At 31.5% G+C, this 93,783-nt stretch carries 95 protein-coding genes and 2 tRNA genes (1 of these 97 cut by a window edge); 52 read left to right on the top strand and 45 right to left on the bottom strand.

Annotated features, from left to right (window positions below; all coding sequences use genetic code 11):
• The 3 genes from LCI24_RS14190 to LCI24_RS14180 all read left to right on the top strand — a co-directional run.
• Positions 1 to 1,676 (top strand): Ig-like domain-containing protein (locus LCI24_RS14190; RefSeq protein ID WP_274640963.1); only part of this gene is annotated, 1,676 nt, incomplete at its 5' end.
• A gap of 10 nt (positions 1,677 to 1,686) precedes the next feature.
• Positions 1,687 to 2,607, top strand: coding sequence for a PorP/SprF family type IX secretion system membrane protein (locus tag LCI24_RS14185; RefSeq protein WP_121148674.1), 921 nt, complete (start codon positions 1,687 to 1,689; stop codon positions 2,605 to 2,607).
• 13 nt (positions 2,608 to 2,620) lie between these two features.
• A complete protein-coding gene (locus LCI24_RS14180) occupies positions 2,621 to 4,534 on the top strand; it encodes an OmpA family protein (RefSeq protein ID WP_121148672.1) in 1,914 nt (637 codons plus the stop codon).
• A 70-nt stretch (positions 4,535 to 4,604) separates the two neighbouring features.
• Here LCI24_RS14180 and LCI24_RS14175 read toward each other — a convergent pair whose 3' ends face one another.
• The 3 genes from LCI24_RS14175 to LCI24_RS14165 form a co-directional block, all read right to left on the bottom strand.
• Positions 4,605 to 5,381, bottom strand: coding sequence for a hypothetical protein (locus LCI24_RS14175; protein WP_274640962.1), 777 nt, complete (start codon positions 5,379 to 5,381; stop codon positions 4,605 to 4,607).
• Positions 5,382 to 5,747: 366 nt separating this feature from the next.
• The gene (locus tag LCI24_RS14170; protein WP_274640961.1) at positions 5,748 to 6,428 is read right to left on the bottom strand and encodes a hypothetical protein; all 681 of its coding nucleotides are present in this window, start codon (positions 6,426 to 6,428) and stop codon (positions 5,748 to 5,750) included.
• 492 nt (positions 6,429 to 6,920) lie between these two features.
• A complete protein-coding gene (locus LCI24_RS14165) occupies positions 6,921 to 7,148 on the bottom strand; it encodes a helix-turn-helix domain-containing protein (protein WP_147431754.1) in 228 nt (75 codons plus the stop codon).
• 160 nt (positions 7,149 to 7,308) lie between these two features.
• On the opposite strand from LCI24_RS14165, the gene LCI24_RS14160 reads away from it, so the two are divergent.
• A complete protein-coding gene (locus tag LCI24_RS14160) occupies positions 7,309 to 8,022 on the top strand; it encodes a hypothetical protein (protein WP_121148664.1) in 714 nt (237 codons plus the stop codon).
• Here the strand turns inward: LCI24_RS14160 and LCI24_RS14155 are convergent.
• Positions 8,019 to 9,305, bottom strand: coding sequence for a tyrosine-type recombinase/integrase (locus tag LCI24_RS14155; RefSeq protein ID WP_147431753.1), 1,287 nt, complete (start codon positions 9,303 to 9,305; stop codon positions 8,019 to 8,021). The genes LCI24_RS14160 and LCI24_RS14155 overlap by 4 nt on opposite strands.
• Before the next feature lie 540 nt (positions 9,306 to 9,845).
• On the opposite strand from LCI24_RS14155, the gene LCI24_RS14150 reads away from it, so the two are divergent.
• Together LCI24_RS14150 and LCI24_RS14145 are read left to right on the top strand one after the other, a co-directional pair.
• The gene (locus tag LCI24_RS14150; RefSeq protein ID WP_274640960.1) at positions 9,846 to 10,433 is read left to right on the top strand and encodes a Pycsar system effector family protein; all 588 of its coding nucleotides are present in this window, start codon (positions 9,846 to 9,848) and stop codon (positions 10,431 to 10,433) included.
• Positions 10,434 to 10,579: 146 nt separating this feature from the next.
• Complete coding sequence (locus tag LCI24_RS14145) at positions 10,580 to 11,584, top strand: 2-hydroxyacid dehydrogenase (RefSeq protein ID WP_274640959.1); 1,005 nt, start codon at positions 10,580 to 10,582, stop codon at positions 11,582 to 11,584.
• 5 nt (positions 11,585 to 11,589) lie between these two features.
• On the opposite strand, the gene LCI24_RS14140 is transcribed toward LCI24_RS14145, so the two are convergent.
• Together LCI24_RS14140 and LCI24_RS14135 are read right to left on the bottom strand one after the other, a co-directional pair.
• A complete protein-coding gene (locus tag LCI24_RS14140) occupies positions 11,590 to 12,513 on the bottom strand; it encodes a L,D-transpeptidase (RefSeq protein ID WP_274640958.1) in 924 nt (307 codons plus the stop codon).
• Positions 12,514 to 12,592: 79 nt separating this feature from the next.
• Positions 12,593 to 13,384: a patatin-like phospholipase family protein gene (locus LCI24_RS14135; protein ID WP_274640957.1), complete on the bottom strand. Its 792-nt coding sequence runs from the start codon at positions 13,382 to 13,384 to the stop codon at positions 12,593 to 12,595.
• Positions 13,385 to 13,528: 144 nt separating this feature from the next.
• On the opposite strand from LCI24_RS14135, the gene LCI24_RS14130 reads away from it, so the two are divergent.
• The 3 genes from LCI24_RS14130 to LCI24_RS14120 are packed head-to-tail and all read left to right on the top strand — an operon-like array spanning position 13,529 to position 16,049.
• Entirely contained in the window at positions 13,529 to 14,311 is a 783-nt protein-coding gene (locus LCI24_RS14130) for an MlaE family ABC transporter permease (protein WP_274640956.1), read from the top strand.
• On the top strand, positions 14,308 to 15,057 hold the full coding sequence (locus LCI24_RS14125; protein ID WP_274640955.1) for an ABC transporter ATP-binding protein: 750 nt from the start codon (positions 14,308 to 14,310) through the stop codon (positions 15,055 to 15,057). Before LCI24_RS14130 ends, LCI24_RS14125 begins: the two co-directional genes overlap by 4 nt.
• Before the next feature lie 5 nt (positions 15,058 to 15,062).
• Positions 15,063 to 16,049: an MlaD family protein gene (locus tag LCI24_RS14120; RefSeq protein WP_274640954.1), complete on the top strand. Its 987-nt coding sequence runs from the start codon at positions 15,063 to 15,065 to the stop codon at positions 16,047 to 16,049.
• A 25-nt stretch (positions 16,050 to 16,074) separates the two neighbouring features.
• On the opposite strand, the gene LCI24_RS14115 is transcribed toward LCI24_RS14120, so the two are convergent.
• A complete protein-coding gene (locus LCI24_RS14115) occupies positions 16,075 to 17,499 on the bottom strand; it encodes a PAS domain-containing protein (protein WP_274640953.1) in 1,425 nt (474 codons plus the stop codon).
• 230 nt (positions 17,500 to 17,729) lie between these two features.
• On the opposite strand from LCI24_RS14115, the gene LCI24_RS14110 reads away from it, so the two are divergent.
• The 11 genes from LCI24_RS14110 (at position 17,730) to LCI24_RS14060 (ending at position 29,925) form a co-directional block, all read left to right on the top strand.
• A complete protein-coding gene (locus tag LCI24_RS14110) occupies positions 17,730 to 18,110 on the top strand; it encodes a hypothetical protein (RefSeq protein ID WP_274640952.1) in 381 nt (126 codons plus the stop codon).
• A gap of 265 nt (positions 18,111 to 18,375) precedes the next feature.
• The gene (locus tag LCI24_RS14105; RefSeq protein WP_274640951.1) at positions 18,376 to 19,140 is read left to right on the top strand and encodes a sigma-70 family RNA polymerase sigma factor; all 765 of its coding nucleotides are present in this window, start codon (positions 18,376 to 18,378) and stop codon (positions 19,138 to 19,140) included.
• A 225-nt stretch (positions 19,141 to 19,365) separates the two neighbouring features.
• Positions 19,366 to 20,589: a PAS domain-containing sensor histidine kinase gene (locus LCI24_RS14100; RefSeq protein ID WP_274640950.1), complete on the top strand. Its 1,224-nt coding sequence runs from the start codon at positions 19,366 to 19,368 to the stop codon at positions 20,587 to 20,589.
• A complete protein-coding gene (locus LCI24_RS14095; protein WP_274640949.1) occupies positions 20,586 to 21,647 on the top strand; it encodes a response regulator in 1,062 nt (353 codons plus the stop codon). The genes LCI24_RS14100 and LCI24_RS14095 overlap by 4 nt, the downstream gene beginning before the upstream one ends.
• Before the next feature lie 79 nt (positions 21,648 to 21,726).
• Positions 21,727 to 22,575, top strand: coding sequence for a universal stress protein (locus LCI24_RS14090; protein WP_274640948.1), 849 nt, complete (start codon positions 21,727 to 21,729; stop codon positions 22,573 to 22,575).
• 119 nt (positions 22,576 to 22,694) lie between these two features.
• Entirely contained in the window at positions 22,695 to 24,407 is a 1,713-nt protein-coding gene (locus LCI24_RS14085) for an adenosylcobalamin-dependent ribonucleoside-diphosphate reductase (protein WP_274640947.1), read from the top strand.
• A 78-nt stretch (positions 24,408 to 24,485) separates the two neighbouring features.
• Positions 24,486 to 25,322, top strand: a complete 837-nt coding sequence (locus LCI24_RS14080; protein WP_274640946.1) for a universal stress protein — start codon at positions 24,486 to 24,488, stop codon at positions 25,320 to 25,322.
• 126 nt (positions 25,323 to 25,448) lie between these two features.
• On the top strand, positions 25,449 to 25,901 hold the full coding sequence (locus LCI24_RS14075) for an Hsp20/alpha crystallin family protein (protein WP_274640945.1): 453 nt from the start codon (positions 25,449 to 25,451) through the stop codon (positions 25,899 to 25,901).
• Between the two features lie 363 nt (positions 25,902 to 26,264).
• Positions 26,265 to 27,422: a hypothetical protein gene (locus tag LCI24_RS14070; RefSeq protein WP_274640944.1), complete on the top strand. Its 1,158-nt coding sequence runs from the start codon at positions 26,265 to 26,267 to the stop codon at positions 27,420 to 27,422.
• Between the two features lie 19 nt (positions 27,423 to 27,441).
• On the top strand, positions 27,442 to 29,058 hold the full coding sequence (locus LCI24_RS14065) for a BCCT family transporter (RefSeq protein ID WP_274640943.1): 1,617 nt from the start codon (positions 27,442 to 27,444) through the stop codon (positions 29,056 to 29,058).
• Between the two features lie 3 nt (positions 29,059 to 29,061).
• Positions 29,062 to 29,925: a universal stress protein gene (locus LCI24_RS14060; protein ID WP_274640942.1), complete on the top strand. Its 864-nt coding sequence runs from the start codon at positions 29,062 to 29,064 to the stop codon at positions 29,923 to 29,925.
• 47 nt (positions 29,926 to 29,972) lie between these two features.
• Here the strand turns inward: LCI24_RS14060 and LCI24_RS14055 are convergent, their stop codons facing one another.
• The 6 genes from LCI24_RS14055 to LCI24_RS14030 are packed head-to-tail and all read right to left on the bottom strand — an operon-like array spanning position 29,973 to position 34,344.
• Entirely contained in the window at positions 29,973 to 30,413 is a 441-nt protein-coding gene (locus LCI24_RS14055) for a hypothetical protein (RefSeq protein WP_274640941.1), read from the bottom strand.
• Between the two features lie 24 nt (positions 30,414 to 30,437).
• Positions 30,438 to 31,811, bottom strand: coding sequence for an MBL fold metallo-hydrolase RNA specificity domain-containing protein (locus tag LCI24_RS14050; RefSeq protein WP_274640940.1), 1,374 nt, complete (start codon positions 31,809 to 31,811; stop codon positions 30,438 to 30,440).
• A 12-nt stretch (positions 31,812 to 31,823) separates the two neighbouring features.
• A complete protein-coding gene (locus tag LCI24_RS14045) occupies positions 31,824 to 32,672 on the bottom strand; it encodes a restriction endonuclease (protein WP_274640939.1) in 849 nt (282 codons plus the stop codon).
• Positions 32,662 to 33,072 (bottom strand): hypothetical protein, encoded by a 411-nt coding sequence (locus LCI24_RS14040; protein WP_274640938.1) that lies wholly within the window; start codon positions 33,070 to 33,072, stop codon positions 32,662 to 32,664. The genes LCI24_RS14045 and LCI24_RS14040 overlap by 11 nt, the downstream gene beginning before the upstream one ends.
• An 11-nt stretch (positions 33,073 to 33,083) precedes the next feature.
• Entirely contained in the window at positions 33,084 to 33,941 is an 858-nt protein-coding gene (locus LCI24_RS14035; RefSeq protein ID WP_274640937.1) for a universal stress protein, read from the bottom strand.
• A gap of 16 nt (positions 33,942 to 33,957) precedes the next feature.
• Positions 33,958 to 34,344 (bottom strand): hypothetical protein, encoded by a 387-nt coding sequence (locus tag LCI24_RS14030; RefSeq protein WP_274640936.1) that lies wholly within the window; start codon positions 34,342 to 34,344, stop codon positions 33,958 to 33,960.
• Between the two features lie 182 nt (positions 34,345 to 34,526).
• Between LCI24_RS14030 and LCI24_RS14025 the strand changes: the two genes are divergently transcribed.
• Together LCI24_RS14025 and LCI24_RS14020 are read left to right on the top strand one after the other, a co-directional pair.
• The gene (locus LCI24_RS14025; RefSeq protein WP_274640935.1) at positions 34,527 to 34,988 is read left to right on the top strand and encodes a hypothetical protein; all 462 of its coding nucleotides are present in this window, start codon (positions 34,527 to 34,529) and stop codon (positions 34,986 to 34,988) included.
• Between the two features lie 6 nt (positions 34,989 to 34,994).
• The gene (locus tag LCI24_RS14020; protein ID WP_274640934.1) at positions 34,995 to 35,318 is read left to right on the top strand and encodes a hypothetical protein; all 324 of its coding nucleotides are present in this window, start codon (positions 34,995 to 34,997) and stop codon (positions 35,316 to 35,318) included.
• A gap of 21 nt (positions 35,319 to 35,339) precedes the next feature.
• Here LCI24_RS14020 and LCI24_RS14015 read toward each other — a convergent pair whose 3' ends face one another.
• Both LCI24_RS14015 and LCI24_RS14010 read right to left on the bottom strand, forming a co-directional pair.
• On the bottom strand, positions 35,340 to 36,884 hold the full coding sequence (locus tag LCI24_RS14015; RefSeq protein ID WP_274640933.1) for a patatin-like phospholipase family protein: 1,545 nt from the start codon (positions 36,882 to 36,884) through the stop codon (positions 35,340 to 35,342).
• 37 nt (positions 36,885 to 36,921) lie between these two features.
• A complete protein-coding gene (locus LCI24_RS14010; RefSeq protein ID WP_274640932.1) occupies positions 36,922 to 37,512 on the bottom strand; it encodes a riboflavin synthase in 591 nt (196 codons plus the stop codon).
• A 63-nt stretch (positions 37,513 to 37,575) separates the two neighbouring features.
• On the opposite strand from LCI24_RS14010, the gene pdxA reads away from it, so the two are divergent.
• The 9 genes from pdxA to LCI24_RS13965 all read left to right on the top strand — a co-directional run bounded on the left by pdxA (position 37,576) and on the right by LCI24_RS13965 (position 44,791).
• Positions 37,576 to 38,610 carry a 4-hydroxythreonine-4-phosphate dehydrogenase PdxA gene (gene pdxA / locus LCI24_RS14005; RefSeq protein ID WP_274640931.1) on the top strand — a complete coding sequence of 345 codons (1,035 nt, stop codon included), beginning with the start codon at positions 37,576 to 37,578 and terminating at the stop codon, positions 38,608 to 38,610.
• Positions 38,611 to 38,684: 74 nt separating this feature from the next.
• Complete coding sequence (locus tag LCI24_RS14000; protein WP_274640930.1) at positions 38,685 to 39,221, top strand: YceD family protein; 537 nt, start codon at positions 38,685 to 38,687, stop codon at positions 39,219 to 39,221.
• Between the two features lie 8 nt (positions 39,222 to 39,229).
• Positions 39,230 to 39,424 (top strand): 50S ribosomal protein L32, encoded by a 195-nt coding sequence (rpmF, locus tag LCI24_RS13995; protein ID WP_047789948.1) that lies wholly within the window; start codon positions 39,230 to 39,232, stop codon positions 39,422 to 39,424.
• Positions 39,425 to 39,574: 150 nt separating this feature from the next.
• Positions 39,575 to 40,570 carry a beta-ketoacyl-ACP synthase III gene (locus LCI24_RS13990; RefSeq protein WP_099214636.1) on the top strand — a complete coding sequence of 332 codons (996 nt, stop codon included), beginning with the start codon at positions 39,575 to 39,577 and terminating at the stop codon, positions 40,568 to 40,570.
• Between the two features lie 23 nt (positions 40,571 to 40,593).
• Positions 40,594 to 41,076: an acetyl-CoA carboxylase biotin carboxyl carrier protein gene (accB, locus tag LCI24_RS13985; RefSeq protein ID WP_274640929.1), complete on the top strand. Its 483-nt coding sequence runs from the start codon at positions 40,594 to 40,596 to the stop codon at positions 41,074 to 41,076.
• 89 nt (positions 41,077 to 41,165) lie between these two features.
• Positions 41,166 to 42,506 (top strand): acetyl-CoA carboxylase biotin carboxylase subunit, encoded by a 1,341-nt coding sequence (gene accC, locus LCI24_RS13980; RefSeq protein ID WP_274640928.1) that lies wholly within the window; start codon positions 41,166 to 41,168, stop codon positions 42,504 to 42,506.
• A gap of 71 nt (positions 42,507 to 42,577) precedes the next feature.
• Positions 42,578 to 43,816 carry a 3-deoxy-D-manno-octulosonic acid transferase gene (locus LCI24_RS13975; RefSeq protein ID WP_274640927.1) on the top strand — a complete coding sequence of 413 codons (1,239 nt, stop codon included), beginning with the start codon at positions 42,578 to 42,580 and terminating at the stop codon, positions 43,814 to 43,816.
• A complete protein-coding gene (locus tag LCI24_RS13970) occupies positions 43,816 to 44,376 on the top strand; it encodes a YeeE/YedE family protein (protein WP_274640926.1) in 561 nt (186 codons plus the stop codon). Before LCI24_RS13975 ends, LCI24_RS13970 begins: the two co-directional genes overlap by 1 nt.
• Position 44,377: 1 nt before the next feature.
• Positions 44,378 to 44,791, top strand: coding sequence for a DUF6691 family protein (locus LCI24_RS13965; RefSeq protein ID WP_274640925.1), 414 nt, complete (start codon positions 44,378 to 44,380; stop codon positions 44,789 to 44,791).
• A 3-nt stretch (positions 44,792 to 44,794) separates the two neighbouring features.
• Here the strand turns inward: LCI24_RS13965 and LCI24_RS13960 are convergent, their stop codons facing one another.
• From LCI24_RS13960 to LCI24_RS13930, 7 genes are all read right to left on the bottom strand, one after another.
• Positions 44,795 to 45,397, bottom strand: coding sequence for a DUF4230 domain-containing protein (locus LCI24_RS13960; protein WP_274640924.1), 603 nt, complete (start codon positions 45,395 to 45,397; stop codon positions 44,795 to 44,797).
• Positions 45,398 to 45,441: 44 nt separating this feature from the next.
• Positions 45,442 to 46,035, bottom strand: a complete 594-nt coding sequence (locus LCI24_RS13955; RefSeq protein ID WP_274640923.1) for a lipoprotein signal peptidase — start codon at positions 46,033 to 46,035, stop codon at positions 45,442 to 45,444.
• Positions 46,036 to 46,161: 126 nt separating this feature from the next.
• Positions 46,162 to 48,054 carry a M61 family metallopeptidase gene (locus LCI24_RS13950; RefSeq protein WP_274640922.1) on the bottom strand — a complete coding sequence of 631 codons (1,893 nt, stop codon included), beginning with the start codon at positions 48,052 to 48,054 and terminating at the stop codon, positions 46,162 to 46,164.
• A 75-nt stretch (positions 48,055 to 48,129) separates the two neighbouring features.
• Complete coding sequence (locus LCI24_RS13945; protein WP_274640921.1) at positions 48,130 to 48,696, bottom strand: DUF4097 family beta strand repeat-containing protein; 567 nt, start codon at positions 48,694 to 48,696, stop codon at positions 48,130 to 48,132.
• Positions 48,697 to 48,824: 128 nt separating this feature from the next.
• A complete protein-coding gene (locus LCI24_RS13940; RefSeq protein WP_115900129.1) occupies positions 48,825 to 49,202 on the bottom strand; it encodes a TraR/DksA family transcriptional regulator in 378 nt (125 codons plus the stop codon).
• A gap of 4 nt (positions 49,203 to 49,206) precedes the next feature.
• A complete protein-coding gene (ileS, locus tag LCI24_RS13935) occupies positions 49,207 to 52,614 on the bottom strand; it encodes an isoleucine--tRNA ligase (protein ID WP_274640920.1) in 3,408 nt (1,135 codons plus the stop codon).
• Between the two features lie 125 nt (positions 52,615 to 52,739).
• On the bottom strand, positions 52,740 to 53,501 hold the full coding sequence (locus LCI24_RS13930; RefSeq protein WP_274640919.1) for a TerB family tellurite resistance protein: 762 nt from the start codon (positions 53,499 to 53,501) through the stop codon (positions 52,740 to 52,742).
• Positions 53,502 to 53,617: 116 nt separating this feature from the next.
• On the opposite strand from LCI24_RS13930, the gene LCI24_RS13925 reads away from it, so the two are divergent.
• The gene (locus LCI24_RS13925) at positions 53,618 to 54,028 is read left to right on the top strand and encodes a BrxA/BrxB family bacilliredoxin (RefSeq protein WP_099214649.1); all 411 of its coding nucleotides are present in this window, start codon (positions 53,618 to 53,620) and stop codon (positions 54,026 to 54,028) included.
• A 163-nt stretch (positions 54,029 to 54,191) separates the two neighbouring features.
• Here LCI24_RS13925 and LCI24_RS13920 read toward each other — a convergent pair whose 3' ends face one another.
• The 4 genes from LCI24_RS13920 to LCI24_RS13905 are packed head-to-tail and all read right to left on the bottom strand — an operon-like array spanning position 54,192 to position 56,731.
• Positions 54,192 to 54,650, bottom strand: coding sequence for a LexA family protein (locus LCI24_RS13920; RefSeq protein ID WP_099214650.1), 459 nt, complete (start codon positions 54,648 to 54,650; stop codon positions 54,192 to 54,194).
• A 25-nt stretch (positions 54,651 to 54,675) separates the two neighbouring features.
• Entirely contained in the window at positions 54,676 to 55,932 is a 1,257-nt protein-coding gene (locus LCI24_RS13915; protein ID WP_274640918.1) for a Y-family DNA polymerase, read from the bottom strand.
• A 28-nt stretch (positions 55,933 to 55,960) separates the two neighbouring features.
• Positions 55,961 to 56,167 (bottom strand): helix-turn-helix domain-containing protein, encoded by a 207-nt coding sequence (locus LCI24_RS13910; RefSeq protein ID WP_047789930.1) that lies wholly within the window; start codon positions 56,165 to 56,167, stop codon positions 55,961 to 55,963.
• Positions 56,168 to 56,170: 3 nt separating this feature from the next.
• Positions 56,171 to 56,731 (bottom strand): DUF2975 domain-containing protein, encoded by a 561-nt coding sequence (locus LCI24_RS13905; protein WP_274640917.1) that lies wholly within the window; start codon positions 56,729 to 56,731, stop codon positions 56,171 to 56,173.
• Positions 56,732 to 56,836: 105 nt separating this feature from the next.
• On the opposite strand from LCI24_RS13905, the gene LCI24_RS13900 reads away from it, so the two are divergent.
• The 6 genes from LCI24_RS13900 (at position 56,837) to LCI24_RS13875 (ending at position 61,568) form a co-directional block, all read left to right on the top strand.
• Positions 56,837 to 57,298: an Lrp/AsnC ligand binding domain-containing protein gene (locus tag LCI24_RS13900; RefSeq protein ID WP_047789927.1), complete on the top strand. Its 462-nt coding sequence runs from the start codon at positions 56,837 to 56,839 to the stop codon at positions 57,296 to 57,298.
• A gap of 9 nt (positions 57,299 to 57,307) precedes the next feature.
• Positions 57,308 to 57,889, top strand: coding sequence for a HupE/UreJ family protein (locus LCI24_RS13895; protein ID WP_099214652.1), 582 nt, complete (start codon positions 57,308 to 57,310; stop codon positions 57,887 to 57,889).
• A 65-nt stretch (positions 57,890 to 57,954) separates the two neighbouring features.
• Positions 57,955 to 58,386, top strand: a complete 432-nt coding sequence (locus tag LCI24_RS13890; RefSeq protein ID WP_047789925.1) for a deoxycytidylate deaminase — start codon at positions 57,955 to 57,957, stop codon at positions 58,384 to 58,386.
• Complete coding sequence (locus tag LCI24_RS13885) at positions 58,373 to 59,944, top strand: S41 family peptidase (RefSeq protein ID WP_121148607.1); 1,572 nt, start codon at positions 58,373 to 58,375, stop codon at positions 59,942 to 59,944. Before LCI24_RS13890 ends, LCI24_RS13885 begins: the two co-directional genes overlap by 14 nt.
• Positions 59,945 to 60,151: 207 nt before the next feature.
• Positions 60,152 to 60,742, top strand: a complete 591-nt coding sequence (locus LCI24_RS13880) for a TetR/AcrR family transcriptional regulator (RefSeq protein ID WP_274640916.1) — start codon at positions 60,152 to 60,154, stop codon at positions 60,740 to 60,742.
• A 70-nt stretch (positions 60,743 to 60,812) separates the two neighbouring features.
• Positions 60,813 to 61,568: an HD domain-containing protein gene (locus LCI24_RS13875; protein WP_274640915.1), complete on the top strand. Its 756-nt coding sequence runs from the start codon at positions 60,813 to 60,815 to the stop codon at positions 61,566 to 61,568.
• Here LCI24_RS13875 and LCI24_RS13870 read toward each other — a convergent pair.
• From LCI24_RS13870 to thiL, 9 genes are all read right to left on the bottom strand, one after another.
• Entirely contained in the window at positions 61,558 to 62,124 is a 567-nt protein-coding gene (locus tag LCI24_RS13870) for an MOSC domain-containing protein (protein WP_274640914.1), read from the bottom strand. The genes LCI24_RS13875 and LCI24_RS13870 overlap by 11 nt on opposite strands.
• Before the next feature lie 10 nt (positions 62,125 to 62,134).
• Positions 62,135 to 63,631 (bottom strand): GH3 auxin-responsive promoter family protein, encoded by a 1,497-nt coding sequence (locus LCI24_RS13865; RefSeq protein ID WP_274640913.1) that lies wholly within the window; start codon positions 63,629 to 63,631, stop codon positions 62,135 to 62,137.
• A gap of 15 nt (positions 63,632 to 63,646) precedes the next feature.
• Positions 63,647 to 64,510, bottom strand: a complete 864-nt coding sequence (locus LCI24_RS13860) for a M23 family metallopeptidase (protein WP_274640912.1) — start codon at positions 64,508 to 64,510, stop codon at positions 63,647 to 63,649.
• A 48-nt stretch (positions 64,511 to 64,558) separates the two neighbouring features.
• Entirely contained in the window at positions 64,559 to 65,143 is a 585-nt protein-coding gene (nadD, locus tag LCI24_RS13855) for a nicotinate (nicotinamide) nucleotide adenylyltransferase (protein WP_274640911.1), read from the bottom strand.
• 24 nt (positions 65,144 to 65,167) lie between these two features.
• A complete protein-coding gene (gmk, locus tag LCI24_RS13850; protein WP_274640910.1) occupies positions 65,168 to 65,770 on the bottom strand; it encodes a guanylate kinase in 603 nt (200 codons plus the stop codon).
• A 2-nt stretch (positions 65,771 to 65,772) separates the two neighbouring features.
• Positions 65,773 to 66,639 (bottom strand): YicC/YloC family endoribonuclease, encoded by an 867-nt coding sequence (locus LCI24_RS13845; protein ID WP_274640909.1) that lies wholly within the window; start codon positions 66,637 to 66,639, stop codon positions 65,773 to 65,775.
• Positions 66,640 to 66,670: 31 nt separating this feature from the next.
• Entirely contained in the window at positions 66,671 to 67,570 is a 900-nt protein-coding gene (locus tag LCI24_RS13840; protein WP_274640908.1) for a DMT family transporter, read from the bottom strand.
• A gap of 154 nt (positions 67,571 to 67,724) precedes the next feature.
• On the bottom strand, positions 67,725 to 68,195 hold the full coding sequence (lysM, locus tag LCI24_RS13835) for a peptidoglycan-binding protein LysM (RefSeq protein WP_125066022.1): 471 nt from the start codon (positions 68,193 to 68,195) through the stop codon (positions 67,725 to 67,727).
• A 158-nt stretch (positions 68,196 to 68,353) separates the two neighbouring features.
• The gene (gene thiL / locus LCI24_RS13830) at positions 68,354 to 69,403 is read right to left on the bottom strand and encodes a thiamine-phosphate kinase (protein WP_274640907.1); all 1,050 of its coding nucleotides are present in this window, start codon (positions 69,401 to 69,403) and stop codon (positions 68,354 to 68,356) included.
• Positions 69,404 to 69,542: 139 nt separating this feature from the next.
• Here thiL and LCI24_RS13825 point away from each other — a divergent pair, with 139 nt between their 5' ends.
• The 10 genes from LCI24_RS13825 to LCI24_RS13780 all read left to right on the top strand — a co-directional run bounded on the left by LCI24_RS13825 (position 69,543) and on the right by LCI24_RS13780 (position 79,865).
• Entirely contained in the window at positions 69,543 to 70,760 is a 1,218-nt protein-coding gene (locus tag LCI24_RS13825; protein ID WP_274640906.1) for a choice-of-anchor B family protein, read from the top strand.
• Positions 70,761 to 72,089 (top strand): hypothetical protein, encoded by a 1,329-nt coding sequence (locus LCI24_RS13820; RefSeq protein ID WP_274640905.1) that lies wholly within the window; start codon positions 70,761 to 70,763, stop codon positions 72,087 to 72,089.
• Positions 72,090 to 72,848 (top strand): MbnP family protein, encoded by a 759-nt coding sequence (locus tag LCI24_RS13815; RefSeq protein WP_274640904.1) that lies wholly within the window; start codon positions 72,090 to 72,092, stop codon positions 72,846 to 72,848.
• 8 nt (positions 72,849 to 72,856) lie between these two features.
• A complete protein-coding gene (locus LCI24_RS13810; RefSeq protein WP_274640903.1) occupies positions 72,857 to 73,924 on the top strand; it encodes a cytochrome-c peroxidase in 1,068 nt (355 codons plus the stop codon).
• Between the two features lie 135 nt (positions 73,925 to 74,059).
• Positions 74,060 to 74,389, top strand: coding sequence for a HesB/IscA family protein (locus LCI24_RS13805; RefSeq protein WP_099214669.1), 330 nt, complete (start codon positions 74,060 to 74,062; stop codon positions 74,387 to 74,389).
• A 33-nt stretch (positions 74,390 to 74,422) separates the two neighbouring features.
• Positions 74,423 to 75,871, top strand: coding sequence for a Fe-S cluster assembly protein SufB (gene sufB, locus LCI24_RS13800; RefSeq protein WP_274640902.1), 1,449 nt, complete (start codon positions 74,423 to 74,425; stop codon positions 75,869 to 75,871).
• Between the two features lie 16 nt (positions 75,872 to 75,887).
• Positions 75,888 to 76,748 carry an N-acyl homoserine lactonase family protein gene (locus LCI24_RS13795; protein WP_274640901.1) on the top strand — a complete coding sequence of 287 codons (861 nt, stop codon included), beginning with the start codon at positions 75,888 to 75,890 and terminating at the stop codon, positions 76,746 to 76,748.
• Positions 76,749 to 76,758: 10 nt separating this feature from the next.
• Positions 76,759 to 77,511, top strand: a complete 753-nt coding sequence (gene sufC, locus LCI24_RS13790; RefSeq protein ID WP_274640900.1) for a Fe-S cluster assembly ATPase SufC — start codon at positions 76,759 to 76,761, stop codon at positions 77,509 to 77,511.
• 97 nt (positions 77,512 to 77,608) lie between these two features.
• Positions 77,609 to 78,922: a Fe-S cluster assembly protein SufD gene (sufD, locus tag LCI24_RS13785; protein WP_274640899.1), complete on the top strand. Its 1,314-nt coding sequence runs from the start codon at positions 77,609 to 77,611 to the stop codon at positions 78,920 to 78,922.
• Positions 78,923 to 78,974: 52 nt separating this feature from the next.
• Positions 78,975 to 79,865, top strand: a complete 891-nt coding sequence (locus tag LCI24_RS13780) for a LytTR family DNA-binding domain-containing protein (RefSeq protein ID WP_274640898.1) — start codon at positions 78,975 to 78,977, stop codon at positions 79,863 to 79,865.
• 8 nt (positions 79,866 to 79,873) lie between these two features.
• On the opposite strand, the gene LCI24_RS13775 is transcribed toward LCI24_RS13780, so the two are convergent.
• Entirely contained in the window at positions 79,874 to 80,476 is a 603-nt protein-coding gene (locus LCI24_RS13775; RefSeq protein ID WP_274640897.1) for a hypothetical protein, read from the bottom strand.
• A gap of 4 nt (positions 80,477 to 80,480) precedes the next feature.
• Positions 80,481 to 81,290: an alpha/beta hydrolase gene (locus LCI24_RS13770; RefSeq protein WP_274640896.1), complete on the bottom strand. Its 810-nt coding sequence runs from the start codon at positions 81,288 to 81,290 to the stop codon at positions 80,481 to 80,483.
• 195 nt (positions 81,291 to 81,485) lie between these two features.
• Here LCI24_RS13770 and LCI24_RS13765 point away from each other — a divergent pair, with 195 nt between their 5' ends.
• Complete coding sequence (locus LCI24_RS13765) at positions 81,486 to 81,689, top strand: hypothetical protein (protein WP_274640895.1); 204 nt, start codon at positions 81,486 to 81,488, stop codon at positions 81,687 to 81,689.
• A gap of 132 nt (positions 81,690 to 81,821) precedes the next feature.
• On the top strand, positions 81,822 to 82,544 hold the full coding sequence (locus LCI24_RS13760) for a DUF547 domain-containing protein (RefSeq protein ID WP_274640894.1): 723 nt from the start codon (positions 81,822 to 81,824) through the stop codon (positions 82,542 to 82,544).
• A 57-nt stretch (positions 82,545 to 82,601) separates the two neighbouring features.
• Here the strand turns inward: LCI24_RS13760 and LCI24_RS13755 are convergent, their stop codons facing one another.
• The 4 genes from LCI24_RS13755 to LCI24_RS13740 all read right to left on the bottom strand — a co-directional run bounded on the left by LCI24_RS13755 (position 82,602) and on the right by LCI24_RS13740 (position 87,586).
• Entirely contained in the window at positions 82,602 to 82,973 is a 372-nt protein-coding gene (locus LCI24_RS13755) for a VOC family protein (protein WP_274640893.1), read from the bottom strand.
• A gap of 12 nt (positions 82,974 to 82,985) precedes the next feature.
• Entirely contained in the window at positions 82,986 to 83,432 is a 447-nt protein-coding gene (locus LCI24_RS13750; RefSeq protein ID WP_274640892.1) for an SRPBCC family protein, read from the bottom strand.
• Between the two features lie 100 nt (positions 83,433 to 83,532).
• Positions 83,533 to 84,741, bottom strand: coding sequence for a 2-oxoglutarate dehydrogenase complex dihydrolipoyllysine-residue succinyltransferase (gene odhB, locus LCI24_RS13745; protein ID WP_274640891.1), 1,209 nt, complete (start codon positions 84,739 to 84,741; stop codon positions 83,533 to 83,535).
• Positions 84,742 to 84,859: 118 nt separating this feature from the next.
• Entirely contained in the window at positions 84,860 to 87,586 is a 2,727-nt protein-coding gene (locus tag LCI24_RS13740; protein ID WP_274640890.1) for a 2-oxoglutarate dehydrogenase E1 component, read from the bottom strand.
• A 270-nt stretch (positions 87,587 to 87,856) separates the two neighbouring features.
• Here LCI24_RS13740 and LCI24_RS13735 point away from each other — a divergent pair.
• A tRNA-Asn gene (locus LCI24_RS13735) sits at positions 87,857 to 87,930 on the top strand.
• Between the two features lie 60 nt (positions 87,931 to 87,990).
• A tRNA-Asn gene (locus LCI24_RS13730) sits at positions 87,991 to 88,064 on the top strand.
• Between the two features lie 149 nt (positions 88,065 to 88,213).
• Here LCI24_RS13730 and LCI24_RS13725 read toward each other — a convergent pair.
• The 4 genes from LCI24_RS13725 to LCI24_RS13710 all read right to left on the bottom strand — a co-directional run.
• Entirely contained in the window at positions 88,214 to 88,984 is a 771-nt protein-coding gene (locus tag LCI24_RS13725; protein WP_274640889.1) for a 3-hydroxybutyrate dehydrogenase, read from the bottom strand.
• A complete protein-coding gene (locus tag LCI24_RS13720) occupies positions 88,977 to 89,759 on the bottom strand; it encodes an alpha/beta fold hydrolase (protein ID WP_274640888.1) in 783 nt (260 codons plus the stop codon). The genes LCI24_RS13725 and LCI24_RS13720 overlap by 8 nt, the downstream gene beginning before the upstream one ends.
• 25 nt (positions 89,760 to 89,784) lie before the next feature.
• The gene (locus LCI24_RS13715; RefSeq protein WP_274640887.1) at positions 89,785 to 92,253 is read right to left on the bottom strand and encodes a TonB-dependent receptor; all 2,469 of its coding nucleotides are present in this window, start codon (positions 92,251 to 92,253) and stop codon (positions 89,785 to 89,787) included.
• Between the two features lie 153 nt (positions 92,254 to 92,406).
• On the bottom strand, positions 92,407 to 93,783 hold the 3' portion of the coding sequence (locus LCI24_RS13710) for a hypothetical protein (RefSeq protein WP_274640886.1). 42 nt of this gene lie beyond the right edge of the window; 1,377 of the gene's 1,419 nt are visible here — the last part of the coding sequence; the start codon falls outside the window, past its right edge; its stop codon occupies positions 92,407 to 92,409.

Raw genomic sequence — 93,783 nt, 5'->3', positions numbered from 1 at the left:
GAGGAGTAGTTAACTTAACTATAGATAATATTACAGTAGACAACATTGTCAATGCAACAGAAGCAGGAACAACCATTGCAGTAACCGGAACGGTAGGCGGAGATTTCAATACCGGCGACACTGTAACATTAGTGATCAACAGAAACAGCTATACCGGAACAGTAGATGCCAGTGGAAACTACAGCATAAATATTCCGGGCTCAGACTTAGCAGCTGACACAGACACAACTGTAAATGGAAGCTTCCTATCGACTAAATCTTGCTTTGCGAACACTAATCATGTTTATAATGTAGACACGACGGATCCAGTTCCTACCATTAGTGTAGACAACATCACGGCAGATAACATTGTCAATGCAACAGAAGCAGGAAACACTATTGCAGTAACCGGAACGGTCGGTGGTGACTTCAATACAGGCGACACGGTAACCTTAATAATCAACGGAAACAGCTATACCGGAACAGTAGATGCCAGCGGAAACTACAGTATAGATGTCTCAGGCTCAGACTTAGCAGCTGACTCAGACACGACTGTAGAGGCAAGTGTTACTACTACTGATACTGCTGGAAATACTGCTTCTGCTACTGATACTCATCTGTACAATGTAGATACCACACCTCCTACCCTTTCTATTATCATTAATAATATCACTTCAGACAATACCATTGACGCAGTAGAAGCAGGAACTAACATCCCTGTGACTGGAACTGTGACTGGTGACTTTAACACAGGTGATACTGTAACCTTAATAATCAACGGAAATACCTATACAGGAACGGTAGATTCCAGTGGAAACTACAGCATTGATGTAACAGGTTCTGACTTAGCAGCTGACTCAGACACGACTGTAGAAGCAAGTGTTACTACTACTGATACTGCTGGAAATACTGCTTCTGCTACTGATACTCATTCATACAGTTTACTAGACTCTGATAATGATGGAATTCCTGATATTACCGACATTGATGATGATAATGATGGAATTTTAGATACCGATGAAGGAGATGGCAACATAGATACTGATGAAGACGATATACCTGACAGTCTTGATACTGATAGTGATAATGATGGGGTTCCAGATGTTATTGAAGGAAATGATGATAATAGTGATGGGATACCTGATAGCCTTCCTTCTGGAAATGACTCAGATGGAGATGGTTTGGATGATACTTATGACACAGATAACGGAGGCACTCCTGTAGACATTTCTGATAATGATGGAGATGGTATTCCAGATTTTCAAGATATTGATGATGACAACGATGGTATTAATACTTCAGATGAAAATCCTGGTGACTCTGACCCAACAACCAACGATGCTCTTGATACCGATGATAATGGTATTCCCGACTATCTGGATCCTAACACAAAACCATGTGGTACTCCCTATAACATCATGACTCCTGGTAGTGATGGTGATAATGATATTTTCTTCATCTCTTGTATAGACAGACCTGAATATAGTAATAATACTGTTGAGATTTTTAACAGATGGGGTAACACTGTATACAAAGCTTCTGGCTATAACAATAAAGACGTTGTTTTTAACGGAACTTCTAATGGAAGAACAACAATTAATGTTGATGAAAAATTACCTTCAGGCACCTATTTTTATGTTATCGATTTAGGTGATGGATCAAAACCAAAAGTAGGCTGGTTATACATTAATAGATAAAAAAAATAATATGAAATTAAAACACTTATACACATTAATATTCTTAATACAAATATTAATAAATGTAAATGCTCAACAAGATCCTCAATATACTCAATATATGTATAACACTATGAGTGTGAACCCAGCATATGCTGGATCAAGCGGACATACTATAATAAATGCTCTTGCAAGAACTCAATGGGTTGGTATTGAAGGTGCCCCAGACACTCAAACGCTAAGTTTCGATACTCCTCTAGGCTTTAGCGGTGTTGGGCTAGGTATTAACCTTACTAATGATAGAATAGGCCCTGCCAATGAGGTTTTTCTGGATATCAATGCTTCTTATACAGTTCGTACCAGTGATGAAGGAAATTTGGCTTTTGGGTTGAAACTTGGAGCAAGACATTTATATGTTGATTGGAACAAAGGCCTTGTTAAAGATAGAGACGATAAAAGTTTAACTGGAAACATTAACAGGTTTTTACCAACTATTGGAGCCGGTATTTATTACTACACTTCTAACTGGTATTTGGGAGCAGCTATTCCTAACTTCATTAACACAGATCATTATGATGACTCTAATAATGGAGGTGATATCGCAAAAGAACGAATGCACTTATTTTTAATTGGTGGGTATGTATTTAATTTAAACGAAAATATTAAGTTTAAACCCGCATTTTTAACAAAAATTGTAAATGGCGCACCTTTATCCTTAGATGTATCGGCTAATTTTCTTTTCAATGAAAAATTTACAGCAGGTATAGCTTGGAGGTGGGATGATTCTATTAGTGCTCTGATAGGACTTCAAGCTTCTAGAAATTTACATATAGGATTAGCTTACGACCTCACTACCTCTAATTACAGTAACTACAATTCTGGAACCTATGAACTAATGATTAAATGGGAAATATTCAAAGAACTAGCAATGAAATCTCCTAGATTCTTTTAAATTATAAAATGAAATGAAAAAAGCAATACATTTTTTACTTATAATAGTATTTATACCAACCACCATTAACAGCCAACGAAAGTATGCTGCTAACAGATATTTTGAAGAGTTTTCTTACAAAAAATCTGCTGAATTATATCAATCCATATACAACAAAGGAAATAATTCTTATACTGTATTAAGTAGATTAGGAGACTCTTATTACTTTAACTTTAAATATGTTATGGCAGAAAAAAACTATCAAGAATTAATGAAATTATACGAAAACTCTGCTAAACCCAAGCATATATTTAGATATGCCCAAGTTTTAAAAACTAATGGTAAAATAAAAGAATCTGACAAGTGGCTATTAAAATTAAATAAAAACGATAGTCGTGTGAAGGCGTTAGAAGAAAACACTAATTATTTTGTTGAATACTCTAATCGAGAAAAGACATATATAAACATCCACAACCTGTCTAGTAACACTTCTTATTCAGACTTTGGTGGGCATATTCATAATGATCGTTTATACTTTTCTTCTACCCAACCCAAAACAGAAAAAGACAAAAAACTCTATCGATGGAATAATCAACCATATTTAAACATTTATAAAGCAAAACAAAGTAACGATTCTATTAAATTTTTGGATGTAGGTAAACCTATCATTCTTGAAGAGTTAAGCTCTAAGTATCACGAATCAAACATTGTTATTTCTAAAGATGGAAAAACAGCTTATTTTACCAGAGATAACTTTGATGGCAAGCGATTAATAGGGGATGAAAATAATATCTCTCATCTTAAAATTTATAAAGCTACTAAAAGAGGAAAAATTTGGGAAGATATAAAAGAACTGCCTTTTAATAGTAATAGTTTTTCTTGCGGACATCCTGCCCTTAGCCCTGACGAAAAAACACTTTATTTTGTTTCTGATATGCCAAATGGCTACGGAGATACTGATATTTATAAAATAGCAATTTTAGAAAACGACACCTATGGAAAACCTGAAAACCTTGGTAAGCCTATTAATACAGAAAGTAAAGAAATGTTTCCTTTTATAGGAAATGATAATGTTCTGTATTTTTCTTCTGATGGACATATTGGCTTAGGAGGTTTAGATGTTTTTGAGGCAAAAATCACTAGTAACTCTTATACAAAACCAGTAAATTTAGGAAGCCCTGTAAATGGTTCTTTTGATGATTTTGCTTTCATTATTAACGACAAACATACTCAAGGTTACTTTTCTTCCAACAGAAAAGAAGGTAAGGGAGATGATGATATTTATAGTTTTAAAATATACGATTGTAAACAAAATATTAAAGGAGTTATATCAGACTCAAGAACAGGTAACCCTATTCCCAATGCTACCGTTCAGCTTATAAACAAACAAGGAGAACCCATTTTGACTAAAACAACCAAGAAAGATGGTAGTTATTTATTTGAAAAAATAGATTGCGAAAAGAGTTTTGTAGTCGTTGTTTCAAAAAAAGATTATCGAAATTCTCAAAAAAACACAAAAACACTTGATGTCAACAAAAGGTTAATTACTGAGAACATCCAGCTTGAATCTTTAATAGTAGATGATCAAATCATTATAAAACCTATTTACTTCGATTTTGATCTATATAATATTCGTGAAGATGCCGAATACGAGTTAGAACATATTGTTTCTGTCTTAAAAGACAATCCTAATATCAACATAATAATTGAATCTCATACCGACAGCAGAGGTTCGAAAGCATATAACAAATTATTATCAGACAAAAGAGCCAAGTCCACTAGAGACTATATATTATTAAGAGGTATTTCTTCTAAAAGAATAAAAAGTGCTATTGGTTATGGCGAAGAACAGTTGTTAAACAATTGTAACGACTTAAAACAAAATAAGTGTACCGAAAAAGAACACCAACTAAACAGAAGATCATATTTCTATATAGAAAAAAAATAATTTGTATTAGTTAATTTATGAGTCATTCTAAAATCCATTGATAACATATTTTTAATTAAGTGTTTTAGTTTTATATAGAGTGTGTCTTAGAGAGCAATGCTGACAGATAGCTATGTGGTAGGTTGGTTTGCACATAGGTATATAGCTGTTTTGCCGTATAATTGCCTTTTTCATATTTCTTGATGGCTGTTGTAATTTTCTTTTGATAGGTCGCTTTGCGCTTTCTTGCGTTTTGTTGCGTTTGTCGTTGCGCTTTTTCTATTGCCTTTTTTTCCTGATACTTTACATGGGTTTTCCAAACTTTGTGTAAACCAAAAAAGCCTATTTCATGGGTTTGGGTACGTGTTTTATCAAAATACAACGAGGGGTACAATGCGGTTACTTGTGATTTGATAAACCACTTGCGAGCAAACTCTAGTTTCCAACGGTATTCTTTGAGTTTTTGAATTAGGGTTGTCTTTTGAGTGATGTTTGTAAATAGTTCGTTGTTTAGGTAATTGATGGCTTTTTTCCTTTCGCCTACATAGACATTGTGTTGTTTCCACAATTTTGCAGATGTTTTGATACAATCTTGTAGTAAAATTGTCTTAAATTCTTCAGTAGTTACATTGGCGTAGAGTTCTATTTTTTGCAAATAGTCATAACGCAATCCTTTGTAATTATCATACACACCGTCTGCGAGTTCTTGCGCTAGTTCTCTATCGTCTTGCAATCGAACTAAAAAATTATGCGTAAGCGGGCTGTTTGTGCCTTGACTTGTTTTTTCTTGTTTTAAAAAATCAGGCAACAAGGATTTGACTGCTTCGGAAGTTTGGCACGGGCGAATTGTTGTTTTCTTACTTATCACTGTGGTGTTCTTGTAGAAGCCGTCCGCAGGACAGGTAAATTCTTCCTTTTGAAATCCTATGTTATGTACACAGTCTTTTATTTCTTTTTCTTTTAATAAAAAGGTTCTAGTAGTATCATTATTATCTGGTAATTCTTTCCAGTTCTCCTGTTTAAAAAATTGGTTTTCAATTCTTTTGGGTTTTGGTGGATTTCCGTCTAAAATTGTTAGAATTTCAGGATGGAAATTAACGGTTATGGGTTTGTATTGATTGGTATATGTATAGTTGATTAAGATGTTGGCTTCTCTAAGTCGTTTGATGTGGTTTTGCGCTGTCTTTTTGCAAATAGCGAGCTTGGTATCTCTGCGATGGTATGTGTCGCTAATTTACGATGGTCTATGGTTAGCTTTGGTAAGGCATTTTTTAATACACTGGTTGGACGATTCATTTCTAAGAGATATGAATTGCGTTGTTTTAACTGGGCGATGTAAAAGCCTACCAAAACATAAAAATAAAAGCTCTGTAGAGTACTTGATGGTTGGTTTGCGCTTTTTTGCGATATAGTTTGCGTTTTTTTGCGCATTGAATTTGACTACAGCCTTGTTGTAGGTACTTGTAAATTCACTACGGTATTTTTTTGTAAAGTCTGCGACTTGTTGAACTAGTGTTGGAGTACTAGGAGTTATGACCATTTTGTTATACTCAGCTATGGCTTTGTTATATTCTACAGCTTGCTGATTATAGCTATGTACATATTGACGGTAGTTATCCATCGTGCTTTTCATTGCGCTTCTATCTAAAAAAGGATAGTTGATATAATTATAGTGTTTGCTTGTTGCTTTTTCATAGTCTTTTCCCTTTTTTAAAAGCAAATACCCGTGTTGGGTATTAAACTCCTCTACGGATTTGTTGTATTGCGCATTGTTTAGCTTATTGCGTTGTGCATTGTCTTTAAATAGCTTGATGGCTAGTTGGGTAATGGCATCCAACGTTGTATTTTGTAAATACTTATGTACTTTTTGATTGTACAATCCTATCGCTGTTAGCGATACATTACTTTTTTTCATATCTTTGAGGTTCTTAAAAGGTTCTGCGTCCTTGCAGAATTTTTTTCTTTTTCATAGCAATTTTTTAAACGGTTAGCTGTCACTAACCTTTTTTTGTACCTTTGTTTTTCTAATACTTAGTAAGTGCTTTTAACATTGCACAATATTTTTATAATACTAAGTTTTATGTTGTGAATATAAGTTTGGTGGTTAGTAAAGGAGCTAATCACTAAACTTTTTAGCCTATTGTTACAATATACTGTAAATCAATATTTTTTTCATAAATTGCATATGCGATAAAGATGTTTATAACACTACATTAGTGTTATAAAAAACTAATCATTAAACTTTAATAAAAAGAGTAATTCATAATAAAATAAATGGTTTACTCTTTTTTGTGTCTTTAAAGCTTTTTTTTAAGTAACCCACAACCTGAATGTTGTGAGCTACTTACAATAAGTGCTTACTTATCGCTGTAGTGTTTTTGCGCTTTTTGCGTTTTCTTTTTCATGGTTATTGTTCAAAGCTCTCTACTATCTTTTCTAAAAATTGAATTTTTGGGATATAGTATTTACCGTCTTGAAAGATTGCTTGAATGGTGTTTTTATGGATGCGGTTTTTAACCGTGTTAGGATGTACTTTTAAATATTTTGCGCAACCATCTACAGTAAGCATGGTATCATTGGCATTAAAAATGGTTAAGGCTTTAAGGTTTACTTTTAATAAGTCTGCTTGGGTCATATTCAATTTTTAAATTTTTGCTATTTTTTATTTTCTGCTCACAAACACCAATAATCTATCGTTAATTGCTATATTCGTGGACAATTATGATGCAAAAATAAAATCAATTGTCAACTTTTAGAATAAATTGTGGATAAAATAATTTAAAGAAATTGATAAGATGTTGAAAACCAGTTCGGAAATTTTACAGGAGTTATTAGACCATTTAGGTATCAAAGCTAACCGCTTATCGGTTGAGATTGGAGACAATAGTAATTCTCGTATCTATTATGTAAGAAATGGGAGGAGTAAAATAAGTCCAAAACTTGCCAAAGCGATTACTAATAGATATAAAGAGATTAACTATATGTATTTACTTACGGGAGAGGGAGAGCTTGTGAACAAGGATATTATGGTCAATGCGAATGGGAATGTTTTTGTGGAAAAACCTGATGGTAGTTTTAACGTAACTACACGATTGATTCCTTTTGATGCCTATTCTTCTTTTTTAGAAACACTAGATGATGCAAATGTGATTTATGAGTGGGAGGAAGTGACTTTTAATGTAGAGAAGTACGGTCGTGGTAATTACGAAGCATTTAGAACTAAAAATGATAGTATGAACGGGGGAGGAATTAATGATACGCCTAACAGAGCTTTGGTATTGGGTAGAGAGCTTGGACGCCATCATTGGATGAATGGATTTAACCCTACTTTATACGGGTGGATAATTCTTTCTAAGCACAATGTTTTTCACAAGGATATTATCGGACTGGATAAAGAAAACGGGACGATTATTTGCCATAGTAGAAATAAAAGTCCCGAGTATTCAGATTTTGAGTTAGGCCTTAATGAGGTATATCAAATTTTTAAGGTAATTAAAAGAACGTTTTAACCCCAAGTAGTATTCATGTAATCAAATACAGAATCTTGACTTGTTTTTTTATACTTAGCTAAAGTTTCTGTATTTCTTATCCCTGTAATCTTCATAATGATGTGGTCAGGCATTCCTTTTTCTGAAGACAATGTTATAAACGTTCTTCTTGCTGTATGACTGACTACCATTTTCCATTTTTCCTGATATTCTACTTCTTTCTTATTTCCCCTATGGGTAGTTTTCTTTACTATATTATTAATTTTAGCCCTCATACATACTTCCTTAATGTATGGATTAAATTTTTGTGTAGACATTTTAGGTATCTTCCAATCAAACCTATCCAACAATACTCTTAACTTATTATGCAAGGGAATAAAACTTTCTTTTTCTGTTTTATCTGCCCTTTTGATTATTATTTCTCCTTTTTTAGTTTGTACAATATCTTCTTTTTCAAAAACAGAATAATCCGAAAAGCGTTGTCCTGAATATACTCCTATCAAAAAAATATCTCTAGCTCTCTGCAAAACTTCACTTCCTAAATAAACCTTTTCTATTTTCTTTATTTCTTCGTCTGTCAAATGAACATCATCAGTATCGTATTCATCAACTGGATTTGTTAACTCCTGAATTTCAATTTTATAATTTTTTCTTACCCATTTTAAAAATGTGAATAATAAATTAACATGCCTATATAATGTATTGTCTGATTGACCTACTTTTGGAACTATAGACTTTATTTCTTTAGCTTTTTTCTTGTCTACCAAGTTCGGGAAATCACGTAAAAAACCGCAATAAGCATCTAACCAATTTTCGTTTAAATCTGTAAAAACTGTTTGCCTTTTTTTATAAACATCGAATAAGGTTATCTTATTCTTTAAATTGGTGTATTTCTTCTTCCAATTATCCGACACTCCACCTCCTTTTTTCTTATTTTCAATAAATACTTCAATAGCATCTTTGACATTAAAAGGTATCTTATCATCCTTATAATTTGCATTAAATTTTTTCTCAAAAATTAGTTTTAAATCTTCTCTTGTTAAATGTCGGTTTTGAATTTTAAAATCAGAAATAGTATCTTCTAAATGTTTCCTATAATTATCCAAAACAAGAGCTATTTGTTTATTCTTTTTTCCAGATGCTCCACGTTTTAATTTTGGGTATCTGGCAGAAAAATCCCAATCCGCAGGAATTATTTTTTGTCCTGTACTGTATTTGAAGTTTTTCTTTTCAGCTTTTAAATGATAAATTAAATCAATTACTGTAGCTTTGTCTGACTTGGGTTGTTTAAGATAAAAATACATAATTACAATTTTTCCCAAATATAACAAAAAGGGAAAGATAACGGGAAAGAAAAACTATTTTTAACTGTATTTACACAAAACAACAACACATAACAACTCCCTACTAAACCTATGTTTTATTGAGTTTTTGAATTTCCACACACAACCACAAACAAATAATTCGAGCCCATGTGGGACCACCTTTAAAGCATCAACATTTAGTTGGTGCTTTTTTGTTTTTACTAATTACTTAAAAAAAGGATTCTATTAATTTTTAATTCATCTTTTTTTTCAATCATTCACCAAACCAAAAACTACAGACAACTCATTTTCAACACCAAAAAAATAAAAACACATATTTTTTTCGTATCTTTAAGTCACTCCTCGAAAAGATTTTTTCTAAGAATAAATTATCAATTTACTAGCGATTTAATTTTACAGTATAACCAACGTGTTGAATTAATCAACAACAAACAGACAGAATGAAACAAAACTAACACTTACAACTCTTCATTAGTTATAGCACTCTCAGTAAATCTTTATCGCACAAACTTTATAGAGATGACTACTAAAGAAACCGAACTTAAAGAAAGTATAGGCTTATTTGCTACAAAAAAAGAGCCTAGGAAATCTTTCGCTACTTATCAAAGAAATCAAAATAAATTCTACCTCAGCACTCTAAACTTAATTGATAGAAAAGCAGCAATTATGCTAAAAGTAAACGCTACAATACTTTCAGCATCTGTTATTTTCTTTAATTATATTACCGAAATTCACTTCGGTATTAAAATTGCCGTTATTCTAATTATAACATCGTTTACTTCTTTAATATTCTCCATATTAGCTTCTAAACCTAATAGTTTAGCCTTTTACAAGAGGTTTAAAAGAGATGTTGTTTCTAAGTACAAGAAAAGAGAAGAAAACCTTTTTATGATTGGTATGTCTAGCGGTAAAACTTTGGAAGAGTATGAAAAAGCTTACAACAAAGTTTTAAATAGTCAAGAATTACAAATAGGCAATCAAGTTCGAACCATGTTTTTATTAGAAAAAGAAATGAAACGTGGTTATTTTTATTTAGAACTAGCCTATAGTAGTTTTTTAATAGGACTTCTTATTTTAATTATAGTACTCTTTTTTGCTAATGTTTAAGTTTTTTTTATAAAAGTTTCTATTCTTTCACTATCAATAAAAACTCAAGACTTTATATTAAACTCACTATTTAAAAATGACAAATATCATTGAAAACAAACCTATTAATCAATATTTTAGATTAAACTCAACTAATTATTTTTATCATGAAAGTACTTGTATATAGTTCCAAAAGTTTTGAAATACCTCACTTAAAAAAAGCTAATAAAGAGAAGCTTCAACTAACATTCTTAAAAGAAGCTTTATCATTAAAAACAGTGACATTAGCTAAAGGATATGATGCCGTATCTATATTTGCAGCAGATGAAGCTGACTCCGCTATCATAACAAAATTGGATAGCTTAGGAATTAAGTATATAACTTTAAGATCGGCAGGATACGACAATGTAGATCTAAAAACTGCCTCCAACCTCAATATTAAGGTAGCTAATGTACCTGCTTATTCTCCTTATGCTATTGCTGAACACGCTACTGCACTTTTGCTAGCTTTAGATAGAAAGTTGATTGAGTCTAACAAGCGTATAAGTAATTTTAACTTTGCTCAAGAGAACCTTATTGGTTTTGATTTAAACAACAAGACAATTGGTATTGTTGGAACGGGAAAAATAGGCTCTATTATGTGTAAAATTATGCATGGTTTTGGATGTAAATTATTAGGACACGATATTAAAGAGAATAAAGAGCTTGTTGATACTTATCAGTTACAATATGTATCTTTAAAAACTTTATGCAAAAAGGCTGATGTTATTTCTTTACACACACCTTTAACTAAAGAAACCTATCATCTAATTAACAGTGACTTGATTTTTGAAATGAAAAAAGGTGTTATTATTATCAACACAGCCAGAGGTGCCGTTATTAATACAGAACATATAATAGTAGGATTAGAAAACGGAAAAATTGGAGCTTTAGGCATTGATGTATACGAAAAAGAAAAAGGTGTTTTTTTTAGTAATGACTCTCAAAAAGCTCATGAGGATAAACTTTTAGTAAAATTAATAGCTATGCCAAATGTACTTATTACTGGCCACCATGCCTTTTTAACCAATGAAGCAATAACCAATATTGCTAGCACTACTATTTACAATCTAAATTGTTGGAATAATAAAAAAGCAACAGAAAACGAACTCAGCTACAAAGTTTTTAAATAAGAACCTTATTTCTTATAAATATTATTTAAATATTTTTTTTGCCTGTCTTTATCTAAGATTTCCAAATCGTATCTTATCTTTATTTTTGTACCAATTGGCGCATAATAATAAATAACCCAAGCATCTGCCTCCCTTGTTCCAATACAACCATGAGAATACGCTTTTCCTAAAGTTATAGGGTTTGTTGTTGGATGTATCATTTGCCCATTACGTATACCATTTATTTCTGTTTCAATAAAAGGAATTTGAGGTAGCTCAGTTCTTTTATCATCATCTCTTTTAGTAGTAAAATACTCATGATTATTAACTGGATTTACATAACGTGGTTTTCGAACATAATTCACAATAAAACCTTTACCTGTCTTCGTTTTTAAATCCTCTATCCTGTCAGACATTTTTAAGTATTTTTTTTCATTTCTTCCTACTCTTATAGGAAAGTCATATAACTTTAGAGAATCTTCATATATTCTAAGTTTAAATTCAGGAATATTAATATCTATACTTGTCTTTTGAAAAGAATTAAGCACCTTTTTTGCTGCCGTAGAATCAGGGATTACTATTAATGATCCCATAGGCAAGACAATCATTTTTTTCTGACTAAAAACAAAAGAATCCATAGCTTTCATCCTATAATAATCAGTATTTTGAAGTGTATCTATAACCCAAGGGTTTGACCTAACTAAGAGATGCTCTGTCAACGTATAAGGAACTAATGAATCATACTTTTTGACAATAGAATCTATATACTCAAAATAATTTTCTACAATAATGTTGTTACAAACTTTAACCATAATTGGTAATGTAGATTGAGCTATAGCTTTATCATCAATTGCTTTTCCCTTTGAAATAGTGTTTTCATCTCTTAAAAGACAAACCTTTAAGGTAATCATGAATGCAAGGGTAAAAGTAATTTTTAATATCTTAGACATGCTTTGTTGTTGACCTTTATACTTATCGTTGTTATTTAATAAAGATAAGTTCTCTAGTAACTTTGTTAAATGATAATTATCAATTTATAGCTTTCTTTAAACTTGCCGCTTGTTTAAGTATAAATTGATTGGTAAGCACCTCTCTCGCTTTATCATAACCAATAGTGAAAATTTCATCAAGATGTTTTTTATCAAAAATACCATACTTACTTATTTTTTTTGATGAAATTACCAGAGTACAATCATTAAATTTTGCATAATCATCCTTAAAATATTTAAGTCTAAAAGCACGCTTCATAACGTTATGAGAATATTTTAATTCTTTAATGGTTACAGGACTGAAACCATTTACATAACTCCCTATTATTATATCGCATTGCGGTTTTAATAACCCTACTGGAAAATTATTAAGTGTTCCTCCATCTATATAATAAGAATTGTTAATTTTTACGGGAGCAAAAACACCAGGAAAAGCTGCAGATGCCAATACAGGTCTTATAAGCTCTCCTGCGTTAAATGTTTTTAGAATTCCTTTTAAAATATCTGTTGCTGTAATTACTAATGATTTTTCAAGATGGTTAAAATTATCTTCCTTTAAATAAGCATTAAACTGTTTATAAAACTTTTCAGTATCAATAAGCCCAGGCTTTCTATATGCATATTTTTTAATATCTAATATTTGAACACTTTTAAAAAACTCTAACATATCTTTCCAGTCATAACCATAAGCATATAATGAGCCGACTACAGCTCCTACACTAGACCCTGAAATATGTGTTGGAAAAAGCCCAAACTCTTCTAAAGCTTTTATCGCTCCAACATGAGCAATACCTCTACTACCTCCACCTGAAAGAACTAACCCTATACTCATAACACATTTACTTAAAATTTATACTTAAATTTATAATCAAAATATTTTATTTGAAATGATATCTATCAGTTTCTTAATATGATTTTTATCATTTTAAACACCTTTTGATCAATATATATTTAATAATAACATTAAACTTAACTTATGCTACGCTTTGATATCTTAACTAAGCAGCTAAAGTCATTTTTTATAGAAATTGGGGAATTAGTTTTTTTTACAGCTCGTTTCTTTAAAGAAGCTTTTAAACGACCTTTTGAGTTAAAGGAGCTAATGCTGCAATGTTATCAAATAGGTTATCGTTCGTTACTATTAGTTAGTATTACTGGTTTTATAATAGGTTTAGTTCTTACTTTGCAAACTCGCCCAACTTTAATGGAGTTTGGTGCTGTATCTTGGATGCCTTCTATGGTTGGTATTTCAATTATAAGAGAAATAGGCCCTATAATCACTGCTTTAGTATGTGCAGGTAAAATAGGTTCTGGTATTAGCGCCGAATTAGGTTCTATGCGTGTTACCGAACAAATAGATGCTATGGAAGTTTCTGGCATAAATCCTTTTAAATATCTAGTAGTTACCCGAGTTTTAGCCGTTACTCTCATGCTCCCTTTACTAGTAATTATAGCTGATACTGTTGCTTTGCTTGGGTCTTTTTTAGTTGAAAGCACAAAAGGAGATGTCTCTTTTATTTTGTATTTTAATCAAGTATTTGATGCTATAAAGTTTGGAGACGTAGTTCCAGCTACAATAAAGTCCTTTTTCTTTGGAGCTGCAATAGGAATTATTGGTTGCTTTAAGGGGTATAACTGTAAAAAAGGAACTGCTGGTGTTGGTAAAGCTACAAACACAGCTGTTGTAACTGCTTCTTTATTACTTTTTATTATTGATTTTATAGCCGTTTTTGTAACTGATATCTTTTTTGAATTATGACAAATACCCTTAACAAAAAAGTAGTTCTAGAAATTAAAGACTTATACAAAGCTTTTGGAGACAACCATGTGCTTAATGGATTTAACATGAGCCTTTATGAAGGTGAAAATTTAGTAGTCATGGGAAAATCAGGGTCTGGAAAATCGGTTATGATTAAATGTTTAGTAGGTTTAATGGAAGCTGATGAAGGGATTATTTCAGTGATGCATCACGATATAACCAAACTAGACCAAGAGGCTTTAGATATTTTACGAACCGACATAGGTTTTCTATTTCAAGGTAGCGCACTATATGACTCTATGACTGTCCGTGAAAATTTAGAATTTCCATTGCGAGGTCGTACAAGAAAGAATAAAAAATTAATTAACACAGAAAAACTGGTTGTTGAAGCTTTAAAAAATGTTGGATTAGTCCACACAATAGACATGATGCCTTCTGAATTGTCTGGAGGTATGAAACGACGAATTGCTTTAGCACGAACCCTTATTCTACAGCCAAAAATTATTTTATATGACGAACCTACAAGTGGACTGGACCCTATTACTGCGAAAGAAATTATTATCTTAATGCAAGATATTCAAAAGAAATACAACACATCATCGCTAATTATTACCCACGATGTAGATTGTGCACGTGTTATTTCAGATAGAATGATCTTACTTATTGACGGTATTGATTATGCTACAGGAACATTTAAAGAATTATCTAACTCTGAAGATCCTAAGATTAAAGCTTTTTTTAAATAAAAATTATGAAAACAACAAACTCACAAAAATTTAGATTAGGATTATTTGTATCTATAGGTACAATTCTTTTTGTTTTTGCTATATACCTCATCGGGCAACGTCAAAGTATGTTTCAAGAAAACTTTACTATTAGTGCTTACTTTCAAAATGTTAATGGATTACAAAACGGAAATAATGTTCGTTACTCAGGAATAAACATAGGGACTGTAAAAGACATAACTATGATTAATGATTCTACCATAAAAGTAAATATGGTAATTGATAAAAAAATAGCCATTCATATAAAGAAAAATGCTGTTGCAACTATAGGTTCTGACGGGTTAGTTGGGAATATGATTGTAAATATCGTTCCAGGAAAAAAAACAGAAGCTTTAATTAAAAATGGAGATGTCATTAGGTCTTATAACAAAATTGGAACAGATGATATTTTAAACACCTTAAGTGTTACCAATAAAAATGCAGCAATACTTACTGCCGATCTCTTAAAAATAACCGACAAACTATTAGAAGGTAAAGGTACTTTAGGAGTTTTACTGAACGATACCATTATGGCAAAAGACATGAAACAGTCTGTTAGCAACTTAAAGAAAATAAGTTACCAAGCATCTAGTACAATTAATGAATTAAACCAAGTTATAACTTCGTTAAAAACAGACGACGACACCGTTTTAGGGGTGTTAATTAATGATTCTATTTCAGGTAAAAAATTAAAATCTATCTTAAATAACATTGATGCATCAAGTGTAAAAATTGATAGCCTTGTAGAAAATATTAATGTTTTGGTTGATGATTTTAACTCAAGTAAAGGAGCTTTTAACTACATCACTAAAGACACCTCTTTGGTTAACAGTTTAAAATCCACACTTCAAAATATAAACGAAGGAACAGAAAAATTTAATGAAAATATGGAAGCTTTTAAGCACAACTTTTTAACAAGAGGATATTTTAGAAAATTAGAAAGACAAAAGAAAAAAGCCGAAAAGAATAAATAACTTGTTCTGCCCCCTTCAAGCAATATTATTCTTTCTTTTTTGAATCATCTTTTTTAAAACCAATTTTCCTTCTTGATTCTTGGTCTTTTCTTTTTAACTCCGCTTCTAACCTTTTATACCTACTTATATCTTTAATCGTTACAACCACAGCGGCAATATAATTTTCATTATCAATTATAGGTCTTCCACTCAACAAAACCCTTCTAACTTCATTCGTTTCTTTGTTCATTAATAACACATCAATATCGTTAGTTATTTTACCTTCTAAGGCTAGTTCAGCTGGTAGGCTTTGAACAGGAAAAACCTTTCCATCATATGAGTTTAGCACTTTAAAATGATCCGAAAAGTCAACAGATATTTTTGAATCATCTTCTATACCAAAAAGCTCATTAGCAACCTCGTTAGCCAATATAACCTGCTTATCAGTATTGGCAACTAACACACCATCACTAATGTTTTCTATAATCATATTCAACTTTTGCTGATTCTCATACAACTCATTAATTCTTTTTTCACTCTCTTCTTGAAGTAATAAATCTTTAGTAATATCTCTAGCTACAGCATACAAGGTTCCTGTGCTTGTATCTGAAGTGGCATTCCAAGACAACCATTTAATACTTTTATCCTTGCAAATCCATCTATTATTAAAACTTACTAAGTTCGCGCCTTCTTCTAACTTTTTAATTGCCTTTTCAGTCTTTTCAAGATCTTCAGGAAAAATATAGGTAGCAAACGGAGTATTCAAAAGTTCTTCAGCTGTATACCCTAAAAGATTACTTAAAGAAGAATTAACTTTTAAAAACTTCTCATTAGATGCTATAACTAAGCTATCTGTAGAAATATTGAAAAAAGTATCCGCCTCCTTTTGCGATTCCATAATTGTCTTTCTTTCTGTAATATCTGTAGAGATACTTCCAATAGCATATACCCTATTAGAAATATCAAACAAAGGAAATTTTACTGATAAATATGTATGCTTTCCGTCTGACTGCTCAATCTCCTCCTCCATTTGAATTTCTTTTCCCAGCTTCAAAGCCTCCAGGTCAGCGTCAAGATACCTATCTGCTAATTCTTTTGGTAAAATGTCGTGGTCCGTTTTTCCTATTAAATCTTTATCATATACTTCAAAAATTGACTGATACTTCTTATTCACCAGCATATACTCGCCATTTATCTTTTTTACTGATATAGCATTTGTTGTATTGTCAATTATTGAGTGTAATAGTTTTTGACTTTTTAAAAGTTCTTCTTCCGATTTTTTTTTGGCTTTTAGTTGCTCTTTTAAAATAAAAAAAACTGTTGTTAACATTCCCAAAATAACAACTATCAACCCTAATGAAACCCAATTCCAAAAACCATTATCAGTAGTAAAATTTATTAAATAAACAACACCTAAAGCTATAACCATAATACTATTTATGATATAGCCATATAAATTTTTTCTTTCCATTGGGATCTTCATTTACATATGACATTTAACATACTAATATATTGAATTTTAAAAATATAAAAAATGACAACCATCAATTAAACCACTATTTTTAGTAAACTTAATCCCTTTTTCCCAATTTTATTAGTCTGATATATATCATTTCAAACAACTAAAATTCTTTTTACTTTTCAACATCCTTCTTTTACTGATTTACAGTATAAAATAATTATTAATGAATTTTTAATATCATGAAAAAATCAATAATTCTTTTACTCGCTCTAGGAATACAAATATTAGTTAGTTGTAACTCTAAACCTGATGTAGAAAAGCTACTTAAAGAGCATGAAACAAAATCTGAAATATTCAAAGCTATTACAGAAAATCATGACTATATGACTGAGTTTATGGAAACAGCACATAATAATGAGCACGCTATGCAAATGATGATGAATAAAGGAGTGATGATGAATAATATGCACGGAAATAAAAATATGATGCATCAAATAATGAATGATAGCACTCAAGTAGATAAAATGTTACAAATGATGCATCAAAGGGGAATGATTAATTATGAATGTATACAATCTTGCATGAAAAAGATGAACTCCAAAGAGGTTATGGATGAATAAAAAATAGTAAACTTTAAAATAACAATCATGCTTCATTATAAATACACCTTTGACATACATGTTATATGGTGGTTCATATGGATTATTTTCATTATAGGACTTTTCATAGTATCATATAGCACTCAGAAAACAAAAAAAGATAATCCGTTAAATATTTTAAAAAAGCGTTTTGCAAAAGGTGAAATATCAAAAGAAGCCTACGAAGAATATAAGAGAATATTAGGGTCTGACCAATAAAGTAAAATTAAACTAATTGACAAAGCAGATGAAAAATACTAAAATAAATTATCAGCAACGAGAGTTTCACATCTTTGTAGCACAAGCATTTCCTCTCCTTATTAAGTCAAAAGAAGAAGGAGATAAAGAAACTTTCAACACATTAATACTAAAAATTTTACCAAGTATTAAAAAGTATGTTAATCAAAGACTAGTTGCTGCGATTAGCAAGGGACACTTTCCTAAAAACAAATACAATGCTAATGATTTTATCGACCAGTTATTTGTAGAAGTCTATGAAAACATTAATGAAGTAAAAAAAGCAGATAATTTTTATTTATGGCTATTTAAAAAAGCAGACCAATTACTTGAAAACACCATTGAAGAAGAAGAATTTGATGAACTTTTTTTTAAGAACATTGACGATTTCTCTAAACCTGAATGGAATGAGATGGAAGAAAAGTTTAGTGCTGACGCTGAAGGTGATTTATTAATGATGGATGAACTTGATGACAGTTCTTACCATAAAAATAATTATACATTAAATCATGTTTTTGTTAAAGATGAAGAACAAAACTATATTGATAAGCTTGATAAAGAATTGGATGAAACTACAACCCAAAGACATATACAGATGATTCTGCATAAATTACCAACAAACATGCAGTCAGTCTTTGAACTTTCTTCTGAATACAAGTTTAACCTAGACGAAATATCTACAATTAAGGGAATTACTAAAGAAAAAATTAGTAAATTAATAGAAGACACTAGGAGTAAATTACGCAAAAGTTTTTTCAGCAGATACTTAAGTTAATTTCAAAAAAAATAATCTTTTAGAAAGAGATATCTATTTTCTATTAAAGTTTAGCTTTTGCTTTTATATCGCTTTGTTTTCACAGTTAATCCGCATTAGTAAACTTACAAGCCAAATAAAAATCTACATATTAAACAAAACCACCTAACTCTTACCTCGAAAGAATCTTGACTTTTACTTTAATTTTAAGTTATTTAATACCTTTAAAAGCTAACTTAACTTACAATGTTCCAACAAGGTAAAGATATTTTTGAAGTTCTTCTGGGTTCAATTTCTGAAGGTGTTATAGTAGTTGATAGCCATCAAAACATTGTTGAAGTAAATGATGCTACTAAAAAAATGTTTGGCTATGACAAAGAAGAACTCATAAGACAACCTCTTAACATTTTAATTCCCAAAAACTACCATAAAGAGCACCAGAACCATGTTAAAAACTTTATGAAGCAACAAGAATCAAGACAAATGGGTCAGGGCAGGGATATTTTTGCTGTTCGTAAAAATGGTAGTGTGTTTCCTGTTGAAGCAGGACTTAATCCTTTTTCTGTTTATGAAGAGAAATATGTCATGGCATTGGTGATAGATATTTCAACTCGTAAAGAACAAGAACAAAAAATTAGATCATTAAATGAAAATTTAGAAGAAAAAGTTTCAAAAAGAACTCATGAATTAAAAAACATGGTTCTTGCTTTAGAAGCAGAAAATAAAAAACGTATTAAAGCTGAAGCGAAAACTAAGTTAGCTCTAAAAAAAGAAAAAGAACTTAACGAATTAAAAACAGGCTTTTTATCACTAGTTTCCCATGAATTCAAAACTCCATTAAGCGGTATTTTAACATCTGCTATATTATTAAGTAAGTACAAATTAACAGAACAGCAAGATAAACGCGATAAACATATTAAAATTATATCTGACAAAGTACACTACCTCAATAACATTTTAAATGATTTCTTAACAATCGACAAACTAGAAAAAGGTAAAATTAGATACTCTCCAAGCACTTTTAAATTAAGTAAAATAGTAAATGAAGTGGTTTACAATGCTAATATGATCTTAAAAGAAGGACAAAAAATAAATTACCCAGAAAACATTGATTCTTTCTCTTTATATCAAGATGAAAAAATTGTAGAATTGGCTTTATCTAATTTAGTACATAATGCTATAAAATATTCTTCCGAAAATACTCAAATAGATATTAGTATCACTCAAGATAATACCAAAACCACATTCAAAGTAAAAGATAACGGCATAGGTATTCCTGCTAAAGATCAAAAAAACATATTTAACCGTTATTTCAGAGCTGAAAATGCTCTACTAACTCAAGGAACTGGTATTGGGCTAAATATTGTTAAAAACCATATGGAAAATTTAAATGGTAAAATTTACTTTGATAGTACAGAACTAAACGGAACTATTTTTACAATAGAACTACCTAACACTGTTAAACTATGAAAAAAGTCTTACTAATAGAAGATGATGCTATTTTAAGAGAAAACACCTCTGAGTTACTAAAGCTCTCAAACTATGAGGTAATTACAGCTTCTAACGGAAAAACTGGTATAGACAAAGCAATTGAAACACTTCCTGATATAATTATTTGTGATATTTTAATGCCAGAAGTAGATGGTTATAGTGTACTTCAAGAGCTAGCAAAACAAAGCAATACTAAATATATTCCTTTTGTTTTTTTATCTGCAAAAACAGAACGACAAGACATAAGAAAGGGCATGAATATGGGAGCTGACGACTATCTTACTAAACCTTTTAATGAAGACGAGCTTATAAACACAATAGAAAGTCGTATAGCAAAAGCTGCAATATTAAAAGACAAAAGAAAAGTACTTAAGGGGGGTGTAATATGTAATAAAGAAGAAATACAAAACTTAAATGATTTAAAGTTTTTTTTAAAAAACAATGGCACTACCTTTAATTATAAACAAGACGACATTATTTACAGAGAAGGAGATAATTCAAACTTAATTTTTTTAGTTATAAAAGGGGTTGTCAAATCTTATAAGTTTGATGAACGAGGTAAAGAGCTAACTATGGCGCTTTACAAAGAAAATGACTTATTCGGTTACACTTCTTTTACTCATAATATTCCATATCAAGAAACAGCAACAGCTATAAAAGACACCCAAATAATAGGCCTCACTAAAAGTAAACTTAAAGATATTCTAAATAAAAATCATAAAGTTACTTTAGAACTCATGGAACTTTTAACAAATGATCTTAAAGGAATGAAAAGTCAATTATTACAAATGGCATATAGCTCTGTGCAAAAAAAAACCGCTTTAACTATTCTTAAATTTGCTGAAAAACTAAACAACAAAACAGAAGATCCTATAAACATTTCTCGAAGCGACTTAGCCAGTGTTGCTGGAATCGCTACCGAAACCTTAATTAGAGCAATGTCAAACTTTAAAAAACAAGGTATAATTAAAATTGAAGGACGAAACATTAAAATTATAGATCTACAAAAGCTCCAACATATTTTAAAATCTTTTTAACCTCTACACAGTTATGACCAATATCATTTCCTATGAGTATTTTTCCTTTTAGGTTTGTTTAGGCTAAGAGAGGTTTAAAATGAAAAATATCTTATTTCTAACAGATTTTTCCGAAAACTCATGGAATGCATTAAAATACGGAATTAGTTTTTTTGCTGAAAGAAACTGTAGTTTTTACATACTACATGTTAACAACAACATTCTTGACTTTCAAAAAGACAACATCCTACCTTTATCCAAACAAAATGACATAGAGGAATTATATACAAGACCAACAAAAAAACGCTTAAAAGAAATATTAAAACGAATTTCCAGAGAGCTATTTCATAATAAAAACCATAAGTTTTATACACTTACCAACTACGGTTTTTTTGTAGAATCTGTTCGCAAACATGTTTTAGAAAAAAAAATAGATTTAATAATTATGGGAGCTCAAGGAGCTTCTGTTTTAAAAGAATATATTGTTGGAAGTAATACAGGCGATGTTATTACTAAAGTAAAATGTTCTACGCTAATAATTCCTAAAAACGCAACATATTCAGGATTAAAAGAAATTGCCTTTCCAACAGATTTTGCTATTTCTTATGAAATAAGTGTTTTACAGCCTATTTTAGATATTCTAAAGAACAACAACTCTTCCTTACGAATCTTACATATCGGTCAAAAAGAAGAACAATTAAATACAGATCAAAAAACACATAAAGACCTTATAAGTGATTTTTTTTATGGTTTCAATTACACATATCATTATTTAACCAATACAAAGGTAGAAAAAGGAATACAGTGTTTTGTTGAGAGCAGAAATACAAACCTTATTGCAATGGTAGCAAAGAATTTAAACTATTTCCAACAAATTCTATTTCATTCTAAAACAGAACATATTAGTTACCATACTAATATTCCTTTTCTTGTTCTTCACGAAGAATAAACAAAAGTTAAACACTTAAAAAACTAGAAAAACACTATTATTTGAACTGATATTTATCATTCTTTATACTACATAAAATAAATATCTTTAGCTACCTAGTATTAAAAGTAAACTTTTACATGGATGCACTTACAAAAAATGCTATTCAAATCCTTAAAAGTCGTTATCTTTTAAGAAACAAAAAAGGAGAGTTAATAGAAACTCCTGATGAAATGTTTATGCGGGTAGCACAATGTATTTCAAGTTGTGAAAAAAAAAGTACTTTTTACAGAAAGCAATTTTATCATCTTCTAAAAAGCTTAAAGTTTCTACCCAATTCTCCAACACTTATGAATGCCGGAACTAAACAAGGACAATTAAGTGCCTGTTTTGTCTTACCTATTGAAGATAACTTAGATAGTATTTTTACTACTTTAAAAAATGCTGCTTTAATCCATCAAAGTGGTGGTGGAACAGGCTTTAACTTCTCTAAACTGCGTCCTAAAAAAGATTTAGTAAGCTCTAATAATGGAACCTCTTCAGGTCCTATCGCTTTTATAAAAATGTACGACACCGCTACAGAATATGTAAAACAAGGAGGGAAACGAAGAGGAGCTAATATGGGGATTCTTAATATTAATCATCCTGATATTGAAAAATTCATAACATCAAAGTCTTCAAAAAAAGCAATTGAAAACTTTAATATTTCAGTAGGAGTTACTGATGCTTTTATGCATGCTCTAAAGAACAATCAAAGTTGGGAATTAATTAACCCTAGAACAAACAAAGTTACCAAAACAGTACCTACACAGTTTCTTTGGAATCTTATTATAAAAGAAGCTTGGAAAACAGGAGACCCTGGAATCATTTTTTTAGACACAATAAATAAACATAACCCAACTCCATCTATTGGACGTATAGAAGCTACTAACCCCTGCGGTGAAGTACCTTTATTAAGTTTTGAAAGTTGCAATTTAGGTTCTATTAACCTTTCTAAAATGGTTATTAAAAAAAATAGTTATTACACTTTAGATTGGAATAGTTTATCAAAAACCATTCAACTTGCCATTCGTTTTCTAGACAATGTTATTACAACTAATTATTATTTACTCCCTGAAATTGAATCTATTGTAAAAAACAATAGAAAAATTGGCTTAGGCATCATGGGATGGGCTGAACTCTTAATTTTACTAGAAATTCCTTATGCTTCAGAAAAAGCATTAAATTTAGCAGATTCACTTATGCTCTTCATTAAGAAGGAAAGCTACCAAGCTTCTGAAAATTTAGCGAAAGAAAAAGGTGTATTCCCTAATTGGAGTAAAAGTACTTTTAGCAACATTCCCTTAAGAAATGCTACCTGTAATAGCATTGCTCCAACTGGCACTATTTCTGTAATTGCTAATACATCGTACTCTATTGAACCTTTATTTGCTTTGGCATACAAAAGAGTTGGTATTCTTGATAATCAAACTCAAATTGAAATAAACGAGCTATTTATTCAAAAAATGAAAAAATCAGGGCTTTGGAACAATGAACTAAAAAATGAAGTTTTAAACAATGGAAGTATTCAAAATACAGACACAATTCCTCTACAAATTAAAGCTATTTTTCAAACTAGCTTAGATATTCCTTGGCAATACCATTTAAAACATCAAAAAAAATTTCAAGAACACACCGATAATGCTGTATCTAAAACTATTAATTTACCTGAACAAACTACTGTTAATGAGATTTCAAAAATTTATAAAACAGCTTGGGAATATGAACTTAAAGGTATTACCATTTATCGGTACGGATCTAAGAGCAATCAAGTATTACAAAAATGTAATTTAAACACCAGTAAAAACTGTTAGTGTAGTTAATCTGATATATATCATTGCCTACATTCATTTTATGATATATTTTTAGTAAAATAACTTAAAAATGATGTCATGAAAAAAATATTAATTCCTACAGATTTTTCAGAAAATGCGTGGAATGCCATAGTATATTCCTTACAATTATTTAAGGACGAAACCTGTACTTTTCATTTATTAAACACATATACTCCAATTATTTTTCAATACGACTATACAACTGTAAGCTCATCTCAGTATAAGTTAGTTGATACCATGAAAAAAGTATCCGAAACTAAACTCAAAGAAGTTTTAAAAAGAATTCAAAATCAATTTAATAACCCTAAACATCATTTTTTATCCTCTTCAGCATTTAACACACTTCCCTTAGAAGTTAATGAGCTTAGTAGTGATAATACAATAGATATGATTGTTATGGGGACTAAAGGTGCCTCTGGGGTCAAGGAGGTTTTGTTTGGTTCTAACACAATACATGTTTTAAAAAACGCTAAATGCCCTGTACTAGCAATCCCTAGTGAGTTCTCTTTCGAAACTCCTCATGAAATATTATTCCCTTCAGATTATGAAATTAATTTTCAAGAAAAACACATACAACCTATAGTAAATATTGCTTCTATATATCATTCTAGAGTTAATATCTTAAACGTAAGATATGAAAGTAATTTATCAGAAGAACAAGAACGAAATCGCAAAATGCTAGAACCTTTTTTTGAGCATATAGCTCTCCTTTTTCATGACATAAAAAATCAAAGTGTAACAGGAGCCATTGAAAACTTCCAATTAAAAACACGCGTAAACTTATTGGTAATGATTAATAATAAGCATTCATTTTTTGAAAATTTATTTTTCAAATCAAAAATTAACCAGATAGGGTTTCATTTAAACATTCCTCTTTTAGTTATTCCTAGTTAAAAAGCACATCCTACACTAACAAACCACCTCTTAACACACATAACAAACTGACAATTATCATTTTAAAAAAACATTTGATACGTAATTTAGTTGTCCAAATTAAGTTTAACACAAAAATTAACGATTATGTCACTTATTAAATTTAACGAAAAAAGAAGAGGGTTACCTTTATGGACTAACGGAGGTTTAAGAAACTTTCTAGACATTGATGATTTTTTTAACACTAACTTCTTTGAAGAAGATAGTTTAATGCCCGCTATGAATGTTAAGGAACAGGATGACAACTTCGAAATCGAGTTTGCCGCTCCAGGATTTTCAAAAAAAGACTTTGAAATAACTATTGATAACAATGTACTTAACGTTTGCGGAGAGAAAAAACATGAGGTTGAAGAAAAAGAAGAAGACTTTACACGTAAAGAGTTTAGTTACAATTCATTTAAAAGATCTTTAAGCTTACCTGAATCTATCAACACAGATCAAGATATTAAGGCTAGTTACGAAAATGGTATTTTAAAACTAAACCTTCATAAAAAAGAAGGAACAAAGCAAAAACCTAAAAAAATTATTGAAATCCAATAAAAAAAAAAACAAAAGTAGTATTAATACTACTTTTGTTTTTTTATCATATTCTAAAAATAGGATTAAGTATGAGAACCACTAATTCTTATTTTAGTTAAAAATTTTAACACTCCAATACTCTCTTTTTTTGAAAACCCCATTTTAATCAGTAACTTTGCAGTCTTATGATAAAAAAACTCAAAGACAAAAAGAATAAACGAGTATTCAGTTTTAACTTTTTAGTTTTTAGGAATCAATCAGATAAATTCATTCCTCCTTCAAAATAATTACCATTTTTTTAAGCTAGAAAGAGTTTTCTCTTATCCTTTCACTTGAAAATGTGCTTTTACGAGTACACTTTCTTCACACTTATTAATATCAACAATGAATTTCACAAAAAAAAGCCTAGTCTTAGTTGCTTTTTCTTTTGTTACAGTTATGTTTTCACAAGAAAAGCCTGAGGTTAAAATTGGCGGAGCACTTCGATTTAACTACAACCTATCTTCTTGGAAAGACGGTCAAAAAAAACGTGGAGGCGATTTCGGTTTCGACGTCTTTAGAATTAATGCTAAAGCAAAATACAAAGGAATAAAGCTAAATGCTGAATATCGCTTTTACTCACAAAGTTTTGGAGGTGGCATGCTTAAACAAGGCTGGTTAGGGTATGACTTTAACGAAAAAGACAACATTCAATTAGGATTAACACAAGTGCCTTTTGGTATTACTCAATACAATTCTCATAGTTGGTTTTTTGGTATTAATTATTACCTAGGACTAGAAGATGACCATGATATGGGGGTAAAGTTTACCCATAAAGGAAAAAAATGGGAATACGCCTTAGCTTTTTTTAAAAATGCTGAAGAACTTAATTTTGGAAGCAACTCTGATGTTTCTGATAGCCGATACTCATACGATGTTGCATCAATAGACATTGATGGGGATGGGAATCTAGATTTAAGATACAAGGAAACAAACCAACTAAATGGTAAGGTAAATTATCACTTCGGTAACAAAAGTATTCAACATAAAATAGGATTTTCTGTACAATATGGAGGTCTTTATAATTTAGATACTGAAGATACATCTAGCCATCATGCTTTTGCCTTACACTATCAACTAAACGCAAAAAACTTTGATGCTAAAGCACAAGTATCTACCTACAAATACAATACAAAGAATACTACTTATAACGATCTTATAGCCTTAACTGCTTATGGAGCTCCTTACCTTACTGCAACAGAAGCAACAACATATACTTTAGGCGCTGCTTATACCTTCCCTGTAAAATGGAAACCTATTTCTAGTATACAAGTTTATAACGACTTTGGTTACATGGATAAAGCAGCTGTAGATTTTGAAGACAGTTTAATGAATGTATTTGGTTTCTTAGTAACTGCTGGTAATGTTTATACTTATATAGATTTTGCAGCAGGAAAAGATCATCCTTGGTTAGGACCAGTATGGACAAATGCTTTAGCAAACGGAACACCTAATGCTGATTGGGACATGAGATTTAACATAAATATCGGATACTATTTTTAATAGCATAAAACATTAACACATGAAAAAAGCAAAAAAAATAATTAGAAGTGACGAGCGGAAATCAATCTTTGGACTCGAGGTTAACGGTCCTGTATTCTTTACTTCTTCTATAGTAATAATACTAAGTGTAGCTTTAACTTTACTTTTTAAAGAAAGAGCCCAATCATATTTTGATACAGCGCAGAGTTTTATAGCCAACAAAACTGGCTGGTTATTTATCTTAGCCGTTAACATCTTTGTTGCCTTTATGCTTTATTTAGCTTTTAGTAAATATGGAACTTTACGTATTGGTGGGGCTAAAGCAAAACCTGAATTTTCAACTACCTCTTGGTTTTCTATGCTCTTTAGTGCTGGTATGGGTATTGGGTTACTTTTTTGGAGTATTGCTGAACCTGTTTATCATTTATCTTCACCTCCTCTAGCTGACCCTAATACCGCTGCTGCTGCTAAAGAAGCCATGAATGTTACTTTTTTACACTGGGGGCTACATGCTTGGGGAATTTATGCTTTGGTTGGTTTGTCTTTAGCTTATTTTACATACTCTAGAGGACTTCCATTAACAATTCGCTCTGTATTCTACCCTTTCTTAGGAGATAGAATTTATGGTAGAATTGGTGATGTTATAGATATTTTTGCTGTTTTGGCTACTGTTTTTGGACTAGCAACTTCTCTTGGACTAGGTGTTAAACAAGTTGCTGCTGGTTTAGAGCATGTTTTTGGTTTAGATTCAGGTATTTCATTACAAATATGGCTAATTGTCGGAATTACATTAATAGCCACCATTTCAGTAGTTTCAGGAGTTGACAAAGGAGTAAAGTTTTTAAGTGAAATGAATATGCGTATCGCTGTACTTTTATTACTTGCTGTAGTAATTTTAGGTCCTACTATTTTCATCTTAAAATCATTTGTACAAAACACTGGTAGTTATGCAAACGACTTAATTAACCTTTCTACATGGGCTGAAGCCTATACTGGAACGGAATGGCAAAACTCATGGACTATTTTTTACTGGGGATGGTGGATTGCTTGGTCTCCTTTCGTAGGTATGTTTATAGCTCGTGTATCTAAAGGAAGAACTATTAGAGAATTTATTCTTGGAGTATTGATTGTTCCTACATTAATTACCTTATTTTGGATTACGGCTTTTGGAGCAACTTCGTTACATGAAATTTTAGGAGGAGACCCTACTATTGCAGAGGGGGTGAATGATAATGTTGCTACCGCTCTTTTTGTGTTTTTAGAAGACTTCCCATTTTCAATGGCTTTAAATATTATCGCTATTATACTTATTGCTAGTTTCTTTGTTACCTCATCAGATTCTGGTTCTTTGGTAGTTGACAGTTTAACTTCTGGTGGTAAAATTGACGCTCCTGTAGGTCAAAGAATATTTTGGGCTCTTGCAGAAGGTGCTGTAGCCGCTGTATTATTATTAGGCGGAGGTTTAAAAGCTCTCCAAACAGCTTCTATTGCTACAGGTCTTCCTTTTACCTTACTTTTGTTATTAATGTGTTACTCTCTTTTTAAAGGATTAAGGGAAGATTATAAGGAATACCTTAAACGCTTAAACCAAAAAGAAAAGGAAGAATACCAGGAAACTGTAAAAAGATTAATAGATTCGAAAAAACAAAAATCTTAAATTATGAAAATTAAAAATATACTAGTAGCCTTAGACCTTTCTGAACTAGATGTTACACTTATTAAGTACTGTAGCATGCTCGCTAAAAACCATGAAACAGAAAATGTATATTTTATTCATAATGTAAAAAAGTATGAAATAAGTAATTTATTTTCTGAACAGTTAGAAAACATAAGTATTGAAGACATTATTGAGGAAGAGTTAGATAATAGTATTAGCAAGCACTTTGATAGTGATTGTAATTACGAATTATTAGTTTCTGACGATGCTTACACAGAAAGTTTAATTAGTTATGTTGCCAATAAATACCATGCTGACTTAATTATTTTAGGCAATAAAAACACCTATAAAGGTTCTGGTTCTGTTTCAGGAAAATTATTACGAATGGCAAAATGCAATATTCTTTCTATTCCTAAGGAAGCAAACCTTAATCCAGAAAACCTAATGGTTGCAACCGACTTTTCTTCAGCTTCTCTTAAAGCTTTTAATACAGCTTCATCTATTAACAATAAGAAAAAGTCTATTTTAAAAGCATTAAATGTTTTTAAAATTCCTCAGCTATTTTTCCCTTACATAAAAGTAGATAAGGCTCGTGAAAAAGTAGAAAAACATGTTGATTTACAATTTGAAAAGCTACTTAACAAGACAAAAGCATTAAATATAGAGACTATTAAAGCTTCAGCAGGAGAAGATAGCATCCCTGAAAAAATAAGGGCAATTGCTGAAAAAGACAAAACTGATATTTTGTTTGTTGCAGACAAAGGTCATAACAACTTTACTTCTCTTTTAGTAGGAAGTGTTACAGAAGAGTTGTTTACTCATGATTTACATGTCCCTTTATGGGTAGTAAAGCGTTACATCGCTTAAATTATAAAATAAAAACGGAGTTCAATATTGAACTCCGTTTTTATTTATTATTGATTTAATCCTTTTTTTTCTGACTTGGCTATCTTTTTTACGGTAGTAAAAAGCGTTTGTTTTAAATTTTTATATTCTTTTAAAAATTCACTAAACATTACTATTAACCTTCTATGTTCATTCTTGTACACTTCTTCCTCTACTACTTCATCAACTCCATCTACCATTACTTCTAAACCTCTTTCATGAGCTTCAACGAGTTTGATTAACTCTTCCGTTTTTTTTCTTGAACTACTCAACAGTTCTACTATTTTAGTTGTTTTTTTAAATTGGTCTGGTGCTATAAGCTCAAAAATATATTTTCGTATTAAGTCCTCAAAAAAGAGTTGTTCATCTTTTAAAAATGAAAGTTCAGACAACCATTGTTTTGACGTTAAATGCATATCTTCTGCACTTAACCATTCTACATATTTTAAGTGTGTTTTTGTTGTTTTCATCGAGTTAGTTTTTAGGTTAAACTTCTATATCATTAACTCTTTTATAGCATGTAGTTTTGGAATACATACATTCCAATTGTTTTCTCTTTGTATTTTCAATCTAAAAGCATCTAAAGCCGTTTGTTCACCATGTATAAGAAACACTTCTTCAGGTATGTTTTTAATATCACTTAACCAATTTAACAAGTCTCCTTGGTCTGCATGTGCAGATAAACTTTCTATGCTCTCTACTCTTGCTTTAACAGGAAAGTACCTTCCATAAAACTTTATTTCATGACATCCTTCTTGCAACTGCCTTCCTCTTGTTCCTTCTGCTTGATACCCTACTAATAAAACTGTTGTTGTTGGTTCATCTATTAGTTGTTGTAAATAAGTTAAAACTCTACCTCCTGTTACCATTCCACTTCCAGCAATTATTATTTTCGACCTAGGGTCATCAATAGTTTCCCATGTTTCTCTATAAGATTCAATAATATTTATATGGTTACACATTGCTTCGTATTCATTCATGGGTAGTTTATGCCATTGTGGATACCTTTTAAAAACCTCCAAAACATTATTTCCCATTGGGCTATCAACAAAAATTGGTATGCTTGGTATTTTATTTTTCTTATACAGCTTCCATAAAACATATATTAGCATTTGTAATCGCTCAACAGCAAAACTAGGAATGATTAAATTTCCTTTATTTACAATTGTTTCTCTGATTAACGCTGATAAAATTTCTTCTATATTTTCTTTTGGATGTAACTTATGACCATAGGTACTCTCTATAAAAAGATAATCTGCCCATACTGGTTTTTTGGGAGCTTCTAGCAGATAATCATTCACTCTTCCTACATCTCCAGAAAACACAAATCTTTTTTCATTGATATTTAATTCTATAAAAGTAGCCCCTATAATATGCCCATTGTATTGAAATCTGTAAGAGATTTTTTCAGAAAAAGAAACCCATTTCCCTTCTTCTTCAACTTGAAATAAGCTCATGGTGTTTTCTGCTTCAGTAACTGTGTAAAAAGGTAATACTGGATTATGTTTACTATAATTTTCTTCGGCAGCTTTTTGCGCTTCTTCTTCATGGATTTTAGCACTATCTCTTAAAATAATTCCTGCAATAGCCAATGTTGGAGCTGTTCCTATAATTCTACCTCTAAACCCTTGCTTATATAACCGTGGTAAAAACCCCACATGATCTAAATGTCCATGAGTTAATAACACAACATCTATTTTTTCAACATCAATAGGAAGTTCCGCCCAGTTTAATTCTCTAAGCTCTTTCAGACCTTGAAACATGCCGCAATCAATCATAATTTGCTTTCCGCAAGCTTCAATCAAAAACTTTGAACCTGTAACTGTACCTGCTGCCCCTAAAAAATGAACTTTTGCAAAATTTAGCATATTACTTCCTTTTTAAGCACTACACAATTGTTGTATTTCAGATAAAATTCTAGTTTTTCTCGTATCTGAAACACCTAAATGATCTAAATAAAAGCTATCTTTTATCAACTCTCTACAAAGCACTACATCTCTATTCAATAAAAACTGTTTCTCCCTTTTAGTTAAGAGTGTAGAAACTGTTATTGGATATAATCCTAGCCTATCAATTATATCTTTTAGGCTATTTTCTTTCGGGTAGTCCCAACTTAACAGATACAACCCTGCACAATTACCATATTGTGTAGCGTCTTCTGTAAATCGAGTATTTGTTACAACCCAACCTTGAGTTAGCGTTGTTTTATGCTTATTAAAAGTATTCCAATAATTTCTAACATCATTATATCTGGAATGTATATATAAAGGAACTTTTACATTACACACAAAGCCTTGTTCACTATGAAACTTACACTCTACAACAGTAGTTTCATTATTCTTATGAGCTAACACATCAACCTCGTGTTGTACACACTCACCTTGCAAAATTTCTCCTACTTTTACCTTATACCCTGAGTATTTTAAAACTGCTGCTATAAAATATTCAAAGGGATAACCTGTAGGTCCAAGTTCGTATATTGCTTTTTTAAGTTTATACTTTGAAGCAAATACATTCTTTTTTTTCTTTAGTAAAGCAAAGGCTCTATTATAAATTTCTTTAGTTGTTATTCCTTCGTACAATTCACCTTGAACTATTTCTATAATTTCTGACACTAAAGTATCATCTGCCCCAGTTCTTTTAAGTGACTTTTTTAATTTAGCTAAAGAAAACTGTACAACTTCACCAGAAGCTTTTACTATTGTTATTTTATTCGGACTAGTTTCCATTTTTAAAGAAATCTCTAACTAAAGCCTTTACTTGATTGTCTGTCATACTATCAACTCTTTGCACTTTTTTAACCTTTGCATTTAATTCTTTATGAGAGCTTTCCAACTCTTTCTTAAATTTTTCAAAAGTTTCAGCAGGACCAAAAATGGCTAATGAATCAGCATTGTTAACCTCTTCTGCTAGCTCATTAAAATATCTTTTCGTTTGATGTTTTTCTCTTTCTAAATACTTACTATCCTGAACCACATCTTGCGGACCTCCCTTAAATCGAGTTCCAGAGCCTCCGTGAATACGAAACGTTTCTATATTAGAAGGTATCGTTTTCATGTTTTCTGTTCCATTTTCAATGGTTACAACAAGAGCTTTCTCTTTATCTAACCAAACTCCTATGTTTTTCATTGTTTTGTTTTTTAGTTTCTTAAATCATGTAACACCAACACAGGTACCTTTAACTTATACCCTATTTCCTTTACTAATGGTTTAGAAAATATAGTATCAAAAAATGCGTGCTTTTTATTTATAAAAGCTACTATATCGCTTTCTCTACTTTCTACAAAACATTTTATTGCTGTAGACACTGTTACACAAGATAATGTATGAAATGAAAATTTTAACCCTTCAAAATATTCATTCAACATTTCTTTGTGTTCTTTTTGATTTTCATCTATATCTCCATTATTAGTAATATGTAATACTCTTAAAGATGCATTACAAGCTCCAACTATATCTATTAAATACTCTAATTCTCTTTTTTTATAATGTGTTCTGTAACTCGTAGGAAAAACAATTTCTTTGGGTATTTGCTTCCTAGCTTTTTTTGGTACTACTAAAACAGGACAATTACGAATCTTCTCCATTACCTGTATTGCATTACTACCAAATACAGAACTACTATCATTAGTTAATCCTTTCGTTGCCATTACAACCATTTCTATATCTTTTTGCTCTACTATTTCCTCAGTTGCACTCAATAGTGATTTATTTTCCAGAGAGATATAATCAAACTCATGAAAAGGATTTCCTTCTTCTTTTGACGCTATTAATTTTGATATTTTATTCAGTCCTTCTAATGATTTTTTCTTTGGCTCATCGTACCCTTTCTCTCCTGGCTGAGGAGGAACCAAATCCTCTATTAAATTATATGTTGTTTTAAAAACATTTAACACATAAAAGCTACATCTTTCAGTTCTAAAAAGCTCTAAAGCATATGCGATTGCATTATATGATGCTTCAGAAAAATCGGTTAGTAGTAAAATCTTTTTTTTCATTTCGATTAAAATTCAGTTAAAAAGGAACCATACCATAAGCTTCATTTAACAAAAACAAGCCTAAGAAAAATAACAACACATATATGGCCTGTATAAACTTTAAGTTGGTTTGTTTTAGCAGCTTAATAGTTTGCTTAGGAAAAGTAAATAGGATAACACCTTTAATTAAAGCCAACCAACCAAATAGAGTTACTAACAATTTAATATTCGCCTCCCATATATTATGAGCCAATACATTAAGTAAGCCTATTATAATTGCAAACAATGAAAGAATAATTAAAAACCGAGCATCCTGTAAATTATCAACTATTTGTTTTACTCTTTTAGGATTAAAACTTAGTACAAAGAAGAAAATAATACAGTACCATCCCCAGAACTTTAGTAAAAAGACTGATACATCCATAACTTATTAATTTACACCTCACCCAAAGATACAAATATAACTTGTTGATTTTCATGACTTTTATCATAAAAACAACTAATAACTATATATTAAAGTAGTTGTTCCTGAAAAACACTTCTTTTTTCTACTTTTTTTACTTAAATTAAATTCATTAAATTTACCTACAAAAAAATAACCTAACTATGAAAACTAGTAAACTTTTCTTTATTTTAATTTTTATTACCTCCTTTTTTCTTTCTTGCAGCTCTCTTAAAACAGCTCCTTATGATCAATACTCATTTCAAAAAACTATTGAAATAAAAATAGATGCAAACCAACTCATAGAAAAAGCTGAAAACTCTTATCAAGACAACATTAAAGAGATTGAAGAGTTGCAAAATGAGATTACTAAAATTGTTGAATATGAAAAGTATAAACCTAACAACGAAATAACCTATAAAATGTGGTTATTATTAGCTGATAAAGACAAAAAATTACTTGCTGGTTTTTTGAAACGATGGAAAGAAAAAGGCAAACTTTCTCCATTTTTTATAACAGAAGCTAAAGGACAAATAACTGAAGCTCTTAATCTGTTACTTGAGTATGAAAGTAAAAAAGAACCTACTTCTAAAAATCAGTTACTACAACTTCTTTCAAACAATTAATCTGCTATGGATTTCGAAAAAATATTACAAGAATTAAAAAATTCATTAACTTTTTTATTCAATGATAAGTATAGTGAATTTTCAAAAGAGTCAAAAAAGGACATTGAACTATTTTTAAATGAATCAAAAGACAAACTAAAAAGGTGGACTTCTTTACTAGCACAGGGAAAGCTTAACCTAGAAGATTTTGAATGGCTGGTAGAAAGTCAGAAAGATTTATTTAAAATGAAAGCCTTACAAACTGCTGGTATTTCGAAAATAAGTTTAGGGCATTTTAAAAACAAAGTTGTTAAAACTATTGTTGACACGATAAAAGTCTTAGTTTTTTAAACATAAAAAGACCATGAATATTTATTTGTTCATGGTCTTTATTTTCCCTTGACGTTCTTCTACTAAAAACTTGGGGTTTTCTTGAAATTTCTTCCATAGAGATAGTAATTCTTTAAAAATAGGCATTTCAGTAGCTCTATCTCCGTATTGAATAATTAGATATGACAACAAGTTATAACAGGCTGTATACTCTCCACAAGCAATAACAGTGTTTAACATATCATTTGCTTTATCTTTTTTCGTAAACCATAAAGTAGTACCAAATGATGTACTTCTATGTGAATTTTTAATAATTGCTTCACTTATTTCTCCTGTATGCTTCATTATCTCTTCCCAACCTCTCTCATTCTCTGGTCGAGTTGTTTGATTCCCTGAAGCGTCTTTACATCGTAGTTCATATACTGTAGATGTGATTATTTTATTAGGAAAAGTACTATAAATAGCGTTTGCATGTTGTCTTCTATCATTTTTAAGAAAAACCACACTTGCCATGCGAACCAAAGACTTCGCTCTGTTAAGTATATAAAAACCTACTCTTCTTGGTGGTAAATACAATCTTTGATCTACACCTGTTTCATTTTGCATTAATTTGGATAATGAAAAAAACAAAAAATGAATAAATACCAAAAAAGCTAATATTACAACGCTTATCGTATACCAAACCATCATTTTTTGCACTCCAAAAAATACAGTAGCTACCAACACAAACAATAAAGTAAAAGCACTAGATACATAAGACACATATTTACTAAACCATGAATCGGAAGCAAACTTAAAGCCTTCTCCAGGATATGGTGAAGAAACATCGCACAAGAAATATAAATCATGACGTTCGGGTTTCCCTTCACATTGATTCTGTGCTTCTGATACAAAAACAGAAGCTCCTTGATTATCTACAATGCCTCCATCCATCAAACCTACTTCTTCTAAATCATTGTGCTTTGGAGTAAAGTCATACGGAAACCCCATCGGCTCAAATCCTCCTGGAAAAGCTGTGGAAGCTGCGATTACATCTCCTAACTTTATATCATCTATTACTCCTTTATATTTGCTATGTACCTTTCCGTTTCCAAACCTTTTTTGATTCCCTTTAATATTTTGAAATCTAAACTGATGTGTACTATCAAAATCCGTAGCATTAAAAATGACTCTTTCTAAGTGTGTTTCACCTTGACTTATTACATCTTGAACTTGCCCTAGAGTTGCTTGATTTGTTAATTTATTATATTCTATAGCAAAGGCATTAATCGGATTCTTTCTCTTGTGCTTATTCTCTGGCTGATTCCAAATTAACTGCCATCTTAAATGACTCAATGCATTACTTGTCAACTCATCTTTTGCTAACCATTTATAGTATTCATCAAAAAAAACTTGAAAATCTTTTCCTTCAATCTGTGATTGTGCGTACTTAACCCCAGTAATTGTCCCTCCAGAAACTGTAGAAATTGCTTTTACATTTTCTAACAATCCTACTTTTTCTAATAACGATAATGTTCCTAAAGAAAAACAAGCTGCTCTATATCCTCCTCCAGAAAAACATAAGGCTATAGACTTAAATACCTCCATAGTTTTAATGCAATTTTATTCTTTTTATAATTTCAATCTATTCTCTTAAACTATGAAGTTTAGCAACGTATTTACCAATTACATCAAATTCCAAATTAACTTTAGTACCTATTTTAAAGGTTTTAAAGGTTGTATGTTCATATGTATATGGAATAATAGCTACACTAAATTCATCCTTTTTAGAATTTACCACCGTTAAACTCACCCCATTAATTGTAATTGAACCTTTTTCAATAGTAACATTTGTACCATCAAAATCATACGAAAAAGTAAATACTGTACTACCATCAGCATCTTCTATGCTTTTACATCTACCTGTTCCATCTACATGACCTTGTACAATATGTCCGTCTAATCGAGCTCCTAACTTCATTGCTCTCTCAAGATTTACTTCATCTCCTACTTTTAAATCACCAATATTCGTTTTGTCTAACGTTTCTTTAATAGCTGTAACAGTATACTCATCCTTATCAATTGCTACAACGGTTAAACAAACACCGTTATGTGCTACACTCTGATCTATTTTTAATTCATTGGTTATTGTACTTTTTATTGTGAGGTGTAAATTTTCTTTTTCACGCTCAATACCTTTAACAATTCCAAGAGTTTCTATTATTCCGGTAAACATTCTATAAAAATTTAGTTACTTTTGTTAGCATCAAAAATACAACTTTACCTACGAAAGTAAACTATGGATAAAGCTAACAAAATTATTGTCGGAATTTCGGTTGGGGACATCAACGGAATTGGTATCGAAATTATCTTAAAAACATTTGAAGACAAACGAATGCTTGATTTTTGTACTCCTGTTTTATTCGCTTCAAATAAACTAATTTCATATCATAAAAAGGCTTTAAGACTTAATACCAATATCCAAGGAATTGCTTCTTTAGATAAACTTGTACATGGAAAGGTTAATTTATTAAATAGCTGGAAAGAAGAAGTTAAAATAGATTTAGGTAAGATTACTGAAGATGGAGGTAAATTCGCCTTAAAATCATTACAAGCCGCTGTTGGAGCTTTAAAAAAGAATCAAATAGATCTTATTATTACCGCCCCTATTAACAAAGAGAATATTCAATCTGAAGAATTTAAATTCCCAGGTCACACAGAGTATTTAGAAGAAAACTTTGATGGAAAAAGCTTAATGATTTTAATGACTGATGAATTACGTATTGGTTTAATTACGGGTCATATCCCTGTATCTAAAGTCGCAGAAGCAATTACTCCAGAACTAATTAAGTCTAAAGTTGAGATTATGTACAACTCATTAAAACAAGATTTCAACATTAGTAAACCTAAAATTGCAGTATTAGGATTAAATCCACACTGTGGTGATAATGGAATAATTGGTACTGAAGACGACGAAATTATTCGTCCAACTATTACAGAAATTAAAGAATCAGGTAAATTAGTTTTTGGTCCGTATGCAGCCGATGGTTTTTTTGGTTCAAAAACCTATGAACAATTTGACGGAGTTTTAGCCATGTATCACGATCAAGGTTTAGCTCCTTTTAAAGCTTTATCATTTGGAAATGGTGTAAATTTCACGGCTGGTTTGAGCAAGATAAGAACCTCTCCTGACCATGGAACTGGATTTGATATTGCTGGTAAAAATAAAGCCAACCCTACGTCTTTTAAAGAAGCCTTATTTACCTCATTACAAATATTTAAGAACAGAAAAGAGTATCAAGAACTTACAAAAAACGCATTAAAAGCAAAATAGTTCATTTTTTTTACTCAAAACATAAAAGTAAAAACATTTTTTATATCTTTGCACGCTCAAATTGATAGTTGTAGATGAAAGACTTAAAACAATTCAACATACCTTTTGTAGGTTTAAAAGAAGGAAGTCATTTGTTTGAATATCAAATTGACAAAACGTTCTTTGAAGCATTTCAGTTTGACGAGTTTAACAACACCAACGTAAAAGCTGATATTACATTTGTTAAAAAAAGTACTTTATTGGAACTATCTTTTAACATAAACGGAACAGTTAATGTTCCTTGTGATATTACTAACGAGTTATTTGATTTACCAATTAATGGTAATTTAAATTTAGTTGTTAAGTTTGGACCTGAGTTTAATGATGAACACGATGAAATTTTGATACTTCCACACGAAGCTTATCAAGTAAATGTATCTCAATACATATATGAGTTAATTGTGTTATCAGTACCTAGCAAAAGGATACATCCAGATGTTGTTGATGGTACTATGCAGTCAGATGCTTTAAGAAAATTAGAAGAATTAAGAATAAACGAAGAAAAAACTGTTGAGGAAGAATCAACAGACCCTAGATGGGATAAATTAAAGGATTTACTAACAGATAAATAAGACATAAAATGGCACATCCAAAGAGAAAAATATCTAAAACTAGAAGAGATAAGAGAAGAACTCACTATAAAGCTTCTGTACCTCAAATAGCTGTTGATCCTACAACTGGAGAAGCTCATTTATACCACAGAGCTCACTGGCATGAAGGAAAACTTTATTACAGAGGTCAAGTAGTATTAGAAAGTGCTGCTGCTGAGGCTTAAAAACTAGTTTAAAAAATTAAAAAACCCTCTACTTTGAGGGTTTTTTTATGTTTTTACATCAAAAAATACTCTTTTTGATGTTTTTTTCTATAAAAAAGTGAAATAATTTTCATTACTTTGAAAACTCGTTTTACTACAAAACAAACAACTATGACTAAAATAACTGCAGCTATAACAGCGGTAGGAAAATATATTCCAGAATATGCTCTAACCAATAAAGAGCTAGAAACAATGGTGGACACCAATGATGAATGGATAACTACCAGAACAGGAATCAAAGAAAGAAGGATTTTAAAAGGTGAAGGTCTTGGAACTTCTTTCATGGCTATAAAAGCAGCAGAAGATTTACTTCAAAAATCAAACACAAAACCTGAAGATATCGACATGGTAATTGTAGCAACCGCTACTCCAGATATGCCTGTAGCTTCAACAGCTGCTTATACTGCATCTAAGATAGGAGCCGTAAATGCTTTTTCTTACGATTTACAAGCTGCTTGTTCTAGTTTTTTATATGGTATGTCTACTGCCTCAAGTTATATTGAAAGTGGTCGATATAAAAAAGTATTGTTAATTGGTGCCGATAAAATGTCATCAATTATTGATTATAGCGATAGAGCTACTTGTATCATATTTGGTGATGGTGCAGGTGCTGTTTTATTTGAGCCTAATAACGACGGTTTAGGGTTACAAGATGAGTATTTAAGAAGCGACGGAATTGGTCGTGAATTCTTAAAGATTGATGCAGGTGGATCAATTTTGCCAGCATCAGAAGACACTGTTAAAAATAAACAACACTTTGTTCACCAAGAAGGGAGAACTGTATTTAAGTTTGCTGTTTCTAACATGGCTGATGTTTCTGAAAAAATGTTAACCAGAAACAACTTAACAAAAGATGACATTCAGTGGTTAGTACCACATCAAGCTAATAAAAGAATCATCGAAGCTACTGCAAATAGAGTTGGCTTAGAAGATGATAAAGTAATGATGAATATTCATAAGTACGGAAATACTACTTCTGCTACTTTACCGTTATTGCTTGCTGACTATGAAAAAGAGTTGAAAAAAGGAGATAATTTAATTTTTGCTGCATTTGGTGGTGGCTTCACATGGGGAGCTATCTACTTAAAATGGGCATATAACTCATAACTAAACAACTAAAATTTAGGAAAATGGACATTAAAGAAATTCAAAGTCTTATAAAATTTGTAGCTAAGTCAGGTGCAAGTGAAGTAAAGCTAGAAATGGAAGATATTAAAATCACCATTAAAACTGGAAGTGATACTCCTGAAACTACTATTATTCAAGCTCCTGCTCCTGCAGCTGCTCCACAAATGATAGCCCCTGCTCCTGCTGCACAGCCAGCTACTCCAGCTGCAGCCCCAATAGCAGCTGAAACTACAGACGACTCAAAATATGTAACTATAAAATCACCTATCATTGGTACTTTCTACAGAAAACCTTCTCCAGACAAGCCTAATTTTGCTGAAGTAGGAACAGAAGTAAAAGTTGGTGATACTGTTTGTATCATTGAAGCAATGAAGTTATTTAACGAAATTGAATCAGAAGTATCTGGTAAAATCGTTAAAGTATTAGTGGATGATTCTTCTCCTGTAGAATTTGATCAACCATTATTTTTAGTAGACCCATCATAATTTTTGGTTTAGAAGTTTTAAGTTTAGAAGTTTAGTTAAATGCTAAACTCTTAAACAACTAAACCCAATAAACTCATAAACTAAAAGACATGTTTAAAAAGATATTAATTGCCAATAGAGGCGAAATCGCGCTACGTGTAATTAGAACCTGTAAAGAGATGGGTATTAAAACAGTAGCTGTATATTCTAAAGCAGATGCTGAAAGTTTACACGTACGATTTGCTGATGAAGCTGTTTGTATTGGACCTGCTCCAAGTAGCGAGTCTTATTTAAAAATGGATCGTATCATTGCTGCGGCAGAAATTACAAACGCTGACGGAATTCACCCAGGATATGGTTTCTTAGCTGAAAATGCTAAATTCTCAAAATTATGTGAAGAGCACGAAATTAAATTTATCGGGGCTTCTCCTGAGATGATTGATAGAATGGGAGATAAAGCAAACGCTAAAGCTACCATGAAAGCTGCTGGTGTACCATGTGTACCAGGTAGTGATGGTGTAATCACTACTTTTGAAGAGTGTGAAAAAATCGCTGTAGAAACAGGGTATCCTGTTATGTTAAAAGCATCTGCTGGTGGTGGTGGTAAAGGAATGCGTGCTGTTTGGAAAGCTGAAGATTTAAAAGATGCTTGGGATTCTGCGAGACAAGAATCTAAAGCAGCATTTGGAAACGATGATATGTATATGGAGAAGTTAATTGAAGAGCCTCGCCATATCGAAATTCAAGTAGTAGGTGATGCTTACGGTAAAGCTTGTCACTTATCTGAAAGAGATTGTTCAGTACAACGTCGTCACCAAAAATTAACTGAAGAAACTCCTTCTCCATTCATGACAGAAGAATTACGTGATGCTATGGGAGCTGCTGCTGTTAAAGCTGCTGAGTATATTAAATACGAAGGTGCTGGTACGGTTGAGTTCTTAGTAGATAAACATCGTAATTTCTACTTTATGGAAATGAATACTCGTATTCAGGTAGAACATCCTATTACTGAAGAAGTTGTTGATTACGATTTAATTCGTGAACAAATTTTAGTTGCAGCTGGTGTGCCAATTTCTGGTAAAAACTACAAGCCACAATTACACTCAATAGAATGTAGAATTAATGCAGAAGATCCTTATAACGGATTTAGACCTGCACCAGGAAAAATAACCTCTTATCATGCACCAGGTGGTCATGGTGTTCGTATCGATACTCACGTATATGCAGGGTATATGATTCCACCAAACTATGATTCAATGATTTCTAAATTAATTGTTACTGCACAAACTCGTGAAGAAGCGATTAACAAAATGAAACGTGCATTAGATGAGTATGTTATTGAAGGTGTAAAAACAACTATTCCTTTCCACAGACAATTAATGGATCATCCAGATTATGTAGCTGGTAATTATACCACTAAGTTCATGGAAGATTTTGAAATGGAATCATAACATATTTCAACATAGAATAAAAAAAATCAGTGAGTAACTTCACTGATTTTTTTATTTCATAAATTCGCATAATGAATTTTTTATACAATTTACTTCTTGCCTTAGTATCTACCTTACTTCCAATTGTAGCTTTGTTCAACAAAAAAATAAAGCTGTTTTACCAAGGGAGAAAGGAAACATTTTCTAAACTCGAAAGTATTTCTAAAACTGATAAAGTAGTTTGGTTTCATGCCGCTTCTTTAGGAGAATTTGAACAAGGAAGACCTATTATTGAGGAGTTGAAAGAACTCTATTCAGACTATAAAATTGTGGTTACATTTTTTTCTCCTTCAGGATATGAGATAAGAAAAAATTATCCATTAGCCGATGTTATTTGCTATTTACCTTTAGACACTAAATCGAACGTTAAAAAATTCATCAAACTAGTGCATCCTGATGTAGCTATCATGATTAAATATGAGTTTTGGCCTAACCTCCTTTCTGAATTAAAAAAGCATGGTGCTCCTACAATTTTAATTTCAGGAATTTTTAGAAAAAAACAATCCTTCTTTAAATGGTACGGAGGTTTTATGCGTGAAAAATTGACGGCGTTTAATCACTTTTTTGTGCAAAACGAAACTTCTAAAAACCTATTAAATTCTATTGATTTTCACAACGTAACCATTGCTGGTGATACTCGATTTGATCGTGTATATGATATTTTACAACAAGATAACTCTTTAGATTTTATTTCTGAGTTTAAAAACAGTCAGTATACCGTAATTGCAGGAAGCACTTGGAAAGAAGATGAAGAATTGATTATCAATTACATTAATAATAACGCTACTGATGACGAAAAGTTTATTATTGCTCCACACAACATCAACCAAAAACAGATTAAAGAACTACAGAGCTTAATCAATAAGAAAACGATTCTTTTTTCTGAAAAAGAAGGAAAACTGCTATCCAATTATCAAGTTTTTATAATTGACACAATTGGGTTGCTTACCAAAATTTACTCTTATGCTGATGTAGCTTACGTTGGCGGTGGACTCGCTACTGGTTTACATAATATTTTAGAACCAGCGACATATGGTGTTCCTGTTATTTTTGGTGGTAATAAATACAATAAGTTTCAAGAAGCAATTGATTTACTTGAAATAGGAGGTGCAAAGACCGTTACAAATACTAACGAATTTTCTAGTAATTTTGCTTTATTGAAATCAGGCAAAAAACTAAGAGAGCAAATGGGGAATGTTAACCACAATTACATTTTAAAAAATGTGGGGGCAACAAAGACCATTATCACTTATTTAAAAAACATATTATAATGGATTTTATATTACAACCATGGCCTTGGTATGTATCTGGGCCACTTATTGCTATAGTACTTTTTTTGTTTTTTTACTTCGGAAAAAATTTTGGGGTATCAACGAATTTAGAAACTATTTGTACCATGGTTGGTGCAGGTAAAGTTTCTGATTATTTTAAGAAAGATTGGAAAGAGCGTGACTGGGCTATTTTCTTTTTAGTTGGTTTATTAATTGGAGGTTATATCGCTATAAACTTTTTATCTGCTGCATCAGGAGTTGACTTAAATCCAACAACTATAAATGAATTAGCTGATTTGGGGTTTGCTGATGCAGGAAAAACCTATGTACCAAATGAAATCTTTAGTATTGATAATATGTTAACCCTAAAAGGCTTTGCTATTTTATTAATTGCAGGAGTTTTAATTGGTTTGGGAACTCGTTATGCTGATGGTTGTACTTCTGGACATGCTATTACAGGGTTAAGCAGCTTTCAATTGCCTTCTTTAATTGCTGTAATTGGTTTTTTTATTGGTGGTTTAATTATGATTTGGGTACTATTCCCTTTAATATTTGGTTAAGATGAAGAATTTGAAATTTTTAGTTATAGGTATAGTTTTCGGAATTATTTTGTCTAAATCTGAAGCGGTTTCTTGGTATCGAATTTATGAAATGTTTAAATTCCAATCTTTCCACATGTATGGTATTATTGGTTCTGCTGTAGCTATTTCTGCTGTGTTTATGTATTTCTTTAAAAGTGGAAAAATTAAAGATTACTTAGGAAACCAAATTAACATCAAAGAGAAAAAGAAAGGTTTTATTAGAACTTTAGTTGGCGGTACTATCTTCGGTTTAGGCTGGGCATTAGCAGGCGCTTGCCCTGCTCCTATTTTTGTTTTGATTGGACAAGGAATACTCCCAATGATTATTGTGCTCTTAGGAGCTCTTATAGGAGCTTTTATTTATGGTGTATTAAGTAAGAAATTACCTCACTAATCTTTAATTTTTCAATAGTAAAGGTTCAAAAACACCAGAATTAGTATTATCCACCACTTTCCAATTATAAATTTTAGAAAGTTGGTAAATCTTTGATAATTCTTCAAACAAACGAGTTTTAGCATCTTCTTGTAGTTGAGAAACTGTTATTGTCGATTTAATCTTTTCAATAGCTTTAGCATTCAGTTTATTTAGCTCTTGTTTAGAGAAGGTATTGAACTGACTCTGTTGTAAATCGAAATATTTAATGTCGGGAGAAATTAGAATTTCTTCTTTAGGAATTTTATTGATGATGATTTGTTTACCAACACTATCTATTTGAATTTCTAGTTCCGATAAATCATACCCCACCTCAACCTTAGCGTTTACTGAGAGCATTGCTTTCTTTTCAAAGGTAACGTATCCATAGAAATACTTTTTTGCATCAGTAAAGCTATACATTTCAGAAAAATTCCCTTCTGAAACCACTAACTTACTTAGATTCTGAATTCCGTTTAAAACCACCTGAATTTCTTCTTGCTCATATTTTTTTTCCTTTTTTTCGTACCAGAATTTAGCAATAAAAAAACCTAGTGCAAAAACAGCAAGATATTTTAGTAAACGCATTAATTTCTTTTTCTATAAATATAGGAAAAGTATTTAAAGTGTTTTTATGAAGCTTGTTTTGTTTCTTTTTCTTCTTTAGGAAATGCTTGCTTATTAAATAAAAATAGTAAAGCTACTCCTATAGTAATCCAAGAGTCTGCTCCGTTAAAAATAGCATTGAAAAAGGTAAAACTTTCTCCTTCATAGATAGGAAAATATAGCATGTCTACTACTTTTCCGTGAAACAATTCTCCATATGGGTTATCTGAAAAAAGTGAAGCAACATTATGGTAAGAAGAATCGAAAATTACACCATAAAAAACAGAATCGATAATATTACCTACCGCTCCTGCTAAAATTAGCGCTATCGCAATAATAACGGCTGTATGTGCTTTTTTCTTGATAGATTGCCACAACCAATACACAATACCTGTAACGGCAACAACTCTAAATAAAGTTAAAAATAATTTTCCTGCTTTACCACCAAATTCAAAGCCCCACGCCATTCCGTTATTTTCTGTAAAATGAATTCTAAACCAATCATTGAAAACAATAACTTCTTCTCCTAATTGGAAATGTGTTTTGATATAAATTTTACTGATTTGATCAATTAAAATTGCCAAAATTACGGTAAGTATTGCGATGTGTTTTTTAGACATTTTTTTTATTTAATGGAAACAAAAATAAGAAAACTATTTTTATGTTTTTCTTCTGATTTATAGAAAGAAAAAGACCAATAGTCTTTGAGACATATTGGTCTTAAACTTATTCATTAAAAAAGGAAATTACCCTTTTAACCAAGCTTTTCTTAATTCTTTTTGCTTTTGTGTTGCATTAGGATCATCTTTTAAACTAGTTCCTTTGGTGTATGATTGAGTTAAAGTTGTTTTAATAATTACCTCTTTACCATCTCTTTCTAGTTTTACCTCAACTTCGTTTCCTGGTTGCCACATAAACATTTTCGTAAAAATCTGGTTTGCACTTTCCTTTGTTACTGCTACTCCATCAACCTCTTTAATTGCATCGTTAGGTTGTGCTCCATTTTCAGCCCAAAAGCTATTATCTTTTACTGCTTCTGAAAATCTGATTGTTTTTGTCGCTTGGTCTGCTCTAACAATCATAGCTCCATCATTTTGGATATAATTTGTTTTTACCTTTGATTCATTCAACACTAATCCTGCCTTTGCAAAAAACTCATTATAATTAATTGGTGTGCCTTCTACTACGTGTGTGTTCAAAAACGCTCCTATTGAAGGGTATGTCATTTCTGTAATTTCTTCAATTAATTTATCATCCTCGAATGGTTTATTTTTTCCATATTTTAATGATAATTCTTTCATTAATGACAACACGCCTCTATTTCCATTACTTTCTTCACGCATTAAAATATCAATACACATACCGATTAAAGCTCCCTTTTGGTAAACATTATAATACTGAGAAGCATAAGGCTCATCTAATACATTTTCACTCATTTTAGTAAAACTCATAGAATCATTCATAGAAGATGCTGTTTTAATTTTACCCATAATTTTACTGTAAAATTCATCTTCTGTTACTAAACCTTGATTTACTTGAAATAATGTAGCAAAGTATTCTGTAATTCCTTCATACATCCATAAATGTTTAGAGAATGTTGGTTGATTGTAATCGAAATAATGTACGTCTTCTGAATGCACACTTAACGGAGTTACGATATGGAAAAACTCATGAGATACTACATCTATCATACTTTTTGCTAATGCTTCATCTGGCATTGCTTCTGGTAATACTACTACGGTTGATGTATGATGTTCTAAAGCTCCAAATCCTTTAGGTGCTTTTTCAGTTCCATCAGATAGATATAAATAAATATCGTAACGAGCAGTACTGTTAACACTTCCTAAGTATGCTTTTTGTGCTTGCATCATTTTCTCCATAACTTTTTTAAGCTTTTCTGCTGAGTGCTTTTTGTTTGGAGAGTATACACTTAATACAATTTTAATATCACCTACTTTAAACTCTTCTACATCTAGTTCTCCGTAAAACATCGGGTTGTCTGTAATATCAAAATAACGTGGAGCAAAATAGCTTGAAGTTAAAGTTGAACCATCTTCGCTTGTTTTTGTTCCTACTTCTTGTAATGCTGAAGTTCTTTTAAAATTAGTAGGCGAAACAACATCTAACTTATATTGATTATTTTTTAAAGAATCAAAATACCCTACAAACCCGTGAAGATTTAATACATAATTAGTAGATTCTATATTGGTTCCTGCTGGTGAAAATGGGGTATCTCCTCCAATTCCTCCTGAAACTTCCATATCAAAAGTATCGTTTACCAAATAGGTTACTTTATCTAATTTTTGAGCATTGGTAATTTCCCATGTATTGGTATCAACTTTTGTAGTTTCTAATTCGTTTCCTTCATAATCTAAAGCCTTGAAACTATCTATATATTTACCAAAATCACTTACAGAATAAGTTCCTTGAACTACTCTTGGTAACCTATATGTTACTTTTTCAACTGTAAATCTACCTGGATTGACTGTTACAGGTACTTTATCATTGTCAACCTTTGTTAAACCTAAGGTTGTTACTATCGGGGTTTGAACTGCTAAATCGTTTGTTGTTTTTTTTGTGGAATTACAGCTTATTAATAATAATGCTGCAATGGCTGCAGTTAGTATGCTTTTGTTCATTTCTTAGTTTTTAATTAACCATTAGACAAAGTAACTTATGTTTTGTTACGTGTAATTATTATAAAATTTTGTTAATTACTCTAATTCTATGTTTATGTTGGCATGAATTGAGTTTATGGTAAGTTTTTTAGAAGTTGATGGAGTTTCTTGAGAGAACGGAGATTCTTTTTTCTCTCCATTTATAAGAATTGTTCCGTTATTGGTTTTTAAGTTTAACGTACTTTTTGAAGTTGTTTTCGCAAATACATTTCCTTGAAAAAGACGCACATTTACGTTCCTTTCAATAGTATTCAGTTTTATATTCCCTCTTTCAATATAAACATCTAAATCACCAGCGTAACTTTTTGAATTAATTCCAATAGTTTTTCCATAAATACTTATATGTTTGTTTTTAGGAACTTTTATAATAGCCCTAGCTCTTTCTAGTCTTCTTGTTATATATTTTCTAAAAACTTCATTTTTTAGTGTTGGAATATTTAACTCAAATGCTATTGTAATGACTTCTCCTTCTTTTTTGAACAGTATATTATGTGTATGTGGGTTTTCATCAAGTAAAATTACTTCTAGCTCGTTACTCTTTGAATTTTCTATTACAATATCGTCTAACCCGTAAGTAACTACTTCGAGTTCGTTTACTAACATTTTTCTCTTCTGTATTATTTTTTCTTGACAGTAAAGAAGTTGAACACTTATTAGAGTATATAATAATAGATATTTTTTCATACAAAAAAAGCCTCTAAAAGAGGCTCTATTTATTTTAACTTTAAAAGTTATTGTTTTCGTTTTGCTTCGATACTTAAAGTAGCGTGTGGCACTAGCTTTAAGCGTTCTTTTTGAATTAGTTTACCTGTAACTCTACAAATACCATACGTTTTATTTTCAATACGAACTAAGGCATTTTTTAAATCACGAATAAACTTTTCTTGACGAATAGCTAGCTGCATATTTGCTTCTTTAGCCATTGTATCTGAACCTTCTTCAAAAGATTTAAATGTTGGCGATGTATCATCGGTTCCATTATCTGAACCATTTTTATACGATGCTTGTAACAGTTTTAAGTCTTCTTCAGCTTTTTCAATTTTCTTTTGAATGATTTCCTTAAACTCTAGTAAATCACTATCTGAATATCTTATTTTAACATCATCCATAATGCTATATTTTTTCAATTAACATTCTACTTTTAATGGCATCAAACTCAATTTCTGTACCATTTTTTAAATCATCAACAAAAACTAATTCATTTGTTAATGTTTCTGCTTTAATGTAGTTTTCATTTGCCAATACCGATTCTCTTAAATCATCAGCTTGTAAAATGGTTAATTTTATTTTATCGGTTACTTCTAAACCTGTGTCTTTTCGTGCGTTTTGAATTCTATTAACTAATTCTCTTGCCACACCTTCTTTGCGTAATTCGTCGTTTATTGTAACATCTAAAGCAACTGTTAACCCTTCTGCATTGGCTACTAACCACCCTTCGATATCTTTCGATGAAATCTCCACATCAGCGGTTCCTAAAGTAATCAATTTATCGTTAATTTCCACAGAAATTTCACCTTCTTTTTCTATTTTGATGATATCATCTTGTGTAAACCCTTGTATCTTATTAGCTATCAACTTCATATCTTTACCAAACTTAGGCCCTAAAGCTTTAAAATTTGGTTTGATTTGTTTTACTAAAATCCCTGAAGCATCGTCTAATAACTCTATCTCCTTAACGTTAACTTCTGATTTTATTAAGTCTGCTACTGCTAAAATTTCTTCCTTCTGCGTTGCATCCAATACAGGAATCATAATTTTTTGTAACGGTTGACGTACTTTAATTTTTTCTTTAGCTCTTAAAGATAATACTAACGAAGATATTGTTTGTGCATTTTCCATTTTACGCTCTAACGACTTATCTACTAAATCAGCATTATATTTAGGAAACTCTGCTATATGTACGCTTTCAAAACTTTCTTTTCCTGTAGCTTTTATTAAATCTTTATACAAACGATCCATAAAGAAAGGTGCTACTGGAGAACCTAATTTAGCTACCGTTAACATACAAGTGTATAACGTTTGATATGCTGAAATTTTATCTTGTGCATATTCTCCTTTCCAGAAACGTCTTCTACATAAACGTACATACCAGTTACTTAAATGATCTTGTACAAAATCAGAAATAGCTCTAGTAGCTTTCGTAGGTTCGTATTCTGCATAGAATTTATCTACCTTTTGAACTAACGTGTTTAATTCAGATAAAATCCAACGGTCTATCTCCGGTCTTTCATTAATAGCTATTTCAGCTTCACTATAGGTGAAGTTATCAATGTTTGCATATAAAGAGAAGAATGAATAGGTATTATATAAAGTTCCGAAGAACTTACGTTTTACTTCTTCTATTCCTGCTAAATCAAATTTTAAGTTATCCCAAGGATTTGCATTTGATATCATATACCAACGTGTAGCATCTGGACCATATTCAGATAATGTAGTAAATGGGTCTACTGCATTTCCTAAACGCTTTGACATTTTTTGCCCGTTCTTATCTAACACTAATCCGTTAGACACTACATTTTTATAAGCTACAGAATCGAACACCATTGTTCCGATAGCATGTAATGTATAGAACCATCCACGAGTTTGGTCTACTCCCTCTGCAATAAAGTTAGCTGGATAACTTTCTTTATTATCAATTAATTCTTTGTTTTCAAATGGATAATGCCATTGTGCATATGGCATAGAACCAGAATCAAACCAAACATCAATTAAATCGCTTTCACGCTTCATTGGTTTTCCTGAAGCAGAAACTAAGATAATTTTATCTACTACATTTTTGTGTAAATCGATTTTATCATAGTTATCTTCTGACATATTTCCTATTTCAAAATCAGCAAAAATGTCTTCACACATTACGCCTGCATCAACTGACTTTTGAATCTCTTCTTTTAATTCAGCTACAGAACCGATACAGATTTGCTCTGTTCCGTCTTCAGTACGCCAAATTGGTAATGGAATTCCCCAAAAACGAGAACGTGATAAGTTCCAATCATTCGCATTTTTTAACCAGTTACCAAAACGTCCTTCTCCTGTTGATTTTGGTTTCCAGTTAATAGTTTCATTTAAATCGAACATTTTATCCTTAACGTCAGTTACCTTGATAAACCAAGAATCTAACGGATAGTATAAAATTGGTTTATCCGTACGCCAACAGTTAGGATAACTGTGTACATATTTTTCAACCTTAAAGGCTTTGTTTTCTGTTTTTAGTTGAATTGCTAATTCTACATCTACCGATTTTTCTGGAGCCTCACCATCTGTATAGTATTCATTCTTTACATATTTACCTGCATATTCTCCCATTTCTGGTCGAAATTTCCCTTGTAAATCTACTAATGGAACTGGGTTTTCATTTTCATCTAACACTAACATTGGCGGCACTTCTGGAGTTGCTTGTTTTGCAACTAAAGCATCATCAGCACCAAATGTTGGGGCTGTATGTACGATACCTGTACCATCTTCGGTAGTTACAAAATCTCCTGAAATTACTCTAAAAGCATTTTCTGGGTTTTGATATGGTAAAGCAAATGGTAATAATTGCTCGTATTTAATACCTACTAAGTCCTTTCCTATAAATTCTTTTACAACTGCATATGGAATTTGCTTATCTCCTTCTGCATAATTTGCTAATTCCGCTACATCTTCTACTTGATTAAACTTCTTCCCAGCAAATTGTTTTGACACTAAGTTTTTAGCCAACACCACTTGAATTGGCTCAAATGTATATTGGTTGAATGTTTTAACTAAAACGTATTCTATTTTTGGTCCAACCGTTAATGCTGTATTCGATGGAAGTGTCCATGGTGTAGTTGTCCAAGCTAAAAAGTGTACATCTCCATCAACTTGTAAAAAGTCTGGTAATGTTTCTTTTATCGTTTTAAACTGAGCTACTACTGTAGTATCTGTAACATCTTGATACGTTCCTGGTTGATTTAATTCATGCGAACTTAATCCAGTTCCTGCTTTTGGTGAATATGGCTGAATTGTATACCCTTTGTATAACAAATCCTTATTGTAGATTTGTTTTAACAACCACCAAACCGATTCCATATATTTTGGTTTATAGGTTATATATGGATCTTCCATATCTACCCAATATCCCATTTTTTGAGTTAAGTCGTTCCAAATATCGGTATAACGCATTACAGCTTTTTTACATGCTTCGTTATATTCTTCAACCGTAATTTTGGTTCCAATATCTTCTTTGGTGATTCCTAATTCTTTTTCAACTCCCAATTCTACAGGCAAACCATGTGTATCCCAACCTGCTTTACGCTTAACTTGGTATCCTTTTTGGGTTTTATAACGACAAAAAATATCTTTAATGGCACGTGCCATTACGTGGTGAATTCCTGGTAAACCGTTTGCTGAAGGTGGTCCTTCAAAAAACACAAATGGTTCGTTTCCTTCACGTGTAGTAATACTTTTTTCAAAGATGTTGTTTTCCTCCCAATAGTTTAATATTTCTTCTGCTACTTTTGGTAAATCCAATCCTTTGTATTCAGTAAACTTCTTACTCATTTTGTCGGTTTATTAATTGAATGTGCGAAATTACGTATTTTCTTGTAATTGTTGAATTTGAGACATAAAAAAACACCTCAAATTTGAGGTGTTTTTCACATAATTCTTAATTTTATCTGAACATTTTAACTAATCCCACGTTCTTTTTTAATTTGTTCGTAAGCTGCTTGAATTTTTTGAAATTTCTCGTTAGCCCCTTTTTTATGCTCTTCTCCTAAGTTTTGTAACTTATCTGGGTGATGTTTTTTAGCCATTCTTCTGTAGGCTTTTTTCACTTCATCGTTAGTCGATTCTTTCGTTATCTCTAGCATTTTATAAGCTCCATCAGACTCATCATAAAACATTGCTTTTATTGATGAGTAATCATATTCATTGATATATAAATAGCTTGCTATTTTTCTAATTTCTTCTTCCTCTACACTAGTTACTTGCCCATCTGCTTTTGCTATTCCAAACAAAAAATGTAACAATTGTAATCGCGTAGCATGAGACATATACTGACGTATTTGTAAGCAAACTTGGCGTGTAGATATTTGTTTTTTTATTATTCCATTAAATAGCTTGAATGCGTGATTTGCTCGTTCTTTACCATACATTTTCACAAAGTAAGCACGAACATAATCTAACTCTCTCTTATCTATTTTTCCATCAGATTTTATAACTACTGATGCTAATATTAGCAAGCTTATTTCGAAATCACCTGATGTAGCTCTTCCTCTTCTTGGTTGACCTCCAGTCTTTTTTTGAAATTCTTGCTGTTCTTGTACAAAATCTTCTACAGAAATTCCATCAATAAAACTTCCTACAGCAAACCCAATTATTGCTCCTATTGGCCCTCCTAATGTAAAGCCAGCTCCAGCTCCAAGCCATTTTGCAAATTTTCCCATTGTTTGTTTTTTAGAGGCTACAAAGATAAAACATTACCAATCTATCTCCATACTTATTTCGAGTTGATTGTTGGCACGAAAAGAAGTATCTTTGCCTTAAATTTTAATTCAAAAATATGTATCCAGAAGAATTAGTAAAACCAATGCGCGATCAATTAATCGATGCCGGTTTTGAAGCTTTATATACTGCTGAAGATGTTGACAATGCTTTAGCCAAAGAAGGAACTACGTTAGTAATGGTAAACTCTGTTTGTGGGTGTGCTGCAGGTACTGCAAGACCTGGTGCTATCGCTTCTTTAGGAGCAGATAAAACTCCTACGAACTTAACTACAGTTTTTGCAGGTGTAGAAAAAGAATCTACAGCGAAGGCGAGAGAATATATGATTCCTTTCCCTCCATCATCTCCTGCAATTGCTTTATTTAAAGATGGTAATTTAGTACACATGTTAGAGCGTCATCATATTGAAGGGCGTTCTGCACAAGCTATTGCTCAGAATTTAGCCGCTGCTTACGAAGAGTTTTGTTAATCTTTTTTAAGACACAAGATTTTTAGAATAAATAAAAAAATCCAGCTATTTGCTGGATTTTTTTATTTTGAGATTCTTCACACAAAATTCAGATTGACTCTTTGATCTTTCTAAAAAAAGTCTTGATTCTTCTATCTAACAGCAAAGCGGTCTTGGTTATCCGCTACACCTTCTTAATCACATTAGTTACAACTCCCCAAATAATAAAGTTGTTTTCTTCAGTGATTTTTATAATTGGATAATCTGGATTTTCAGGTTGTAGCCAAACTTCACTACCTTCAACTCGCAGACGTTTTACAGTAAACTCACCATCTAAAAAACATACTGCAATTTTATTATTGGTTGGAGGAATACTTCTATCGATTACCAATAAATCATTGTCATCTAACCCTGCACCAATCATCGACTGTCCACTTACTCGTGCAAAAAAAGTAGCTTCTTTATTTCTAATAAGTTCTTCATCTAACGAAATACGCGTTTCCCTGAAATCATCAGCAGGAGAAGGAAACCCTGCAGAAATACCTGTATCCATTAAAATAGCTCCTTCACTTTCATTTAACTCTTTTGGCAAGAAAAAAGTCAATGCTTCTGATGCTTTTACTGGCTTTAATTTTCGTAACATCTTATTGTTTGTTATTTAACTAAACTTATTTTACCTTAATAATATCGTTAATATTTGTAGTGTATTTGGGCGATAATCGTTCTTGACGCATCTTCCAAGTACGTTGTAAATCTTGATTGGCTAATTTAATCTTATCTGCTTTATAAGTCTGATTAATTTTATCAATCGCACTCATTAAAGAGGCATGCTTCGGATTTTCTCTTGCAAACATATCTATCTGATAATTATCTGAAGGAACCAATCCTGTTACAATTACTCCTGCTCTTTTATACTTTATTCCTTCTTTAAATATAGTTGTTACCGCTTGTACTGCACTTTTACTTATCGTTAATGTGGAGTTTGTTGGATATGGAAACACAACTGTTTTACTCACTCGATGTTGTTCAGTATCTTTTTTATGATAATCACTTCGTAGCAAAACAATCACCATATGACAACTAGAGTTTTGTTTGCGTAATTTTTCTGCACAACTCACCGCAAAGGTTGAAATTCTTTCTTTAATATTATCTATATCAGAAAATGTATATTCAAAACTTCGGGTTGTTGCTATTGCTTTCTTATTAGTAGGTTCATCTAATTCTATTTTAGACTCTCCTTCTAAATCTTTTTTTAACTTCCAGCCTGTTATAGAAAGATTTTTCAATACCCAATTATCATCTAACTGGGTAAAATCGTATGCCTTTTTACATCCTTTGGCGAGCAACCTCTTCTGTATACCTCTTCCAATTCCCCAAACACTTTCTATAGGAGTCCACTGTAATGCTTTGATTCTTTTTTCTTCGGAATTTATTACATATACTCCTCCTGTTTCTTTTGGAAATTTACGAGCTATTTTATTGGCTACTTTACTTAACGCTTTTGTTGGTGCAATTCCTACACAGGTTGGAATCCCCGTCCACTTCAATAGTCTTTCTCTAATTTCTTTCCCGTAGGAATTAAAATCATACTCATCAAAACCTTTGAATTGTAAAAAAGCTTCATCAATAGAGTATACTTCTACATCTGGAGAAAATTGTTCTAAAATCTTCATCACCCTAGCACTCATATCACCATATAGTGGATAGTTTGAGGACAGTACCGAGATATTGTTGTTTTTACAGAACTGATCCCACTTAAAAATTGGTGCCCCAAATGGAAGCTGTAACTTTTTTGCTTCATCACTCATTGAAATAACACAACCATCATTATTGCTTAAAATGGCTACTGGTTTTCCTTGCAAATTCGGATTAAAAACCCGTTCGCAAGAAGCATAAAAGTTATTACAATCTACCAACGCATACATAACTGTAAAGGTACAGAATCTTCTGTTTTTACTCCTCTACAAATTCTAAAATATCTGCTGGTTGACAATCTAATGCTTTACAAATAGCTTCTAACGTAGAAAAACGAATAGCTTTGGCTTTTCCTGATTTTAGAATAGATAAATTTGCCGTAGTAATTCCCACAATTTCTGCCAGCTCTTTGCTTTTCATCTTCCGTTTAGCAAGCATTACATCTAAGTTTACAATAATTGGCATACCTTATATTGTTAAGTCGTTTTCTTGTTTCAATACATTTCCTTTACCTACAATGAAAGAAATAAATTGTATAAATAAAGCCATTGCAAATATTGGTAGCATTTTACTTATTGATGTACCTACAGTATATCCTAATACATATCCGCCATTGTAAGCTGGGTCTGAACTTGTACTTAAAGACGAATTTCCATCAATTGCTAAACCTAATATTATTTTAAAACCTAAAACTACAACCCCATAAATAATTAGCCCTTTTCCTACCCTCCTTAATCGCTTACTATTTTCAGTTGTAAAAACATCATCTTTTGAAAAATTAAAAATTACTTGTCTAAAATCAACCGTTAAAAGAACCATATAAACAATCAGAATTAAGGAAATAATTGATAAAAAGTGATACACACCATCTGGCCAATTATCTGGTATTTGCATATTAAAAACTAAAGATCTTTCTCCTCCATTAAACAAGTAATAGAAAATTTTATGTAGCCTTTTTATAAAATCGACAAACACACTAACTACTAATAGTGTACAAAAAACCTTTAAAATACTTAATACTGATTTCATATTCAATTTTTGATTAATTAATGAGGAGGCAAATATAATAAAATTATCGAAAAACAATAATTTATTGTTTTTTATTGATAATCAAACTTTCCTTATTTTTGTTTCATGGTTAGAAAATTAAAAATTGACGGAATTGATAAAATCATTATCAAACGTCTTGTTAAAGACGCACGTACTCCTATTTTAAGCATTGCTCGAGAAGTGGGTATATCTGGTGCTGCCATTCATCAACGATTACGAAAGTTAGACGAATCGGATTTAATTGATGGTTACAAAATGATATTAAACCCAAAAGCATTAGGGTACACTACTACCGCTTTTGTTGGTGTTTTTTTAGATTCTTCTAGCCTATACTCTTCAGCAATTAAACGTTTAAAAGAAATTCCTGAGATTGTAGAAAGTCACTACACTACTGGTAACTATGCTATTTTCATTAAAATACTATGTAAAAACAATGAAGACTTAATGCATTTGTTAAATAAGGATATTCAAACCATAAAAGGGGTTTCGAGAACCGAAACTTTTATATCTTTAGACCAACAAATAGATCGACAAATAAAAATTTAAAAACCCCGAATGAACGATTTTATCTTCTACTTTAAAACAGGCTTGTTTCATGTACTAGATTTTAAAGCCTATGACCATATTTTATTCTTAATTGTATTAGCTGTTGTATATCAATTTAAGCAGTGGACAAAAGTTTTATGGTTAATCACTTTATTTACTATTGGACACTCGATAACCTTAGCACTTTCAGCTTATGGAATATTAAATGTCCGAGCAGATTTAATTGAATTTTTAATTCCATTAACCATTTTTATTACTGGATTAATGAATGTATTAACTGCTAAAAAGGCATCAGTAGGAAAAGAAAATCAGAATTTATTTTTTGCTTTATTTTTCGGATTAATTCACGGACTTGGTTTTTCCAACTATTTTAAAATTATGATTGGAAAAACTTCTGATAAATTTTTACCTTTATTAGAATTTGCATTAGGTGTAGAAGTAGCACAAATTATTATTGTATTAGGAATTTTATTAATTGGTGCTTTAGTACAATCAATCTTTAGTGTAAACCGTCGCGATTGGATTTTAATCATGTCTTCTATCGTTATCGGGTTTGCCTTACAAATGATGTTTGACCGAGTTTTTTGGTAAAAAATTAACGCCTAACTAACTCAAATCTAACTACCTTAGCTTATCTAAGAAAAACCACACTGAAAATTTTGAAGAAAAAACAATTAAAATACGACATTGCCTATTTAAAAATGGCAAATGAATGGGGACAACTTTCTCACTGTATTCGTAAAAAAGTAGGTGCCTTAATTGTTAAAGATCGAATGATTATTTCTGATGGTTATAATGGTACTCCTTCTGGTTTTGAAAATTATTGTGAAGATGAAGAAGGATACACCAAATGGTATGTATTACATGCCGAAGCCAATGCTATTTTAAAAGTAGCTTCTTCAACACAATCGTGTAAAGGTGCTACTTTATATATTACACTTTCTCCTTGCCAACAATGTAGTAAATTAATACATCAAGCAGGAATAAAACGTGTAGTATACGCCCAAGCATACAAAGATCGATCAGGATTGGATTTTTTAGAAAAAGCAGGTGTTGAACTGACGTATTTACCTTATGAACAAGAATAATTTACCTATATATTTATCTATTGCTGTAATTTTCGGTATTCTTATCGGAACTTTTTTTAGCAATGGAAACTCAAGTAACCTTATTGGAAAAAGCTCATCAAGCGAACGTAAAATAAAACGCTTGATAGACTATATTCAAAGTGATTATGTTGATGATGTAAATACTGATGAATTACTAGATGGAGCGATTGCCGAAATGTTAGGCAAATTAGACCCACATTCAGTATATATTCCAAAGGAAAACTTACAATTGGTTACCGAAAACATGCAAGGTAATTTTGTTGGTATTGGTGTTCAATTTAGAATGATTGGTGATACCATAACAGTTATTGAACCTATTAAAGGCGGACCAAGTATTGAGGCTGGTATTAAAGCAGGTGACAGAATTTTGCTTGCAGATAAGGATACGCTGCACGGAAAAAAATTACAAACTTCCCAAATAATGAAAGCTTTAAAAGGGAAGCCAAACACCAAAGTAAACTTACAGGTTTACAGAAAAACCAACGATAGTATTTTTGACATTACCATTAATCGTGGTAAGGTAAATATTAAAAGTGTTGATGTTGCATATATGCTAAACGATAGTATTGGTTATATAAAGTTAGATCGTTTTGCCCGTAACACCTATATTGAGTTTAAGTCTTCTCTAAATAAATTACTAACTAAAGGAATGACAGATTTAGTTCTAGATCTTCGTGGAAATGGTGGTGGTTTTATAGATATTGCTAATGATATTGTTGATGAGTTTTTGGAAGATGAAAAGCTGATTGTATTTACAAAAAATAATAAAGGTGATATTGTAGAGTCTTTCGCTACTGATAAAGGAGATTTTGAAAATGGAGGTTTGTATGTATTGATAGATGAAAACTCTGCTTCTGCTTCTGAAATTGTAGCTGGTGCTTTACAAGATAATGACAAAGGTATTATTATTGGCCGTCGTTCTTTTGGAAAAGGATTGGTGCAACAAGAAATGGATTTAGGTGATGGTTCTGCCGTGCGATTAACTACTGCTAGGTATTATACTCCAACAGGGCGATCTATTCAAAAACCTTATAAAAAAGACGCAGATTCAGAAGAATACAGTCACGATTTTGAACATCGATTAGAAAATGGTGAGTTATTTACCAAGGATAGTATTAAAACTGTTGATAGCTTAAAATACACAACTCCTAAAGGAAAAGTGGTATATGGTGGTGGTGGAATTATTCCTGATTATTTTGTAGCAGTCGACACCTCAGCATATATTCCTACAATATTCTTCCGTCCTTTAAATGATTTTGCCTTCTCTTATGTGGACGATAATCGTAAAAAATTGGCTTCACTAACAGTTGAAGATTTTATTAGCAATTTTGATAAAGACAATAAAGTTTCTAACAAATTCTTAGCAGAACTTAAAGACTTCAGACTTTCTGAAAGAACAAAAAACCAGCTTCGTAGTAACTTAAAAGTATTAATAGCTCGTGAACTTTTTAGCGATGAAGGCTTATATAAAGTAGATCAGCAAGATGATAAAATGTTACAAAAAGTGTTTGAGTTAGAACAAAAACAAAATGAATAAAAATATACTTAAACTCATCGGGGGTATTACTTCAATAATATTGACTTATGAATTCTTTAGTTTTATTATAGAGAACTTCATCCATGGATGGAATACCCCTAGCTAAAATCTCTTTTTAACCTAAATTTTAGTTTTAGCATTACTTTGTTATATACATAATAGTAAATTTGTACTACATGTAAATTAATAAAGAGTACGCTATAACGAATGAAAAAATCTGCGAACACAAGAGCAACTATTTTACAACAAGCTTTTGAACTTATTTATAAAAAGGGATATCAATCTACCAGTATAGATGAAATAATAGCTACTACTAAAGTTACTAAAGGTGCTTTTTATTATCATTTTAAGAACAAAAAGCAAATGGGAATTGCTGTTATTAAAGAGATAATACAACCAAAAACTATTGACTTATCTATTAGTTCTCTCTCTTCTCCCGATAGTTTATGTGATTCTTTATACACAATGATTGAAGAATTACTTTTACACAACTCTTTTTTAAAGATAGAGCATGGTTGTCCTCTAGCCAACTTAACTCAAGAAATGTCTCCATTAGACAACGACTTCAAACAGGCTCTTAACGAAGTAAAATCGCTATGGACAGATGCTATTTCTAGTTCTATAATCAAAGAACAACAAAATAACACCTTAAACCCAAGTATTAACGCTGAAGAAGTTGCTGATTTTATTATAGCTAGCTATTGGGGAGCTAGAGCTTTAGGAAAATTAAGCAATAAGACAGATACTTATACCCATCATTTAAAGCAATTAAAACTTTACTTAACTGGTTTAAAATAATATTAGATTTAAAAAACATACCGGTTAGTATGTTTTGTTTTATATTTGCTTTGATCGAAAAAAATAAGCAATGCAAATACATAATAACCATAGTCCTTCTGTACTCAACAGAAAAGAAGTTCAACAATTTAAAAAACTCTTAATTACTTCTAAATTAAAAGAAACTTATGCTAAGTTTTTATATAAAACTGGCATTAAGTCTAAACTAGATTTTGACATTAACACTATTGAAATTCCAGACTCTAAACTATCTAAACTGGCTTTAGAAGAGGCAAATGAGTTATGTAACCCGATACTTTTATATCATTCTTATAGAACCTTTTTTTGGTCGGCTGGAATTGCTCTTTCAGAAAAATTACACTATGATAAAGAATTACTTTTTGTATCATCAATGCTGCATGATATTGGTTTGACTGATTCTCACAACCATGTATGTAGTCAACAATGTTTTGCTAATTATGGCGGTTCTTATGCTGATGATTTTGTAAAGAAAAATGACACTGAAAATAAAGCTACTATTATTAAAACGGCTATTGATATGCACTTATATCCTTCAGTAGACAAAAAGAAGTTTGGTAATGAAGCTTATTTACTATCAAAAGGGGCAGCTATGGATGTGATTGGTTCACACTGTTTCCAAGTTCCCACTCCTTTTATTAAAGAAGTTCATAAAACTTATCATAGAAATGGTTTCAAAAAAGATATAATAGAAACTATGGAAACACTGAATCATAAAGAAAATACCAGAGCTGATATTTTGTACAAAATGGGGTTTGCCTCTATGGCTTCAAAAAATATTTTAGATTCTAAAAAGTTTAGTTTTTAGGTTTAAACTTCGCTTCCCTCTTACTCTTATACACTTCTTCAATGGTTAGGTTTTGAGGGCAGCTTTTAACCTGTTCAAACTCATCTCCAGCTTTTACAAAACCTGTTTGAAGTATTTTAAAATAGACTCCTGGTAAATTTTGTTGCCAAAACTGTTTTACAATCTTCATGTCGTTGAAACGTACACCAAGTTTCATGCATGGTTGACGCGGCTTCGTAACTTCAATAATAACTTCTCCCACTTTAAAAGTATCTCCAACGTGCAATTGACTTTCCTCTAAATCCGAAACAGTCAAGTTTTCACCAAACATTCCAAGTTCCCAATCTAAATTTGGGTATAACTCTTTCCAATATGCATAATGTTTCTCTGAATAAGCATACACTGCTTGGTCTATTCCTCCATGATACTTTCTATCACAAATAGCATCATCTTTTACTTTTTCTACATCTAAAAAAATAGGAGTTTCAACAGGGAATTTAAAAATACCTGTTGTCACAATTTTTCCTTTCCAATCAATTTCTTTTCTTTCTCCAATGTTAGTAGCTACAATTTTCATTTTATTTTTTTTATTCAATTAAGAAATCCTCTAATACATCCGCTATTTTTCTATTGTCTGATAGCTGTGGGATTTTATTCTGACCTCCAAACTTTCCTATGGATTTCATATACTCGTGAAAACCTCCCTTTTTCACTTTTCTAATGATAAGAGGACGTAAAATTTTACCTTCAATTAAATCAAAGTAATATACATTTTGCTCTTGCATAGAAGCATCAATTTTAGATGCTAACTCATCCAAATTCTCTGGTTCATTTTCAAACTCAATAAACCACTCATGATATGGTAATCCACTTTCAGGGTTTACTTGAGGAGCAACTGTAAACTCACTCACATTAACCTCTGTTCCTTTTATAGCGTCGTTTAATGCTTTTTCAACCTCTTTACCTATTACATGCTCCCCAAAAGCAGAAATAAAGTGTTTTATACGTCCTGTTACTTTTATTCTGTAAGGCTTTAACGAAGTAAATTCAACAGTATCACCAATATTATAGCCCCATAAACCAGCAGAAGTGTTTAAGATAATAACATAGTTTACTCCTAACTGAACGTCTTTTAACGATATTCTTGTTGGGTTTTCATCAAAAAATTCATTTGCTGGAATAAATTCATAAAACATTCCTGAATTTAATTGTAGCAACATACCTTTTTCAGTTTGCGAATCTTGATATGCAATAAATCCTTCGGAAGCAGGGTATAACTCTACATAGTCTATTTTTTTTCCTATCAATGCTTCAAACTTATTCTTGTATGGTTCAAAGTTTACTCCACCATACACAAAGAAATTAAAGTTTGGGAAGAGTTCGGAAACATTCTTACCTGTTTTCTCCTTCAAGCGTTCAAAATACATTTGTACCCACGACGGAATTCCGCTAATCACCGTCATATTCTCTGGTAACGTTTCTTCAACTACTTTATCTACTTTGGTATCCCAATCTTCAATACAATTGGTTTCCCAACTCGGTAAACGGTTTTTTAAGAGGTAATTTGGAACATAATGTGCTGCTATTCCACTTAAACGTCCTAATTTTACTCCGTTTTTATCTTTCAAAACTGGACTTCCTTGTAAAAAAATCATCTTCCCATCAACAAAACTAGCGTCGTTTGTTTCTGTTATATAAAACAACAAAGCATTTCGAGCTGCTTTAATGTGTGTTGGCATTGATTCTTTACTTATAGGAATGTATTTTGCTCCTGAAGTTGTTCCTGAAGTTTTAGCAAAATATAAAGGCTTTCCCTTCCACAAAACATTTTCTTCTCCTGCTACAACTCTATCTACATAATGACGTAAACCTTCATAATCGTTGATTGGAACTCTTTTTTTAAAATCTTCGTAATTATTGATTGATATAAAATCGTGATCTTTCCCAAATGCTGTTTTACACCCTTCAGTAACCAAATATTCAAAAACTTTTTCTTGAGTTTTGTGTGGGTTGTTTGCCCATTTATATACTTGTTTACGAACAATTTTCGCAAATGGAATTGCTAGTATTGATTTTATGCTCATTCTCTTTTTTCTTTTTTACTGAAAATCTATATAGTTTGTTGGATTTACTGGAAACCCGTTATTCCACAACTCAAAATGTAAATGAGGGCCTGTGGTTAGTTCTCCTGTAGAACCTACGCTTGCGATTGCTTCTCCCGATTTTACAACATCTCCTTGTTGTTTTAATAAGCTTCCATTATGCTTATAAACTGAAATAAACTCGTTAGAATGTTGTATGGTTATTACATATCCTGTTTCAGCTGTCCATTCTGCTAAAATAACCGTACCATCTGCTACTGCTTTTACTGGTGTACCTGTTTTTGCTACAATATCAATAGCATAATGTTTATCATTAACATCAAATGGTTGCGAAATGCTTCCTGTTAATGGGGAAAAGAATACATTTTTAACTCTATTTGCTCCTCCATTATACAAAGGAAATAAGTCTTTACTCTCAACTTTTTCTCTAAACAAAGAATCCTCCTTTGATGCTTGTAATTTACTTTCATCAAAAGCTATCGTTTTCATTTCTTTTGTTATAGAATCTATTTTTTCCGGCTCTATTTCTCCTGTTAAAACAGGTTTTAAAGCTTTAGTATAACCTTCAAGAACTGATAACCTAGTTTTTAGCGAATCTGTCTCATATGTTAATCGAGTGGCTTTCTTTTTTAAAGCTGTTGAAGAATATCCTGGTATATATTCTCGTATACCTGTAAATGCAATTAACAAAGTAGTAAGTACAATAAGAAGTATAGAAAACACTCCTCCAAACACAAAAACGTTTAATCGTGATAATTTTAAAGAAAACCGTTCTTGAAACGTATCTTCATTTATAATTACTAAGCGATATTTATCCGTAAGTTTTTGTTTAAGCTTTCGCTTTTTTATTTTTTTTGCCACGTTTTATACTTGTTTGGATTTCAAATATACAACGAAAAAACGGCGAAACTATTTTTTATAAAAATTCATCTCATCTATATACTTCCACACCTTATCAGACAGCAAAGGTTTGCAGTTTTTCTCTTCATTTATAGCATTGCGAATCATGGTTGAAGATATTTGTACAATGGGAGCTTCTACTCTATGAATTTTTTTGTGATCTTTAAATTGATTTTCTACCACGCCGTTTGAAACTCTGGGGTAAACATAAATATCATAATCTTCTAAAATAACTTCATAGTTCTTCCATTTATGTAAACTTTTCAGATTGTCTTCTCCCATAATTAAGCTGAACTTATAATTAGGAAATTTCTCTGAAATATGAACTAACGTATTTATCGTATAGTTTGGTTGCGGTAGCTTAAACTCAATATCGGATGGTTGAATTTTCTCATATTCCTCTGTTGCTAAATACACCATTTCTAAACGATGATGATTATCTAACAAAGAACTTTTCTTTTTAAAAGGGTTATGAGGCGTCACTACCATCCAGATTTCATCTAAATCTGAATTTTCAACTAGGTGATTGGCTATAATTAAGTGTCCAATATGAATTGGATTAAAAGTTCCGAAGTATAATCCGATGTTTTTCATATTAATAGATACTAGACTTATTCTTTATCTGTTTTTCACTTCCTTTTCTATTCCTAAAAAATCATCTACTAAATCTTCTGCTTCTTGTAAAGCTACAGGTAAATCGTAGTTTTTGATGATTTTATCAAATTGTGGTGCTGTTGCTAATTCTACTGATGCTTTAGCAATACGCATGTTAATTTTATCTTCGCTTTCAGTACTTCTTTTCTTTAAACGGATTTTCAATTCATCAACACTAGGTGGTTTTACAAAAACGGCTAAGGTTTCTTCAGGAAATTTCTTCTTAATACGTAAACCTCCAACTACATCAATATCAAAAATTACATGTTTTCCTTGTGACCAAATTCGTTCAACTTCAGTTTTTAACGTTCCATAAAAGTTATCACGATATACTTCTTCCCACTCTAAAAACTCATCGTTTTTTATTTTTTGCTTGAACTCTTTTGCTGATATAAAATAATAATCTTTTCCATCTACTTCTTCTCCTCTTGGTGCTCTAGATGTAGCAGATATAGAAAACTCTAAATTAAAACGTTCTTGTGCTAACAAATGGCGTACAATAGTGGTTTTACCTGAACCTGATGGTGCTGAAAACACAAATAATTTCCCTTTAAACTCTTTCGACATTCTTATAAAACGTTTAAAATTTGCTCTTTTATTTTTTCTAACTCGTCTTTCATTTGGATGACTAATTTTTGCATTGGTGCAAAATTAGCTTTTGATCCTGTTGTATTGATTTCTCTTCCAATTTCCTGCACAATAAATCCTAACTTTTTCCCATTAGAATCTTGAGTAGCTAATTGTTGTAAGAAATATTCTAAGTGATTAGCTAAACGAACTTTTTCTTCGTTAATATCTAACTTTTCTAAATAGTAGATTAATTCTTGTTCAAAACGATTTTCATCAACCTCAACTTTTAAATCAGTCAACGCTTTTTGTAAACGCTCCTTAACATGCTCAATTCTATCACCGTCTAACTTTTTAACCTCTTCTAAAGCTGTTTGAATATTTAATATTCTTGTTTTAAAGTCTTCTTCTAACGATTTTGCTTCGTCAGTTCTATATTGAATAATTTCTTTTAAAGCTTCATCAATATGGGCTTCAATTTGCCTCCATTCTTCTTCATCTAACTCTTCACGTTCAGTTTTTAATGCGTCTGGCATTCTAACAGCCATTTTCATCAACTCAACATCATCAGAAGTTCCTACTTGAGTTACATTTCTTAATTGTTGCATGTACTCTCGTACCACACCTGTATTTACAGTAGTTGAAGTTTCATCTGCAGTCATTTCTACATAAATAGAAAAATCTACTTTACCTCGTACTAAATTGCTTGCTAGTTTTTTTCGAACACTTAGCTCCTTTTCTCTGTAATATGAAGGAATTCTTGTATTTAAATCTAAATTTTTACTGTTTAAAGATTTAATTTCGATTGTTACTTTTTTAGAGGGTAAATGTAGTACGGATTTACCGTAACCCGTCATTGACTGTATCATAACTTCGGTTTAATAATCCGCAAAGATACGTTTATTTATTGGGAGTTTCTGTTGGGCGTTTAGTTACTAAAAACACTCCTAAAAAGATTAATAGTGCTGCCCCTATTTTAACCATATCTAGATGATCGCTTCCTACTATTAATGCATAAATAGCCGCTACTACAGGTTGCAAATACATAAAAACACTTACTGTAGTTGGTTTAAGTTTTGATAATGCAAATAAGTTAAACAAGTACGTAATACAAGTTGTAAATAATACCACAAAACCTGCTTTTAAGAAAATTGATATTGGCATTGTTTGCCATTGTACTTCTAACAATTCAAAGAATCCAAAAGGAAGTACCATTATTAACCCGAAAAGATATAACCACTTTACAAAAACAATTGGATTATACTTTGCTATTAGTTTTTTGGTAACAACTAAATACATACCATACGATGCTGCATTAATAAATACTAAAAAATTTCCTAAAATCATGTTAGTTGCATCACCTTTAAGTGGATTTCCATAAGCTATTAAAATTATAGCTCCTACCATACCAACAACAACACCTACAATTTTTCTTAAAACAAGTTTCTCTTTTAAAAGAATACTCGCAAAAATTAGCACTAAAATAGGCGTAGTTACCATCATTACCGATGCATTGATTGGTGTAGTATAACTTAGTCCTTTAAAAAAGGTTAGCATATTAAAAGCAATTCCAAAAAAAGCAGCCATTGCCACTCTTTTATAATCTTCTTTTTCAATAGACGGTGCTTTTACAAAAAGCCCTAATAACCAAAAAATTATAGCAGCCCCCCCAACACGAAGTAATATAAAACCAAAAGGTTGAATATACCCTTCCATTACTTCTTTGGCTACTGTAAATGTAACTCCGTAAATAAGTGTTGCGATAGATGCTGCAGTAAGTGCTAACGCTCTTTGGTTCATTTTTAATTATTTTAAAAACAAATGCAAAGGTGATGATAATATTCTTCTTTTCTATTACTTTTTTACCCTATATCAATTTTAAAATATCTCATTTTTATAAACTAAAAAAGCACTACAAATGCAGTGCTTTTCCCTTTGGTTGATTAACTTTTGATTAGTCCACTAAAGGTGGTATTCTTAATACTTGTCCTGGATAAATTTTATCAGGATGTGTTAACATTGGTTTGTTTGCTTCAAAAATTACTGGGTACTTCATAGCATCTCCATAAAACTCTTTTGCAATTTTACTTAATGAATCTCCACTTACTACTGTATGAAACTGAGCCATAGCAGCTTCTTCGATAACCTCAACCTCTTTAACTGTCATGTTATCTTCTACAGAAGCAATACCTTCTGTATTACCTACTACTAAAACTACTTTTTCTTTAGTAGCTAAATCTGCTGCTTCTCCTGTTACCGTAGCTTTATCATCATCTACATTAACAGCTAAGTTTTCAACAGAAAGCTCTAGCTTATTTACTGCGTCTACTAATTTTGCAGCTTTTTCTGTTGCTTCTTCTTCAGTTGTTTTTCCGATACCGAAAACTTTTGCTCCGGCATTTTTAATAAATGAAAAAATTCCCATTCTCTTTTTTGATTTTTGTTAATATTCTTTTTACTATCTGACTAATATACAATTTTTATACCAGCTTTTTTATTCTACAATAATTTTAAAAGAGTCTTTTTAAAACTAAAAAAGCACCCAAATTTGGGTGCTTAATCTATTATGCTTTGTTGATATTTCTATTCTTTATTAAAAGAATTCCAGCCTTGTGCTTTTAACTCAATTTCCTGATTAGCACGTGTTACCAAATTCATTCCTTCATTTTCTTCGGTAATATGACCAATAACTGTTAAATTCGGATTTCCTTTTATTTTGTCATAATCATCTATAGAAACCGTAAATAATAACTCATAATCTTCTCCACCACTTAAAGCTATCATCGTACTATCCATATTAAACTCTTCAGAGGTAGAAATTACTTGAGGGTCTAATGGCAACTTGTCTTCATAAATCTTACATCCTGTTTTACTCTGTGTACAGATATGCATAATTTCAGAAGATAATCCATCAGAAATATCAATCATAGAAGTCGGTTTTACTTCTAACTCCTCCAATAACTTAGGAATATCTTTACGTGCCTCTGGCTTTAACTGACGTTCTATTATATAGGTATATTTATCTAAGTCTGGTTGATTTTGAGGGTTTACCTGGAAAACTTGCTTTTCACGCTCCAATACTTGTAAACCTAAATACGCTCCTCCTAAATCACCCGAAACAACAATTAAATCAGTAGCCTTAGCTCCATTTCTATATACAATATCTTCTTTGTTCGCTTTACCAATAGCTGTAATAGAAATTAAAATTCCTTTTGTTGAAGATGTAGTATCTCCTCCAACTAAATCTACTTTATATGTATCACACGCTAATTGTATTCCTGCATATAATTCTTCTATAGCTTCTAATGGAAAACGATTAGAAACTGCTATTGACACTGTAATTTGTTCTGCATCAGCATTCATAGCATACACATCTGATAAATTGACCATTACCGCTTTGTATCCTAAATGCTTCAAAGGCATATAACTCAAATCGAAATGTACACCTTCTACTAATAAATCTGTAGTTATTACAGTTTCTTTATCTGACGCACTAATTACAGCTGCATCGTCTCCCACACCTTTAACTGTTGAAGAATGATACATTTTAAAATGCTTTGTTAAATGGTTAATTAACCCAAACTCTCCAAGCTCAGCTAACGAAGTTCTTTCTTGATTTTTATCTTCTAACATGCTGCAAAGATAACGACTAACTAACAAAAAGAACTATTTTGCTTAAGGTAATCTATACAAAATAAAAATAGGGTTTTGCAGTTTTTGTATGTTATATAAGTAGTTAATTACTTAATTTAGTGTTTTTAAACCCCGATTTATGAAAAACTTTAAAATTCTATTTGTTTTAGCTGGAATGTTGTTTTTAACATCATGTTCTTCTTCAAATGAAGATCCAATAGAGACCAATAAAAATACTTGTTCTAATGGTAAAGCTGGGATTTACCCTTGTAATGGTTACGACCTCCTATTAAATATCCCTGTAAACACGTTTAATGCAGCAGAAGTAAATGATAGCTGGGGGTGGACAGACCCAACAAGTAATAAAGAATACGCTATTGTAGGTTTAGATAATGGGACTGCTTTTGTTGACATAACTGACACTGAAAACCCAGTATATTTAGGCAAACTTCCTACTCCTACTATTAGCAGTGATTGGAGAGATGTAAAAGTATATAATAATCATGCGTTTATCGTTGCTGACAATAACCAAGGAGATACTGGACATGGTATGCAAGTGTTTGATTTAACTAGATTAAGAAACGTTACCAATCCTCCCAACACATTTACAGCAGATACGCATTTTACCGATTTTGGAAAAGCGCACAATATTGTAATTAATGAAAATACTGGTTATGCATATCCTGTAGGTACTGATAGAACTGGAACGTATAAAGGAGGCCCTTTATTCATCAATATCCAAGACCCTAAAAACCCTGTAAGTGAAGGTGGTTGGGGAACTGATAATTATAGTCACGATGCTCAGGTAATTACTTATAATGGACCTGATACCGATTATACTGGTAAAGAAATTTTGATAGGAAGTAATGAAAATGAAGTTGTAATTGTTAACATTACCGATAAATCAAACCCCGTAACTATTTCTAAAATTTCATATGCAAATGTAGGGTACACCCATCAAGGTTGGTTTACTGAAAATCAACGGTATTTTATCTTAGGAGATGAGTTAGATGAACAAAAATTTGGTAACAATACAAGAACAATTATTTTTGATTTTTCCGATTTAGACAACCCTAAACAACATTTTACTTATAACGGACCTACCAAAGCAATCGACCATAATTTATACGTGAGTGGAACTACTCTTTATTTAGCTAATTACACTTCGGGTATTCGTTTTATTGATATTTCAAACATTGAAAGTAAAAGTATCACTGAAGTAGCTTATTTTGATACCCATCCAGAAAATGACAATGCTAATTTTAATGGAGCTTGGAATGTATACCCTTTCTTTAAAAGCGGTAAAATTGTTGTAAGTGATATCAACAGAGGTTTATTTATTCTTAAAAAACAATAAATGCTCAAGCAACTTTCAGTATTACTTTTCGTATTAACCATTATTTGTAGTTGTAGCAAAGATGATGGTATACATTTTAATTCCTCATCAAAAGCCCCTGAAGTTAGCTTAATTAAAACTCTTGGAGGTTCTGTAAACGAAAGTGGTAGAAGTGTAATAAGTACTTCTGATGGCGGTTATATTGTCGCTGGATATACTCAGAGTATTGATGGAAATATAGAAACCACCCAAAATACAATTCAATATGATTTTTGGGTTTTAAAATTCAATGTAAGCGATAACCTTCAATGGCAAAAGACTTACGGAGGTTCAAAAGACGACAAAGCATTTAAAATTATTCAAACAAATGATAATGGCTTTGCTATTGTTGGCTACGGAAAAAGTGATGACGGAGACGTAGATTCAAACGAAGGGTTTGATGATGTTTGGATTTTAAAACTAGATAGCAATGGTACAATAGTTTGGCAAAAAACTATTGGTTTCTCTGGAGCTGATCAAGGTTTTTCAATCATTCAAACTTCTGATGGAGGCTATTTTATCGGGAGTATTCTAGACGTAACAGCATCTGGAGGTTTAGGAAATTCAAAACAAGCAGCAAAGCATGCTGGTGGAGACTACTGGGGGATTAAGCTTAATCCTAGTGGAGATATTGAATGGAGAAAATATTTTGGAGGAACAAACACTGATACTTGCTACGATGTAGCAGAAGCTACTAACGGCTATCTATTAATTGGCTCTTCTGACAGCAATGATGTAGACATAAAAAACAACAAAGGTTCTTACGACTTTTGGATTGTTAAAACTGACAAAAGCGGAAATTTACTTTGGGAAAAATCTTTTGGTGGTACAGAAATTGATGAAGCTAGAGCAATAACAAAAACCAATGATGGGAACTTTATTATTGTTGGAGATACACGTAGTTCTGACAAAGATATTTCCCAAAACAATGGTGGTGCCGATTTATGGGTAATCAAAATAACTAGTCAAGGTGAATTACTTTGGCAAAGAAGTTATGGAGGTTCTAGTTTTGATGTTGGCCGATCAATTAAAAAAACATTGAACGGAGATTTTTTAATATCTGGAAGTTCAAGAAGTGCTGACAACAACTTTATCAATAAAGGTCAAAATGACGCATTAATTATGAAAATTGATACAAACGGGAACCTTTTGTGGCAAAAAACAATAGGAGGTACAGAAATAGATTTTTGTTACGATGCTGTTGAATTAACAAACGGAAATATTATTGCTGTTGGTGAAAGCAGTAGCAATAATCAAGATATAACAACAAACAAAGGTTTTTCAGACCTATTAATTATCAAACTAAAATAAATGAAATATTTTTTAACCTTCTTTCTTAGTGCATTACTTTTTTCTTGTAGTTCAGATAATGATGAATCTATCAAAGAAGTTTCAGTAAAGCTAAAATTTAGTCAAAACTGGGATGGAACTGTAATTGAAAAATCTGACTTAGAGAACACCGAATTTACTAACAAAACAGGAAGTAAACTCTCTATAAGTAGACTACGCTATTTAATCTCACGTATTAGTCTTGTTAACGGAGCAGGAGATACAACCAAATTTGATAGTTATAAATTAATAGATGTAAGTAAACCAGACAGTTTAACCTATGCTCTTTCTAAAAAAGTATCAGAAGGAAGCTATAAACTACTTTTTACTTTCGGCTTTAATAATAGTGATAACCAAAGTGGAGTATATCCAGATTTAAACTCTGCTGATTGGAATGTACCTGATATGATGGGTGGAGGATATCACTTTATGCAATTAGACGGTAAATACAAAGACACTTTAGGAGTAGAAAATCTATACAACTTTCACGCTGTAAGAGCTTACGACCAAGAAAAGGATTCTATTCTAGATACTTCTTTTGGTGTTGAAACTGGTTCTATTCTCTTAAAAAACAATGCTACAATAGAAATTAAAATGAATGTAGCCGGATGGTTTAAAAGTCCTAATGACTGGGATTTAAACGAAAAGAGCATTGATTTAATGCCAGATTTTGAAGCCCAGAAAGAAATATCAGAAAACGGTAAAAGCGGTGTATTTAGTTTAGGAGCTATTTCTCAATAAAAATAATAATGACACAAAAAAGTATCTATTTTTATTTATTACTACTCCTTTTAATCAGTTGTTCTTCAAAAGGAGAAGAAGAAAATATATACACGCCTGTTCCTGTTAGTTTAGAAGTCCCTGAGTTATTTCAACAAAAATTAATCGCTCCAGTTATTCCAACTAACAACCCTTTAACAGAAGAAGGTATAGCACTTGGTAAAAAACTATTTTTTGATCCAATTTTATCAAAAGACAACACACAGTCTTGTGCTAGTTGTCACGATCCAAAAAATGCTTTTACAGATGACACTCGTTTTAGTGAAGGGATTGACGGTAAATTTGGAACACGAAACTCAATGCCGCTATTTAATTTAGCTTGGAACTTTGACGAACGTTTTATGTGGGATGGAAAAGAACTCAGTATAGAGCGTCAAGCATTCTCACCTGTTCGTAATCCAATTGAAATGCATAGCGATTGGAAAAATGTAGCTAAAAAATTACTAGAACACGCTGAATACCCCACACTTTTTCAACAAGCTTTTGGAACATCTAAAATAGATTCAACCTTAGTCACCAAAGCAATTTCTCAGTTTGAAAGAACCTTAATTTCAGGAAACTCAAAGTTTGATCAATACCTTTTAGGCAAAGTAGAACTAACACCTGATGAACAAAATGGATTTAATGTGTTTATGGATGAAACCAGAGGTGACTGTTTTCATTGTCACGGAAGTAATAACAATCCTTTATGGACAGACAATAATTTCCATAACAACGGTTTAGACGAAACTTTTGCCGACTTAGGTTTAGGCGCTGTTACCGGTGACCCTAACGATAATGGAAAATTTAGGAGTCCATCCTTACGAAACTTAAAATTCACAGCACCATATATGCATGATGGGCGATTTGCCACTTTAGAAGAGGTAATTAACCACTACTCTGAAGGGTTAAAAATATCTTCTACAATCGACCCTCTAATGAAAAAAGCGAATCAGGGAGGAGTACAACTTTCAGATAAAGATAAAGCAGACTTAAAAGCTTTTCTTTTGAGTCTTTCTGATGCTAATTTTGTAAACAATCCTGATTTCCAACAATAATCTTCTAACAATCAGTTAGTAGAATTATAGTATAGACAATTTTTATCGCTTAATAACTATATTCATTTCAAAAAATGATATAAATCATATTTTGTCATTATCTTTGCAGTCACTTAGATTTAATCTATTTAAACGATGATAAAAGTTTCAGACACAGCAAAAAAGAAAGTCATTGAACTAATGACTGATGACGGATTTGATACTACAACCGACTTTGTTCGTGTTGGAGTGAAAAGTGGCGGTTGTTCAGGATTATCATACGACTTAACTTTTGACAAAACCCAACAAGAAAACGATAAGGTTTTTGAAGATAATGATGTAAAAATTGTTGTTGACAAAAAGAGTTTTTTATACTTAGTTGGAACAACTTTAGAATATTCTGGAGGTTTAAATGGTAAAGGATTTGTATTTAACAATCCTAATGCTAACAGAACTTGTGGTTGCGGAGAGAGTTTCTCTCTATAAGCCTATACATCACAAAAAGAATACAAAAAACTGATGAGTAAATACACCGAGGACGATTTAAGAGAAGAATTAAAAACCAAAGAGTACGAATATGGTTTTTATACTGATATTGAAAGTGAAAAGTTTCCTAATGGGATAAACGAAGATATCGTTCGTGCCATTTCTAAAAAGAAAAATGAGCCAGAATGGATGACTGAATGGCGTTTAGAAGCTTTTAGAATTTGGGAACAAATGGAAGAACCAGAGTGGGCTAATGTTACCTATAAAAAACCGAGTTTTCAAGATATTTCTTACTACTCAGCTCCTAAAAAGAAACCTAAATTAAACAGCTTAGATGAGGTTGATCCTGATTTACTAGCCACTTTTGAAAAATTAGGAATTTCTTTAGAAGAACAAAAAAGATTAGCTAATGTAGCAGTTGATATTGTAATGGACTCTGTTTCTGTAGCTACTACTTTTAAAGAAACGTTAGCTGAAAAAGGAATTATTTTCATGCCTATTTCTGAAGCGATTCAAGAGCATCCAGAATTAGTGAAAAAATATATAGGTTCTGTTGTACCTCCAACAGACAACTTTTATGCTGCACTAAACTCAGCAGTATTCTCTGACGGATCTTTCTGTTACATTCCAAAAGGAGTTCGTTGTCCAATGGAGTTATCTACTTACTTCCGTATCAACGAAGGAGGAACTGGTCAATTCGAACGTACCTTAGTTGTTGCTGATGAAAGCAGTTATGTTTCTTATTTAGAAGGATGTACTGCTCCGCAACGTGACGAAAACCAATTACACGCAGCAGTAGTAGAGCTAATTGCTTTAGACGATGCTGAAATAAAATATTCAACAGTTCAAAACTGGTTCCCTGGTGATTCAGAAGGAAAAGGTGGAGTTTTTAACTTTGTAACCAAGAGAGGTTTATGTGAAACCAACGCTAAGATTTCTTGGACACAAGTTGAAACAGGTTCAGCAATTACGTGGAAATACCCTAGTTGTATTCTTAAAGGAAATAATTCAGTAGGTGAATTTTATTCAATTGCAGTAACTAACAACCATCAACAAGCCGATACTGGTACCAAGATGATTCACTTAGGAAAGAATACTAAGTCAACCATTATTTCTAAAGGAATTTCAGCAGGTAAATCACAAAATAGTTACCGTGGTTTAGTACAAGTAAACACTAGAGCTGAAAATGCTCGTAACTTCTCTCAATGTGATTCTTTATTAATGGGTAATGAGTGTGGTGCACATACTTTCCCTTATATCGAAGCTAAAAATAAATCAGCTCAAATAGAACACGAAGCTACTACAAGTAAAATTGGTGAAGACCAATTATTCTATTGTAATCAACGTGGTATTGATACTGAAAAAGCTATTGCATTAATTGTAAACGGATTTAGTAAAGAAGTACTAAACAAGTTACCAATGGAATTTGCTGTAGAAGCACAAAAACTACTAGAAATTAGTTTAGAAGGAAGTGTAGGCTAACCAAAACCGCAATAAAATGAAAAAAATATTTTTATTAGCTCTTATAACTATTGTTACATTTAGTTGTAAAAATGCTAAAAAAGAACAAACCACAGAAGAAAAAACAGTTGAAAAGCCTCAAGTAAAACTTCATGTTTTAGATGGTGGTTCAATTTTAGTTAACAAACTTGAAGTTTTTTCTCAAGATACAACATACACAGGGCAGTCTAAACAATTTTCAGATGCTTACTATGTAATATCTCATCCTAAAGGAAATTTAATGTGGGATGCTGGTTTACCTGAAACCTTAATTGTAGACGAACCTTTTACAGAGCCTTCTGGTACTTTTACTTTACAACGTAAAGATTCATTAAAAAACCAGTTAAAATCTATAGGATTAACTATTAACGATTTTAAATACTTTGCACTATCTCATCCTCATTTCGATCATACTGGTCATGCAAATTACTTTAAAAATGCAACGTGGTTGGTTCAAGGGAATGAATATGATTTTATAACTAATGACTCTGCAAAAGTTAAAGACCCTGACACCTATAACTCTATTAAGGAATTAAAGAATGTTGAAAAAATTAATGGTGATTATGATGTTTTTGGAGATGGTACAGTAGTTATCAAATATATGCCAGGTCATACAATTGGTCATCAAGCTTTATATATTGAAGCTGGTTTGGAAAAACCAATTTTATTAACAGGTGATTTATATCACTTTGAAGAAAATAGAGAAACTAAAGGTGTTCCTTCATTTAATTACAATGTTGAACAAACTCTAGAAAGCATGAAGAAATTTGAAGCTTTCGCTAAAGAAAAGAATGCTGAGGTGATTATTCAACACTCACCAAAAGATTTCAAAAAATTACAAAATCTATTAAAAAAGTAACTATACAGTAATGTTAAAAATAGAAAACTTACACGCACAGGTAGAAGATAAAGATATTCTTAAAGGAATTAACTTAGAAGTAAAAGCAGGAGAGGTTCATGCGATTATGGGACCAAACGGTGCAGGTAAAAGTACCTTATCATCTGTAATTGCTGGTAATGAAACTTATGAAGTAACTTCTGGTTCTATTGAGTTAGAAGGTGAAGATATTAGCGAATTAGCTCCTGAAGAAAGAGCTCATGCTGGTGTATTCTTATCTTTTCAATATCCAGTAGAAATACCTGGTGTTACTGTTACAAACTTTATTAAAACAGCAATTAACGAATCACGTAAAGCTCAAGGTTTAGAAGAAATGCCTGCTAAAGATATGCTTAAGAAGATTCGTGAAAAATCAGAATTATTAGAAATCGATCGTAAATTCTTATCTCGTTCTTTAAACGAAGGATTTTCTGGTGGAGAGAAAAAACGTAATGAGATTTTTCAAATGGCAATGTTAGAACCTAAATTAGCTATTTTAGATGAAACTGATTCTGGTTTAGATATCGATGCTTTACGTATTGTTGCTAATGGAGTTAATAAATTAAAATCTAAAGATAACGCTGTAGTGGTTATTACTCACTATCAACGTTTATTAGATTATATCGTTCCTGATTATGTACATGTTTTACACGATGGAAAAATCGTTAAAACTGGTGACGCTTCTCTTGCTTTAGAGCTAGAAGAAAAAGGATACGATTGGATTAAAGAAGAGGCTAATAGTTAGAAAAGTTGAAAAGTAAAAAGTGAAAAGTTGCCTATAAAACAAGCTTCTTTTCAGCTTTACAAACTTTTATACTTTATAAACTTTACAACTAAAAACAATGGAGTTGAGAGAAAAAATATTATCATCATACGTAGCTTTTGAAGACAGTGTAAACATCAATTCAGATTTACACGAAATAAGAACAAAAGCACTACAAAATTTTGAAAAACTAGGCTTTCCTACTAAAAAGCTAGAAGCTTGGAAATACACTTCTTTAAATTCAATTTTAAAAGAAGATTATAGTATATTTCCTGATAGAGATGCTTCTGTAGAGTTTGCTGATGTTAAAAAATATTTCATTCACGAGATAGACAGCTATAAAATAGTTTTTGTAGATGGAAAGTACAGCTCATTTTTATCAACTACTACTCATGATGGAAAAGATGTTTGTTTATTATCTGCTGCTTTTTCAAAAGAAAAGTACAAGCCTGTTGTTGAAAAATATTTTAACAAAATAGCAAAACAAGATAATTTAACATCATTAAATACTGCATTTGCAACTGAAGGTGCTTTTATTCACATTCCAAAAAATGTTGAAGTTGAAAAACCTATTCAAATAATTAACTTTACTACAGGTAAAGAACATGCAACTATGTTACAACCACGTAACTTAATTATAGTTGAACAAAATGCACATGTTCAAATTATTGAACGCCACCAAAATCTTAATAACAATGCTGTTTTAACAAATGCTGTAACTGAAATTTATACAGATACACATGCTACAGTAGATTATTATAAGATTCAAAACGACAATAATGATGCTTCTTTAGTTGACAATACATATATTGAACAACAAAAAGAAAGTACTTGTTCTGTACATACATTTTCTTTTGGTGGAAATATTACTAGAAACAACTTAAACTTCTACCAAAAAGGAGAACATATAAACTCTATTTTAAAAGGGATTACTATTATTGAAGGAAAACAACATGTTGACCACCATACTTTAGTGAATCATATAGAGCCTAACTGTGAAAGCCACCAAGACTACAAAGGCATTTATGCTGATCGCTCTACTGGAGTATTTAACGGTAAAGTTATCGTTGAAAAAGAGGCTCAAAAAACTAATGCTTACCAGCAAAACAATAATGTTTTAATTAGTGATAAAGCAACGATAAATGCAAAACCTCAATTAGAAATTTTTGCTGACGACGTAAAATGTTCTCATGGTTGTACTATCGGTCAATTAGATGATCAAGCATTATTTTATATGCAACAAAGAGGTATTCCTAAAAAAGAAGCAAAAGCGCTATTAATGTATGCCTTTGCTAATACCGTTTTAGAAAGTGTTAAAATACCAGAGGTTAAGAAAAGAATTACCAAATTAATTGCCAACAAATTAGGCGTTAACATTGGTTTTGAACTATAAAACAAATAAAAAGGCATTATTAACATAATGCCTTTTTAATTCTTTAAATGTTATGAAATCTAAGTTTTTTAAAAACTTATCAATTCCCTACCCTTATTTATTTCATACCAAAAGAAACCTTATTATTGCTTGTGTATTAAGCATAATTATATTTTTAATTAATTATTACTCGCCGCAAAACACAAGTGTTAGCAATGTATTTTTAGTAAACAAACTTTATGCTTGTTTATCTGCTAGCTTCGTTACTTTTTTAAGCATCTTATTTTTTACTGAATTTGTCCCTAAAGTTTTTTTTACTGCTGAAATTAAAGAAAGCTGGAACACTGTTAGAGAGTTTTTCTTTACGCTAGGAATACTTATTTCTATCGCTCTTTTTCAAAACAGTTTTTTATATCCTTTAAAGAATGTTTCTAATAGTAACTTTTTTTTAAGCTTAGTTAATACTTTTATTTATGTTATTTTAATAGGTACCGTACCTATATTTATCATTATTTGGGTAAACTATGTTATCATCTTAAAAGAGAATTTAAGAAGTGTTAAAGCATACAATAAAGAGCTAGAAAAAGAATTAAAACAGAAAGACAAAAATGTTGTTTTATCGATAAAAACGAATAATGTAAATGAAACATTAATTCTTGATTTGACTACTTTCTTATTTGCTAAATCTGAGGGGAACTATGTAGACATTTACACTAAAAATATTGATTCGGTAGATGTTAAACCTTATAGAATATCTATTCAAAAACTACTTAATAGTTTGTCCGATTACTCTTTTATTTTAAGTACGCATCGTTCTTATATAATCAATATTAAAAACATAAGAAGAACCTCTGGAAACGCAAGAAACTATAAAATCTCATTTCCCGATGTTTCACATGAGGTTCCTGTATCAAGAAGTAAGTTTAAATTATTTAAAGAGGAGTTTGACAAGTATTATAAATAGATATGTTTTTATAACATATACCCTACTCCCATACCAAAAAACAACCTTGAATCAAAGTCTCCAGGTCTAAACCTTCCACTATCAGTAATTCCTTTTAACGAGCTCCAAATATCAAAAGTTACTGTTACCCTATTAAAAGTATAGCCTAAAGAATTTACCATTCCGTAATTAAAATAAGAATATGAGTTTTTAAACTTCTCATAAACGTTTAAATGGTCTATATATAAACTCCCTTTAGATTTTAAATTTGTATACCCTAAAAAAGGTTGAACCGACATATAAAACCTCCTTTTATTAAATGGATAAAAACTAAAGTCAAACAAACCAACAAAAGATATATCTCTTGTATAGCCACCTACATGGTTTGTGAACATGTTTTCATCTTCATTTATAAAACTATTTTGATACCCTGCACCGACCATTAAAGTTATTTTTTTACTTTCTAAAATCTTCCTTTTTGCCTTAAAAACTAAACCATAATGTTCTCCAAAACTTGCATTGATTATATCAGTTGTGTAACCTAATTCTAATTTCCACTTTCTAGTAGTATTAGATTCTTGAGCATTCATCATAAAACAACTCAATAATAGTATATATAAGATATTCTTCATTTTATTATTCAATAATTTGTAATCCTTTTTTAAATCCTTGTATTGGGCTATTTCTATGTGAAGTATCTTCAAACCTTTCATAACTAAAATTAAAATCATTATAGTTACTAAGCTCAAGTTGTTTTGTTAAAGCTTGAAAAGATGCATTCATACCAACTCCTTCTAAGTCTCCCATAGACATATAAATACCTTTTCCGTTTAATAAATTCAATTCCTTAGCATTGCTCTCTAAATCGAAAATAAAAGAGTTATACCACATTAAATTTGGGCTTATCACTATAGCATTATTAAAAGGATTTTCTTGCTCCTCTTGCATCATTACATACAAAGCGAAATATCCTCCAAGGGAATGTCCATAGATTGTTTTTGTTAAGCTCATTATTTGGTAATCTTCCTCAATTGTAGGTATTAACTCAGAGTTAAGAAAGTCTATAAATCTCTTTGCTCCACCTGAATCTCCATCAAAATCTCTATCATACGGATAAGAATAGTCAGTTCCCCTTTCATTATCATCAGCATAACCAATACTTACTATAATAATATTCTCTTTGTTTTCTGAATTTATTATTTGCATACACTCATTATAATAATCCTCACCATCTAGCAAATAAACTACATGATAATTTTTGTTTACATCAACTTCTTTAAGGCTTCCTATTTTAACATCATATTTAAAATTTGTTGACTTTGATTTTATTGTGAAGTTTTGCTGTTTTATGTTAGAAGGTAAATCCTCTTCAATACAACTAGCAAAGAAAAAGAGTATAAAACTTAAAAATAAGATTGGTCTTTTTGTGTAAGAATACGTAATCATTTTTGATATTTTTATTTATTAATCCACATCAAAAATATCTGACCCATATCCTCTCACATACAATGAAAGCCCCTATGGTATGAAATGTTCCTTATTTGTGACAAAAGGACTATTTTATGACAAATAATACTAACTAAAATCATTCATTTAGCTGTATAATTTGTTTTTCTTATCTTTAAAAGAAACAATTCTATTATGAACAACTCACTTAAAACAATTGCTTTTATTTCTGGAATAGTAATTTTAGCATACGGAGTATACACTCTTTTTAAACCTGAAACTCAAATTTCTATCGGTGATGTAGATCTAATAGAAGCACAAGACAACACCAACTCATATATTACTATTGCTGTTGGTATTATTATTATTGCTTTAAGTTCAATTATAGGAAAAAAATAAAATTTCTATTTTCTTAAATCAAAAACCACCTTTTTCAGGTGGTTTTTTACTTCTATAAAATTTTATGTAATGAATTAAATCAGTCTACGTCAAAAGTACCGTAAACTAATTTATTTACTTAAAATTTAAAAAATGCGAAAAACAATTACCCTCACTTTAACATGTTTACTACTTTTCGTAAGCATCCAATCACATGCACAGACTGATGTATATGATGCTCTTTTAAAAACCTACGTTAGCTCTGAAGGAGATGTAGATTACAAAGGACTGAGAAAAAACCGTGCTCTATTGGATATCTATATCAAGCACTTAGAAAATACTATACCTAGTGACAAATGGTCTTCAAATGAAGCTAAAGCTTTCTGGATAAACGCCTACAATGCATATACTATTAAATTAATTTTAGATAGTTATCCTTTAAAGAAAATCACTGACATAAAGCGTAAAGGAAGAAATGCATGGAAAATTCCATTTGCATCAGTTGGTAAAAAATTGTACTCACTTGACTACATTGAACATAAGATACTTAGAAGATGGTATGACGACCCTAGAATTCATGTTGCGTTGAACGCCGCTTCTAAATCTGGTCCTAGGTTTGTAAACTTTGCTTTTACCAAAAACAATGTAGAAAATGAGTTAAAAAACCTAATGAAAGCTTTTATAAATGACTCTACAAAAAATAAAATAACCTTAACCAAGGTTGAAGTATCAAAAATATTTCAATGGTACCAAGAAGATTTTACTTCTCGTAATACCTTAGTTGATTATATTAATAAATATTCCGATATTAAAGCTAATGATAATGCTGAAGTTGTGTATTTAGAATACGATTGGAACTTAAATAGTAAAGAATAATTTCCCCTTATTACACATATTAAAAGCAATGAAAACAATAATTGTTTTCGTTGCTTTTTACACATGTTGGTCTATTAAAATTGTATTTCCATCAGGATCAAAGAAAACGATACTTGCAGGCCCTTTAGTATCTTTATCTACTTCTCTTTTTAACTTGATATGGTTTTCTCTTAAATGCTTTTGAATGTCTCTTACATCATCAAAATCATCTAACGTGTTTGCATTTTCATCCCAACCCGGATTGAAAGTGAGAATATTGTTTTCAAACATTCCTTGAAACAACCCAATTAATGAGTTTCCGTTTTTCATAATCAAATAATTCTTCTCTAACTCACCTGCAAAAACAGTAAACCCAAGCATTTCATAAAAATCTTTGGATTTATCTATGTCTTTAACTGATAGACTGATTGAAAAAGCCCCTAATTTCATAATCTTATATTTTTAATTTCTCTCTTCAAAAGGTATAATAATTCCTTTTTCCACATAATTTTTAAGTCCATTTAATAACAATGCCCAACAATAAGAGGAATGCTTAAAATGATTGTTTTGTTCTACCCAACCTTTATGAAAAAAATGCACCCAAGTTACTCCTTCATCTTTTTCAAACAAGTCAAAACCGAAAGTTGTTGGATTCCAGTCTTCATCCGACTTTGTCATTTTTATATAAAAAGATTCATTTTTTTTATACTTAACTACTTCTCCGTACCAATTATATGGTTCTCCAAAGAAAAAATTATATTCTGCTCCTAACTCAGGTACTCCACTACATTTTAATGGCCACCAATGAACCAAATCACCTGGGTTAGTAATTGCTTTAAAAACCTTATTAGATAACTCTTTTATAGGAAAGTTATGGTAAACAGTAAACCCTTCTTCAGTAACTTTCATAATCAGTTGATTTTATAGCTATTAAAGTTACTAAAAATTTAAACAAAAAAAATCCTGCACTTTAGTACAGGATTTCATATCTATAAAACCAAATTTTGGTTTACATTTCTAAAGCTTTCTTAGGATTGTTATCCATTAATAATTCTACTGGGTTTTCTAATGCTTCTTTTACAGCTACTAAGAAACCAACAGATTCTTTACCATCGATAATTCTATGGTCGTAAGATAATGCTACATACATAATTGGCTGAATCACTACTTCTCCATTCACCGCCATTGGACGATTTACAATATTATGCATTCCTAAAATTCCACTTTGTGGAGGGTTGATAATTGGTGTAGATAACATAGAACCAAATACACCACCATTAGTGATAGTAAACGTACCACCTGTCATTTCATCAACAGTAATTTGACCATCACGTGCACGTAATGCCAAACGTTTTACTTCACTTTCAACTCCTCTAAATGTTAAGTTTTCAGCATTTCTAATAACAGGAACCATTAATCCTTTAGGACCTGATACTGCAATAGAAATATCTTGGAAATCAAACGATACCATTTCTTTACCATCGATCATAGAGTTAACAGCTGGATACATTTGTAATGCACGTACAACTGCTTTTGTAAAGAAAGACATAAAACCTAAACCTACTCCGTGTTTTGCTTTAAATTCTTCTTTATACTCGTTACGTAAATCGAAAATTGGCTGCATGTTTACTTCGTTAAACGTAGTTAACATTGCTGTTTCATTCTTTACAGAAACTAAACGCTCAGCAACCTTACGACGTAACATTGATAATTTTTTACGCTCTGTACCACGAGACCCCATTCCTGGAGTTCCCATTGAAGGTACTGCATTTACAGCGTCTTCTTTAGTTACACGACCGTCTTTACCTGTTCCTTTAACATCAGATGCACTAATTCCTTTTTCAGCTAATACTTTTTTAGCTGCTGGAGATGCTGTACCTGTTGCATATGTTTCTTTAGCTGGTTCAGCTTTAGGTGCTTCTTTTTTCTCTTCAGCTTTTGGCGTCTCAGCTTTTGGTGCTCCAGTTCCTTCTGGTTTTGCAGCATCCATATCAATATGACAAACTACTGCACCTACTGCTACTGCATCACCTTCTTCAGCTTTTAAAGTGATTATTCCGCTTTCTTCCGCAGGCAATTCTAACGTTGCTTTGTCAGAATCTACTTCAGCAATTGGTTGATCTTTCTCAACGTAATCACCATCTTCAACTAACCAAGTTGCAATTTCTACTTCTGTAATTGATTCCCCCGGAGAAGGAACTTTCATTTCTAAAACCATCAGTTCTAAATTTTATATATCTGAATTATTTTATTTCTTTTATTTGGGCGTTTCCCTTTCGGGTCGGGCTTTTCGCGCTACATGGCAGCTTGCTACAATCCCTTACGCATTTTAATTTTTAATCAAAAACCTTATCTATAATAGCTTGATGACGTCTTTTAAAACGTGCACTTGAACCTGCTGCAGGTGCTGAACGATACTCTTCCGAAGCACATTCTAATCTTGCTAATTCAAAACGCTCTAACATATAACTCCAAGCTCCCATATTTTTAGGTTCTTCTTGTGCCCAAACGTAACGTTCTACATTTGGATACTTATCCATTACCTCCTTAATCTTATCGTTGTGTAATGGGAATAACTGTTCTATACGAATTAAAGCTACATCTTCTCTACCTAACTTTTCACGCTCTTCTAATAAATCGTAATAGAATTTACCTGTACAGAACACCATTTTCTTCGCTTTAGAGGTATCGATAGTATCATCAATTACTTCTTGGAAAGTTCCGTTTGCTAAATCTTCAATAGAATTTACAGCTTTTGGTAAACGTAATAAACTCTTTGGAGTGAAAACAACTAATGGTTTTCTAAAATCACGTTTCATCTGACGACGCAAAATGTGATACATATTCGCTGGTGTAGAACAGTTTGCTATTGTCCAGTTATCTGTTGATGATGATTGTAAGAAACGTTCTATCCTACCTGACGAGTGCTCTGGTCCCTGACCTTCATACCCGTGAGGTAATAACATTACCAATCCGTTTTGTAACTTCCATTTGTCTTCTGCCGAAGAAATATATTGGTCGAACATGATTTGTGCTCCATTAGCGAAATCACCAAACTGAGCTTCCCAAATTGTTAAGGTATTAGGAGTTGCCATTGCATATCCATAGTCGAAACCTAAAACTCCGTATTCTGATAAATGAGAGTTGTAAATAGTCATCTCTCCTTTATTCTTAGGGTTTGTGTTTAATAAGTTAACACGTTCTAAGGTTTCCTCATCACGCATAATTGCATGACGGTGAGAGAATGTTCCTCTTTCTACATCTTCTCCAGAAATACGAACATCATATCCTTCTTCTAATAACGTACCATATGCTAAATTTTCAGCAGTACCCCAATCTAACAAATTGTCTTCAAAAACCATTTTTTCACGTCCCTTTAAGATACGTTCTGCCTTACGAACAAATTTATGTCCTTCTGGTGTTTTTGAAATAACTCTTGCAATTCCTTTTAAGTCTTCTACCGAATAAGTTGTATCTACAGGTTGTAACATTTCTTGCAATTGCTTGCGTACAAACCCTTCCCATACATCAGGCATGAACTCTTGAATCTTAGACGTTTCTTTCTTTTTAGACTCTGTAAATTCAGCTTCTAAGTGCGCCTTAAATTCATCTGTAATCTTTTGTAAGTAGTCCGCTGTTATACTTCCTTCTTCAATTAATTTATTAGCATAAATTTCTCTTGCATTTTTGTGCTTAGAAATTGCTTTATATAGTTTTGGCTGTGTAAAACGTGGTTCATCACCTTCGTTATGACCATACTTTCGATACCCTAATAAGTCAATAAAAATATCTTTATTGAATTTCATACGATATTCAACTGCCATTTCCATTGCGTGACATACTGCTTCTGCATCGTCTGCATTTACATGTAGCACTGGAGATAATGTTACTTTTGCTACATCAGTACAATATGTACTTGAACGTGCGTCTAAGTAATTAGTTGTAAAACCAACTTGGTTATTTACCACAATATGAATAGTACCTCCTGTTTTGTAACCATTTAATTGTGCCATTTGCACAACTTCATATACTATTCCTTGAGCCGCTACTGCCGCATCACCATGTACTAAAATTGGAAGTACTTTATTTTCGTTCCCTTCGTAATCTTTATCTATTTTAGCCCTAACAATTCCTTCTGCAACTGCATCAACTGTTTCTAAGTGAGATGGATTTGGAACTAAATTCATCTTCATCTTTTGTCCACCTTGATATGCTTTGCTTAAAGTTAAACCTAAGTGATATTTAACATCTCCATCAATTTCTTGATCTTCAAAATCTTTCCCTTCAAACTCACTAAATAAATCGCGAATTGGCTTTTTGAAAATGTTTACCAAAGTATTTAAGCGTCCACGGTGTGCCATTCCTAACACACACTCTTCTACTCCGTATTCTTCAGCTGCGTCTCTTAACGCTACACTTACTCCTGGGATTAACGTTTCACCTCCTTCTACAGAGAATCGTTTCTGCCCAACATATTTAGTTTGTAAAAAGCTTTCGAAAGTTGATGCTTGATTAAGCTTCGTAAGAATGTATTTCTTAGACTCTACATCATAACTAGGGTGGTTTGCATTTTTATTCAAACGCTCGTTCCACCATTTTAACTCTTCAGGGTTTCGTACATACATGTACTCTACTCCGATGCTTTCACAGAAAACAGATTTTAAATAATTTATAATTTCTGCTAAACTTTTAGGCCCTATACCTAAAATTTCTCCTGCACTAAAAACAGTGGATAAATCTGATTGATTTAGTCCAAAGTTCTCAATATCTAATGTTGGAGTGTATGTTCTTCTATTTCGTACTGGGTTTGTTTTGGTAAACAAATGACCACGGGTACGGTAACCATTGATTAAATCGATTACTAAAAACTCTTTACGTACTTCTTCAGGGACTTCTACCGAAACTTCTTCATCTGTTAATGAGTAATTCTCGTTAGCCAAATCATATCCTTGAAAAAAACTTCTCCAACTTGGTTCTATCGCATCAGGATTTTTTTGATATTGTTCATACAAATCACCTATAAAACCTGCATGTGCTGCGTTTAAGAACGAAAACTTGTCCATATATTTTGTTATACTTTTCTATCTATAAGAATAATGGTGACAAAAGTACAACTTTTACGAAAAATACCATTCCTTTTTAGTCTAATTTTAAACTCTTTAACGAGTATTAGCTTTTTGTTAAATTTCAGTTAAAAGGATAATTTTTAAAAAATAAATTACTGAAATTCAGAAATAAAAGATTTTACTTGTACTTTTTATCAAAAATAATTTGCAGATATAAAAAAAGCACTTAAATTTGCACTCGCATTTTAAGACAAGCATGTTTTAAATTCCTCCTTAGCTCAGTTGGTTAGAGCATCTGACTGTTAATCAGAGGGTCCTTGGTTCGAGCCCAAGAGGGGGAGCAAAGGCAACGTAGAAGCCGATAATTTCTACAATACATATATATTGTTCTATACGAACATTCCTCCTTAGCTCAGTTGGTTAGAGCATCTGACTGTTAATCAGAGGGTCCTTGGTTCGAGCCCAAGAGGGGGAGCTGAAAAGCAAAAGCCAATCTATTTATAGATTGGCTTTTTTGTTTTAACTAAACTTAAACTTCACGCAGCTGCCTTGTCTACTTAAAAAATAAATTTGACCGCTGTGTTCTTACATATTCAAAAATTAAAGAAACAATAGTTTTTAATGTTATTGAGCACTCCAACCCCCATCTAAGGCAAATGAGGTTCCTGTTATGGTTGAAGAACTGTCTTTTGCTAACAACAAAGCCATATCTGTAATTGTTTCCAACGAAACAAATTCTTTTACCGCTTGTTTTTTTAGCATTACTTTCTCTACAACTTCCTCGGCAGACATATTATGTGCTTTAGCTTGGTCTTTTATTTGACCTTCTACTAAAGGCGTTTTTACATATCCTGGACAAATTGCATTACACGTTATGTTATATTCAGCTCCTTCTAAGGCTAATACCTTAGTCATACCTATTACACCATGTTTTGAAGCCACATACGCTGTTTTAAACTCGGATGCTCTTAAACCATGAACAGACGAGACATTAATAATTCTACCAAAATTCTGGTTTTTCATAAATTCCCATGCTTTTTTAGAAGCATAGAAAGCAGCATTCATATTAATAGCAATGATATTTTCGTACTTATTATTTGGAAAATCTTCTATTGGGGCAACATACTGTATTCCTGCATTGTTAACAAGTATATGCAACATTCCGAACTTCTTTATTGTTTGCTCAATTAATTTCTCAACCTCATCTGCAACGAGTAAATTTGCATTTGAAAAAGAAACTTCTACATTATACTTACCTCCTACTTCTTTAGCTATGCTAGCCCCATTAGCCTCTAAGCCATGAAACATAATACTGTAACCTGCTTTGGCAAAACCTTCTGCAATACCTAAACCGATACCACTAGTACTTCCCGTTATTAATGCTACTTTATTCATAGTTTAAAAAATTTTCGAGTATTTTATTAAATTCCTTTGGCTGATCTATAACTGTTCCGTGTCTTGAGTTTTTAATGACACTCAATTCTGCGTTAGGCATTCTTTTAACGTATTCTTCTTTAAACGAAACAGGAGTATAGTCCATATCGGAAGCTACAATTAGTGTTCTAGTTTTAATTTCTTTTAATTTATCTCCCAAGCCCCAATTCATTAGTGTAACAAATGAATTATAATACGCATCATAATCATTCTCCTTACATCGTTCTTCAAATTGATTTCTCATATCAACCTGAGTATCTTCAGGAAACATATTATATGCTATTTCTTTTGCTAAAGCGCCTAATCCTTTTGTTTTTAAAAACTCTGTTCTGTTATTCAATAGATCTTCTCCTATCTTTCCCATATTATTGAAATCTGGACCACTATTTACAATCACCAAGTTCTTTATTTTTTCAGGGCTATCGTACGCTAGTTGAAAGGCTACAGCTCCTCCCATAGAGAATCCTACAACGCTAGTTTTTTCTATTTTTAAAACATCTAACAACTGCTTAATATCCTCAGTCATAAATCTTACTCCATAATCCTTAGAAGGAATGGATGTTTTTCCATGCCCTCTAAGATCTACTACCACAACACGATATTTTTTTGAAAAGAAAGGAACTTGCGCATCCCAATCTGCCTTGGTAGAACCTAATCCATGAAGAAACAAAAGGACTTCGCCTTTTCCATATTCTTCATAATTAAGCTCTATTTTATTTACTTTTATTTTTGGCATACTCTACAAGCTTAATTAATTGGCTTTACTTTTTCTTAAACGCATTGAAATTATACTTCAACTCGAATGAAATTAGCCTTCCTATTTCTGGTGAAGCAACAAACTCTCTTATACTTGCATCAAAAATATTACTAACATTAACCCCAACTGAAACGTTATCGTTTAGATTATATCCTAGGTTTGCATCTACAGTAAAGCCACCTAACGAACCATAGTTCCATGTTCTTCCTACACGAGCATTTTCCACAATTTCGCTTACACCATCCCCATCCAAATCTTGCGTTTTTGAGGCTACATTAATTCCTGAAAAGAAGTCATAATCTTGCACCCAACGACCAAAAAGAGCTCCGTACAGCTTCTTTCCTCCATAATGCAAGCCTAAGCTAAGTTTATTTTCTGGTGTATTAATAGGTAGTTCACTTTCTAAGACAACTCCATCCAAATTACCATCATTCCCTAAATCATCTTTATCTAAACTTCTTCCAAAGTATGAGTAATTTAACGATGTTCTAATCGCATCAGTAAAATAATAGTTCAAACCTAGATCAACCCCATAAGTATCTACATTTCCAAAATTACTATACGTTAATAAAAACGGTGAAGTACTAGCTCCTGCTGAAACCTCATCAATAGGTTGTTCCCCCATATGAGTTACGTAATTTCCATTGGCTGCATCAACTATATTACGTAACGGACTAATAAAGTTTTCTGACATATTGTAGTAAGCACTAGCATCGATAAAAAACTTATCCGATAACTTTCCATTAAATCCAAATTCAAAAGAGTTAATAGTTTCTACTTCTAACTTATCTATTTTAGTACCATCCGTTAATGTAAATCCTTCACCGTTTCCTAATACTAAACCTCCAAATAGATTTCCCTTTAAGTTTAATATTGAAGGCACTGCCATACCTCTACCATAAGTTAACCTAAACGTACCCGCATCAATAGTTTTTGTTATTGCTGCTTTTGGTAAAAAGTTAGTTCCGTATAAATCATGGTTATCCAATCTTACTCCAGCTAGAAAATTCCAACCTGAATCTAATTTATATTCAAATTGACCGTACACTCCTTTTTGAGCTATATCTATAGATCCTTCCTGATCCAACAAGTAAGTCCCTTTAGAATCAGCCATATCCAATTGATACTGCACCCCAGTTGTTAAGTAAAAATCACCCCAATTATTATTATACTGCGCCTCTGCATTAAACCTCTCTGAAGCATCTTTAAACAACGCTCCTCTTGGTATAGCTATCCCATATGCTGGTACCCATTGCTCATACAATGCTCTACTCCAAGATTCTTCTTCAGAAAACCCATTTTCAATAAACGACACATAGTTTTGTGTACGTTGATTAATTGCGTATGTATCATCCGTTTTACTCCATGTATAGTACGCATTAACAAAGAAGTTCTTAGACACATACTTCAGTTGAGCAATATCTAATGTCCAGTCTTTAATTTGGTTACGTCCTGCGTTGGTTACAGCTAAATTGGTATTATTACTATGCCCATAATATGCTGTTATTTCAGAACTTGTATTAGGTCTAAAATATAGAGAAGCTCCATACTTTAAAGCATTAAAATCACGATCTAGGTTTTTCTCTCCATATGCTTTAGTTCCCACATAAACACTATCTACATACTCAAACTCTGATCCTTGTGTACTTTCTAAATGAATTTTATATGCAAACTTATCACTTAACACCTGTGCGTGACGCAATCTTCCTGTAATTACATTTTGACTTCCTGCTCCAAATGCAATTGTTGTTCCTTCTGAAGTTCTTGGGTTTTTAGTTATTGTACTTACTAAACCATTGTGCGCATTTGGACCATATAATGTACCATTAGGGCCTAATAAAATCTCAACACGCTCAACATCATCTTTGGTTACTGTTGAAAAAGAACCATAAGGCAAACCTGTAGCAATTAACATAGAAACTCTATCATCAGTCATTTGTAAGTTTTTAGAGTTAAAAGCAGAGTTAAATCCGCGAATATTTATTCCTGTTCCTAAAACTCCACTACGTACAAAGTCAACACCCTTTTGTCTTGCTGCTAATTCTCCAATATTAAAACTTGGAAAGTCTTGAATATCTTTAGCATTAATAACACTAACTGTAGCTGGAACTTCTGTCCTTTTTTGCGGTTTTTTATTTGCCGTTAAGATGACTTCATCTAAAACACTACTTGCTTCTTTTAAAGAAGCATTTAATTGCACTTTCTTTCCACTTTCAACAGCAACTGTTTTTACTACACTTTCAAAGCCTACAAATGAGACAGACACATTATAAGTTCCTGTTTTTATATTTTCAATCGCAAATTTCCCATCAAAATCTGTATCAATTCCTTTATCTATACTTTTAATATATACTGTGGCACCACCCAAAGGAACTCCGTTAACATCTGTAATTACCCCTTCAATACTCCCTGTACTTTGAGCTTTAACAGCTAAGGAAGTTATTAAGACTAAAAAGAAAAATAGTTTTTTCATAAGTTTAGATTGTTATTAAGTTTGTTTCTCTCGCAATCTATTGGTAAATAGAGAATAAACTATTTTAAAAACAAAAACTACAAAGTGTGACTTTTTACTTTACTAAAGTTTTTTCTTTCAAAAACAAACAAAATTTCCTTTTTTAAAAGAGATTTACTCAATATGTGACTTTAGTTTAAAAAATGCTTCAGGTAAATTATCTGAAAGCTTATTTATCACCTTAAACATTAGTTGTTTTTGGTTGATTGTAGGTTGAATATTTTCTAAAGGTTTCTTTATTTCCTCTAGCAAACGACTAGAGTTTATCTTTCCTTCCATATATCTTGATAGTGAAATACTCCATGATATATTAGGAACGTAATTATTTTTCTTTTGACGTTCTTTCTCTTTTTCTATCAAGTTAAATTTTGAAGCTAATTTTAATACTTCTTCGTATTTTTCTTCTGTGACTAATACATTTATATAGGACGTAAAAAAGTGATGCCAACGATGTTTTAATACTTCATTTTTATGCTTTCTTAAAAATGTTCTTGCAGTAGCTTCTGCTTGTTTATACTTATGAAGTTCGGAAAGTACACGTACTTTATAAGAACAGTACCCTATTTTTTGATGATAGTTATGTATTTCTTTATACAAACTTTCATACTTATGAAGTAAATCGAAAGCTTCTTCTGGATTATTATTTCTTAGTAAGATAGCTACCAAGTTATTCAAATACATGAGTGTATCATTATTATTCTGTCTAATTGATAAGTACCCATAAAACTCTGCTTCTTTAAACTCATTTTGTTTAGAATGTAACAAAACCCTACTAGCGTAATAATTAGAAAGTAAACGTCTGGAATACATTTTACCTTGACTGAAGTACTCATCAATTTGATCAAATAGCAACTTTAACTTATCATTCTCATTGTAATTTGTATACATAAAAGCTAGTAAAACAAAGGATTGGTACCGATTTTTACCATCAATAGACTCATCTTTAAATACCTGTAAAAGCCATTTTTCTAAATGCTTTGTTTCAATATTATTTAATGTATACTGATTGGTAATATCTGTAGTTGCTTCATACAGTTTTTCATGTATTTCTTTTGAAGTTTTATAATGCGTTTCGTATTCTTTTAAGAAGTTTGCCACAATTTTATGGTCTTTATAACGCATTCGAACTAAGAGGTAAGATTTATACTCTTTGGCTAATGTGTATAAGCTTTGAAAATTATACTCTATTGTTTTATATGCTACTATGTATTGAAGGAATTCTTTTTCTTCTTGAGATGTAATTGCATCGGTTAAAATTTTCTTTTTTAAAGACATTAACCAATCTATTGTAACATCAACATCTATGCTTGCTAACTTTTTCTGTGTCCAATTTTTTATATATGAATACTTACGTTTATCAATAGAAGTATTAAAGGCTATAGTCTTATTTTTAGATAGTGCATTTTTAACTATCAGATTACTTATTTCTTGTTTTTCTTTGCCCTTAAATTGATAAACTGTTTGAAGATATTTCGCCTCATTTGGCAAAAT

This window comes from Tenacibaculum larymnensis, from assembly GCF_028829235.1.
Lineage (GTDB): Bacteria > Bacteroidota > Bacteroidia > Flavobacteriales > Flavobacteriaceae > Polaribacter > Polaribacter larymnensis.
The sequence above is the reverse complement of the archived record's forward strand: the minus strand, read 5'-3'. Positions and strand labels throughout refer to the sequence as shown.

What these genes read in the sequence shown, in the direction of transcription:
- LCI24_RS14185 (WP_121148674.1), top strand. Translation starts at nt 1,687, where the DNA reads ATGAAATTAAAACACTTATACACATTAATATTCTTAATACAAATATTA.
- LCI24_RS14180 (WP_121148672.1), top strand. Translation starts at nt 2,621, where the DNA reads ATGAAAAAAGCAATACATTTTTTACTTATAATAGTATTTATACCAACC.
- LCI24_RS14170 (WP_274640961.1), bottom strand. Translation starts at nt 6,428, where the DNA reads ATGAAAAAAAGTAATGTATCGCTAACAGCGATAGGATTGTACAATCAA.
- LCI24_RS14165 (WP_147431754.1), bottom strand. Translation starts at nt 7,148, where the DNA reads ATGACCCAAGCAGACTTATTAAAAGTAAACCTTAAAGCCTTAACCATT.
- LCI24_RS14160 (WP_121148664.1), top strand. Translation starts at nt 7,309, where the DNA reads ATGTTGAAAACCAGTTCGGAAATTTTACAGGAGTTATTAGACCATTTA.
- LCI24_RS14155 (WP_147431753.1), bottom strand. Translation starts at nt 9,305, where the DNA reads ATGTATTTTTATCTTAAACAACCCAAGTCAGACAAAGCTACAGTAATT.
- LCI24_RS14150 (WP_274640960.1), top strand. Translation starts at nt 9,846, where the DNA reads ATGACTACTAAAGAAACCGAACTTAAAGAAAGTATAGGCTTATTTGCT.
- LCI24_RS14145 (WP_274640959.1), top strand. Translation starts at nt 10,580, where the DNA reads ATGAAAGTACTTGTATATAGTTCCAAAAGTTTTGAAATACCTCACTTA.
- LCI24_RS14140 (WP_274640958.1), bottom strand. Translation starts at nt 12,513, where the DNA reads ATGTCTAAGATATTAAAAATTACTTTTACCCTTGCATTCATGATTACC.
- LCI24_RS14135 (WP_274640957.1), bottom strand. Translation starts at nt 13,384, where the DNA reads ATGAGTATAGGGTTAGTTCTTTCAGGTGGAGGTAGTAGAGGTATTGCT.
- LCI24_RS14130 (WP_274640956.1), top strand. Translation starts at nt 13,529, where the DNA reads ATGCTACGCTTTGATATCTTAACTAAGCAGCTAAAGTCATTTTTTATA.
- LCI24_RS14125 (WP_274640955.1), top strand. Translation starts at nt 14,308, where the DNA reads ATGACAAATACCCTTAACAAAAAAGTAGTTCTAGAAATTAAAGACTTA.
- LCI24_RS14120 (WP_274640954.1), top strand. Translation starts at nt 15,063, where the DNA reads ATGAAAACAACAAACTCACAAAAATTTAGATTAGGATTATTTGTATCT.
- LCI24_RS14115 (WP_274640953.1), bottom strand. Translation starts at nt 17,499, where the DNA reads ATGGAAAGAAAAAATTTATATGGCTATATCATAAATAGTATTATGGTT.
- LCI24_RS14110 (WP_274640952.1), top strand. Translation starts at nt 17,730, where the DNA reads ATGAAAAAATCAATAATTCTTTTACTCGCTCTAGGAATACAAATATTA.
- LCI24_RS14105 (WP_274640951.1), top strand. Translation starts at nt 18,376, where the DNA reads ATGAAAAATACTAAAATAAATTATCAGCAACGAGAGTTTCACATCTTT.
- LCI24_RS14100 (WP_274640950.1), top strand. Translation starts at nt 19,366, where the DNA reads ATGTTCCAACAAGGTAAAGATATTTTTGAAGTTCTTCTGGGTTCAATT.
- LCI24_RS14095 (WP_274640949.1), top strand. Translation starts at nt 20,586, where the DNA reads ATGAAAAAAGTCTTACTAATAGAAGATGATGCTATTTTAAGAGAAAAC.
- LCI24_RS14090 (WP_274640948.1), top strand. Translation starts at nt 21,727, where the DNA reads ATGAAAAATATCTTATTTCTAACAGATTTTTCCGAAAACTCATGGAAT.
- LCI24_RS14085 (WP_274640947.1), top strand. Translation starts at nt 22,695, where the DNA reads ATGGATGCACTTACAAAAAATGCTATTCAAATCCTTAAAAGTCGTTAT.
- LCI24_RS14080 (WP_274640946.1), top strand. Translation starts at nt 24,486, where the DNA reads ATGAAAAAAATATTAATTCCTACAGATTTTTCAGAAAATGCGTGGAAT.
- LCI24_RS14075 (WP_274640945.1), top strand. Translation starts at nt 25,449, where the DNA reads ATGTCACTTATTAAATTTAACGAAAAAAGAAGAGGGTTACCTTTATGG.
- LCI24_RS14070 (WP_274640944.1), top strand. Translation starts at nt 26,265, where the DNA reads ATGAATTTCACAAAAAAAAGCCTAGTCTTAGTTGCTTTTTCTTTTGTT.
- LCI24_RS14065 (WP_274640943.1), top strand. Translation starts at nt 27,442, where the DNA reads ATGAAAAAAGCAAAAAAAATAATTAGAAGTGACGAGCGGAAATCAATC.
- LCI24_RS14060 (WP_274640942.1), top strand. Translation starts at nt 29,062, where the DNA reads ATGAAAATTAAAAATATACTAGTAGCCTTAGACCTTTCTGAACTAGAT.
- LCI24_RS14055 (WP_274640941.1), bottom strand. Translation starts at nt 30,413, where the DNA reads ATGAAAACAACAAAAACACACTTAAAATATGTAGAATGGTTAAGTGCA.
- LCI24_RS14050 (WP_274640940.1), bottom strand. Translation starts at nt 31,811, where the DNA reads ATGCTAAATTTTGCAAAAGTTCATTTTTTAGGGGCAGCAGGTACAGTT.
- LCI24_RS14045 (WP_274640939.1), bottom strand. Translation starts at nt 32,672, where the DNA reads ATGGAAACTAGTCCGAATAAAATAACAATAGTAAAAGCTTCTGGTGAA.
- LCI24_RS14040 (WP_274640938.1), bottom strand. Translation starts at nt 33,072, where the DNA reads ATGAAAAACATAGGAGTTTGGTTAGATAAAGAGAAAGCTCTTGTTGTA.
- LCI24_RS14035 (WP_274640937.1), bottom strand. Translation starts at nt 33,941, where the DNA reads ATGAAAAAAAAGATTTTACTACTAACCGATTTTTCTGAAGCATCATAT.
- LCI24_RS14030 (WP_274640936.1), bottom strand. Translation starts at nt 34,344, where the DNA reads ATGGATGTATCAGTCTTTTTACTAAAGTTCTGGGGATGGTACTGTATT.
- LCI24_RS14025 (WP_274640935.1), top strand. Translation starts at nt 34,527, where the DNA reads ATGAAAACTAGTAAACTTTTCTTTATTTTAATTTTTATTACCTCCTTT.
- LCI24_RS14020 (WP_274640934.1), top strand. Translation starts at nt 34,995, where the DNA reads ATGGATTTCGAAAAAATATTACAAGAATTAAAAAATTCATTAACTTTT.
- LCI24_RS14015 (WP_274640933.1), bottom strand. Translation starts at nt 36,884, where the DNA reads ATGGAGGTATTTAAGTCTATAGCCTTATGTTTTTCTGGAGGAGGATAT.
- LCI24_RS14010 (WP_274640932.1), bottom strand. Translation starts at nt 37,512, where the DNA reads ATGTTTACCGGAATAATAGAAACTCTTGGAATTGTTAAAGGTATTGAG.
- pdxA (WP_274640931.1), top strand. Translation starts at nt 37,576, where the DNA reads ATGGATAAAGCTAACAAAATTATTGTCGGAATTTCGGTTGGGGACATC.
- LCI24_RS14000 (WP_274640930.1), top strand. Translation starts at nt 38,685, where the DNA reads ATGAAAGACTTAAAACAATTCAACATACCTTTTGTAGGTTTAAAAGAA.
- rpmF (WP_047789948.1), top strand. Translation starts at nt 39,230, where the DNA reads ATGGCACATCCAAAGAGAAAAATATCTAAAACTAGAAGAGATAAGAGA.
- LCI24_RS13990 (WP_099214636.1), top strand. Translation starts at nt 39,575, where the DNA reads ATGACTAAAATAACTGCAGCTATAACAGCGGTAGGAAAATATATTCCA.
- accB (WP_274640929.1), top strand. Translation starts at nt 40,594, where the DNA reads ATGGACATTAAAGAAATTCAAAGTCTTATAAAATTTGTAGCTAAGTCA.
- accC (WP_274640928.1), top strand. Translation starts at nt 41,166, where the DNA reads ATGTTTAAAAAGATATTAATTGCCAATAGAGGCGAAATCGCGCTACGT.
- LCI24_RS13975 (WP_274640927.1), top strand. Translation starts at nt 42,578, where the DNA reads ATGAATTTTTTATACAATTTACTTCTTGCCTTAGTATCTACCTTACTT.
- LCI24_RS13970 (WP_274640926.1), top strand. Translation starts at nt 43,816, where the DNA reads ATGGATTTTATATTACAACCATGGCCTTGGTATGTATCTGGGCCACTT.
- LCI24_RS13965 (WP_274640925.1), top strand. Translation starts at nt 44,378, where the DNA reads ATGAAGAATTTGAAATTTTTAGTTATAGGTATAGTTTTCGGAATTATT.
- LCI24_RS13960 (WP_274640924.1), bottom strand. Translation starts at nt 45,397, where the DNA reads ATGCGTTTACTAAAATATCTTGCTGTTTTTGCACTAGGTTTTTTTATT.
- LCI24_RS13955 (WP_274640923.1), bottom strand. Translation starts at nt 46,035, where the DNA reads ATGTCTAAAAAACACATCGCAATACTTACCGTAATTTTGGCAATTTTA.
- LCI24_RS13950 (WP_274640922.1), bottom strand. Translation starts at nt 48,054, where the DNA reads ATGAACAAAAGCATACTAACTGCAGCCATTGCAGCATTATTATTAATA.
- LCI24_RS13945 (WP_274640921.1), bottom strand. Translation starts at nt 48,696, where the DNA reads ATGTTAGTAAACGAACTCGAAGTAGTTACTTACGGGTTAGACGATATT.
- LCI24_RS13940 (WP_115900129.1), bottom strand. Translation starts at nt 49,202, where the DNA reads ATGGATGATGTTAAAATAAGATATTCAGATAGTGATTTACTAGAGTTT.
- ileS (WP_274640920.1), bottom strand. Translation starts at nt 52,614, where the DNA reads ATGAGTAAGAAGTTTACTGAATACAAAGGATTGGATTTACCAAAAGTA.
- LCI24_RS13930 (WP_274640919.1), bottom strand. Translation starts at nt 53,501, where the DNA reads ATGGGAAAATTTGCAAAATGGCTTGGAGCTGGAGCTGGCTTTACATTA.
- LCI24_RS13925 (WP_099214649.1), top strand. Translation starts at nt 53,618, where the DNA reads ATGTATCCAGAAGAATTAGTAAAACCAATGCGCGATCAATTAATCGAT.
- LCI24_RS13920 (WP_099214650.1), bottom strand. Translation starts at nt 54,650, where the DNA reads ATGTTACGAAAATTAAAGCCAGTAAAAGCATCAGAAGCATTGACTTTT.
- LCI24_RS13915 (WP_274640918.1), bottom strand. Translation starts at nt 55,932, where the DNA reads ATGTATGCGTTGGTAGATTGTAATAACTTTTATGCTTCTTGCGAACGG.
- LCI24_RS13910 (WP_047789930.1), bottom strand. Translation starts at nt 56,167, where the DNA reads ATGCCAATTATTGTAAACTTAGATGTAATGCTTGCTAAACGGAAGATG.
- LCI24_RS13905 (WP_274640917.1), bottom strand. Translation starts at nt 56,731, where the DNA reads ATGAAATCAGTATTAAGTATTTTAAAGGTTTTTTGTACACTATTAGTA.
- LCI24_RS13900 (WP_047789927.1), top strand. Translation starts at nt 56,837, where the DNA reads ATGGTTAGAAAATTAAAAATTGACGGAATTGATAAAATCATTATCAAA.
- LCI24_RS13895 (WP_099214652.1), top strand. Translation starts at nt 57,308, where the DNA reads ATGAACGATTTTATCTTCTACTTTAAAACAGGCTTGTTTCATGTACTA.
- LCI24_RS13885 (WP_121148607.1), top strand. Translation starts at nt 58,373, where the DNA reads ATGAACAAGAATAATTTACCTATATATTTATCTATTGCTGTAATTTTC.
- LCI24_RS13880 (WP_274640916.1), top strand. Translation starts at nt 60,152, where the DNA reads ATGAAAAAATCTGCGAACACAAGAGCAACTATTTTACAACAAGCTTTT.
- LCI24_RS13875 (WP_274640915.1), top strand. Translation starts at nt 60,813, where the DNA reads ATGCAAATACATAATAACCATAGTCCTTCTGTACTCAACAGAAAAGAA.
- LCI24_RS13870 (WP_274640914.1), bottom strand. Translation starts at nt 62,124, where the DNA reads ATGAAAATTGTAGCTACTAACATTGGAGAAAGAAAAGAAATTGATTGG.
- LCI24_RS13865 (WP_274640913.1), bottom strand. Translation starts at nt 63,631, where the DNA reads ATGAGCATAAAATCAATACTAGCAATTCCATTTGCGAAAATTGTTCGT.
- nadD (WP_274640911.1), bottom strand. Translation starts at nt 65,143, where the DNA reads ATGAAAAACATCGGATTATACTTCGGAACTTTTAATCCAATTCATATT.
- gmk (WP_274640910.1), bottom strand. Translation starts at nt 65,770, where the DNA reads ATGTCGAAAGAGTTTAAAGGGAAATTATTTGTGTTTTCAGCACCATCA.
- LCI24_RS13845 (WP_274640909.1), bottom strand. Translation starts at nt 66,639, where the DNA reads ATGATACAGTCAATGACGGGTTACGGTAAATCCGTACTACATTTACCC.
- LCI24_RS13840 (WP_274640908.1), bottom strand. Translation starts at nt 67,570, where the DNA reads ATGAACCAAAGAGCGTTAGCACTTACTGCAGCATCTATCGCAACACTT.
- lysM (WP_125066022.1), bottom strand. Translation starts at nt 68,195, where the DNA reads ATGGGAATTTTTTCATTTATTAAAAATGCCGGAGCAAAAGTTTTCGGT.
- thiL (WP_274640907.1), bottom strand. Translation starts at nt 69,403, where the DNA reads ATGTTAGAAGATAAAAATCAAGAAAGAACTTCGTTAGCTGAGCTTGGA.
- LCI24_RS13825 (WP_274640906.1), top strand. Translation starts at nt 69,543, where the DNA reads ATGAAAAACTTTAAAATTCTATTTGTTTTAGCTGGAATGTTGTTTTTA.
- LCI24_RS13820 (WP_274640905.1), top strand. Translation starts at nt 70,761, where the DNA reads ATGCTCAAGCAACTTTCAGTATTACTTTTCGTATTAACCATTATTTGT.
- LCI24_RS13815 (WP_274640904.1), top strand. Translation starts at nt 72,090, where the DNA reads ATGAAATATTTTTTAACCTTCTTTCTTAGTGCATTACTTTTTTCTTGT.
- LCI24_RS13810 (WP_274640903.1), top strand. Translation starts at nt 72,857, where the DNA reads ATGACACAAAAAAGTATCTATTTTTATTTATTACTACTCCTTTTAATC.
- LCI24_RS13805 (WP_099214669.1), top strand. Translation starts at nt 74,060, where the DNA reads ATGATAAAAGTTTCAGACACAGCAAAAAAGAAAGTCATTGAACTAATG.
- sufB (WP_274640902.1), top strand. Translation starts at nt 74,423, where the DNA reads ATGAGTAAATACACCGAGGACGATTTAAGAGAAGAATTAAAAACCAAA.
- LCI24_RS13795 (WP_274640901.1), top strand. Translation starts at nt 75,888, where the DNA reads ATGAAAAAAATATTTTTATTAGCTCTTATAACTATTGTTACATTTAGT.
- sufC (WP_274640900.1), top strand. Translation starts at nt 76,759, where the DNA reads ATGTTAAAAATAGAAAACTTACACGCACAGGTAGAAGATAAAGATATT.
- sufD (WP_274640899.1), top strand. Translation starts at nt 77,609, where the DNA reads ATGGAGTTGAGAGAAAAAATATTATCATCATACGTAGCTTTTGAAGAC.
- LCI24_RS13780 (WP_274640898.1), top strand. Translation starts at nt 78,975, where the DNA reads ATGAAATCTAAGTTTTTTAAAAACTTATCAATTCCCTACCCTTATTTA.
- LCI24_RS13775 (WP_274640897.1), bottom strand. Translation starts at nt 80,476, where the DNA reads ATGAAGAATATCTTATATATACTATTATTGAGTTGTTTTATGATGAAT.
- LCI24_RS13770 (WP_274640896.1), bottom strand. Translation starts at nt 81,290, where the DNA reads ATGATTACGTATTCTTACACAAAAAGACCAATCTTATTTTTAAGTTTT.
- LCI24_RS13765 (WP_274640895.1), top strand. Translation starts at nt 81,486, where the DNA reads ATGAACAACTCACTTAAAACAATTGCTTTTATTTCTGGAATAGTAATT.
- LCI24_RS13760 (WP_274640894.1), top strand. Translation starts at nt 81,822, where the DNA reads ATGCGAAAAACAATTACCCTCACTTTAACATGTTTACTACTTTTCGTA.
- LCI24_RS13755 (WP_274640893.1), bottom strand. Translation starts at nt 82,973, where the DNA reads ATGAAATTAGGGGCTTTTTCAATCAGTCTATCAGTTAAAGACATAGAT.
- LCI24_RS13750 (WP_274640892.1), bottom strand. Translation starts at nt 83,432, where the DNA reads ATGAAAGTTACTGAAGAAGGGTTTACTGTTTACCATAACTTTCCTATA.
- odhB (WP_274640891.1), bottom strand. Translation starts at nt 84,741, where the DNA reads ATGGTTTTAGAAATGAAAGTTCCTTCTCCGGGGGAATCAATTACAGAA.
- LCI24_RS13740 (WP_274640890.1), bottom strand. Translation starts at nt 87,586, where the DNA reads ATGGACAAGTTTTCGTTCTTAAACGCAGCACATGCAGGTTTTATAGGT.
- LCI24_RS13725 (WP_274640889.1), bottom strand. Translation starts at nt 88,984, where the DNA reads ATGAATAAAGTAGCATTAATAACGGGAAGTACTAGTGGTATCGGTTTA.
- LCI24_RS13720 (WP_274640888.1), bottom strand. Translation starts at nt 89,759, where the DNA reads ATGCCAAAAATAAAAGTAAATAAAATAGAGCTTAATTATGAAGAATAT.
- LCI24_RS13715 (WP_274640887.1), bottom strand. Translation starts at nt 92,253, where the DNA reads ATGAAAAAACTATTTTTCTTTTTAGTCTTAATAACTTCCTTAGCTGTT.